Origin of the sequence: Streptomyces sp. NPDC058157 (genome assembly GCF_042884105.1) — a bacterium.
In the GTDB taxonomy this organism is placed as follows: Bacteria; Actinomycetota; Actinomycetes; order Streptomycetales; family Streptomycetaceae; genus Streptomyces.
Window position 1 is genome coordinate 1 of record NZ_JBHVUQ010000005.1, and the last position, 103,162, is coordinate 103,162.

The window sequence follows — 103,162 nt, forward strand, 5'->3', positions numbered from 1 at the left end:
TGCCCGGTGCGACCGTCCCCGCGCCCCCGGCGGACGCGACCGCGCCGCGGCGGCTGCGCCGGGCCGTGCCCGAGGACCTCAGGCCCGGGCCAGGAGCATGCCGCCCATCGTGACCATGGTCGCGGCCACCAGCCCGTCCAGCACCCGCCAGGCACCCGGCTTCGCGAGCAGCCCGCTCAGCAGCCGGGCCCCGTAGCCGAGGGTGGAGAACCAGGTCAGGCTGGCCAGGCCGGCCCCGATGCCGAAGGCCCAGCGCAGGTCCCCCCGGTCGGCGGCGAGCGAGCCGAGCAGCAGGACGGTGTCCAGGTAGACGTGCGGGTTGAGCCAGGTCATCGCCAGGCAGGTCAGCACGGCCGCGCGGGCCGACCCGGAGGCGCCCCCGCCGGCGGTCAGGGCCGCGCCCGGGACCGGGCGCAGCACCCGGCGCGCCGCGAGGACCCCGTAGCAGATCAGGAAGCCGCCACCGGCGATGCCCACGGCCGTCAGGGCGGCCGGCCAGGCCGTGACGAAGGCGCCGACCCCGGCCACGCCGAGGGCGATCAGGACCGCGTCGGACACGGCGCAGATGGCGACCACCCACAGCACGGCGTGCCGGCGCGCGCCCTGCCGGAGCACGAAGGCGTTCTGCGCGCCGATGGCGACGATGAGGGAGAGGCCGGTGCCGAAGCCGGCCAGGAGCGCTGCGGTGATGCCGTTGTTCATGCCTCCGACCGTAGGCAGCGCACCAGCCTCAGTACAGCTAAAGATTTTTACGTACCCTTAGCGTTCGTGATGGATGAGCTTCCCCTGGACCAGGTGCGGACCCTGCTCGCGGTCGTCGACGAGGGCACCTTCGACGCGGCCGCCGCCGCCCTGCACGTGACGCCCTCCGCCGTCAGCCAGCGGGTCAAGGCCCTCGAACAGCGCACCGGCCGGGTCCTGCTGATGCGCACCAAGCCGGTGCGCGCCACCGAGTCCGGCGAGGTGGTGGTCCGCTTCGCCCGCCAGCTCGCCCGGCTGGAGCGCGACGCCCGGGCCGAGCTGGGCATGGGCACGGCCGACGGGCAGGGGCCGGTCCGCCTCCCCATCGCCGTGAACGCGGACTCGCTGGCCACCTGGTTCCTCCCCGTGCTGAGCCGGGTCCCGCAGGAGCCGCCCGTCTGCTTCGAGCTGTACCGCGAGGACGAGTCCCACACCACGGCCCTGCTGCGCGAGGGCCAGGTGATGGCGGCCGTCACCTCCTCGCCGGACCCGGTGGCCGGCTGCACCGCGAGCGCCCTCGGGCTCGCCCGCTACCTGCCGGTGGCCGCCCCCGGCTTCGCGGCCCGCCACCTCACCGGGGACCCGGCGGTGGACCTGCGCACCGCGCCGACCATCGTCTTCGACCGCCGCGACGACCTCCAGGACGCCTTCGTCCGCTCGCTCACCGGCGACGGGACCGGCGCCTCGCCCGTCCGCCACCGGGTGCCGACCTCGGAGGGCTTCCGCGACGCGGTGGCCGCCGGACTCGGCTGGGGCCTGGTGCCCGAGCCGCAGGCCGGGCCGCTGCTGCGCGCCGGGGCGCTCGTCCGGCTGACGCCGGGGCGGACGCTGGACGTCCCGCTGTACTGGCAGCAGTGGAAGCTGGACTCGCCCGCCCTGGCGGCGGTGGCCCTGCTGGTCGCCGAGACCGCCCGCGCGGCCCTCCTGCCCCCGGGCCGGCCGGGCCCGCGGGGGGACGGCGCCGGCGACCGGCCGCGCTGACCGCCCCGGGTCCGGGCGCGCCCGGGATGAGGGCCGGCCGCGGCCGTCGTCTACTGGGAGGGACGGGCGTACGCCGACCGACTGCCGGGGAGCACCGGGATGAGGAAGATCACCGCAGAGCTGTTCGTATCCCTCGACGGCGTGGTGGAGTCGCCGCACGAATGGCACTTCCCCTACTTCAACGACGAGATGGGCGCCGCCGTCGAGGCGGTCGTCGGCACGGCCGACACCCTGCTGCTCGGCCGCCGGACCTACGAGAGCTTCGCCGGGGCCTGGCCGGAGCGCGAGGCCGCGGGCGGCGAGGACGCGGCCTTCGCCAAGCGGCTCGGCGACACGCGCAAGGTCGTGGTCTCGCACGGCACCCCCGACCTCGGCTGGCGCAACGCCGAGCTGCTGCGCGGCGGCCTCGTCGAGGGCGTGCGGGCCCTCAAGGGCGAGCCGGGCGACGGCCGCATCGCGGTCAGCGGCTCGGTCTCCGTGGTCCGCGGACTGCTGGCCGCGGGCGAACTCGACCGGCTGCACCTGCTGGTGCACCCCCTGGTCGTCGGCCGGGGCATGCGGCTGTTCGCCGACGACGGGCCCCCGATCCCGCTGCGGCTGGTCTCCAGCGAGACCTTCGAGACCGGGGTCCTGAACCTCTTCTACGCCCCCGCCACCGGCCCCGGCAGCGCCACGTACGAGGACGCCAAGGCCCATCTGCCGCGCGAGGACGCCGGATGAACCGGCTCCGCCGACCCGGTGAACCCTGACGTGATCATGCCTCTACGCTTGGGCCCGGCAGGCCGTCGACGGACGGCCGGTGAGGGAACGGGGGGCGGGCTGTGCCGGTGCCATCGGAGCAGGCGAACGACGGGGAGCTCGTCGGCAGGGCACTCGGGGGGCGCTACCGGGTGACCTCGGTGGTCGGCCGCGGTGGCATGGGCGTGGTCGCGAAGGCCGTCGACGAGGTCCTCGGCCGGGAGGTCGCCGTCAAGCTGCTGCGGGCCTACACCGACGCCGCCCCCGCCGAACTGGCCGACCTGCGCACCCGGATGCGGCGGGAGGCCCAGGCCGCCGCCCGGATCCGGCACACGGGCGTGGTCACCGTGCACGACGTGACGGAGGACCAGGGGCTCCCGGTCATCGTGATGGAACTCGTCGACGGGCCCTCGCTCGACGCGGTCGTCGCACGGCGCGGTGCGCTGGACCCCTACGAGGCCGCCGCGATCGGCGCGAAGCTGATGGACGCCCTCGACGCCGCCCACCGGGCCGGGGTCCTGCACCGGGACGTCAAGCCGGGCAACGTGCTGCTGGAGCGGGGCGGCCGGGTCGTCCTCACCGACTTCGGCATCGCCAGTATGCAGAACCCGGACGACGAGGAGCTCGCGAAGCTGACCCGCAGCGGCGAGATCGTCGGCTCGCTGGACTACCTCCCGCCGGAGCGCGCCCAGGGCCGGGAGCCCGGCCCCGCCTCGGACATCTGGTCGCTCGGGATGACCCTGTACGCGGCGGTGGAGGGCGTCTCGCCGTTCCGCCGGACCTCGGTGTGGTCGACGCTGTCCGCGATCGTCGCCGAACCCCTGCCCGAGGCCCGGCGGGCGGGCCCGCTGGGGCCGGTGCTTCAGGCGCTGATGGCGAAGGACCCGGAATCCCGCCCGACCGCCGACCAGGCCCGGACCCTCCTGGAAACGGTGGCCGCCGGGGCCGGCACCACGGCCCCCACCACGCACCAGCCCGGCCCCGCCGCACCCGGCACACCCGGTGTGGCCGTTCCGGTCGCAGGCCCTGCGCTGCCCGGCGGGACCGTCGAGCCGGGGGCGTACCCGCTGCAGCCCCCTGCGGCCGTGCCGCCGGGGCGGGACGGTGCGGCCAGCCGGCCCGTCGGGCCGGGGGCGTACCCCGGGCAGCCGGCTGCGGCTACGCCGCCGGGCGGGGATGGTGCGGGTGCCCAGCCCGGCCAGTCGGGCGGGGTCGTGCCGCCGGGCCCGGGGCACGGGGGCGGCGGGGCCCTCCAGCCGGGCGCGCCGGTGGCCGTGTACCCCGGGCAGCCGGCTGCGGCCGTGCCGCCGGGCCGGGATGGTGCGGCTGCCCAGCCCTCCCAGCCGGGTGGGGTCGTGCATCCGGGGGCGTACCCCGGGCAGCCCCCAGTGGCCGTGCCGCCGGCCCCGGGTGGTGTGGGCGGTGGGTCCCTCCAGCCGGGCGCGGCCGGTGTTCCGGGCCCGGGCCCGGGCGGGGTGCAGCCGTCGGCCGGGTTCGGGCCGACGGCCACGGCCCCGATGGCGGTCGCGCCGCCGCCGTTCGGTGCCGGGTCCGCCGGAGGGTCCTTCGCCGGGCCCGGCGGCCCGGCCCTCCCTGCCTCCGGCGCCGGGGCGCCGGCCGGGTTCGGGCCGCCGCACCCGGGTGCTGGTGGATCGTTTCCGCAGCAGCCCCACACCCCGTCCCCCTACGCCCCGTTCCCCGCGCCGGGCGTCCCGCAGGGCGGCCCCGCGGGGTCGCCGCCCGCAGCCGTCGGCGTGCCCGGGGGCCGGGGCCGGGGCCGGGCCCGGGGTCGGATCGTGGTCGCCGCCGCCGTGGCCGCCGTACTCGCCGCCGGAGGCGTCACCTACGCCCTGACCTCCGGAGGAGGAGGCGGCGGCAAGAAGGCCCGTACCAGCGCTGTGCCCCCGGCCTCCGCCCCCGCCTCCACGGCCCCGGGCGACCCGCCCGCCGCCGCGAGCCCCGGCCCGTCCCCCTCTCCGACCCGCACCGGCCCGTCCGCCTCGGCCTCGAAGAAGTCCACCGCCTCGCCCTCCGCGTCGGGGTCCCCGTCCGCCGCCGCCAAACCGGGCCCCACCCCGACGGGCTGCGCCGGCTGGACCCACGAGGACCCCAAGCCCGGCACCTACGGCTACATATCCGGCGACCACCACCTCCTGGCCGCGCCCTACCAGCAGTGCGCCCAGGGCAGCCTGGTCAAGAGCGGGACCAAGCTCTGGTACCACTGCTACGTCGTCAACTCGTACGGCAACCAGTGGACGTTCGTCCGCGTGGACGGCACCAACCAGACCGGCTGGCTCTACAACCGCGACCTCACCGGCCAGAAGGGATCCTCCCCCGCCTGTTAGGACCCCGCCGGGCCCCCGCCTAAGCTGCGCGCATGGAGTCCTACACCATCGGCCAGGCGGCCCGGCTGCTCGGCGTCAGCGTCGACACGGCCCGCCGCTGGGCCGACGCCGAGCGCTTCCCCACCCGCCGCGAGGGCACCCGCCGGATGGTGGACGGCCCGGACCTGGCCGCGTTCTGCGTCGAGGCGGCGCAGGAGGGGGCCGACGGCGAGGAGCCGTACACCTCGGCGCGCAACGCCTTCCCCGGCATCGTCACCGGCGTCAAGCTCGGCACCGTCGACGCCCAGGTCGAGATCCAGGCCGGCCCGCACCGCATCGTCTCCCTGCTCACCCGGGAGGCCGTGGAGGAACTGGGCCTGGAGGTGGGCTCGCGGGCCACGGCGCGGGTGAAGTCGACCAGCGTCTTCGTCGATCGCGCCTGACCTGGCGGCGGGCCCCGCTGCGCCACGGTGGCAGACTGGCCGCTGATCCGCCGAAGGGAAGTACCCCGTTGTCCATGTTCAGCAACCTGCGCCGGGCCGTGCGCCGCGGCTACCGGCGGGCCGTCGACCTCAGCCACCCGGCCCGCTCGCCGCTCGGCAGCGCCGTGGTCAACTGCGTGGTCTACCAGGACGGCATCCGCCAGGAGGGCTGCGGCGAGGTCGAGGAGGCGCTGCGCCGGGTCCGCAAGACGGGCGAGGGCTTCGTCTGGATAGGCCTGCACGAGCCCTCCCAACTGGAGCTCGCCGGACTCGCGGAGCTGCTCGGGCTGCACCCGCTGGCCGTCGAGGACGCCGTCCACGCCCACCAGCGGCCCAAGGTGGAGCGCTACGACGACACCCTCTTCGCGGTGTTCAAGACCGTCCGCTACGTCGAGCACGAGGAGCTGACGGCGACCAGCGAGGTGGTGGAGACCGGCGAGCTGATGGCCTTCGTCGGCGAGGACTTCGTCATCACGATCCGGCACGGCGGCCACGGCACCCTCGGTCCCGTCCGCGAGGCCTTGGAGGCCGAGCCGGAGCAGCTGGCGAAGGGTCCGGCGGCCGTGCTGCACGCCATGGCGGACCATGTCGTCGACGACTACGTCGCCGTCACGGACGCGGTGCAGAGCGACATGGACGCCGTGGAGACGGCCGTCTTCAGCGAGCACGGCGGACGCGGCGACGCGGGCCGGATCTACCAGCTCAAGCGCGAACTCCTCGAACTGCGGCGGGCGGTGGCCCCGCTGGGGCGGCCGCTGGAACAGCTGGCCACGCAGCCGATACCGGTGATCCCGCCGGAGGTCCGGGCGTACTTCCGGGACGTCGCCGACCACCTGACGCGGGCGACCGAGCAGATCGCCGCGTACGACGGGCTCCTCGACTCGATCCTCCAGGCGCACCTGGCGCAGGTGACGGTCGCGCAGAACGAGGACATGCGCAAGATCACGGCATGGGCGGCGATCGTGGCGGTGCCGACGATGGTGTGCGGGGTGTACGGGATGAACTTCGACCACATGCCGGAGCTCCACTGGACGTACGGCTACCCGCTGGTCCTCGCCGTCATGGCGGTGGCCTGCTGGGTCATCCACCGGGGCTTCCGCCGCAACGGCTGGCTCTGAGCCCGCCGGGCCCGTCCGCCCGGCCCGCGAAATCGATGGCGTGAAACAGCCCCGTCCGGATTAGGGTCCGGCTGTCGGAAGACGGATCGGATCGGCGTCGCGAACGGGTGGGTCAGGCATGACGGAACGGGCAGCGGTGGAACGGGCAGTGGCGGAACCGGCGACGGCGGAACGCATACCGGCGGAACGTACGACGGCGGAACGGATACCGGCGGACCGCGCGTCGGCGGACCGCGTGACGGGGGAGCTCACCGGTCGGCGGGTACGGCTGGAGCCGCTGGACCACCGGCACCACGACGGGCTCTGCGAGGCGATCCGGGACGGGAGCCTCTGGGAGCTCGCGGTGACCCTCGTCCCGCACCCCGACGACGTGCGCGGCTTCATCACCGACGCCGTCGCGGGGCGGGCGGCGGGCACGGAGCTCGCGTACGCGACGGTGGACCTGGCCACCGGCCGGATCGCCGGCTCGACCCGGCTGATGAAGATCGACACCGCCCACCGGCGGCTGGAGATCGGCTGGACCTTCCTCGGCCGGAGCTGGCAGCGCACCGGCGTGAACGCCGAGGCCAAGCTCCTGATGCTCACCCACGCGTTCGAGGAGCTCGGGATGAACCGGGTCGAGCTGCTCACCGACGTGCGCAACGCCGCCTCCCGCGCCGCCATCGCCCGCCTCGGCGCGACGCAGGAGGGGATCCTGCGCCGGCACATGGTGATGCGGGACGGTCATGTGCGCGACACGGTGGTCTTCTCGCTGACCCGCCCCGAATGGCCCGCGGCGAAGCAGGCCCTGCGCGAGCGTCCGGCGGTCCGCCGGGAGGGCTGAGCCGGGCCCGGACGGGCTGATTCCGGACAGGTGCGCTCCAGGGGTGTCCTCCGTTTCCCGTATCTGGTAGGAAAGTTTCCTAACGGAACAGGGAAGGCTCAACCCCCCTACGGAGGCCTCGTGTTCGCCCCTCGTCGCACCACCCTGGCCATCGGCGCCGTCCTCGGCGCCACCCTCCTCACGCTCCCGGCGGCCGCTCAGGCGGCGCCCGCCGCCCCCGCCCCGGCCCCGGCGGCCACCCCCGCCCGCGCGGCCGCCGGACTGGACGACCCGGCGAAGAAGGACATCGCCATGCAGATCGTCTCCAGCGCCGAGAACTCCTCCCTCGACTGGAAGGCGCAGTACAAGTACATCGAGGACATAGGCGACGGCCGCGGCTACACCGCCGGCATCATCGGCTTCTGCTCCGGCACCGGGGACATGCTCGACCTCGTCGAGTACTACACCCAGGTCAAGCCCGGGAACGTGCTCGCCAAGTACCTCCCGGCCCTGCGCAAGGTCAACGGCACCGACTCCCACAGCGGCCTGGACCCCAACTTCACCAAGGACTGGGCCAAAGCCGCGCAGGACACCGAGTTCAAGAAGGCCCAGGACCACGAGCGCGACCGCGTCTACTTCGACCCCGCCGTCAAGCAGGGCAAGTCCGACGGCGTGGGCACCCTCGGCCAGTTCGCCTACTACGACGCCATCGTGATGCACGGCGACGGCGGCGACGCGACCAGCTTCCGCAACATCCGCAAGCGCGCCCTGTCCAAGGCCAAGCCCCCGGCCCAGGGCGGCAACGAGACCGCCTGGCTGAACGCCTTCCTCGACGCCCGGGTCTGGGCGATGAAGCAGGAGGAGGCCCACAGCGACACCAGCCGCGTCGACACCGCCCAGCGGGTCTTCCTCAGGAAGGGCAACCTCAACCTGAACACCCCGCTTGACTGGAAGGTGTACGGGGACTCGTACCACATCGGCTGACCCGGGACCGCTGAGCAGCCCAACTCCCTTTGAAACCAGGGATGCTGGCTTTATTCGGTTGGCTCGAAGTGGCTTGAGGGCGGCACCCCGAGGGCATAACCCCGGCCGGCCCCGTTTTTCAGGGGAGGGGCCGCAGGTTCCGTCCCAAGGGGGGACTCGTGAACTACTACCTCGACGTCATCAAGCGGTACGCCGACTTCCAGGGCCGGGCCCGCCGCCAGGAGTACTGGATGTTCCTCCTCTGGAACATCCCGATCGTGATCGTCCTGACGATCCTGGACTACGCGCTCGGCAGCTACCCGGTCATCACGTGGATCTACACCCTCGCCGTGTTCCTCCCGTCCCTGGGGGTCTCGGTCCGCCGGCTGCACGACACCGGGAAGTCCGGATGGTGGTACCTGATCAGCTTCATCCCCTTCATCGGGTTCATCTGGATGATCATCCTGATGGCCACCGAGGGTGACGCCGGACCGAACGCGTACGGCCCCAGCCCCAAGCAGATCGCGGCCTGATCCGCCCCCGGGCGGACCGCACCTCCCAGCGCCGTCACCGGCCGTCGCGGCCGGTGACGGCGCTCGCGCGTGCCCGGAGGTGACACGCGTCTCGCTCGGGTTGCGGCAGGGGGCTGTCCTGACCGGGCCGATCACGAGATATCTTGATGTCGAGCAATGTTGCAGACGAGAGACGCAGACTGTGGAGCGGAGCATCCGGTGACTGACTCGACCATCATCTACACGCACACTGACGAGGCCCCGGCCCTCGCGACGTATTCCTTCCTGCCCGTGGTGCAGGCGTACGCGTCGACGGCCGGTGTGAATGTCGAGACCCGTGACATCTCCCTGGCCGGTCGGATCATCGCCGTGTTCCCCGAGTACCTCGAGGAGGGGCAGCGCATCGCCGACGCCCTCGCCGAGCTCGGCGAGCTGGCGAAGACCCCCGAGGCCAACATCATCAAGCTGCCCAACATCTCGGCCTCGATCCCGCAGCTGAAGGCCGCGATCGCCGAGCTCCAGGGCCAGGGCTACGCCCTTCCGGACTACCCGGACGACCCGAAGTCGGACGAGGAGCGCGAGATCCGCGCCCGCTACGACAAGGTCAAGGGCAGCGCCGTCAACCCGGTCCTGCGCGAGGGCAACTCCGACCGCCGCGCCCCCGCCTCGGTGAAGAACTACGCCAAGGCCCACCCGCACCGCATGGGCGCCTGGACCCCCGAGTCGAAGACGACCGTCGCCACCATGGGCGAGAACGACTTCCGCTCCACCGAGAAGTCCGCCGTCGTCACCGAGGCCGGCACCCTGCGCATCGAGCACGTCGCCGCCGACGGCGCCGTCACCGTCCTGCGCGAGTCCGTTCCGGTCCTCGCCGGTGAGGTCGTGGACGCCTCCGTCATGCACGTCGACGCGCTGCGCACCTTCCTCAACGACCAGATCGAGCGTGCCAAGGCCGAGGGCGTCCTGTTCTCCGTGCACCTCAAGGCCACGATGATGAAGGTCTCCGACCCGATCATCTTCGGCCACGTGGTCCGCGCCTTCCTCCCGAAGACCTTCGCCCGCTACGGCGAGACCCTGGCCGCCGCCGGCCTGTCCCCGAACGACGGCCTCGGCACCATCCTGAACGGCCTGGGCGCCCTCGCCGACGGCGACGCGATCAAGGCCTCGATCGACGCCGAGATCGCCGAGGGCCCGGCCCTCGCCATGGTCGACTCCGACAAGGGCATCACCAACCTGCACGTGCCGTCCGACGTCATCGTCGACGCCTCGATGCCGGCCATGATCCGCACCTCCGGCCACATGTGGGGCCCGGACGGCGCCGAGGCCGACACCCTCGCCGTCCTCCCGGACAGCAGCTACGCCGGCGTCTACCAGGCCGTCGTCGAGGACTGCCGCGCCCACGGCGCGTTCGACCCGTCCACCATGGGCTCGGTGCCGAACGTCGGCCTCATGGCCCAGAAGGCCGAGGAGTACGGCAGCCACGACAAGACCTTCGAGATCGCCGCCGCGGGCACCGTCCGCGTCGTCGACGCCGCGGGCAACGCGGTCATCGAGCAGGAGGTCGCGGCCGGCGACATCTTCCGCGCCTGCCAGACCAAGGACCTGCCCATCCAGGACTGGGTCAAGCTCGCCGTCACCCGCGCCCGCGCCACCGGCGCCCCGGCCGTCTTCTGGCTCGACGAGAACCGCGCCCACGACGCGCAGCTGATCGCCAAGGTCAAGACCTACCTGGCCGAGCACGACACCGACGGTCTCACCATCGAGATCCTCTCCCCGGTCGAGGCCACGAAGTTCTCCCTGGAGCGCATCCGCCGCGGCGAGGACACCATCTCGGTGACCGGCAACGTGCTGCGCGACTACCTGACCGACCTCTTCCCGATCCTGGAGCTGGGCACCAGCGCCAAGATGCTGTCGGTCGTCCCGCTGATGGCGGGCGGCGGCCTCTTCGAGACGGGCGCCGGCGGCTCCGCCCCGAAGCACGTCCAGCAGCTGGTCAAGGAGAACTACCTGCGCTGGGACTCGCTCGGCGAGTTCTTCGCGCTGGCCGCCTCCTTCGAGCACCTCTCCACCACCACGGGCAACGCCCGCGCCCAGGTGCTGGCCGACACCCTCGACCGCGCCACCGGCACCTTCCTCAACGAGGACAAGTCGCCGACCCGTCGCCTCGGCGGCATCGACAACCGCGGCAGCCACTTCTACCTCGCCCTCTACTGGGCGCAGGAGCTGGCGGGCCAGAGCGACGACGCCCAGCTGGCCGCGGCCTTCGAGCCGCTCGCCAAGACGCTGGCCGAGCAGGAGGAGGCCATCGTCTCCGAGCTCGTCGCCGTCCAGGGCTCCCCGGCCGAGATCGGCGGCTACTACCAGCCCGACCCGGCCAAGGCCGAGGCCGTGATGCGTCCCTCCGCGACGCTGAACCAGGCGCTCGCGATCCTGGGCTAGCAGAGGTACGGGTCCGGCTCAGAGTCGGTGGACGCGGCCCTCGCCGACGGCCAGGGGGTGGCGGCCCGCCGCCAGGATCCGCAGTCCGGGCGCCACGGCGAGCAGCCGCCGCAGCCAGGCCAGGGCCTCGGGGGAGAGCCGGTCGCTGTCGTCCAGGACCAGCAGCATGTCCCGTTCGGCCAGCCAGGACGCGGCGTCCGCGGTCCCGCAGGGCAGGAAGGGCATACCCGGCAGGCAGCCCAGCGCGGTCACGAGCTCGCGCACGCCGCCGTCCCCGGACACGGAGACCACCGAGGCGCCGTCGCAGAAGTTGGACGAGATCCGCCGCGCGATGTCCCGGACCAGCAGGCCGCGCGGTTCGCGGAAGCGGCCCGTGACGGTCAGCACCCGGCCCCGGCGCACGGCGGTGAGCAGGACCGACAGCTCGGTCGACGTGGCCGGTAAGGTCCCGGCCGTCCCGTCGGACCGTGCGGGTCTGGAATCCCCCATCATCACGATGCCCCCCATCGCATGCGTGACCGGTGCGGCAGCTGGGATGGTTCGAGCCGCGTGACGACGATTATGCGCCACTTCACGCGGATGACTAGGGGAATGTCGTATTCCGTGACCGTGGGTTCAGGTCCGGGGTTCAGCCGATGCCCTGCCGGTCCGGCCGGAGGGCGAACGCCGCGCGCCGCGGGCTCGCCGCCGTGGTGTGGACGGCCTCTTCCAGCAGGTCCCGGTGGCGCCGCACCGGCTCGCGCCGGTCGGGCGGGGCGAGCCGTTCCAGATCGTCCAGGCAGGCCGCGATGCGCCGGGTGATCTGCGCCGAACCGATCCCGTAGTCCCGTACCTCGGTGAGGGCCAGGTCCAGCAGTTCCGGCCAGCTCGGCAGGGTCTCCACCAGCCGCACCGCGCCGTCCGCGTCCCGGTGGTACGCCCGCCCCAGGGGCTGGCGGGCGAAGGCGGTCAGCAGCACCTGGATCCGGTCCAGGGCCTGTACCGCCGTCGTCGGGTCGTTGACCGCGGGGGACAGGGCGCGGGAGGCGATGTCGGCGAGCTGGCGGATCCCGAAGGCCAGGTCCTGCTCGGTGGTCCGCTCCACACCCAGCTCCAGGGCCGCCTGGAGGTCCGCGTCGGCCGGCGCCGGCCCGCCCGCGACCCGGAACAGGGGGGTGTGCGGCACCAGGTAGTCCCCGATCCGGGGGACGAGGTGCAGCACGAGCCCGTCCCGTCCGGCGAGCGCCACCAGCCGCGGCACGTCCACGGCCTGGAGCACGCCGGGCCGCCAGACGTGCCCGACCGCCGGGCCTCCCGGGTCCGGGACGGCGTCCCCGGCGTCCCCGGTCTCCCCGGCGCCCCCCGCCGCGCCGCGCGCGGGCCCGGCGCTGTCCCGGATCAGCCGCAGGCTCTCCTGACACACCCGGTCCATCACGTAGGTGACCCGCATCAGCCGGATGGTGGAGTGCACGTAGACGACGAACAGGACGAGGCTCAGCAGCAGGAACCCCATGGCGAGCGAGGCGCCCAGGTAGGGCACGACGGAGTCGCCGTCGTCGGCGGAGGAGCCGTACTCCTTCTGCACGCGCAGGGTGTACAGGAACGTGCACAGGAAGGTGCCCAGGGTCAGCTTCGTGACCCGGCTCTCCACGTAGATGCGCAGCACCCGCGGCGAGAACTGGCCCGCCGCCATCTGGAGCGCGACCAGGGTGATCGAGAAGACCACGCCGATGAACGTCAGCATCGCCGAGCTGACCGCCGCCACCGCCGTCTTGGCCGCCGACCCGAAGTCCGCGGCCGTGCGCAGGAACCACAGGCCGGAGAGGTCCACATCGGTCCAGCGGGCGTCCAGGTCATGGATGAACGCGTCCGCCCGGACCACGACCGTGGCCAGCACCCAGCCGATCAGCAGGCCCGCGAACGGCACGAAGAGGAAGGAGTTGCGCATGCGTTTGCGCAGCCTCGGGAGCACCCCACGGCGGCGCCGCACCACGGTCATCGGCATGCACGCCAAATTAGCCCCGGCACAGCGGTCTTCGTAGCTCCTGTGGTCACCGTGACGTACGTGCCGCGCCGCACCCCGTCACCGGGGGAACGGTTGTCCGTACCGCGGACATCGGCTCTACTGCTGTGCAGCCCCCGAGCGGGGCGCGTACCGGGGAGGGGCTCGACGATGACAGCGGACCGGCGGACCAACGGGCGTGCGCGCACGCCCTCTTCGCACCGGCGCCGGCCGCGGCTGCGGGGGAGCAGGGCGTTACCGGCCCTGCTGCTCGCGGTGTTCCTGCTGCTCGGCGTGGGCGCCGCCACCGGCATCGCCGGGGACCCCTTCCCCTCCGGCGCCCCTGCCCCGGGGGCCGCACCCGCGGCCGGGGCGGGCCCGTCCGCCGTCCCCTCCGCCACCCGGCCGGGCGGGGACGAGGGCGCGGCGGCGGGCGGGGCCACGCCCCCCGCCACCCGCGGCCAGGTCGACACCGGAGGCCCGCGCCCCGCCGGCGCCCTCCCCTTCGACCTGCCCGGGCCGGCCACCCTGCGCTCCGGCGGGGCCGGCCGCAAGCTCGTGTTCGCCCACTACTTCACCCCGTACCCGCTCTCCCTGGACAACGCGAGCGCCGACACCGACTACTACACCCGCAACTACCTGGACCCCGGCGGTGAGAACGGCAGGCACCAGCGCTACGGGGGCCTGCTCCGCGACCGCCCCCTGCCCGTCCCGCCGAAGGCCGGGGACTGGGAGGGCGCCAACCTCCGGCAGGAGGTGCGCACCGCCCGGGACGCCGGCATCGACGGCTTCACCCTCGACCTGCTCTCCCTCTCCGGCAAGAACTGGGACCGCGCCCGGCAGCTGATGGAGGCGGCCCACGCGGTGGACCCCGCCTTCACGATCATGCTGATGCCCGACATGACCGCCCTGGACACCGACGACCCCGCGGTGCTCGCCGACGCCGTCGCCACCCTCGCCGCGTCCCCCGCCGCCCACCGGCTCGCCGACGGCCGCCTGGTCCTCTCCCCGTTCAAGGCCGAGCAGAAGGACCCCGCCTGGTGGGGCCGGGTCCTCGACACCCTCCGGACCCGGCACGGGATCCGGACCGCGCTCGTCCCGCTCTTCCTCGACTTCGACGCCCACGCCGCGGCCTTCGCGCCGATCAGCTACGGCTTCTCCGCATGGGGCAGCCGCAGCTACGCCGGCCAGGAGGGCGCCACCGCCGACGTCCGGCGGGCCCACGAGCTGGGCCGGATCTGGATGCAGCCGGTCTCCGTCCAGGACGCCCGCCCCAACCAGGGGATCTACGACGAGGCCGGCAACACCGCCACCCTGCGCTCCACCTGGACCCACGCCATCGAGGACGGCGCCGACTGGGTCCAGCTGACCACCTGGAACGACTACTCCGAGGGCAGCCAGTTCGCGCCCTCCCTGCACAACGGCTACGCCTACCTCGACCTCACCTCGTACTACCTGACCCGCTTCAAGACCGGCGCCTGGCCGCGCATCGTCCGCGACACCCTCTACCTCACCGCCCGCACCCAGTTCGCCGACACCGGCCCGACGGGCGCCCAGTCCCTGCTGATGTCCCTGCGCAAGGGCAGCGCCGCCGCCCGGGACACCGTGGAGGTGCTCAGCCTCCTCACCGGCCCCGGGACCGTCCGCACCACCGTCGGCCGCACCACCCGCGAGCACACGGCCCCGGCCGGACTCCACGCCGAACTGCTCCCGCTCGGCCCCGGCGTCAGCTCCGCCCGGCTGGTGCGCGACGGCCGGGCCGCGACGGAGGTGGAACTGCCCTACCCGGCGGACCGCACGGTGCCGGTGCAGGACCTCCAGTACTACGCGGCGACCAGCGGCCGGACGGGGTAGGAGCAAGAAGGGTGAAAACGGGCTCCGGACGGGGGTCGCCAGGCCAATCCCGCACAAGCGGCCCTTTCGCCGGGCCCCGGCACCGCCGCATGCTGCCGGAGCCGGCCCACGAGGCCGCGCGCGCCCGCCCGTCCCCGACCCGGAGGCATCCGTGACCCATCCGACCGCCCCCTCCGCCTTCCCCGGCGGCCCCGCCCTCTTCCGGCTGGACCCGGCCGTCGCGCACCTCAACCACGGCTCGTACGGGGCGGTCCCGCTGCCCGTCCAGGAGGCCCAGGAAGCCCTGCGCGCCGAGGCCCACGCCGACCCCGACGCCTTCTTCAACGGGGTCTCCGAACGGCTCACCGCCGCCCGGGGCCGGATCGCGGCGCGCCTGGGGGCCGACCCGGACGGCCTCTGCTTCATCTCCAACGCCACCGAGGGCGCCAACCTCGCCCTCGACGCGATCCCCCTCGCCGAAGGCGACGAGATCCTGGTCACCGACCACGGCTACGGCACCGTCGTCGACGCCGCCGCCCGCCGGGCCGAGGTCACCACCGTGGCCCTCGACCCCCGCCTCCCCGACGAGGACGCCGTCCGCGAAGCCGTCCTGGCCGGGGTCACCCCCCGTACCCGGGTGGCCGTGCTCGACCACGTCAGCTCGCCGACCGCCCGCCTCATCGCCGGCCCCCGGCTCCTCGCCGAGCTCGCCGCGCGCGGGATCACCACCGTCGTCGACGGCGCCCACACCCCCGGCATGCTGGCCGAGCCGATCGCCGCCGGCGCCGACTTCTGGTTCGGGAACCTGCACAAATGGGGGTACGCCCCCTCCGGCAGCGCCCTCCTCGCCGTGGCCCCCGCCCACCGCGCCCGCATCCGCTCCCTCAGCCCCTCCTGGGAGGACCACCGGGGCTTCCCGCTCTCCGTCGAGTACCGGGCCACCTTCGACTACACCGGCTGGCTCGCCGCCCCCGAGGGCCTCGACCTCATCGAGCGCCTCGGCGCCGACCGGGTCCGCGCCCACAACGCCGCCCTGGCCGGCTACGGCGCCGCACTGCTCGCCCGGATCCCCGGCCTCACCCCGCTGCCGCACACCCCCGGCCTGGCCCTGCGCTCCCTGCTGCTGCCGCCCGGCGTGGCCGAGACCCGGGAGGCGGCCACGGCACTGCGCGAGGAACTCGCCGCGAAGCTCCGTATCCGCGTCCTGGTCTGGCCCCGGCCGGGCGGCGGTGGGCTGCGGGTCTGCGGGCAGGTCTACAACCGGCCCGAGGAGTACGAACGCCTCGCCGCGGCCCTGCCCGCCTACCTGCGCTGACCGCCGCCGGCGCCGTCAGGCGCGCCGCAGGAGGTACGTGTCCATGATCCAGCCCTTGCGGGCCCGGGCCTCGGTCCGCAGCTCCTCGATGCGGCCGGACACCTCCGACAGCTTCCCCGAGACCAGGATCTCGTCCGGGGTGCCCACGTAGGCGCCCCAGTAGATGAACAGGTCCTGGTCCAGGTGGGCGGTGAAGGCGTGCCGGGCGTCCAGCATCACCACCACGTCGTCCACGTCCTGCGGCCAGCCCTCCGCCAGCCGCCGGCCCGTGGTGATCTGGACCGGGCGCCCGACCCGGTTCAGGTTGGTGCGGTGCCGGGCCAGCAGCGCCGACACGCTGCTGATGCCCGGCACCACCTCGTGCTCGAAGGACACCCGGCCGCGCTCCAGCACCTCGTCGAGGATCGCCAGCGTGGAGTCGTACAGCGAGGGGTCGCCCCACACCAGGAACGCGCCCGTCTCACCGTCCGCCAGGTCCTCGGCGACGAACCGCTCGAAGATCTCCGCCCGGGCGCTGCGCCAGCCGTCCACGGTCGGCGCGTACTCGGCCGGGGCGCGGTCGCGGTCCGGGTCGCGGCCCTCCACCAGACGGTGGCCGGGCCGGGCGTGCGCCTCCAGCATGGTGCGCCGCAGCCCCGTCAGGTCCGCCTTCTCCTCCCCCTTCTCCAGGATGAGGAATGCGTCCGCCGCGCCGATCGCCTTGACCGCCTGGAGGGTCAGGTGGTCCGGGTCGCCCGCGCCTATACCGATCACTGAGAACTTCTTCACCGGGCTATTGTGCCCACCATGCGTGTCGCCCTGTTCGTCACCTGCGTCAACGACGCCCTGTACCCCCGTACGGGCATCGCCGTCGTCCGCCTCCTGGAGCGGCTCGGGGTCGACGTGGACTTCCCGGCGGCCCAGAGCTGCTGCGGCCAGCCCCAGTACAACACCGGCTACCGCCGCGAGGCCGAACCGCTGCTGCGCCGCACCGCCGAGGCCTTCGCCGGCTACGACCACGTGGTCACCCCCTCCGGCTCCTGCGCCGCGATGGTCCGCGCGCACTACCCGCGCATCGCCCGCGAGGCCGGCCGTGAGGGCCGGGGGAGCGGACTGGAGCGGCTCGCGGAGGACCTCGTCCCACGGGTGTACGAGCTCACCGAGTTCCTGGTCGACGTGCTCGGCGTGACCGACGTGGGCGCCTACTTCCCCCACACCGTCACCTACCACCCCTCCTGCCACGGCCTGCGCACCCTCGGGCTGGGGGAGCGCCCCCGGCGGCTGCTGGCCGCCGTCAAGGGCCTGGACCTCGTCGAACTGCCCGGCGCCGAGGAGTGCTGCGGCTTCGGCGGCACCTTCGCCGTCAAGAACCCCGACGTCTCCGCCGCCATGGGCGCCGACAAGACCGCCGCCGCGCTGGCCACGGGCGCCGAGGTGCTGTGCGGGGCCGACAACTCCTGCCTCGCCCACCTCGACGGCACCCTCCGCCACGCCGGGGCCCCGCTGCGCACCCTGCACCTCGCCGAGATCCTGGCGTCGACCGAGGAGGACCCGCTGCCATGACCCGCACGGACCTGGGCATGCCCGCCTTCCCGCCGCCCCCCGCCTTCCCGCCCTTCCCCGAGGCGGCGGGGGAGGCCGTACGGGACGAGGTGCTGCGGGCCAACCTCCGCCGCGCCACCCACACCATCCGCGACAAACGGGCCCGCGCGGTCACCGAACTCGCCGACTGGGACCGGCTGCGCGCGGCCGGCAAGGCGATCAAGGACCACACCCTGCGCCACCTCGACCACTACCTCCTCCAGCTGGAGGCCGCCGTCACCGCGGCCGGCGGCACCGTGCACTGGGCGGCCGACGCCGACGAAGCCAACCGGATCGTCACCACCCTCGTCCAGGCCACCGGCGCGCGCGAGGTGGTCAAGGTCAAGTCGATGGCCACCCAGGAGATCGGCCTCAACGAGGCCCTGGAGGCCGCCGGGATCGCCGCCTACGAGACCGACCTCGCCGAGCTCATCGTCCAGCTCGGCCACGACCGGCCCTCGCACATCCTGGTCCCCGCCATCCATCGCAACCGCGACGAGATCCGCGACATCTTCCTCTCGGAGATGGGAAGGTGGGGCCGCCCGGCCCCCGAAGGCCTCGGCGACGACCCGCGCGAACTGGCCGAAGCCGCCCGCCTCCACCTCCGCGAGAAGTTCCTGCGCGCCGAAGTCGCCGTCTCCGGCGCCAACTTCATGGTCGCCGAGACCGGCACGATGGTCGTCCTCGAATCCGAGGGCAACGGCCGGATGTGCCTGACCCTCCCGGACACGCTCATCTCCGTCGTCGGCATCGAGAAGGTCGTCCCCACCTTCCGCGACCTGGAGGTCTTCCTCCAGACCCTGCCGCGCTCCTCCACGGCCGAGCGGATGAACCCGTACACCACCATGTGGACCGGACTGGGACCGTCGAAGGGGGCCGACGGCGACGGCCCGTCCGCCTTCCACCTCGTCCTCCTCGACAACGGCCGCACCGACACCCTCGCCGACGAGACCGGCCGCCAGGCCCTGCGCTGCATCCGCTGCTCCGCCTGCCTCAACGTCTGCCCCGTCTACGAACGCGCCGGCGGCCACGCCTACGGCTCCGTCTACCCCGGCCCCATCGGGGCCATCCTGAGCCCCCAACTACGCGGCACGGGCAGCGACATCGACGCCACCCTGCCCTACGCCTCCACCCTGTGCGGGGCCTGCTACGAGGTCTGCCCCGTCGCCATCGACATCCCCGAGGTCCTGGTCCACCTGCGCGAACGCGTCGCCCAGGGCGGCCCCGTCACCCGCGCCGGCATCCGCGTACGCCTGCGCCCCGCCGACGGACACACCGCCGAACGGGCCGCCATGCGCGCGGCCCGCCTCCTCCTGGACCACCCCGGCGCCCTGCGCACCACCGAACGCCTCCTGGCCCGCGCCCGCCGCCTGCGCCCCCGCCGCCTCCCCGGCCCGGGCCGCGCCTGGACGGACACCCGCGCCCTTCCCGACATCCCCGCGGAACCCTTCCGCGACTGGTGGCTCCGCGAACGGGGGAACCGGGCATGACCACGAGGGACCGCATCCTCGCCCGCATCCGACGGGCCAACGCCCACGCCCCGGACGCCCCGCCCGTCCCCCGGGACTACCTGCGCACCCACGGCACCCGCACCCCCGCCGAATCGGCCGACCTGCTCGCCGCCCACCTCACGGAGTACCGGGCGAAGGTCCACCGCACCGACGAAGCCGGCCTCCCGGCCCTCCTCTCCCGCCTCCTCTCCGCCTCCCGCACCGTCCTCGTCCCCCCGGCCGTGCCCGCGCACTGGCTCTCCCGGACCTCCGCCACCCCCGTCGCGGACCTGGCTCCCTCCACCCCCCACTCATTGGACGGAGTCTCCAGCGTGGTCACCGGCTGCGCCCTGGCCATCGCCGAGACCGGCACGATCGTCCTCGACGGCGGTCCCGACCAGGGCCGGCGCCGCATCACCCTGATCCCGGACCACCACGTCTGCGTGGTCCGCGTCCCCGCCCAGGTCGTCGACTCCGTCCCGCAGGCCCTCGAACGCCTCGACCCCGCCCGCCCGCTGACCTGGATCTCCGGCCCCTCCGCCACCAGCGACATCGAACTCGACCGGGTCGAGGGCGTACACGGCCCCCGCACCCTGGACGTGGTCCTCCTCGACGCCCCCGCACAATGAGGGCATGTCATCCCACATCGCCCTCACCACCCTCGTGGTCCGCGACTACGACGAGGCCATCGACTTCTACACCCGCGCCCTCGGCTTCGAACTCGCCGAGGACACCCCGCGACCCGACGGGTCCCGCTGGGTCGTCGTCCGCCCGCCCGGCGCCAAGGAGGCCGCCCTCCTCCTCGCCCGCGCCAAGGACGACGCCCAGCGCGCCCGCGTCGGCGACCAGACCGGCGGCCGGGTCGGCTTCTTCCTCCACACCGCCGACTTCGCCGCCGACCACGCCCGCATGACCGCCGAGGGCGTCCGCTTCCTGGAGGAGCCGCGCCACGAGCCGTACGGCTCCGTCGCCGTCTTCGAGGACCTCTACGGAAACCGCTGGGACCTGCTACAGCCCGCCTCCGCGTAGCCGCGGCGCCTCCCGCGCCGCGTCCACCACCGCCCCGGCCTCCACCCGGTGGGCCAGCTCCCCGGCCCACCGGACCAGCCCGGGCAGATCCGTCCCGTACGCCCGCTCCACCCCGCCCAGCGAAGCGGCCCCGCGCCGCAGCAACCGCGCCCCGCCGACGGCGTTCCCCCGCGCGGCGTGCGTCAGCCCCACGGCCAACTGCGCCAGCCCCCGCCACAGCGGGGCGTCCTCCTGCGGCCCGGACTTCCAGGCGTCCTCGAACACCTCGTGCGCGTGGAACGGCATCCCGGCGTCCAGCAACCGCTGCGCCTCCGCGACCGTCTCCCCGGGCGCCCGCACCACCCCCTCGGGCTGCCGCGCCACCCCGGCGGCCCCGTACTCCAGCGGCCGCCCCAGCCCATCCCGCGGCCGCGCACTCCGCGCCCGCCCCACCCCGTCCCGATCCCGCTCCCGACCATCCACCGCCCCATCCTCCCCCGCCCCGCTCACCCGTGCACACGCACCCCTCAACGTGGGGTAATGTTCTGCATGTGCCCGGCGCACGAGGGGGAAACCCCAGGTCGCAGGGGCAACGGGACGTGGCGCAGCTTGGTAGCGCACTTGACTGGGGGTCAAGGGGTCGCAGGTTCAAATCCTGTCGTCCCGACCATGCTTTATGCAGGTCGGAGGCCGTTCTCTCAACCATGAGAGGACGGCCGTTGGTGCGTCCGGGGCCATGGTGGTCGCAGTGTGGTCGCACGTCCAGCCTGGGGCCGGGAAGCTCCGGCGCTGAAGGCCGTCGGCGCGGGGGAGTGGAACCGGCCGAGGGCCACGCGGACATGCTGTAGGTGGTCGCGTGGTGGTCGCAGCCATGCCGGGCGGCGCGTTTCGCGGCCGGTGTTCTGGGCTCCGGTGAGGGTGCGGTCGATGGTGTCGACGGCTTCGCGGGCTGCCTGCCGGGTGAGGTGACTGTAGATGTTCGCGGTGGTCGACAGGGTGGAGTGCCGCAGCGTCTTGGAGACGACGGTGAGCGGCACGCCGGCGGAGATGGTGATCGTGGCCGCCAGGTGACGCAGGTCGTGGACGGTGATCCGCGGGACGCCGGCTTCTTCGGACAGCTGGTGGAGCCGGTCGAGGACCTGGTGCGGTCCGAGCGGTCGGCCGTTGGGTCGGCAGAAGACGAGACCGGCGAACGGGTCGTCAGGAACGCTTCGCGTAGGTCGTGTTGTGCGGGCGTGGTGCCGCAGGGCGGTGGCGACGCGAGGTGAGATGGCGACCCACCCGCGGCTTGACCGGGTCTTGGGCGCCGTGATGACGAGGTGGTTGTTGTCGATGGCGGAGAGCGTGCAGCGCACGTAGAGGACGCCCTCGCCCAGGTGGACGTCGTCCCAGTGGAGCCCGAGGGCTTCGCCCTTGCGCATGCCGGTCCCGATCAGGAACTCGAACAGGTCGGCGATCTCGGGGTCGGCCTGGTGGCAGTAGGTGAGGAAGCGTGCGGCCTCCTCCGCGGTCCAGATGCGTCGTTCCGGTGCCGGCGGGCGGCGTAGGACCGGGGGAGAGGCGGGGTTGTGGGGGAGGCGGTGTTGTCGGACGGCGTCGCCGAGGGCGCTGGAGAGGGTGGCCAGGCAGCGGTAGAGGGTGGTGCGGCCGCGTCCGGCGGCGAGCTGGCAGGTGACGAAGGCGGAGATGTGCCGGTGGGCGAGCTGGTCGAGCTTGAGGGTGCCGAAGGCCGGGACGAGGTCGTTGCGGACGTAGTCGCGGTAGCGGGCCATCGTGGTCGGTTTCAGCACCAGGGCCTTCGCCTGCAGCCAGGCGCCCAGGTAGGCGGCGACGGTCTGGCTGGGGTCGGCGTTGTATCCGCCAGCCTCGCCCTCAAGGAACCGGCCCAGGGCCTGCTCGGCGGCATCCTGGGTGGAGAATCCGCCCCGTCGCACGGTGGTGCGGTGGTAGTCGGGGGTGGGGACGTCGACGGCGAAGTTCCAGGTGCCGTGCTGGCTATCGGTGAGCAGGTGGGGGCAGTGGGTGCCGAGCTGGTGGTGCTGGGGGTCTCTGCAGCCGCAGCGGCGGTAGATCCGGCCGCGGCCGGTGCTGGTACGCATGGGGATCGCCTCCGGGAGGCGAGAGCGGGAGTGGATGCTTCCAGCGTGCGACCACAGGCGACCACCGCGCCTTCCAGAGGGTTCTGGCCAGCACGTTTCCCTTGTTTGGGCGCCAAGGGCGGGCAGCGCCTTGGCCTCCCTTGGTCACGCCTGATCGACGGCCTCGAACCTGGCTGGTCCCGTAGACGCCACGCACTCCATCCTGCCGGTTAGGCCAGTCGGACGACGCGGGCGACTTCGAGGAGACTGCTCAGATGCCGCTACTTGGCCCAGTGGCCAACGGACTGCTCAGTCACACCTTGCCACCGATGGCCGAGCGCGCGCCGTCGAAGCTTGACTGATCAGAAGCCGTAGGTGAGCGCATGAGAGCAGATGCGGAGCGTGCTCCCCTGATGCACTCTAAGAAGGTCAACTGGGTAAGGGCCTGACGGGGCAAGGAGGTCTCCATGTCGTCTCCATGGCCCACCAATGATGAGACGCGTAAGAAGAAGCGGCGCAAATGGCGCCGTCGATGTGTTTGGTGGATCCTGTTTGGCGTTGCAGGGGGCGCGGTTCCTGTCGCCGTGGAAGGCTTCTACAAAGAGGGCGGGTGGAGTGAGGCCATAACCTCCGGTTCGCCATTTTTGATCGCGGCTGTGCTCCTACTCGCAGCATTTGGGGAACTTTGTTACGCAGACCTGGATGATAATTGGAAGACGCGGGTAATGTTCCTTCAATTTGCATCCACGATTTCGTTCGTCACTTGCGTGGCCTTCTATTCGCGAGTTGCAGCGGCTACCGCAGTTCACCCTCCACCGCCCTGGGTGCCGGCGGATGTCAAGGGTACGGTGATATTTTTCGGCGGATTCGCTGCGCTCAGTTGGGTTGCTGTTGCTGTTGCAGCTGTCGAGATCCTTGCCGATCGAGATCAAGCGAGGGCGGGGTAGTGGCCTGGTACCTGTGGGTGGCCGCCGGCCTCCTCTACGCTGTGACGGCCATGGCAGGCGTGTCGGCAGTACGCGCGTTCAGGGCTGAAGAAGTGCGCCTGAGCCAACGGGAGGACACACATCAACTTCTGGTGGCGGGGGTCGAACTGGCGGAAGTTTTTTCGAGCCTACTAACACAGCCCTTTGGTGAAGCGGCTCTGGCGCGCAGTTTGGAGCACAAGACCACACCAGATGATGCGACGATCGAAACTGCCAGAGTTGCGTTTTCGCGGTACAGCCCCGAGTACTCTTCCGTTAAACTTTCCGAAGGGTGGCAGATCGCCGCCAGGAGCCGGCGTGGCGGCCATCTCGCACTCCTTGGCGAGGTTTATGGAACGGCAGCGGAAGCGCGGACTGCGGCACGGCTCATGGAATCGCTATTCACTCGCTCGGATAAATCCATAGGTCCGAGCGCATGACCTCCATTGTCGTGGGGGGTGACTCCGACCCAATCTCGTCCGCCAGCCCAAAGCAACCGACAGGCCGTCAGATTTGTTGGAGGAGCATCGGCCATCACGGAAGCGCGGTCACAGCCGTTTCCAAGAATCCCCATAAGCAGTGTGCGCGAAGCTGATATCGCTGGTGCCCCTGCAGCCACAGCCGCGGTAGATGCGGCCTGTCGGCGCTGGTACGCATGGGGATCGCTTGCGGGAGGCGAGGGAGCGGGTCCCGCCAGCTTGCGGCTACAGGCTCCGTCACGCCTCTCACGAGCCGTGACCAGTTGTTTCCCTTGAATACCGCACGACTCTGACTTCGGAGACCTCTAGCAGATTCTTCGAGTGCTGCTGGTACACGTGCCACGCTGCTCCTGACCAGGCTACGAAGATTTCTGCCTTCGGTGGCGCGGTGCTGGCCCATAACTGCCCGGATCTTACTCTTGGGGGAGTGGCCGCACAGTTGTTCCGTGGCGGTGGCCCGAATGGATGGTCGTATGTGGAGGGCCTCAGAGCTTGGGTTGCGCCGACGGCCCGCTGGCGAGCGGCGGCAGGTCGTTGCCAGTCCAGCGCTGGCGGTTGTGGTGGCGAACGTACCGGAAGTCGATGAAGTACCACCGGTACTCGGCGGTTCACCAAAGCCAACCCGGCTGCTGTGTGCGGCACCACGCTCCAGGGGCCTTGGCCTGGATCGGCTTCGCCGTGATCGGCCTAGGTTGCCTGCCACCGTCGCCATGTCGGACAGTTGTCGCTGAGTGGGGGCACTCGTACGCTTATCTCCTGCCATGAGGCTGGTGAGCACTGGGAGGGGCAATGGGGGACAGGCGTACAGAGGTAGAACTGCGGTTTGACGGTGGGTCTGGCCTCGCCGAATCGGATCAGGCGATGGAGTTCCTGCTGGAGGAGCTGGCTTTGCTGGAGGTCCTGGACGTAGCGCATCGTCCGCTCGGCGCCGCGCCAAGTGGCGCCCGGGCGGGCGATCTTACGGCCTACACATCGCTCATCCTTGGCGTGGCCGGAGCACCTTCGCTGCGGGCGTTGATCGCCCTTGCCCAGGACTGGCTTGCCCGCCGCAACTCCGGGACGATTGAGATCACTGTCGGTGATGACACCCTGCGGATGACCTCGGTCTCCCGTGCGGATCAGCGGCTCGCCGTTGAGGGATTCCTCGCTCAAGCGGTGCGGGCGGGAGAGGGCGAGCCGGCCAGCGATCCTGCGGATGCGTAAGCGCGCGCTGATCATCGTCAACCAGCATTATCAGGACCCGGGGCTGAGTGAACTGCCCGGTGCCGCCGCCGACGCGGAACAGCTCAAAGGAGTCCTTGCCGATCCGGCGATCGGCGGCTTCACCGTGGACGTAGTGGCAGAGGGCACCGCGCATGCCTGCCGTAGAGCCATCCAAGGGTTCTTTGCGGATGCTGAGCAGCAGGACATTCTGCTGCTGCACTTGTCCTGCCATGGCCGCAAAGACTCCCGTAACCGGTTGCATTTCGCTGCCGCAGACACCGAGATCGCCCTTCTGGAGGCGACCTCGGTCAGCGCAGAGTTTCTTGCCGACCAGATGGACCAGAGCCGAAGCTCTCGCACGGTCACGCTGCTGGACTGCTGCTACAGCGGGGCTTTCTCCAAGGGGCTACGCACCCGCGGAGGGGACGACCGCGTGGATGTCGCGGAACCGTTCTCCGGCCGTGCCCAGGTGGTGATCACTTCGTCGACATCCCTGCAGTTCAGCTATGAGAACGAGGCTCGTAGCCGTGAGACAGCGGAGCCATCGGTGTTCACTTCCGCTGTCGTGGAGGGCCTGCGCGACGGCTCTGCCGACCGCGACCAGGACGGTTACGTCAGCTCCGACGACCTGTACGCCTTCGTGTACGACCGGGTGAGTTCGGTACTGCCCCAGCAGACGCCAACCCGCAGCGTTAACGCCGCCGAAGGGAAGCTCTACCTGGCGCGCAATCCGTACGGGCTGGCCGCGGGTACAGCAATGGACGACGAACTGCTCATCGCGGTCCGATCGAGCGAGGCATGGCCTCGGATCGGGGCGCTGCACGAGCTGGAGCGACTCCTCGCCAACCCCCGTGCTGATGTGAGGAGATCGGCCCGGGAGGCTCTACTGCACCTAGTCCATGCCGACCACACGGGCGTAGCCCAGCGAGCGGCCAGACTGTGGCGGTCACGAGGACTTGGTGAGATCCCGAACCGCCGATCGCGCATCGCGCGGACGATTGCGCCGGGCTCCAGGACGGTCGCCATCGACTTTGGCACGACCAACTCGTCGGTGGCGGTGTGCATTGACGGCGAGGTTGAGGTCATCCCCAACCGCTGGGGATTGCCGACCACGCCCAGCCTGGTCGCCGTAGACGCGGACGGGAACCGCTTCTTCGGCGCCAACGCCGCGCGAATGGCGGAGAGTAACCTGGCTACGGTCATCCGCGACGTCAAACTCGCGCTCGGCTCAGACTGGAGTTTTGAGCATCAGGGAACCGTTTACACCGCCGAAGAAGTGGCCTCATGGATCTTGGAGGAGCTCCGGAAGGACGCAGAGGCTGAGTTCGGGCAGCAAGTCACCCAGGCGGTCATGACCGTCCCGGCGACTTTCACCACCCAGCAGCGAGCGGCGCTCGCCGAGGCCGCCCGTCTGGCCGGCATCACTGTCATCAGGGTGATCAACGAACCCACCGCAGCCGCCATGTCCTTCTCGCTGGAGGACGAACGGGAAGAGATGGTCGTGGTGTTCGACCTCGGCGGGGGCACCCTCGACGTAACGCTGGTGGAAATCTCGGACAGCATCTGCGACGTCAAGGCCACGGATGGCGATCGCTCGCTGGGCGGAGCGAACTGGGACCGGCGGATTGCCGAGCACCTCGCGACCGAGTTCACCGCGCTGTACGACGTCGAACTCCATGATCCGGCAATTCACCACCGCTTGCTCGCGGCGGCGGAACGGGCAAAGATCGAACTGTCCCACTCCCTGATGACACGGATCGTCCTCCCCCATCTAGTCACTACGCCGGTCGGGCCGTTGCACCTCGACACGACCCTGACCCGCGCCCGCCTCGACGAGCTAACGGCAGACTTGCTCGGCCGCTGTCGCGCGACATTCGACAACCTGTTTAGGGCGACCGAGCTCTCGGACCATCCTATTCGGGTTCAGGACGTGGACCGAGTGGTTCTGGTAGGTGGTGCCAGCCGCATTCCGGCCGTGGCAGACCTGGTCCGTGACCTCAGCGGAGACCGTGAACCCGACCGAAGCGTCATCATTGAGGGCGTCGTCGTCGGCGCTGCCTTGCAAAGTGGCGTTCTTACGGGCGAGCATCGGACCTCTTTGCTCCTCGATGTGACCTCGCACTCGCTGGGCATACAAACCCGCGACGGGCGGATGGTCCGCGTACTCGACCGGAACACCACGATTCCGGCCAAGCGATCGGAGTTGTTCACCAACGCTGTCGATGGCCAAGAGACCATCGAAGTCACCGTACTGGAGGGCGAGCACGAGCAGGCAGCCCGCAACGTGGTGCTCGGCTCGATCAGGTTGTCGACGTCACATGCCCTTGCAAAAGGGCTCATGCGGATCGAAGTCAGCCTCGACGTCGATGCCAACGGCATAGTGTTGGCCACCGCCGTCGACCTGAGCACGGGCACGAGCGCGCGCATGGTTGTTGACCGCCACGCCACCGATGCTGTGCGTCATCAGCCACCTTGCCCCGAATACCTTCCAACTCTCCCGCCCCTGGAGGTGTTGCCCGGAAGTCTGCCGACCACACAGGCAGAGCCATAGCAAGTAACGACAGTCAAGTATCAGAGTCATGGCGGTGACGGTCCCCCGTCCTGGTTTCTGATCGTTCGTCGGATGATCGTGCGCACGCATCAGCATGTGGCCGGAGCCTGCAATCGTCCGCCACCGGCACCGACCGCTTCATGGGGGGTGAAGTCGGGGAACACCAGGAGGAGAGGCCGAGGCAGGGCCTCGGCTGGCTGGTGGAGGTGGTGCGCGAGGTGAGGGCCTGGGCCGCTTGTGGGGGTTCACCAGCAAGCTTCACCTGAGCCGGACGACCGCTGTCCTTCTTCGCCCAGCCGGGAACTTCGGCGGGCTGCGCCCTCCTCCCCCTCCTGGGCCCGCCACAGTTGTCCGGCCAGGTCGGTCGACGACAGCAGGGTCGGAGTCGAGGGATACCGCGGGGTCGAGACGATCACGGATCAGGGACGGGTCGGCGTGTTCCTCAAGGCGTTCGGGCTCCTCCAGCCCTCCGCTGTCTACGCACAGGCTGCCCGAGACCTGATCACGTCAGCGTTGGCGGTGAGCTGACGACCCGGAAGGCCGCGCCTGCGGCGGTCTACCGCCAGGGTGCATCGGCGCGTTGCGCCTCTCGTTGTGCGGAGATGGCGTCTGCACGTGCCATGGACAGGAGGTGGGGGAGCCGCCCGGCTGCGTTGGTGTTCCACCAGCAGTGGGCCTTGGGCGAGAACGCGGTCTTGGGGACGTTGTTCAGGGCCTCTTGGTAGACGGCCGGCGAGTCACGCCACTCGGTGTCGCCGACCACCCGCAAAGAGCGGCGCGAGAGACCGTCGAGGAGGGTGAAGAGGCGGGGGAGGGCGGTCAGGCGGTGTCGGCTGTGGCCGACTTGGCGGACACCGCCTGGATATTGGGTCCAGAGGAGGTATTGCGCAGGCCAGGGCAGATCGATCGCCTCGCGCCCGTCGTAGACCACGACCACCGGCTCGGCCATGGAAGCAGCGATGCCGGCCACCATTCCTCGACCCGTGTCGTGAAGTTGATCGACCAGCCTGGCCACCCACGGCTCATCCCGTAGATCGCGCTTGATCGCACGCTCCAAGGCGTCGTGGGCGCGCGCCCATCGTGCCGCGACAGGAGAGGAGTGGTTGCGCTGCTTGGCAGGGGCGAGATGCATCAGGGCCTTGAGCCACCTCTCGCACCACCGGTCGAATCCGTACTGGTAGTCATAGCGTGCCGTGCCCGATGAGGCGTCCTTCAGCTCCTGTGCGTCGAGGGCTTCCTCGCAGATCTCTTCCCAGGTTTCCTGCCAGGGCAGCCGGAACTTCCCAGGCCGGCGGCGTCGGAAGTCGGAGTCGAGGAGCGCGGCCGTCCCGATCAGGAGCAGCTCTTCCTCGGCCTTCCCGCCGCGGTACGCGTCGGCATGGCGTTGCGCCAGCCGATCCCGGGCGACGCCGAGTGCCGCGAGCGGCTTGCGCAGCAGACGGTGGGCGTCCTTCGGGTCGCCTGCCCCCGGTCCGTGCCGCCCGAACGCGAGCACGTCGCAGTACGCCTCCAGGTCGTGCCCAGAGTCGAGCCGATCAGCCAGCGTGCCGAGTTCTTCCATGCGGGAGATCAGACGACGGGCCTGCGTGTAGTAGTCGGGAAACGGGTTGGGGCAGCGCCGACAGCCCCCCGGCTCGGGAACGTCGGCCATGCTGCCGCGATCCGGTACGCGAAGGCTGACGTCGGCCCGCTGCGGAGGCACTCGGAAGGCTCCACACTCCGCCGACAGGTGGAGCACCGAGCCGCTCGCTCCCTGCCACAGCGGTACGTCCATGCCCGCCAAAGGGCCGAGGGGCACGTCACGTGCCGTGGGAAGGGGTACCTCGTCATGTGCTGCAACGCTCGCGGACACGCTCGTGACCTCCTGCCTCGGGATGCCGAATGAGTGCCGCACCAGCCTGTCGTACGCCCGAGGGCTACGGCGTGGCTTTCGCCGATCGAGTGACGGAAAGGCTGCACACCGATGACGGGGCCCGGCTCGCGCTGCCTGTCGCATCACGGTTTCAGGTCGCTCGCGGGGATGAGGAGCGTCACAATTGAGGCAAGTGGGAGTCCAGCTCAGCTTGGGGGGGCCGGGCCGGGCCGGGCCGAAAGCCGAGGGCGTGCGGGGCGCACCCAATCCGTCCGAACCTCCCGAGTGGCGCCTCGGGGTGACGACTGGTTGGGGACCAGTTGGGGACCAGCGCCGGTGCCCGCAGGTGCACGGCAGGTGCATCCATGCACGTTCCCCGCCCTCAAATAGCGCCACATGTCCTGATTGCCACCCTGGCGCAGCCATCTGGGGGTCAAGGGGTCGCAGGTTCAAATCCTGTCGTCCCGACCACGCGGAAACGCAGGTCGGAGGCCGTTCTCTCAACTAAGAGAGAGCGGCCTTTGGTGTGTCCGGGGCCGTCGTGGCGGCGGCCCGTCGGATCGGCAGAACACGAGCCCGGCGAACGGTGGGCCGCCCTCGTTCACAGGGCAGGGCCGGACGGCGGAGGGGTGGACGCCGTCCGGCGGATGGCGACGACGGCCGCGTCGTCGTCGAGGTGTGCGTGGGCGTGGGCTACGAGATCGGCCTGGAGGCGGCGCAGAAGTTCTTCGGGTTCGTCCGTGCTCCACTGCGGCGCCCGCTCGGTGAAGGGGTAGAAGACCCCGTCGGCGTCGCGCGCCTCGATCACGCCGTCGGTGTAGAGGAGCAGCAGGTCGCCGGGCTCGAACGGGAAGGTCTGGACGGTGTATTCGGCGATGCCGAAGGTTCCGCCGAGTCCGATCGGCAGGTGGCTGGCCTCGGGGACGAGGGGGACGAGCCGGTTTCCGCGGAGGATGAGGGGCGGTGGGTGGCCGCAGCTGATGAGGTGGACGACCGGTTCGTGGTCGGGGATGTCGAGGAGTACGGCGGTGGCGAAGTCTTCGACGGTGTCCTGCTCCGTCGGTGGCCGCCACTGCCGGGTGTCCCAGCGGAACGCGGCGTCCAGGTGGACGGCGAGGCGGGGGAGGGTGGCTTGCCGGTGGGCCGCTGCGCGGAAGGCGCCGAGGAGCAGGGCGGTGTTGCTGATGGCGCCCAGTCCGCTGCCGCGGACGTCACCGATGAGGAGGCGCGTGCTGTGGTGGGCGGTGCGTGCGGCGGCGTAGAGGTCTCCGCCCAGTTCGGCTTCCTCCTCGGCGGGGAGGTAGAGGCCGGCGATCCGCAGCGGGCCGGAGCGTGCGGGCAGTGGCTGCAGCAGTACTCTCTGGGCGGCTTCGGCGACCGACCGCGCCTGGTGTAGTTGCTGCTCGTGTCGGTCCCGTAGCGCGCTGACGGTGACGCAGACGGCCGAGACGACGACCAGGGCGGCGATCTGGGCCTGGATGTTGGCGGTGCCGAAGACCCCCCTGAGGACGCCGATCAGTACCTGGGCCGTCACCGCGAGGGCTCCCATGGCCGCCGTCGTGCGGGGGCCGGCGAACGCCACCGTGATCGCGGGCGCTGCCACCAGCAGCGGTCCGAGGTGGACGTGCGGCGGAGCCAGTACGTCGACGACGCAGACGGTGACGATCAGCGCGAGCGGGATCACCAGCAGCGCGGGCGCGTGCCCCGGCTGCCAGGAACGCCGGGCGTCCAGCCATGGGCGAAGGGCCATGTCCCCAGCCTTCCATCCGCCTCGCCCAGGTGAGGACGCGGCGCTCCGGGGACCCCGGTCCGTAGACCGTCGGGCTGCCGTCGTGGGCGAGGCCCGGTCGGCTCAAGGGGTGTCGAAGCGGTGGGTCCCCTTGGTGGACCCCCGAGGGGCTGCCCACCGTCGGCGCCTCCCGGCAGGTCGCGATCGCATCGGGTTCGAGGACGGTCTTCATCGCCGGACAGGTCGCGTGGGACGACGGCGGGGCCACGGTCGGCGTCGGTGACCCGGCCGCGGCCGGTGCGACCTTCCGCGACGTGGCGAAACCGACCGTCCACGTCGTCGACCGGACGCCCGACAAGATGCCCCTGCTCATGGACGGAGTCGCCCGGGCTGCCGGAAGGCTTACGCCTCTTCCGGCGGGAGGGCCGGCCGTGCCGTGTACCGGCTGCGCATCGCGTCGCCCGCCGCGGGGCCCGCGGTGAAGACGTAGGCGGTGCTGTCGTCGAGTCGGCGGCCGGTTTTGGCGTCGACGACGACGGGTTCGACTTCCTCGCCGCTGTGCGCGTCGACGAGGATCATGCTGCGCTCGGTGGGCGCGAGGCGGGAGTTGCCCCACGCGGCGAGGGCGACGATCACCGGGCGCAGGGAGCGCCCGAGTTCGGTGAGTACGTACTCGTGCCGGACGGGGCCGGTCTGGTAGGGCCGGCGCTCCAGCAGCCCGTCCGTGATCAGGGTCTTCAGCCGGGTGGTGAGCATGCTGGAGGAGATGCCCAGGTTCTCCTGGAACTGGTCGAAGCGGGTGTAGCCGTCGAAGGCGTCGTGGAGGATCAGCAGGGTCCACCACTCGCCGACGTGTTCCACCGTCGTGGACAGCGGGCACTCCCGGTCCTCCAGCCTGATCCGGCTTGCCACGGCGACCATCCCCTCAGTTACTGCTAAAATCGAAGTTAGTGGCTTCTATTTTAGCAGTCGAGAGGGGGCGGCGCCTCGAACACCCGCGCCGCGCCCGGGGACGGAGCCATCGTGACCACATCCATCGGCGAATCCCTCGAAGGTCGACGCGCTCTGGTCACCGGCGGCACCAAGGGCACCGGAGCCGCGATCGCCCGGCGGCTCGCCGAGGCCGGGGCGACCGTGGTGGTCACCGCCCGCAGCCGGCCCGACGACGTCGAGGAGAAGACGTTCATCACCGCGGACCTGTCCACCGCCGAGGGCGCCGCTCACGTCGCCTCCGAGGTGGACGCCCGCGTGGGAGGTGTCGACATCCTGGTCCACACCCTCGGCGGGTCCGAGGCCCCGGCAGGAGGGTTCGCCGCGCTCGGCGAGGACGACTGGGCGCGGGAGCTGAACACCAACCTGCTGGCCGCCGTCCGCCTGGACCGCGCCCTCCTCCCACGCATGATCGCGACGGGGAAGGGCGCGGTCGTGCACGTCACCTCCATCCAGCGCCGCATGCCGCTGTGGAACGGCACCCTGGCCTACGCCGCCGCCAAGGCAGCCCTGACCACCTACAGCAAGGGCCTGGCCAACGAGGTCGCCCCGCACGGCGTCCGCGTCAACACCGTCTCGCCCGGATTCGTCCAGACCTCGGCCGCCGACCACCTCGTCGCCCGGATCGCCGACGACACCGGCATCAGCCGGGAAGCGGCGCTGGGCCGGCTCATGGACTCCCTGGGAGGCATCCCGCTCGGCCGTCCCAACCGGCCCGAGGAGGTCGCCGAGCTCGTCGCCTTCCTCGTTTCCGACCGCGCCTCGGCCATCGTCGGCGCCGAACACGTCATCGACGGCGGAACCACCCCCACCGTCTGAACCCGCCACCACCCTCAGGAGCGTCATGCACGACAACCAGCCCCGTACCATCGCCCCGGACCACCTGCCCGAGGTGATCACCCGCTACCTCACGGCGCACCGCGCCCACGACACCGCCACCGCAGCCAAGACGTTCACCGACGACGCCACGGTGATCGACGACGGCAACACCTACCAGGGCAGTGCCGCGATCGAGCAGTGGCTGGACCGATCGGCCACCGAATTCACCTACACCATCCACCTGACGAACGCCCAGCGGACCGACGCGGCCCACTACATCGCCACCCACCACCTCGAAGGCAACTTCCCCGGCGGCACCATCGATCTGCGCTACCGGTTCACGCTGCGCGACGACCTCATCGAACGCCTCGTCATCGAACCCTGAGCCCGTTCCCGCGAGTGGGCGGGACCCGGACCCTGATGATCGCCTCGATCCGCGACGGCGCCCGGCTCGACGGCGAGGCCGCCCGCTAGGCCCTGTCGTCAAAGTCCCGCCTGCCCCGCGACGCCTGGCACGCACTCTCGCCGCACCGGGCGCCAGACCAAGTACGTCCAGTACGAGGTCCTGCGCCCGGCGCGCCGAGAGCACGCACCAGACGCCGCGGGGCCGCCCTCCGGGCGACGGCGGGGCTTTGACGACAGGGCCTAGGCAGCCGTGTCCTCCGGGAAGTCCACGGGGTAGGCCTCCGAGAAGTCCGCGGACCGTCCGACGGCGCTCCACCTCTCGTCCTGCGCCAGGAGCCGCCGGTCCTGCGCGATGGAGCCCTCCGATGCCATCACGCCGAGTGCGAGGTTCGTGGGGATGTCGCGGCGCTTCGCCATCCGTACGAGGATCTCCGCGGCGCGCACCGGGTCGCCCGCCGGGCCCTCGGTGTTCTGTCGGATGCGCCGGTTGATGGCGCCGACCGTGGTGTCGTAGCCCTCGGGCACGTCGTGCACGGTCATGGAGGATCCGGCCCAGTCGGTACGGAACCCGCTCGGTTCGACGAGGAGGACTCGTACGCCGAACGGTGCGGTCTCCACGCGCAGCACCCTGCTGAAGCCGTCGATCGCGAACTTCGCCGCCTGGTAGGAGGCGATGCCGGGGGAGCCGCCGACCCGGCCGCCCATGGAGGAGAACTGGATGACCAGCCCGCCGCCCTGCTCGCGCAGCAGGGGGACGGCGGCCTTGGTGACGTTGTAGACGCCCCAGAAGTTGGTCTCGAACTGGGCGCGGAAGTCCTCGTCGTCGGTGGTCTCGATCGGGGAGACGTTGGCGTATCCGGCGTTGTTGACCAGTACGTCGATCCGTCCGAAGCGCTTCCCGGCTTCCTCCAGAGCCGCCCGCGCGGCGGCGGGGTCGGTCACGTCGAGCGCGATCGGGGCGATCCGGTCGCCGAACTCGGCGACCAGGTCGTCGAGCTGTTCCGGCCGGCGAGCGGTGGCCGCCACGGTGTCGCCAGCCTCCAGGGCGGCCCGGACGAGGGCGCGGCCGAAGCCGCGGGAGGAGCCGGTGATGAACCAGGTCTGCTGCGTGTTCTCGGGCGTGTTCTTGGTCATGTGGTTAGTGAAACACCGTTTTGTTAATAGCGCAACGTGGTTGCGTTAAGATGGTGACGTGGACACCAACGACTTCCGGCGCGCCCGGTCCCCGCAGGCCAAGCAGCAACGGGAGGCCGCCATCCTGGACGCCGCACGGGCGCTGGGCGTAGAGCACGGCATACGGCAGATCACCCTCACCGACATCGCCGCGGCCGTGGGCATGCACAAATCCGCGCTGCTGCGCTACTTCGAGACGCGGGAGCAGATCTTCCTGCGCCTGACCGCCGCCGGCTGGCAGGAATGGGCGCCGGTCCTGTGCGCCGAGACCGGCCGGGTCGCCGACGGCGACGCGGCGGGCGTGGCGGCGGCTTTCGCGCGCACCCTCGCGGCCCGCGGAATGTTCTGCGACCTGCTCGCGCAGGCGCCGTTGAACCTCGAACGCAACGTCTCGGTCGAGGCGGTCCGCGAGTTCAAACTGGTGACCCTGGACGCGGTCGCCACCATCGTCGCCGCGGTCCGCGAGCGGTTGCCGGAGCTGACCGAGGCGGACGGCGTGGACCTGATCGCCGCCGCGACGTCGATGGCCGGCACGTTCTGGAACATCGCGACGCCGGGACCCGGAGTCGCGGCCCTCTACCGCAGCGATCCGCGTCTCGCGCACGCGATCGTGGACGTGGAGCCGCGCCTGGCGCGGATCCTGGCCGCGATGCTCGAAGGGATCACCGCGCGGCGCCGACGCTGATCACGACCTCGTCGCAGGCGCGGTCGGGGACGTGCAGGACGGGGGAGTCGGGGATGCCGGGACGGACCTGGTCCCCGACGCATGGCCGCGCGGCGACCTCGGCGTGCATCCGGCCGATCGTTCCCGCGGTGGCCACGACGCGCGCTGCGGCCTTCGTTGCGGGCGGCCTCGCCCGGCGCGTCCCGGTCCGCGCCGGCTCCGGCTTGTCCGAGGGCGTCGGCGGCCTGGGGTGCGGCGCTGTCGCCGGTCGGCAGGCGTGCGGTGGCAAAGGCGTGCGCGGCGGCAAGACGTGCGCCCACGGCGGGGGTCCGGGCCTGGGTGTCGAGCATCGGCTGCACGCGGGCGAGGATCGTGTCCGCGACCGTGATGCTTCATCAGTCCGCCCGCCTCCCAGCACGTCCTCAGGGGCGAGCGCCGTACGACAGCTTCCGGAACCGGCCTCGTGACCTGTCATGGCGCCACCGACCGGACCGTACGGTCCTGCCACTGGGCATACGTGCGGGCGCGATCCGAGGTGCGGCCGTTGGTACATTTGGCCGATCATGACGCAGGTGGGAGTTCTCGGGCCGCTGGATGTCCGGGTCGGCGGGCGGCCGGTGACGGTCGGGCGCCGACATGCGCGGACCGTCCTGGGAATCCTCCTTTCGGCCCGGGGCCGAAGTGTCCCGGTCGACCGGCTCGTCGACGTGCTCTGGACGCAGCGGCCGCCCGCCAAGCCCACCACGTCTCTGCACTCCTACGTCTCCAACCTGCGCGGGATCCTGGAGCCGGACCGGCCTGCCCGAACCCCGTCCCGGATCCTCGTCAGCAGTCCGGAGGGGTACGCGCTCCGGCTTGACGACGACGCCGTGGACGCCTGGCGCTTCGAATCGGCAGTGGCCCGCGCCAGGGCGGTGTCCTGTGCCGAGGCCGGTCCGCTGCTGGACGAGGCGCTCGGTTTGTGGCGGGGAGAGGCCTACGGGGAGTGGGGACCCGGCTCGTGGGCGGGCGTGGAGATCGCGCGGCTCGACGAACTGCTGCTCATGGCACATGAGCTGGCGATGGCGAGCAGCCTCGGGGTGGGGCGGCCGCACGAGGTGGTGCCGGCCGCGGAGGCACACGTGCGCCGTCATCCGCTGCGCGAGGAGGGATGGCGGCTGCTCGCCCTGAGTCTGTGGGCGACCGGACGTCAGGGCGACGCGCTCGCGGCGCTGCGGCGTGCGGCCGCCGTGTGCGCCGAGGAACTCGGGCTGGACCTGGGGGCGCGGCTCGTCGAGCTGGAGAGGGCGATCCTCCGCGGCGACCTGGACGTCCTGTCGGCCGCCGTCCCGGCCCCCGTCACCCCGAGCACGTCCATTGCGCCGGCCGAACCGTCATCCTCGATGACCGTCCCCGTAGCTGTCGGCAGCGGAGCGGCGCCCGCTTTCCCAGCGCCCTTCGTCGGGCGGCGGCGCGAACTGGGAGTGCTGGAACAGGCGGCAGGGGCGGCCCGCGGGGGCGGAGCGGTCGCGCTGGTCGCGGGCGAAGGCGGTGCGGGGAAGACCGCCCTCCTGGCCCGTTTCGCCGATTCACTGCGGGAGCGGGGCTGGACGGTGGTGGCGGGCCGGTGTCCGGACGACGCGGGCGTCCCTGCGGCGTGGGCCTGGACGGAGGCACTGGGTGAACTGGCGCGCCTCCTCCCGCCGGAGCACGTGGGGCCGTTGTCCACGCTGATCGACCCTCTGGGCGCCGCGGTCCCGCCGCACGGCGACGCCACGGCCGGCCGCTTCAGGCTGCACACCGCACTCGCCCGGTGGCTGGCTTCGGCGGCGGCGCGCTGCCCGCTCGCCGTGATCATCGACGATGTCCACGAGGCCGACGAGGAGACGCTGGCCCTGCTGGGCCGGGCCGCCGGCGTCCAGGGCGTCCCGTTGCTGGTCGTCGCCGCCTACCGGCAGGGACATGCCGACAGCCGTCTCGCACCGACGATGGCCGCACTCGCCCGCCGTGATCCCTTCCGCGTCGTACTGACCGGACTCGACGCCACCGAAGTCCGTACGCTCGTGCGCTCGCTCTGCGGCCGGGAAGTGGGCGCCGAGGCGGTGGCCGTCCTGGCGGAACGCACCGGCGGGAACCCCTTCTTCGTCGGTGAGAGCGCCCGGCTGCTGACCGCGGGCGGCGACGACGCGGCACAGGCGGTCGCCCGCGTGCCCGACGGCATCCGCGACGTCGTACGCCAGCGGCTCGCCCGACTGCCCCGGGAAGCCGCCGATGTCGTACGGCTGGCAGCGGTCGCAGGCAGCGAAACCCATGTCGCGGTGCTGCGCGAAGCCTCCGGCCTGTCACCGACCGCGGTCGTCGGCACACTGGAGCTCTGCATCGCGGACGGACTGCTGACCGAACGGGCCCCCGGCCACGTCTCGTTCACACACCCACTGCTGCGCGACACCGTCTACGGCGACCTCACCGGACTGCGCCGCGGCCTGTTGCACGGACGACTGGCCGACACCCTCGCCCGTCTGAGACCGGACGACCTGCCCGCCCTCGCCGTCCACTTCACCCGGGCGGGCGACCCGGCGAAGGCCCGGCAGGCGGTGGCATTCGCGATGCGTGCCGCCGAACTCGCCGAGCACCGCTACGCCCACGACGTGAGCGTCGACCTGCTCCAGCAGGCCCTGGAGGCCGCCGAACTGATACCGGCCGGCGCCGACGAACGAGCCGAGCGCGCGGTCGGCCTGCTCGGCGCCCTGCTGCGTGCCCACGTCCGGGCCGGGTCCGGTGACGCGGCCATCGTCACCCGTCACCGTGCCCTCGAGGTCGCCGAACGGGCCGGTCGTGAGGACCTCGCCGTCGCCGCGTTCACGGCGTGGACCGAACCCACGCCATGGCTGACCCGGAGCCACCAGGGCGTGGACCTGCACGTGGTCGACACTCTGGACCGGCTGACCGTCAGGCCGGGCCTGGAACCCGCGGACCTCGCCCGGCTGCTGCAGGCGCGGGTGGACGAACTGCCCGAGGACACCGACGGAAGGGCCCGGGAAGCGGCCGAGCAGCAGCTCGGTCTCGCCCGCGGCGCAGGGGACCCCAACCTGCTCGCGGCCGCCCTCACCACGATGACGAAGCTGCTGCCGCACGAAACGCAGGCCGCTCGGTGCATCCCCGTCGTCGCCGAGTTGCGGGCACTGACCAAGAGGCACGACCTGCCCGCCCACCGGTGGGTGTGCGAGCAGGTGGACGCGATGATCTCCGCCATCGGCAACGATGCGGAAGCCGTCGAGCGCCACGCCCGCCTGGGCCTGGCCGTCGCACGCCGGTACCGCATGCCGGAGGCCGAGGCGGCCAGCCTCTCCACGCTGGCCATGCTCGCCCACGCCCGGGGCCACTTCGCGCAGGCGGAGGACCTGTACGGGCAGGTCCGGGAACGGCTGATCCGGCACAACGCCCCGCGCGCCGCCGACCTCCATGCCCGGGGCCTGATCACGATCCGGCTGAGCCAGGGCCGGGTCGCGGAGATCGAACCGCTGGCCCGTACGGTGGCCGCCGCCTGGGGTACACGCGGCGGGGAAGCACTCGCGCTGGTCCTCGCTCTCCAGGGCAGGCTGGAGGAGGCACGCGCGATCCGTTTCGATCCGCATCCCGTGGAGGACCACTTCTACGGGGTACGCCTCGGAGCCCGCGCCCGACTGGCTTGTCTCCTCGGCGACACCGAGGCGGCAGCCGCGCTCGTCCCCCTGCTGCAGGCCGTGCGGAACCAGCTCGGTTCGGCCGCCACCACCGCCTTCTGCACCCGCCCCCTGGCCCTCGCGCTGGGCGAGCTGCACGCTCTGCTCGGTGACGTGGCCGCCGCGCGATCGGCCTTCCGGGAAGGCGGCGAAGTGGCCGCGATGTGGGGGTCGGAGTACGGCGAAGCGGCTGCCGCGGAAGGCCTCAGATCGCTGGCGCAGGCTCACGCGGTCTGACCGGACCAGGAGCTGGGCAATCCCCGGGCGGGGCGGCCGGGGCTGATGCCAAGCGGATGCCCAGCCGATGCCAATGCCCGAGTGCCAGCATGGTGATCAACACGGAGTCGGCTCTGCCGGGCACCCCTTGTGGACAGTTCCCGGCGGCATCGCCGGCGGCCGAAGGCCCGGCACGCTCCCGCGCCGCTCCGTATCCCCGTCTCAAGGAGAGTTCCACCATGGCCCTCATCTGCGGTCACGACGCGCCTGCCTACGGCCTGCCCCTGTGCGAGCACATCCGGTCCGCCACCGCGGTCCCGCTCGACTACTACGTCCACTACACCGGTCGGGGCGTGGAGCGGCAGCGCATCTGTGGAATCTGCCGCAACGAGGCCGCCACGGCGGTGGCCGCGGCGGTGTGCGAAGACTGTTTCGACGCGACCGAGGGCTGCCCCACCGGCGTGGTCGGTCTCCCGCAGACCATCGACGCGTCCCGGCCGGTTCCGGGCATGGTGCAGACCACGCAGTTGCCCGCCGAGGCCGGCCCGGTGTCGGACATCGCGCCGACGGAGCACGGTTTCCTGCTCCTGTGCGACGACGGGCGAATCCTGCGCTGGGACACGGACTCCGGCACCTGTACCGAGGCCGCCCGCACCACGGTCACCGTGCCGGCCGACGCCAGGCCCTGGGTCGGGCGTGAACAGGCCCTGCGGCTGCACGCCTCCCGCGACGGTGCCTTCGCCGCCGTCGTCGTCGACCACGGACGCACGGGAGAGGTCGTCGACCTGTCCACCGGAGCCGTCACCCTCTCCCTGGAGAACGACGGGTACTACAGCCACACCGTGCCGTTCTCCCTGGCGTTCACCGAGCACGCCGGACGCACCGTGGTCCTGTACCGGAGGAAGTGGAGGGTCGTCGAGGCCGCGGACGCGGCGACGGGCGCCCAGGTGACCCGGATACCGATGGTGGAACCCCACACGGCCTGGGCGGGCTACTTCCACGGGGCGCTGCACGTCAGCCCCGCGGGCACCAGGATCGCGTCGGACGCCTGGTGGTGGCAGCCCGTCGGCCGGCCCTTCGCCTGGACCCTGGAGCGGTGGCTCACCGACGGCGAAGGCGCCTGGACCGAGGGCACCGACCGGTGGGAGCTGCCGAGGTGCGAAGACCACTGGAACCGTCCGGTCGTCTGGCTCGACGAGGAGCACCTCGTCCTCGGAGGTCTGGGCGACGACGGGCAGGAGATGGTCCCGGGTGCCCGGGTCTTCCTCCTCGGCCGCGAGTCCGGCGAGAGCACCGTCGAGGAAGTCGCGACGTTCGGCGGACCGGACGGCCGCTTCTTCGCCGCGAACGGCCTGCTGTTCTCCTCCTCACAGGCCGGCCTGGAGATCTGGGACCCGGCCGGCGGCTCCCGCCTGGGCACGCTCGCCGGTTTCCGGCCCACCCATCACGACCTGGCCCGCGGCGAACTCGTCGAACTCTCCGCCGTCGGACTGCGGCGCTGGAGCACGGCCCATGCCGCACGCTGACACCCCCGCCCCGGTGCCGCGACGGCCCAGGGCCCGCCGCCGCTGGGGGGCTCCTCGGATCCCGGCACGCAGCATCACCCGCGAGCACATGGACGCCCTCCACGACTTCCTGCTCCGGCGCACCGCCTACCTCCTCGAAGCCCACCCACCCGGCACCGAGGAACACCGGATGGCCGACACCCTGCACCGGGCCGTCGACCAGACCTGGGCGGAGCTGCAGGACTGCTACGACTTCTACCACCGGGGCGACGCCGACATGGAGATCGAACTCGCCGAGACCTGGAACAGCCTGCGCATGTTCGGCATCTCCTGGATGCGGGCCCCGGACTACGACGAGCGCCTCTGGCCCCCGGCCGCATACGAAAACCTCCTCATCACCTCCCTCCCCACCGAACACTGAGATCACCCCCGACCGCCGATCCGTCCATCCCGGAGCATCCATGCAGTCCCGTTCCCTGCCCTCCCACCGCATTCCCGGCGCATGCGCCGCAGCCTTCGCCGCCGTCCTCATCGCGACGGCGCCCGCCCGGGCCAATCCCGTACCGAACCACGACTACGCATTCGACATCCGCCCGCTCCACACCTCCGGCAAGTGCCTGGAGGTCGCGGACGACCGCACCGACAACGGGGCGCCCGTCCGGCTCTGGAGCTGCTCCGGCCGGCCGAACCAGCAATGGAGGATGTCCCTGGACCGCACCTTCCCGGGCCGCTACTTCATCAGCAACGTCCACAGCGGCAAATGCCTGCAGATCGGATTCCTGTCGCGGGTCAACGGATCCAGCGTCAACCAGTGGGACTGCAACGGGAACCCGAACGAACGCTGGAGCCGGACCGACCGGAACCCGGACCCGATCGCGGCGGAACGGCTGAACCAGGGCCCGGCCCTGTGCCTCGACGTCGCCGACCGGCGGACCGATGACGGTGCACCGGTCCAGGTCTGGTCCTGCCACGGCGCCGCGAACCAGCAATGGGTGTGGAACCTCAAGCTGTAGCCGTCCCCACGGATTTTCGCGTACGACGGTTCCAGTGCGCTTCAGCCGGATCCGCCCAGCACGATCTTCCACACCCGGGTCGCCACCTGGAGGTTGAGCCGGTCCTCGACGTTCCCGAGGTCGTTGCCGCTGATGTCACGGATGCGCTTGAGTCGGTAGCGCAGCGTGCTGCGGTGGATCGCGAGGGATTCGGCGGTCTCGTCGTAGTTGCCGCCGCAGTCGAAGTACCGGGACAGGGTCTCCACCATGGCCGCGTGGTGCCGGGAGTCGTAGTCGATGAGCTGCCCGAGCCAGTCGTGGACGAACGTTTCCAGCTCCTCGTAATCGTTGCCGGGTCCCAGGACGCGGTAGAGGCCGAGTTCGTCGAAGAACGTCGTGCCGTAACGCTCTTTGGAGTGGCGGCGCACTTCCAGGGCGCGCCGCGCCTCCTGGTAGCGGTGGGGGATGGCGTCCAGGGATTCGCACGGGGCGCTCACGCCGATCGTCCCGGACCGTGTCCCGGTCTCCCGGGCGAGCGCCTCGTAAAGCGCGCTGGCGTCCGGCCTGTCGTCCGCGACCAGGACCACGTGGTCGGAACGTCGGGTCAGCAGCGAGCGCATGCCCACGGCGGCAGCCGCCCGGCCCACGGTCTGCGCGAAGGAATCGTCCGCGGTCCGGTCCGACCACTGCACCACGGTGACGTAGTTCGTGCGGTGCAGGTCGTGCCCGACCGCCTCGGACCGGGCGTAGGCGCTCGCCTCGTCCGTTCCCGCGAGGAGGTCGTCGACCAGTGCGCCGTGCAGCCTCAGCTCCATTTCGGCCAGGTTGCGCAGGTGCGCGAGTTCCAGGGCGAGCGACGTGGCGGCGTGTTCCAGCGCGAGTACGGTGTGCTCGTCCGCCTCGCCCCGGGCATCGGCCAGGGCGAGAACGCCCAGGATCTCGCCGTGCGGGCGGATCAGGGTGACCAGCCGGTCCTTCATCCGCACCGGCCCGGCTTCCCGGGCGATGGCGTGCAGCATTTCTCCCTGGCGCACGGGGTCCGGTTCCGGATACGGGTCGGGGCGGTCGGGGCCGGTCCAGGACCTCAGCCGACCGAAGCGGTCCTCGACCAGCGCCGGGAGCCCGGTGAGCTCGTGCAGTGCGCGGGTGACGGCTTCCTCGCCGCCGCCCGAGGCGGCGACGTCGGCCATGAGCGCGTGAACGGCCCGCTGGTATCCGAGCTCGGCCGCGACGGAGACCAGCTGCTCCTGGAGGGCTGTCCGCTCCTCCCGCAGCAGCTGCAGCTCCAGCGCGTCCTCGCGCCGGCGGCGGTGTGTGGACGCGACCGACAGAGCCGCAGCGGTCTGCCGGACGAGCGTGGAGAGCAGGGAGCGTTCGGCTTCGCTGGGCCGGGAGCCGGACGTCACCACCAGGTAGCCGTGGAGTCCCTCCTGCGCGCGTAGCCCCAGAGCCCGGCCCCACGGCCGGCCGGGTACCGCGACGGATCCGTCCTGCCCGGTCAGCTCCCGCACCCTCCGGTCCACGGCCGAGGCGTGGACACGCCGCATGCCCCTGGGACAGCGAACCAGGTCGGCGTCCACCCTGAGATATCCGGCCTCGGCGCTGTACGGCCCTGCGGCAGCTACGTGGTCCATGGCCAGGCGCAGGATCTCGCCTTCGTCCCGGGTGTCGAACAGGGCGCTGAACAGCATCATCAGCTCGTGCGGCCGACTGCCGGTCATGGGATCAGTCCGTTCCTCGGCAGTGTCCCCTCTCGGGTGGCTCTCCTGACAAACCTACCCAGAATGGTCGGAGTATTCGTGTCGTGCTCGCAGGGCGACGGGCCCGGTGGTTCTTTGACCTGCCAGGCCCAGGCTTTCGTCCTGCTCGGTGCGCGAGTGTGGGACGTACCCGAACGACCAGATCCGCAGTGCCGGCGCATGCCGTCGCACCGGGAGGAGTGGAGGAGTCCCTCATGGCGAAGGCAGTGGGCATTGACCTGGGCACCACGAACTCGGTGATCGCCGTGTGGGAGGGTGGCGAACCCTCCGTCGTGCCCAACAGCGAGGGCAACCGTACGACACCGTCCGTGGTGGCCTTCACCGATACCGGCGAACGCCTGGTGGGCCAGCTGGCCCGGCGCCAGGCGATCCTCAACCCCAAGGGGACCATCTACTCGGCCAAGCGGTTCGTCGGCCGGCATTTCGACGAGATCTCCGACGAGGCCAGGGCAGTGGCCTACGACGTCGTCGAGGGCGACGGCGGCGCGGCACGCTTCAAGGTGCGCGACAAGCTGTACGCGCCCGAGGAGATCAGCGCCCAGGTGCTGCGCAAACTCGCCGACGACGCCTCCAAGCAGCTGGGGGAGCGGGTCACGGAGGCGGTCATCACGGTGCCCGCCTACTTCAACGACGCCCAGCGCACCGCCACCAAGGACGCCGGTCGGATCGCGGGACTGGAAGTGCTGCGGATCATCAACGAGCCCACCGCGGCGGCCCTCGCGTACGGCATGGACAAGAAGCAGCACGAGACCGTCCTCGTCTTCGACCTGGGCGGCGGCACCTTCGACGTGAGCATCCTCGACGTCGGCGACGGCGTGGTGGAGGTGCGGTCCACAGCGGGTGACAGCCACCTGGGCGGCGACGACTTCGACCGGCGTCTGGTGGACCACCTCGCTGACGACTTCCAGAAGGACAACGGCATCGATCTGCGCAAGGACCCGCAGGCCCTGCAACGCCTCTTCGAAGCGGCGGAGAAGGCCAAGACCGAGCTGAGTTCGGTGACGCAGACGCAGGTCAGCCTGCCGTTCGTCACGGCCGACGCCTCAGGCCCCAAGCACCTCACCGACTCGGTCATGCGGTCCACGTTCGAGCAGATCACCGGCGACCTGGTGGAGCGGTGCCTGGGACCGGTCCGGCAGGCCATGGCCGACGCCAAGGTCGGCGAGAGCGACATCGACGAGGTGATCCTCGTCGGCGGTTCCACCCGCATCCCCGCCGTCCAGGCCCTCGTGCGCCGGCTGACCGGCGGCAAGGAGCCCAACATGAGCGTCAACCCCGACGAGGTCGTGGCCCTGGGGGCCGCGATCCAGGCCGGGGTGCTCAAGGGCGAGGTCAAGGACGTCCTGCTGCTCGATGTGACACCCCTGTCGCTGGGTGTCGAGACGCGTGGCGGGGTGATGACGAAGATCATCGAGCGGAACACCACCATCCCGGTGCGCCGCTCCGAGACCTTCTCCACAGCCGAGGACAACCAGCCGGCGGTCGACGTGGTGGTCCTCCAGGGCGAGCGCGAGCGGGCCGCGGACAACCGGGTGCTCGGCCGGTTCCAGCTCACCGACATCCGGCAGGCGCCGCGGGGCGAACCGCAGATCGAGGTCACCTTCGACGTCGACGCCAACGGCATCCTCGAGGTCAAGGCCCGGGACCGGGACACCGGAAAGGAACAGGGCATCACCATCAGCGAGAGCTCCAACCTGGACCGCAGCGAGGTCGAACGCATGGTCCAGGAGGCCGAGAGCAACCGGGGCCAGGACCAGGCGCTGCGCGAGGCCGTCGACGCCCGCAACGAGCTCGACGCCGTCGCGTACCAGGTGGAGAAGCGCCTCGCCGAGCTGGGCGACGCCGCACCCGCGCACGAGAAGGCACGCGCCGAGATGCTCGTGTCGGATGCCCGGGCGGCGGTCAAGGAGGAGGCGGGCGCGGAGCGGGTGCGGCCCCTGACCTCCGAACTCCAGCAGGTGCTGGCAGGCCTGGTGGCGCATCAGGGCAGTGCCGCCACGGGCGGTCCGGGCCAGGACACCACCGGGGACGGCGCGACCGGCGGTGGCGGTGACGACGACGTCATCGACGCCGAGTTCGACAAGACCTGAGGACCCGCCATGCCGATCCACCCCAGGAAACCCGACCCGGCAGTGCAGGATCAGGCCGACCCGGCCCCGGAGGGCGCCGAACGCCCTCCCCGCCGCGATCTTCCGCCCTCGGACCCGCCGGCAGGGCCGGGGTCCGCCACGGACGGGGAACCCGGCTCCGACGCGACCGGCGGCCCCGCACCGTCCGAGGACGAGCACGCGGCCGCGATCCGGGAGCTGGAGGACCGCTGGCGGCGCGCACTCGCCGACCTCGACAACCTGCGCAAGCGTCATGTCAGGGAGCTGGAGCGGGAGCGGGCGGTCGAGCGTTCCCGGACGGCCGCCGCCTTCCTGCCCGTGCTGGACAACCTCGAACTCGCCCTGACCCATGCCGGAGCGGACTCCGGCCCGATCGTGGAGGGCGTACGGGCCGTACGCGATCAGGCGGTGAACGTCCTCGAACTGCTCGGCTACCCGCGGCACGCGGAGACCGGCGTCGCCTTCGACCCGGCCCGGCACGAGGTGGTCGCCGTCGTCCAGGACCCCGACGCGGAACCGGGCACGGTCGTCGAGGTGCTGCGCCCGGGCTTCGGAGACGGCGAACGGCAGCTCAGGCCCGCCGCCGTGACCGTCGCGAAACGGGAGTGACCGGTCATGGCACGGGACTTCTACGAGGTGCTGGGAGTATCGCGGACCGCGAGCCAGGACGAGATCCAGCAGGCATACCGCACACTCGCCCGCAAGAACCACCCCGACGTCAACAAGGACCCGGGGGCGGAGGAACGCTTCAAGGACCTCAACGAGGCGTACAGCGTCCTGTCGGACCCGAAGACCCGGGCCCGCTACGACCGCTTCGGCGAGGACTTCCGCAAGATCCCCGAGGACTTCGACGAACGGGTGGCGGCCGGAGGAGGCGGCTTCCGCGCGCGGAGGACCGCGGGCGCAGGAGGCCCCCGCGTCCGGTACGCCACCGGCTTCGGCGACGACTTCGCGGCGGACGGTGCCGACATCGAGGACCTGCTCGGCTCGATCTTCGGAGCAGGAGCCGCCCGCGGCGGTGTACCGGGAGCCGACCAGGAGGCCGAGCTGCCGCTCACCGTGGAGGAGGCGTTCAAGGGCGGCCGTCGCGCCGTCACGCTCGCCGGTCCCGCCGGTCAGCCCCGGCGGTACGAGGTCAACGTGCCGCCGGGCGTCACCGACGGGCAGCGCATCCGGCTCGCCGGGGAAGGCGGCCAGGGAAGTGGTGCCGCCCCGGGAGGTGACCTGTACCTGCGGGTGCGTATCCAGCCCCACCCGCAGTTCCGATTGCACGGCCGCGATGTCCACGTCCAGGTACCGGTCACTCCCTGGGAAGCGGCCCTGGGCGCGACCGTGCCGGTGCCCACCCCCGGCGGTGGCACGGCCAAGGTCACGGTGCCGGCGGGCTCGTCCAGCGGCCGGCGACTGCGGCTGCGCGGCGAGGGCATGCCCAACCCGCGAGGCGCGGACGGCGACCTGTACGCCGAACTCCGCGTCATGGTGCCGCCCACCCTGGGCGACCGGGAGCGCGAACTGTTCGAGGAACTCGCCGCCACTTCCTCGTTCGATCCCAGGAGGACGCGATGAACGACCGTCCCGTACGAACGGGCGCCGACATCACCGCCTCGACGGCTGTCCGCTACGCGCTCGTGCCCGTCCACAGACTCTCCCTGGACGCCGTGGCCCGTCTCTCGGGCCTCCACCCCGACCTGATCCGCCGGTTCGTCGCCCTCGGACTGCTCGATGCCGACCGCGACGCGGCGGGGCACCTGGTGTTCGACCCCACGGCCCCGGCGGTGCTCGCCCGCATCCAGCGGCTGCGCTCCGGACTCTGCCTCAACTACGCATCGATCGGCCTGGTGCTCGACCTGCTCGACCGCATCAGCCTGCTCGAAGCCGCCGTGCGCCGCGGCCACGGCACGAGGAGTGAAACACCCCCATGGACATGAACCGTCTTACCCAGAAGTCCCAGGAAGCCCTCCAGGAGGCACAGACCGAGGCCGGCCGCCTGGGCCAGACCGAGGTCGACGGCGAACATCTGCTGCTCGCACTCCTCGATCAGGAGGACGGTCTGATCCCGCGGTTGCTGCAACAGGCCGGCGCCGAGCCGAGCGCACTGCGCGCGGCGGTGCGGGAAGACCTCTCCCGTCGTCCCAAGGTCACCGGCCCCGGCGCCGCACCGGGCCAGGTCTTCGTCACCCAGCGCCTCGCCCGCCTGCTCGACGCCGCCGAACGGGAGGCCAGACGCCTCAAGGACGAGTACGTGTCCGTGGAGCACCTCCTGCTCGCCCTGGCCGAGGAGGGCTCCGCAACCAGGGCCGGGCGTCTGCTCAAAGAGGCCGGCATCACCAGGGACTCGTTCCTGAGCGCGCTCACCCAGGTCCGCGGTAACCAGCGCGTCACCTCCGCCAACCCCGAAGTCGCCTACGAGGCCCTGGAGAAGTACGGCCGCGACCTGGTCGTGGAGGCCAGGGCCGGCCGGCTCGACCCGGTCATCGGCCGGGACGCCGAGATCCGCCGCGTCACCCAGATCCTCAGCCGCAAGTCCAAGAACAACCCGGTCCTCATCGGCGACCCGGGCGTCGGCAAGACCGCCATCGTCGAGGGTCTCGCCCAGCGCATCGTCCGCGGCGACGTGCCCGAGGGACTCCGCGACAAGATCGTGTTCGCTCTTGACATGGGTTCCCTGGTCGCAGGGGCCAAGTACCGCGGTGAGTTTGAGGAACGCCTCAAGGCCGTGCTCGGCGAGGTCACCGCCGCCCAGGGACGCATCCTGCTCTTCGTCGACGAACTGCACACCGTCGTCGGCGCGGGCGCCGCCGAAGGAGCCATGGACGCCGGCAACATGCTCAAGCCGATGCTGGCCCGCGGTGAACTCCACATGATCGGCGCCACCACCCTCGACGAGTACCGCAAGCACATCGAGAAGGACGCCGCCCTCGAACGCCGCTTCCAGCAGGTGGTGGTCGACGAGCCGAGCCTGGAGGACACCATCTCCATCCTGCGCGGACTGCGCGAACGCCTGGAGGTCTTCCACGGCGTCAAGATCCAGGACACCGCGCTGGTCTCCGCGGCCACCCTCAGCCACCGCTACATCACCGACCGGTTCCTGCCCGACAAGGCCATCGACCTCGTCGACGAGGCGTGCGCCCGGCTGCGCACCGAGATCGACTCCATGCCCGCCGAACTCGACGAGATCACCCGCCGCGTCACCCGCCTGGAGATCGAGGACGCCGCCCTCTCCAAGGAGACCGATCCCGCCAGTGAGGCCCGCCTGGGGGAGCTGCGCAGGGAACTGGCGGACCTGCGCGCCGAGGCCGACTCCAAGCACGCACAGTGGGAGGCCGAACGGCAGGCCATCCGCCGCGTGCAGGAACTGCGCCAGGAACTGGAACAGGTCCGCCGCGAAGCCGAGGAGGCCGAACGCTCCTACGACCTCAACCGCGCCGCCGAACTCCGCTACGGCCGCCTCCGGGACCTGGAACGCCGACTCGCCGCGGAGGAGGAGCAACTGGCCGCCAAACAAGGCCGGAACCGGCTGCTGCGCGAGGTCGTCACCGAGGAGGAGATCGCCGAGATCGTCGCCGCCTGGACCGGCATCCCCGTCGCCCGCCTCCAGGAGGGCGAACGCGAGAAACTGCTGCGCCTCGACGAGATCCTGCGCGAGCGCGTCATCGGCCAGGACGAGGCCGTCAAGCTCGTCGCCGACGCCATCATCCGCGCCCGCTCCGGCATCCGCGACCCCCGCCGCCCCATCGGTTCGTTCATCTTCCTCGGCCCCACCGGCGTCGGGAAGACCGAGCTGGCCAAGACCCTCGCCCGGGCCCTGTTCGACTCCGAGGAGAGCATGGTCCGGCTCGACATGAGCGAGTACCAGGAACGGCACACCGTCAGCCGGCTGATGGGCGCACCGCCCGGATACGTCGGCTACGAGGAAGGCGGCCAGCTCACCGAGGCCGTACGCCGCAAGCCGTACTCCGTCGTGCTGTTCGACGAGATCGAGAAGGCGCACACCGATGTCTTCAACACCCTGCTGCAGATCCTCGACGACGGCCGCATCACCGATGCCCAGGGCCGCGCCGTCGACTTCCGCAACACCGTGATCATCATGACGTCCAACATCGGCTCCGAGCACCTCCTCGACGGCGCCACCGCCGAGGGCGAGATCAAGCCCGACGCCCGCGCCCTGGTGATGGGCGAGCTGCGCGGACACTTCCGCCCGGAGTTCCTCAACCGCGTCGACGACATCGTGCTGTTCAAGCCGCTCGGTGAACGGCAGATCGAGCGGATCGTGGAGCTGCAGTTCGACGAACTGCGCCACCGGCTCGCCGAGCGCCGCATCGCCGTCGAACTGACCGATGAGGCGCGTGAGCTGATCGCCCACCAGGGATACGACCCCGTATACGGGGCCCGGCCGCTGCGCCGCTACATCTCCCACGAGGTGGAGACACTGGTGGGGCGCGCCCTGCTGCGCGGCGACGTGCAGGACGGCGCGACGGTCCGTGTCGAGGCCGAGCACGGAGAGCTGGTGGTCACCTACGACCAGCAGGAGGGGGCCCGGGAAGCGAGGGCGGCGTGAACACCACCCGCACGACGACGGTGACCTGCCCGAACTGCGGTCGCGGCAACCGGATCCCCGCAGCCGCCGAGGGCCGCCCCCGATGCGGCCACTGCAAGCAGCCCCTGCCCTGGATCGCCGACGCGGGCGACGACGACTTCGCGGAGGTCGCCGAGAACGCCACCGTGCCCGTCGTGGTCGATCTCTGGGCCACCTGGTGCGGCCCCTGCCGCATGGTCAGCCCCGCCCTCGAACAGGTCGCCCGCGACCTCGCCGGACGGATCAAGCTCGTCAAGGTCGACGTCGACCAGAACCCGCGGCTCAGCCGGCGGTTCGAGGTGCAGGCGGTGCCGACCCTGCTCGTCATGGACCGGGGCGAGACGATCGCCCGGCAAGCCGGCGCGGCACCCGCGCACGTACTGCGCTCGTGGGTCGAGCAGGCGACGGCCGGCCACCACAGCGCCGCAGGAGGGTGAACGCGACGCACCGGATGCAGCCGAGCCGTTCAACCCCACGGAAGGAGAACCACCATGCTTGGTGCGGTCCGCGAGACATCGGACAGGTACGGGGCGTTCCCCCGCCTGACACCGGAGCAGCTCCGCGACCTGGCCGCCCACGGTGAGCGCCGCGGGACCGCCGAGGGGGAGGTGCTGTACCGCGAGGGCGAGCCGTTCCGGGAGTTCCTGGCCGTCCTCAGCGGAACCGTCGAGGTGCTCCACGACCACGGCGGCCCCGACGAGCGCACGGTGGCGGTCCACGGACCCGGCGGGTTCCTGGGCGAACTCGGGCTGCTGGAAGGCCATGCGGCCTTCGAAACCGCCGTGGTGCGCGAGGCCGGCGAGATCCTGGCCGTACCGGTGGAGCGGCAACGCGCCCTGGTCGGCAGCGACCCCGTACTCGGCGACCTGATCCTCCGCGCCTACCTGGGCCGCAGGTACCTGCTCATCGGCCTCGGCGCCGGCTTCCGCATCCTGGGGTCGTGCTACTCGCGGGACACGCTGCGGCTGCGCGAGTTCGCTAACCGCAACCGGCTGCCGCACCGATGGGTGGATCTGGAGAGGGACAAGGAGGCCGAGGCGCTGCTGCGCCGGTTCGCCATCCGCCCCGAGGAGACTCCGGTGGTCCTCTGGCAGGGCGAGCGGCTCCTGCGCAATCCGAGCAACGCCGAACTCGCCCGGCTCATCGGGCTGCCCGCCCCCGCCCCCTCGCCCGAGAGCGCACGGTGCGACGTGCTGGTGGTCGGTGCGGGCCCCGCAGGACTCGCCGCCGCCGTCTACGGTGCCTCCGACGGCCTCACCACGGTCACCGTCGACGCCGTGGCCGCCGGAGGCCAGGCCGCGACCTCGTCCCGCATCGAGAACTACCTCGGCTTCCCGTCGGGCATCTCCGGGGGCGAACTCATCGAACGCGCGGTGCTCCAGGCCCACAAGTTCGGTGCCCGCCTCACGGTGCCGGCGGAGGTCAGCGGGCTCACCCCGCAGGACGACGGGTACGTCGTCACCTTCACGGACGGGTCCCGGGCCCGGGCCGGTGCCGTGGTGCTCGCCGCGGGCGTGCGGTACCGCAGGCTCGAAGTGCCCGGCATCGACCGCCTGGAAGGCATCAGCGTCTACTACGCGGCGACGGTCCACGAGGCCGGCCTCTGCCGGGCGGACCCGGTCGCCGTGGTCGGCGGCGGGAACTCAGCCGGGCAGGCTGCGCTGTTCCTCGCCGCCCACGCGTCCAGGGTCCACCTCCTCGTCCGGGGCGGCGACCTGCACGCGGACATGTCGCGCTACCTGGTGGACCAGGTGCGACAGCACCCCGCGATCGAGGTGTCGCTCCACACCGAAGTCCGGGGCGTCGCCGGGGAGGAGCAACTGGAGTCGCTGACGGTGGAGGACAACGCGAGCAGTGCGCGCCGCGAGCTCCGGGCCGCGGCGCTGTTCGTGTTCATCGGGGCCCGGCCGCGCACGGAATGGCTCAGGGGCGTGCTGGCCCTGGACGAGAAGGGCTTCGTCGTCACCGGCGCCGAGGCCCAGGCGGCGGCCGACCCGAACCGGTGGGCCCCGCTCGGCCGCGGTCCGATGCTGCTGGAGACCACCCTTCCCGGGGTCTTCGCCGCCGGGGACGTCAGGAGCGGCTCGGTGAAACGGGTGGCCTCGGCGACCGGTGAAGGCGCCATGGCCGTTCGCCTCGTGCACGAGCACCGGGAAAGGAGGGGAAGCCCGGTCGCCGCCGGCCCGGGGTACGCCGACCGGTAGGGGGGCCGGTCGAACATCGCCCGCCAGGTGGGGCAGGACACCCGGTGATGGGTCCGGGTAACTCTGCGGGGGTCAGCCGTGCTCCCTTTCGAGGCGATAGCCGAAGCCGCGCAGCGTGGAGATGCTCGGCGGCTCCGCGGCCGGTACGGCCCGTGCCGCGCTCTGGGCGAGGCGGCGGCGGAGAGAGGCCAGGGTGACGTCCAGGGTCTTGGTGGGACCGAACCAGTTCTCGTCCCACACCCGGGCCATGAGGTCTTCGCGTGAGACGGCGGTGCCGGCGTGCTTGGCCAGGACGGCGAGCAGGTCGAATTCCTTCGGGCGCAGGGCCACTTCTTCACCGCCCAGGAGGCATGTGCGGGCGCGCGTGTCCACGATGAGGGGGCCGACGCGGTAGGCCGCCTCCTGATCGTCGTGTCCGGGGGGAACGCGGCGCAGGTGGGCGCGGAGGCGGGCCAGGAGTACGGAGAGGGCGAAGGGTTTGACGAGGTAGTCGTCGGCGCCGGCGTCGAGCCCGGCGATGATGTCGATCTCTTCGCTGCGGGCGGTCAGGACGACGAGCAGGAGCTCGGGATGGCAGCTGCGGAGCTCCCGGGCGAGGTCGATGCCGTCCGCGTCCGGCAGGCCGAGGTCGAGCAGGACGATCTCCGGCGGTGCGGTCCGGGCTGCTTGGAGCCCCCCGTTGCCGGTGCGGCACCAGGTGGTGGCGTACCCGTGCGCCCGGAGTCCGGTGTCGAGGTGACGTCCGATGGTCTCGTCGTCCTCGATGATCAGGAGGGCGGGGGAGCGGTCGCGGTCGTGGGGGGCGGGCATGGTCAGCAGCGTAGGCCCGTGAGTCACAGCTCGCGCAGTTCCTCGACGGGTGGGCGGGCCGAGCGTCGGGCGGCGTTGAGGGCCGCCGCGGTGAGGGCTGCGACGGTCGCCACGGCTGTGGCGGCCAGGTAGCCCCAGGGGACGGCCGCGCCGGTCGGTGGCGGGTCGAAGACGCCGGTCAGCACCGTGATCAGCATGCGGGACAGGGCCCAGCCGACGACGGCGCCGCCCGCGAATCCCGCTGTGGTCAGGGCGGCGGCCTCGGCCAGGACCAGGCCGCGCAGCTGGCGGGGTGTGGCGCCGAGGACGGTGGTGATCGCGAAGGTGCGTCGGCGTTCTGCCAGGCCCAGGGCCAACACGATTCCACCGGATGCGGCGGCCAGGAGCACGGCGAAGCCGAGTTCGATCCGGGAGAGGCCGGCCAGGTCCACGGAGGTGAGGCCGGAGCCGACGGCGGAGCGGGTCTGGGTGATGTCGGTGACCGTGGCGGAGGGCCCCAGCTTGTGGCGCAGGGCGTCGGCGACGCCGTGCTGGTTCGTGCCGCCCGTGTCGACGAGGAACGCGCCGACGGCGTCACTGCCGGTGGCGCGGGCCACGTAGTCGGCGTTCGCGACCAGGAAGCTGTCCTTGGGCGCGGTGGGGAACTCCTTGACGACGCCCGCGTAGTGGAAGGGAACAGTGCGCAGGGACTGGGTGCGGCTGTCGCGAAGGCGCAGGTTGACCGTGTCTCCGGGGGTGAGGCGGAAGTCCTTGACGGTCTCCTCGCTGACGAGCAGGCCGTCGGGGCGGGCCGCGAGCCGGTGCATCAGGGCGCGGGCCGTGCCGCCCGCGAAGTAGGCGTCCTGGAGCGAGGTGGCGCTGGTGATGGTGGCGGGCCGGACGCCGTAGAGGTCCTGGAGGTCCGCCCCGACGTAGGCGAAGCGGTGGACGAGGGGTTCGACGTGCCGGACGCCCGCCACGTGCAGGGCCGAGGCCGCGCCGGGCCCGGCGCTCGTGCCGGGAGGCTGGGTGACGGTGACGTCGGCGCCGTTGGTGAGGCGGGCGTCGACCTCTGCCTGCTGCCGGTAGGTGGCGTTGAAGACGGAGGTGGAGACGGCGAAGGCCAGGGCCAGGCCCAGCAGGACGGCCGCGTGTGCCAGCGGCCGACGCCTGCGCGACATGCCGGCCGCCGTGGTGGCGGCGAGCGTGCCCGTCAGAGGCTTCGCGAGGCGGGAGAGGACCGGTCTGCCGTGGGCGAGGGCGAGGTAGGTCAGGCGCCACAGGAGCAGCGCGCCGCCGAGCCACAGCAGGGCGGGCCCGAGGAAGGCCCAGTAGGACACGGAGATGCTGGGCACGCCTTCGGGGGCGAGTACGAGGGCGTACTGGTTGGCCCCGGCTGCCCTGAAGACCAGCAGGGAGAGGGCGAGGAGGACGAAGTCCAGGCCGTAGCGCATCCAGCGTGGGGAGCGGGCACGCCGGACCTCACGCCGGGCCTGTGCGATCGTGGTGGCCCTCAGGTCCCGGAGGGCGGGCAGCAGGACGGCTGCCTCGGCCACGGCGACGCCCAGCAGGAAGGCGGAGGAGGACCAGGTCAGGGCGGAGGCGGCGCTCACTCCGAAGGAGGCGGTGCCGAAGGCGGCCAGCCCGGCGAGCGCGGCGATCCCGATACCCGGCAGGCCTCCGGTGATGCCGACAACGGCCGCCTCGGATGCGGCCAGGGCGGCCACTCGGCGAGGTGACAGGCCGCGGGTACGCAGAAGGGCCTGTTCCTGGCGTCTGCGATCCGCCCCCGCCCCTGCCACGGCGGCGGTCAACAGCGCCGCGAGCACAGAGCCGGGAACCCCCAGGAACAGGAAGAGGACCTGGGAGTAGAGGGCGTCCTGGCGGGCGGCATCGAGTGTGGCGGCCAGGTTGTCTCCGACGACGACGCCGCCGGAGGTGCGGGCCTCCAGGTTGCGCGCGGCAGCGGTGACGGCGGTGTAGGCGGCTGCCGGGTCCGCCGGCAGAGGTGCGTCGCGGGCGATGTGGATCTGTGTGGTGACGGCGGTCGGGTCCGTGGCGGCCATCGGCTCGGTCAGTCGTGTGAACAGGTCTTGCGGGACGATGACGACGTTGTCGGGCGGGGCGGAGGGCTGGGACCGGGGCGGGGCGCCGACCTTCTGGAAGAGGGAGTCGGCCTGTGGCAGGTCCACGACCCCTGCCACGGGCACAGCGACAGGTGCGGTGCCCGGCAGATGGACGGTGACGGTGTCACCCGGTGCCGCGTGCAGGTTCGCCGCGGTCTGCTGGGCGAGGAGCACTCCGGCGCCGGTCCCGGTGAGCAGACGTACCGCCAGCGGGAAGGTCCGGCGGTAGCCGTCGGGAAGGCCCAGGACGACGCCCGGACCGGTGCTCCGGGTGCTGCCCGCGGTGGTGGTCTGCATCCCGGTGCTGCGGACCATGCCGACCGTCTCACCGGCACGGACGCCCGGGTCGGCCCGGATCGCCGCGACGACGGCGCGCGGGTCGGCGCCGGGCTGGATCTCGGCCTGCCAGTCGACGGCCACCGAGCGCACCGCGCGGTCCGTCATGGTGGACTTCGAGGCGGTCAGGAAGGAACCGAGGGCGGCGACGAGCGCGACCGCGAGGGCGATGCCCGCGGCGGTGGCGGCGAGACGGCCTGTCCGGTGGAGCAGGAGCCCCCGGACCCAGCTGCCGATCACGGCTCGGCGTCCTGCGCAGTGGCCGGTGCGGAGGGTGAGAAGGCCTCGGCGAGGCCGGGCTGGAGGCGTCCGTCGTGCATGGACCACTGCCGGCTCAGGCTCCGGGCGACGCGCGGATCGTGGGTGGTGACGACCAGGCCGGCGCCGAGGGTGTCCGCGGCGGCCAGGAGTACGGCGACGACGCGGCGTCCCGTGGCCCGGTCGAGCTGTCCCGTCGGCTCGTCCGCGAGGATGAGCCGGGGGGCTGCCGCCAGTACCCGGGCGACGGCCACCCGCTGCGCCTGCCCGCCGGAGAGCTCCTCGGGAAGCCTGTCCGCGAGGTGAGCGGCGGCTACGAGGGCCAGACAGTCCAGGGCACGGCGCCGGGCGGATCGTTCCGACTGCCCGCAGAGGACCAGGGGGAGGGCCGTGTTCTCCACGACGTCCAGGGCGGGGATCAGGCTCGGCCCCTGGAAGACGATCCCCACGCTGTCGGGCCTGGGCTTCCCGGCCAGGCCGGGCCATGTGACCTGGCCGGTGGTCGGCGCTTCGAGGCCGGCCAGCAGGTGGAGCAGGGTGGACTTGCCGGATCCGGAGGGACCGGTGATCGCGATGCGGTCCCCCGCGCGGATCTCGCAGGTGACGCCGTGGACCGCGACGACGGCGGCTGTTCCGGTGCCGTAGGTGCGGGCGGCTGCCTCGCACCGGACCAGGACGTCGGTGGTGTTCACCGCCCGATCCTCCCGTCGCGCAAGACGACGACCCGGTCGGCGATCCTGACCGCCCGCCGGCTGTGGGTGACCAGGAGGACCCCGGCTCCGCGGCGGGCCCGGTCCTGCAGCAGGTCGAGGATCCGTTGTTCGGTGGGGCCGTCGAGTTCGCCCGTGGGCTCGTCGGCGAGCAGGACATCGGGATCGTTGGCCAAGGCGACGGCCAGACCCGCGCGGGCCCGCTCTCCTCCGGCCAGCTCGCGGACCAGTGCCCGGCCACGAGCGCCGAGACCCACCTGGTCGAGGAGCTCTCCGGCGTCGGGCCGGTGGGACGAGGGGCGGGGAGCGCGGGCCGCCGAGCGGGCCAGACGGATGTTGCCGGCCAGATCGAGGTGGCGCAGGAGGTTCCCGGACTGGAGCAGCACGCCGATGCGCCGGGCCCGTACCCGGGCCCGCGCCGCTTCCGGGAGGTGGCTGACCCGCTCCCCGCCCACGTACACGTAGCCGCCGTCAGGCTCGTCCAACCCGGCCAGGCAGGCCAGCAGGGTGGACTTCCCCGATCCGGACGGGCCGATGACGGCGAGCGTCTCCCCGCGCCCCAAGCTCAGGCTGACCCCCCGCAGTGCGAGGGTCTCCTCCACGCCCGAACGGTAGAAGCGGTACAGGTCGTGGGCGGTCAGTACCTCGGCCCCGGTGCCGCCGTCCTGGCTCATCACCGCCACCTCAGCGAGTCCGTGACGGTGCGCCAGGGGTCGATGTTGTCGGCTCCGACCGGTCCCGAGAGGGTGAGAACGGTCTCGTGGCCGGCGTGGAAGAACGCGTACCTCTCGAAGGCGTCCCGTACCGCCTTCCCAGTCACCGGGTCCGCAGGGCCGTCGCCCTGGTAGGTGGAGAGGACCGCCGGGCCGGCGGGCCGGGTGATCAGGGTGGTCGTCCCCGCGGTGAAGTGGGAGATCTGCCCGCGCAGTGCCGGTACGACGGACGCGTTGACGCTCTGCGCCGTGGCGGGCGCTGCCGCCGTGCCGGTGTGGACCGCGATCCGGTTCAGCTTGTCGGTGAAGGTGACGTCCCCGTTGGCCGCCTCCGTGCGGGACCACCCCTCGGGCACCTGAAGGGTGAACGAGCCGGGGGCGGAGCGGTAGGTGACGTAGGCCTGGTTGTCGGGGATGTCGCCGGCCGGGTTGGACTCCGCGGGGGCCGGTGCCGTGACGGTGGTGACGGCTCGGGGAGCAGCGGGAGGGTGCGTGGAACCGCAGCCCGCCAAAGCGGACACGGCAACGGTCAGCGCGACCACGGGCACGGGAAGGACGTAGGTGAGTCGCATGGTCCTCGTGCTCCTTCGCAGGAGGCGGACTGCTCTGTCTGCGACGCTAGGCCCACGATGGTGAGCGGCCGCCCCCCGCACGGTGAGAGGACGGCAAAACCGCCGCACCGGAAGCGCCGGCAGCGCGCTCCTCGCCCGCATGATGGGCGCCATGAGAGCACGCGTGGTCCGCGTGGCCCTGGTGGCCGCGACCGTCGCCCTGGTCCTGCTCGCCGTGCCGCTGGCGGTGGCCGTCCGCTACGCGTTCTTCGCCGACGAAGGCGGAGAGCTGGAACGGGACGCCATGGCCGCCGTCGCCCGGGTGGGACCCGAGTTCGCGACGGGGGACCCGGTCGAACTGCACGCGGCGCGCCCCGGCGAGAAACTCGCCCTCTACGACAGGACGGGAACGCTGCGCGCCGGGGCGGGGCCGGCCCACGGCGGGGAAACGGTCGGCCATGCACTGGCCGGGGGAGTGAACCAGAGCCGGTCCGGGGGTGAACTGATCGTCGCGGTGCCGGTCTCCAGCGGTGAGCAGGTCATCGGAGTGATCCGCGCTTCGACGCGCGCACGCACCGTGTGGGCGCGGGTCCTGTGGGGCTGGGCCGCCCTGCTGGGCCTCTGCCTGGTGGCGCTCGGCGCGGCGGTCATCGTCGCCCGCAGACAGGCGTCCGTGCTCGCCGCACCCCTGGAGGCCCTCGCCGGTACCTCGCTCGCCGTCGCCGACGGAGACCTCACCGCGCGAGCGGAGCCGAGCACGATCGCCGAGATCGACGAGGTGGCACGTGCCCACAACACGATGGTCGACCGCCTGGCACAGCTCCTCGAACACGCCCGCAATTTCACGGCCGATGCCTCCCACCAGCTGCGCACCCCGTTGGCCGGGATGCAGCTGGGGCTGGAAGCCGCCTTGGCCGATCCGGACGCGGACCCGCGGGCCGCGCTCGCCGAGGCGGCGGAACGCTCCAGGCATCTGGACCACACCATCGAAGAGGTCCTGAGACTCGCGAGGTCGGGCGCGGGTCCGCTTCCGACGGTTCAGCAGCAGCCGGCCGCGGAGGTCCTGTCGGCCGCTGAACGCCGCTGGCACGGTGCCTTCGCCGAAGACGGCCGCCGCCTGACCACGACCTGGGAACCCCAGGCGGGCGGGCTGGAGGTGCCGGGCCGTACGGTCGAACAGGTCGTCGACATCCTCCTGGACAACGCCCGCCGGCACGGCAGGGGAACCGTCACCCTGACCGTGCGCGATCTGGGGACGGCCCTCGCCCTGGACGTCGCCGACGAAGGAACCGCGGACCTGGACCCCCGGGTGATCTTCGAGCGGGGTGTCGGCGACGGCTCCGGCATCGGCTTGGCTCTGGCACGACGACTCGCCGCCGCGACCGGCGGCCGCCTCTCGCTGGCCTCGACCGCCCCGACCCGCTTCACGCTGCTGCTGCCCGTGCGCGAACAGCCGTGATCCGGTTCGCGGTGAGCTTCTGCGAACGCCGAAGAAGGGCACGGGCAAAAGGGTCTGCGACCGGTCAAGCGGGTGCGGTCAGCGAGCGGCGAGGCGGGTGCGGAAGGTGACGCCGTCCGAGGTGTCCTCGACGGTGATCGTGCCGCCGTGCAGAGCCGCGATGTCCAGGGCGATGGACAGGCCGAGGCCGGTGCCACCGTCGTCGCGGCTCCTCGCGTCGTCGAGGCGCGTGAACCGCTCGAAGATCTTCTCACGGTCGGCGGGGGCGATCGGGAGGCCGTCGTTCGACACGTCCAGGACGGCGTCGCCGGTCACCGGGTCCGCGGCGATCCGTACGGTGACGGAGTTCCGGGCGTGCCGCTGGGCGTTGTCCAGCAGATTGGTCAGGAGGCGGCCGAGCCACAGGGCGTTGCCGGAGACGATGACGTCGCCGGCCGTGTGGAGGGCGGTCTCATGCGGGTCCGTCGGGCGTGCCGCCACGACGGCGGGGACGAGTTCGGTGAGGTCGACCGGTTCGCCGGGCCGGTTGTGGCCGGTGGCGTCGAGGCGGGCGAGCAGCAGCAGGTCGGCGGAGAGCGCCTGGAGGCGTTCGGTGTCCTGGAGGGCGCCTTCCATCAGGGTGTCGCGCACCGTCGGATCGGGATGGCCGTGTGCCACCTCCAGCTGGGTCCGGAGCACGGCGAGCGGGCTGCGGAGCTCATGTGAGGCATCGGCGATGAACCTGCGCTGCCGGCTCCCCGCGGCCTCCAGCCGTTCCAGCATGGCGTTCATGGTCTCGGCCAGGCGCGCGATCTCGTCGTCGCCGCCCGGAGCGGGCACCCGGCGGTCCAGGCCGCGGTCACTGATCGCGGCGACCTCGGCCCGGATGGCTTCGACGGGCCGCAGCGCCCGGCCGGTCGTCCGCCAGGTCAGGACGCCGACGGTGAGGAGCAACAAGAGGCTCAGGGCCGTGAGCGCCGCCGTGGTGATGTCCTCGGCCGTGTCGGCCGTGCGCAGTGAAGCGCCGACGTGGATGGTCACCGGCCCGGTGGGGGTGGCGGTGGTGACGGTCGTGATGCGCTGGTCGTGCTCCTCGCCGAGGGCGTCGAGGTTGTACGTCCTGCGACCCTCGTGGGTGCCGGTAGGGGTGAGCGCGGGGCGACCGTTGAGGTTCTGGCTCTGCGCGACCACCCTTCCGTGGGCGTCGACGACCTGGATGAAGTCGGTTCCGGGACCGAGCGGAAGCTGAGGAGTGAGCTGACCGGTGGCGGCGAGGCGTGAAACGGCCCGGGTCTCCTCGCGTGCCCCGGCTTCGACGGTCCGTTCCAGGTTGACGCGCAACAGCATCTGGACGACGGCGGATGCGGCCAGCATGACGACCGCGACGCTGACACACGCGGCGAGGGTGGTACGGGTACGGACCGAGCGCGGCGCCAGCCGTCGGAGCAGCGCGGCCGTCCCGGGGCGACCGGCCGGGGGACGCAGAAACGCACCGGCCCGGCCGCGTGCGGAGCGGAGGGCACCGCGGCGCCGGGGTTCGGGCGTGACCGTGCGTGCCTCAGCCACCGTCGGCCGCCAGCCGGTATCCGGCGCCTCGGACGGTCTGCACCGCGGCCCGCCCGAACGGGGCGTCGATCTTGCGGCGCAGGGCGCTCACGTGGACTTCCACGGTGTTGGGGTCGCTGTCGGTGTTGCCGTCCCAGACCTCGTCCAGGATGTCGCGCTTGGAGACGGCCTCACCGGCTCGCCGGGCCAGGTGGTCCAGGACGGCGAACTCCCTCGGGGTGAGCGGTATGTGCACGCCACCGCGGCTGCAGGTGCGGGCGGCGGAGTCGACGACCAGGTCGCCCAGGACCGTGCGCTGCGGGGCCCGGCTGCCGATCCGGCGTGCCAGTGCCCGCAGACGGGCGACGAGCACGACGAAGGAGAACGGTTTGGAGAGGTAGTCGTCGGCGCCGGTGTCGAGAGCCTCGGCCTCGTCCCACTCGCCGTCCTTGGCGGTCAGCATGAGGATGCCGACGCTGCTGCCGCAGGCCCGTAGACGCGAGCACACACGGTAGCCGTTGAGGCCGGGCAGCATGATGTCGAGCACCACGACGTCGTAGGTGCGGTCGGTGGCCTTGGCGAACCCGGACAGGCCGTCGTGGGCGACGTCCACGCTGAAACCCTCGGCGGTCAGCCCGTGCTGAAGCGCCAAGGCCATCCGGCGCTCGTCCTCCACCACCAGTACACGCATACCCCAAGAGTGGCACGCCGCGCAGTCGCCGACCTGAAGGGACCTTCAGGTCTTCAGCAACCCTTCAGCGGGCCCCGACGATGCTGTGCCGCGACGTCCGGGCGCAGGGCCCCGGACCGCGCCAAGAGGCAAGGGGTGGTCACAGTGAGTGAATCCGAGGGCCGGTACATGGGTGGCGACGAGCCGCGCGAGGGGGGTTCCGACACCGCGGCGCGGAAGCCCGCCCGCAAGGGCCGGCTCCGCAGCCGCAGAGCGCGATGGGCCGCGGCCGGTGCCGCGGCGGTCGTGGTGCTCGGCGGCGGCGCGGCTGCGGCGGCCATCCACCATCACGAGGAAGAAGGACGCGGCGAGCACAAGGTGGCGGCCGGAGACCACGAGCGGAGCGACGACTCGCGCGAGGACTCCGAGGGCCGTGAGGGCCGTGAGGGCCGTGAGGGCCACGAGGGACGCGACGGCCACGAGGGACGCGACGGCCGACACCGGGACGGTGAGCGCGGCGCGCGTGCCGACGACGATGTGCGCGGCCCCGCGACCAACGGTGCGCCGGCCCCGCTGCCTTCGCTCTCCGCGGCTGACGCCGTGAACAAGGCCGCCACGGCGGTCAACGACGGCAAGGTCGAGTCGCTGGCACCGGTCGCGGAGCAGGGCGGCGGCCGCGCCTGGCGGATCGTCGTCGTCGGACCCGACGGCGTGCGGCACGCGGTGACCGTCGACGGCACCAGCGGCACGCTGACGGGCAACACCGTTCTGGGCGGCTGAACCGGACCGATCGAGCGGCGCGGCCCCGCCGCGCCGCGCAGAAAGGAGTGCCGCCGTCTTGGGCGCCACGACAACCCCCCGGGCGCACCGCCGCGCCCGCACCCAGGCCGCTCGCTCAGCGGTGAGCAAGGTCCCCGAGGTGACCGCCGCGTTCTGGATCGTCAAGATCCTCACCACCGGCATGGGCGAGACCACCTCCGACTACCTCGCACGTACCCTCGGGCCCGTCCCCGCGGTCGCCGGCGCCGGCCTCCTGCTGGCCGCCGCCCTGGTCGCACAGGCCCGCACGCGCCGCTACGTCCCGGCCGTCTACTGGTCCGCCGTGGTCATGGTCAGCGTCTTCGGGACCATGGCCGCCGACGTCGCGCACGTCGCCCTGGGCGTGCCGTACGCGGTGTCCGCGTCGGCGTTCGCCCTGGCCCTGAGCCTGGTCTTCATCGTCTGGCAGCGGACCGAGGGCACCCTCGCAGTCGAGACCGTGGCCGGCGGACGCCGCGAGGCCTTCTACTGGACCGTGGTCATGGCCACCTTCGCCCTCGGCACGGCCGTCGGCGACCTGACCGCGGCGACCCTGGGCTGGGGGTACCTGCCGTCGGGACTGCTTTTCGCCGCCCTGATCGCCCTGCCGGCTCTTGCCCACCGCTTGTTCGCCCTCCCGCCCGTGCTCGGCTTCTGGTGGGCGTACGTGCTCACCCGCCCCCTCGGTGCCTCCTTCGCGGACTGGGCCGGCGTCGGCGCCGAGCGCGGCGGCCTCGGGCTGGGCACCGGGCCGGTCAGCCTGGTCCTCGCCGTGATCATCGTCGCCGTCGTGCTGTGGCTGAGCGCGGCCGACCGTAGCGCGACACGGTCCTCGTCCTGACCCCGGCCCCTGTCCCCGTACCCGGTCGTGTGCAGCACCGAGTCCGGGGACAGGGGCATCGCTCTGTCGTCACGATCCGGCGGCCGGTGGGACAGTCAGGATGCGTTCAGGTTCCCGATGGCACAGTCGGGCCGCATGACCTACGAAACGTCAGGGAGCCCCACGGCTCCAGAGGCAGCCGCCCACCCAGGAGACCAGGTCCGAGCCGCCGAGAGCCCGGGGACGCCTGCCGGGCGGATGCTGAACAAGGTGCCCGAGGTCACGATCTGGTTCTGGGTCATCAAGATCCTGTGCACCACGGTGGGCGAGAGCTTCGCCGACTGGATCAACATGAACCTCGGTGTCGGCCTGTTCAACACCGCACTGATCTTCACCGGCACCCTGGCGGCCGTTTTGGCCTGGCAGTTCAGCACCTCACGCTACGTCCCGTTCGTGTACTGGCTCACCGTCGTGGTGGTCAGTGTGACCGGCACCCTCTACACCGACCTCCTCACCGACAGCCAGGGAGTGCCCCTCGCCCTGAGCAGCGGCGTCTTCGCCGGCGTGCTCGCCCTGGTCTTCGGCGTCTGGTACGTCCGAGAGGGGACCCTGTCGGTCCACGGCATCACCACCCGGCCCCGCGAGCGCTTCTACTGGCTCGCGGTCCTGGTCACCTTCGCGCTCGGCACCGCCACCGGGGACTGGACCCTCGAACTCACCGGTTGGACCGCGGGCGTCTCCGTGCTCCTGCCGCTCGGCCTGATCGCCGCGATCGTCGTCGGCCGGCGCCTCGGCGCCAACGCCGTGCTCTCCTTCTGGCTGGCGTACATCCTCACCCGCCCGCTCGGCGCCAACCTCGGCGACTGGCTCGGATCACCCGGCGGCGACGGCCTGGGCCTGGGCACCGCACTGACCAGCGTGATCTTCCTGGTCGCCATCCTCGCCACGGTCGTGTACCTCACGCTCAGCCGCAGGGACGTCATCGAGGCCCAGGAACCCGCCCGTGCCCCGCGGACACCGAGCCCGGCACGTGAGCGGGCGATGCTGGCCTACTACGCCGTCGTAGCCGTCGCGGCCACCGCACTGCTCACCTGGGCGAACCACCAGCCGCACGCCGCTGCGGGCGAAGAAGCGGACACCCCCGCGGCCGTCGCCGGTCACCTCACCCCGCAGGAGGCGACGGCACCGTTCCCACCGGCCGATATCGCCGAGTTCCGGACCATCACCGCCGACACCCTGGCGAAGGTCGACTCGGGTGACCAGCGCGCCGCGACCAGCCGCGTCACCGACCTGGAGACCGCGTGGGACGACGACCAGTCCACCCTTGAGCCCAAGAGCGCGAAGGCGTGGGACTTCCTCGACGGCCAGATCGACCAGGTCCTGAGAGCCGTGCGCGCCCCGCACCCCGACAAGGCCACCGAGGCCGACGCGCTCAAGACGCTCCTCACCTCCCTCGGCGGAGCGGCCTGAGGGACCGCGGACGCCCCGGCGCATGCCCGTGCGCCGGGGCCGGCAGCCGGTGGGAGGAGCACCTGCCGGGGGCGCGTCAGCTGGGGGTTTACCGTCGTCTCACCGGTAGCGTGCCGGACGCTGACCAGCCACTGCCTAGCGTCGGAGGAGACCTGCCGTCCGCCTCGTCTCCGGAAAGGCGCCATGATCATGCGACGTACCGCCCTTCCTGCCCGCGTGCCCGCCTGGCGGACCGGCCGGCCGGGACGTCGCGGGAGCCTGCCGTGACCACCGGCGGCACCCTGCTCCTGCGCTGCCGGGAAGCGGCCCGCACCCACGGCAGCGAGCCGACCGCGCCGGGCGCCGTGAACAGTGCCACGTGCGAGGTCCACGCCGGCGACCGGATAGCCATCACAGGCCCCTCGGGATCAGGCAAGTCCACCCTGCTCCACCTCATGGCGGACGTCGTCCAGCCCACGGCCGGCGAGATCAGCTGGCCGGGGCTTCCCCGCGTACCGGCCCACGGGAAGGTCGGAGTCGTGCTCGCGGGACCCACCCTCGTGCCGACGCTGAACGTGGCGGAGAACGCCGCGCTGCCCCTGGTCCTGGCCGGTGTTCCCGAGGAATCCGCGCGCCTGAGGGCGCTGCACTGCCTCACGGTCGTGGCAGCTGCCGAACTCGCCCACAAGATGCCCGCCGAACTCTCCGGCGGCCAGGCCAAGCAGGTCGCCATCGCCCGCACCCTGGCCACCGCTCCGCGCCTGATCCTGGCGGACGATCCCACCGGCGACCTCGACCGCGCAGCGGGGCGGCGGGTCATGGACCTACTCTTCGCGGCTGCGGACGAGGCGGGAGCGGCCCTCGTGGTCACCACGCGGGACCCGGAGGTCGCAGGGCGACTCCGCAAGCGGTGGGCGATGCACGAAGGACGTCTTCATCTCTCACCGCGCCCGCCGTCCCCGGGGGGAGGGAACGCGGCCCGGTACGTCGTACGGAAGCTGCCGGAGGTCACTCTCGCCTTCTGGATCATGAAGATCGCCGCCACCACCCTGGGCGAGACCGCCGGAGACCTGTTCGCGCAGACCCTGCGCCTGGGCTACTTCCTCACGACGATCGCCCTGTTCCTCCTGTTCGTGGTGACCCTGCTGGTGCAGCTGCGGGCGAAGCACTACAACCCGTTCTTCTACTGGCCCGTCATCGTCTCCACGAGCATGGTCGGCACCACCGTGTCGGACTTCATGAACCGCGACGCCAGCTCCGAGTACCTCGCGAAGGGCACCACTGCCCTGGGGTGGGGACCACAAGGCCTGGGACTCGGCTATCCCACCGGCGCGGCCATCCTCGTCTCCCTGCTCATCGCCATCTTCGTCGCCTGGAAGTCCACCGGCCAGACCTTCGTCATCCGCGACATCGTGACCTTCCGAGGTGAGGCGCTGTTCTGGTCGGCGATCCTCGTCTCGAACACCCTGGGCACATCGATGGGCGACTTCCTCTCCGACAGCTCCGGACTCGGTTACATGGGCAGCGTCCTGCTGATCACCGGCGTCCTCCTCGTCCTTGTCGCCCTGATCCGTGTGCCGTTCGTTCCCAACGTCGTCCTCTTCTGGATCGCCTTCGTCCTCACCCGCCCCTTCGGCGCCACCGCGGGCGACTACCTCACCAAGCCCACCGCCAAGGGAGGCCTCGACCTGGGCACCGCCGGCTCCTCAGCGGTGCTCTTGGCGGTCCTCTTCACCTTCATGGCCTACGGCCACTTCCGCGCCCGGGCCCGCGGCGGAGGGGCGCACGGCACGACCCCGGAATAGCCGGGAGGTTCGTCGTGCTCCCTCCCTTCGCCTTGGGCAGGGTCTCGGCTGTCCTGACCTTGAAAGGAGGCGCCAGTCCGTGCTCAGTCGGCGGGGTGTTCGCCCTGCGCCACTTCCACCCCGCGGTGCAGCCACACGGCCCCGCCGAGAGAGGACGCACCCGCAGCCGTGCAGAGCAGGGCCATGGCCAGCAGGGCCGGCACGACGCGCCGCACCGGAGCCTGCGCGAGAAGCGCCTTGACCCGTGCGGGCACCGGCCCGGTGGTGCCGCGGGCCGCAGCCGTGGGCGCCTGCAAGCCGCTGCGGAGGGACGCCGCTGCGAGTGCGGCCCGCCCGACGGCGCGGGCGGCCAGTCGCCGGTCCCCGCACGCGCGCGCGGCGGCTTCGTCGGCTGCGCGTTCAGCCGTGTAGGAGACGACCGGAACGACGGCGGCCAGGGCCGGATGGCACCAGCCGGCGAGCTGCGCGACGGACAGGAACAGGTGATGGCGGCCCGACAGGTGGGCACGCTCGTGCCCCAGGAGCGCTTCCCGCTCACCCGGGTCCAGAGCCCGGAGCATGCCGGCGGTGACCACGATCCGATCCGACCGGCGCATCCAGCCCGGCAGCGCGAAAGCGTCCGGACGCTCGTCGTCGACCACACACAGGCCCCCGGCCTCCGGCATCCCCGCGACCAGCTTCCGGACCGCGCGCAGCCGCTTCAGCTCCGCCCTCGCGCCGCGGGCGCCCGCGGTCACGCTCACGGCGATCGCGCCGCCCGCCAGCATCGAGGCGCAGAACACGAGTGCTGCCGGACCCGCCTGGACGGGCCGGAGCAGATGGGCGAAGTCGGCGAGTACCGGAAGGCGCAGGACGAGCGGGAGCAGCAGGGTGCCCAGGCAGGCGGCGACCCCGAGCGCCAGCGCCGCCGTGCTGGTGGCCACCGCCCACAGGGCGATGTCCGGGCGCACCCGCTCGGCCGTGCGCCGTGCGAGGGCCGGCAGGAGCCACGGCAGCACCAGGGGGACCACCAGCAGCGTGATCACGGCCGGTCCTCCTGCAGCAGGCGAAGCAGCTCGGCCTCATCGTCCGGATCGAGGCCCTCGACGAATCGCGCCAGCACCATGCTCCGGTCGCTGCCTCCGTCGAGTTCGCGGTGCATCCGGCGAGCGGCGAGGCCGTGTGTGTCCTGAACGGCGAAATAGACGAAGCCGCGGCCGCCGGGCCGGCGCCCCACCAGTCCCTTGTCGTGCAGCCGCCCCAGGAGCGTCGCGACCGTGGTGCGTGCCAGGTCCTGCGGGAGGGCCGCTCTGACCTGGGCGGCCGACTGCGCCGTCCCGGCCGCCCACAGTGCGGCGAGGACGCTGGACTCGAGCTCCCCCGCGGGCCGGCGCTCGCCTTCGTCGGACATGGGGCCCCCTGGACCGGTGCGATCCCTGCATCGACGCAGGTTGACTACTGTGCTGTAGACAGGGTAATGGCTCTCCGGCCGAAGGCTGAAGAAAGGGTTCGGCGCTGCGCGCGGCCGCTGGGAGTGACGCCACAGGATGACGACGGGCTTCGGGGCCGCCGCCGGTGACGCGGTCGACGGGCCGGCCCGTCAGGCAGTCGGCAGGGTGACCACGAAGCGGGTCCCGTCGCGGTGTGACGCGTCGTGGTGGACGTCGCCATCGGCGGAGCGGGCCAGGCGCCGCGCGAGTGACAGCCCCAGGCCCGCTCCTGAGTGCCCGTCGCCGGCCTCGGCCCTCCGCCCCGGGTGGAAAAGTTCCGGGGCGAACCACGCGGGAACACCCGGGCCGTCGTCCGTCACCTCGATACGGATACCCGCTCCGTCCGGGCAGGCGGCGACGGCGACCTGGGAGCGCGCGTAGCGCAGGGCGTTGTCCACCAGCGGGCTGACCGCTCGTTCCACGACCGCCGCCGGTGCCGCGGCCAGGAGCCGTCCGGTCGGTGGTGCGACCCTGAGGGTGACAGCCGGCGGTGTAGCGCTCGAACCGGCCAGCCGGACCAGGACGGCGTGCACGTCCGCCGGGCCCCGGTGGGTCGAAGCTGCGCCTTGGGCTTCGTCCAGGAGGGTGTCGCAGATCGTTCTCATGGACGACGCCGCATCGTCGACCACCGCGAGTGAGCTCCGGGTTTCTTCCGACGAGCGGGGGCGGATCCGCCACCAGTCGAGCTCGGCCACGATGCGGGCGAGCGGGTTCCGCAGTTCGTGGGAGAGCTCCCGCGTCAGCTGCCGCTCATGGAGGAGTCCGGCCCGGATCCTGTCGAGGAGCGCGTCCAGGGACGTGGCGAGCGCGGCGAGCTCCGCAGGGCGCCCGGCGGTACCGAACCGGTCGCTGCCGGGCTTCGTGCTCCATGCGGCGGCCTGTTCGGTCATGGCCTGCACGGGGCGTAGGGCACGGCGTACCGCGACACGGGTCAGGGCGTAGGTCAGGACGAGCATGACGGCGCCGAGGGCCAGGGTGGCGTGCAGGACGGTGTCCGCCGAGGTCCGGTACGGGACGAGACTGACGGCGGCGACCACCGTGGCGGGCGCGCTCCCCGTGACGGGCGACGCGCACAGCCGTACGGGGGCGTGGCCGGAGACGGTGACGCAGCGCGGATGCCGGCCGGCGGCGAGGGAGTCGGCGACCTGGTTCACGGGCCCGTCGTCGGCTGCGGCGGGAGGGGACTCGAGCCGCTCCGTGCCTGCGTAGATCCACACGTCGGAGTCCAGCGCGTCGTCGTTGGGGACTTCCACGACACGGGCCTTGCGGCCGTCGGTGTCCACCGTCGAGGCGACCGCGGCCGCCCTGGTGCGCAGGTGGTCGTCCGCCCGCTGGTCCAGCTGGTGGCGGACGACGGCGTTGAACGCGACGATGAGGACGGCCATCAGCAGGGCCGCTACGGAAACGGCGATCAGCGAGAGCCGGCTGCGCAGAGTCAGCGGCCGGCGCCCGGCCGAGGAGCGTTCCGTCATGTCAGACGGTGTCCGATCCCTCGGCTGGTCGTGATCGTTCGCTCGCTGCCGGCCGTGCGCAGTTTGCGGCGCAGCCGGCTCAGATACTGGTCGAGGGTGTTCTCACTGACCTGCGCTCCTTCGGGCCAGCCGGCCCTCAGCAGTTCGCGGCGGGAGACGAGGGCGCCGCCCGCGGCGAGGAGCGCGGCCAGCAGCCGGAACTCGGTCGGGGTGAGGTCGACGGGGCCACCGGCGGCGGTACAGGTGAACCGTGCCGGATCCAGGACGACGCCGCCCGCTGCCGCGGCAGCCGGTGGGCCGGCCCTCTTCAGGGCGGCTCGCAGCCGGGCCGCGAGTTCGACGAGATGAAAGGGCTTGGCGAGGTAGTCGTCCCCGCCGGCGGAGAAGCCCGCCAAGCGGTCCGTGAGGTGGTGGTGCGCGGTCAGGAAGATCACCGGCGCGGTGAAGCCCGAGGCCCGCAGGGCCTGGCAGACGTCCCTGCCGTCGGCGTCGGGGAGGCCGACGTCCAGCACGACCGCGTCGAAGCGGTCGCGCGCCAGCCGTAGGGCGGTGGCCCCGTCAGGTGCGGGCACCGGGTCGAAGCCCTCTTCCCGCAAACCCCGCAGGATCACGCTCCGCAAGGGGTGGTCGTCCTCGACCACGAGAATGCGCCTGTCCACGTCACGCCTCCTCGCGGCCCACGGCCGGAGCCCGGCGCAGGTACGCCCAGACGCCGAGACACACCCACCCGACGGCGAGCAGCCAGCCCGCCAGCACGTCCGTGAACCAGTGGACGCCGAGGTACACGCGCGAGACCCCCACCGCCGCCCCCCACAGCCCGATGAGGCAGACGGCGAAGCGCGGAGCCCCCCGGCTGCCGAGCGACAGCGCCGCGATGGCCAGGGCCGCGGTCATCGCGGCCGTGGTGGTGTGGCCCGAGGGGAAGGACCAGCCCGAGGCGTGAGCGGCCCAGTCGCCGACCGGCGGGCGCCGACGCGCGACCACTGACATGGCCGCGTACCGAAGGGCCTGCCCCGCGCCGAGGCACACCATCAGAGCAGCTGCGAGGGCGCACCTCTGGCGAGCGGTACGCCCCGCGTACATGCCGACCAGGAACAGCGCGGCGTAGGGGACGACACCGGTCCCCGTATCGGTGACCGTACGGGCCGCGGCCGCCGCCGGGGCCGGGCGATGCGCCACGGACCAGGAGTGCAGGCTCGCGTCGGCCGGCAGGAGGTGCCCGGAAGCTCGCGTCACCCACAGCGTGAGGGCGGCCAGGAGCACGAAGGCCGACACGGCCACCCAGCCCACCCGGCGGCCGGCGGCCGGGTCGGCGGGTCCAGCCGTGCGGGGACGATTCACGGGGCGGTCAGCAGTGGCCGGAGGCGTCCCTGGCCGAGGCGGTCGGCCAGCGCGCTCTGCCGCCGCTTGACGGCCCGGCCGGCGGCGGCGGCGACGAGGGCCCCGACGGCGAGTCCCGCGAGGACGTCGTGGGGGTAGTGCACCCCGACCCATACCCGTGAGGCGGCCATCAGCACCGCGGCCACCACGGCGACGGCCCCCAGGCGACGGGAGACGAAGAGCAGGGCGACGGCGGCTGCGGAGGCGATGGCGGCGTGGTTGCTGGGGAAGGACCAGTCCCCGGGCGCGGGGCAGGCTTCGAGCACGGCCACATGGATGCTCCGGCAGGGCCGGTCCTCACGGAAGACGAGTTTCAGCAGCAGGTCGGCGCCGAACCCCACGAGTGTGATCAGCGGGACCGCGAGGGCGGTGACGGCCGACGGCGAACCGGTCCGGCGGGCTCCCCACCACGCCGCGAGCATCAGCACGGCGAACAGCGACAGGCCGTAGAGGGACCAGACGGCGATGGCGTCGTTGAGCCAGCCCGGGGTCCGGTGGGCGAGGTCGGTGACGTCGATGTAGGCGTTGCCGTCGACGCCGGAGCCGTTGTGGCCGGAGGTCACTGTGCCGTTCCGTTCTGGTGCTTGCCGCCCCGGCGGGAGCGGAGGAGTTCGATCGCCACGGGCAGCAGCGAGACCGCCACGATCAGGGCGACGATCGGCAGGAGGTACGTGTCGACGTTCGGGATGGACGAACCGAGGGCGTAGCCGCCCAGGACCAGCCCCACCGTCCACAGCAGACCACCCGCGACCTGCCAGAACGTGAACACGCGCCCCGGAATGTTCAGCGCTCCGGCGAGGGGGTTGAGGACGGTGCGGACCACCGGAACGAACCGGGCCAGCACGATGGCCTTGGCGTGGCCGTACTTCTCCAGGAGTTCCTCGGCCCGCGCTGCGCCCTCGTGGAGCTTCTTCGAGCGGCTGCGGGCAAGGAGGGCGGGGCCCGCCCGGCGGCCGATGAGGTATCCGCACTGGGCACCGGCCAGCGCGCCGATCACGGCGGCGGCGAGCACCGCGGGCAGGGACAGCTTCGCGTCTCCGCCGGCCGTTCCCGCGCACAGCAGGCCCGCGGTGAACAGCAGGGAGTCACCGGGCAGGAAGAAGCCGACCAGCAGGCCGGTCTCGGCGAACATCACCACCGCGATGCCGATCACACCGAACGTCGCAAGGAGTGAATGGGCGTCGAGGAGATTCACCGCGAGGGCGGCGGAAGCGGACGTGGCCATGGATCAGGTCGGCCTCTCACTGGTTCGGAAACGGGGGACGTCCCGAAGGGGCCCCGTCGACTACAGCCAAGTAGACGGTCTACTGCACTGTAGACGATCGAACGCGTGGAGACGAGCAGGCCCGGGATGCCATCGGGTACGGCTCCGCGGACGGACCCGTCCTGGCGGCCGGGGTCAACCGGCCTCGCACCCCACCCGCCAGGGCGGGCGATTCCCCCTGACGGGTGCGGTTCGGTGCGGCCCCGCTGTTGACGTACCCGTACCGCGGCTCCTGTCGGCGGCACGGGTCGCGCGCCGCAACCCGGCTTCATCCAGCCCTACCAGCGCGACCCGGGTCGGCGTGCGAGAGTGAGGGGGCTGCCGTCCGGCATGCGCGGTCCGAGGAGGCCGTCGTCCAGGGCTACGGCGATCAGCGGGACGGTGATGGCTGTGGACCTGTCACTCCTCCGTCACCTGGAAGGCCCGTTCGGGGCAGTTCGCCACTGCATGCCACAGGGCGATCCGGTACATCGCGCTCACCGTCCGATCCGGAGGGTGAGCGGGCCCAGGCCGTGCCACGGTTCGGCCGGGTCGGTGGGGGAGAAGTCCGGGACGGCGGCGAGGAACTCCTGTAGGGCGACGACCAGTTCGCGGCGCCCGAGGTTGGAGGCGGCGCACCGGTGGATGCCGACGCCGAAGGCGAGATGTCGGTTGTCCCGGCGGTCCAGGACGATGGCGTCGGGTAGCAGGAGGACAGCAACTCGTCGTGCGTCAGCTTGCGGCCATCGATCTCGGCGGTCAAGAGGTGGTGGATCAGGTCGTCTGCCCCCGGGTCGTCACGTCGGGATCCGAGCAGCGCGTCGAAGTGGTCCATCACTTCGCGGCCTGCGGCACGGGCGCGCTGCGGGTCGGCGGCACGCCGGTAGACGATGTCGTCGATCCATCGGTCGAACAGGGGCCAGTCCCTTTCGGGGAACCCGGCCAGGCGGCTGAAGACGGTCGTCGACATCGGCCTCGCGAACGCGTGCGAGACGTCTGCCACCTCCCGCGCGGCGACCTCCGTCGCGAGGTGCCGCGCTGTGCGGCGTGGTCGGGGGGATCGATGTCGACCGGGATCAGCGGCACGTCGGTTCCGAACGAGGGAAGCAGCATCGAGGGTGCGACGGAGAAGGTCCGCGGGTCGTGCGCGGCCGCGAAGATGTCCTGGGCCCGGGTGAGGAACCAGAACCCCCGTACCGGTCGCTGCGTCCCACGGGGCACCGTTCGCGCAGGTCCCTGTAGGTGTCGAAGACGGTGTCCAGCGCGGGACCGTGGAAGTCGAAGTCCTGCTCGGTCGTGCGGTGTTCTCGCATGGGACGGTCCTTCCGGGTGGTCGGCGGGTGCGGGCGGCGGACGACCGCCGCCCGCACGGGCAGGAGCTGCTACGCCTCTCAGAGGTCCTCGTCGCGGAAGTCGGCGCCGACCTCGACGCCGCGCAGGTCGTCCAGGGTGAGGTGGTGGGCGGGCAGGTCGAAGGGGTGATGGGAGACGGCCTTGCCGTCGGCGATGACCAGCAGTTCCCCGGGGTCGAGCAGCCGCCAGTCCGGGTCGGCGTCCAGCCGCTCGCTCGCGACGACCCAGGCGGGGATCTCCGCGTCCCCGTCGGCGACCCCGCTGTCGTCCGCGCGGTGGTACAGCGGGCGGGCGCCCCGTCGGCGGCTGCCGAACCCCCCGCCGTCGGGGCCCAGCACCCACAGCTCGCAGTTGGCCGGGTAGCGCAGCGCCCACAGGCGGCGCGGCTTGGCGAGCACGAAGTGAGCGAGAAGATCGGGATTTCGGCGGCCATCCGGCGCACCGCCGAGATGATGCCGTCGGTGGTGTCGCCCACCCGCCGGATCTCGGCGGCGATGAACGCGAACGCCGTTTCGGAGTCGGTCGCGCCCTCGACGTGTGCACTGATCAGCTTCAGCCTGCTCCTGGTCCTCGTCCTCGACCGGCCGCTTGCCGGCGATCTCACTGTCAGCCCGCAGCCGTTCAAGGAGTCGTCCCTGTCCCGGTTCTGGCCCCCGGGCGAGGCCGGATTGGCGGCCGGCGAGCCGGCTCCTTGGCGGGTCGGTGTCCTTGTGGTCGATGGAGGTGATCCCGGCGGCGGGCCATGAGTGTTCCTTGGATGGTCGGGCTGTAGGGGTATTGCGATTCGGGCTGTCGCGCGTCCGCATGCGGGAGCAGGCGCACGCGGGACTCCTGCCGGAGTCACCAAGTCGTCCTGGTAGCAGCCGCGGTGCGACTGGGTGGGCCCGCATCGCGAGCGGGGTGCGGGCCCATGTGCGGCCCGTCTCGTATGTGCGTCCGGATGGTGGACGGAAGTCGTCGCTCAGCGGGCGTTCGGCCTAGGCTGGCCGGTGCAGCTGGTTCGCCCCGTCCTCCAGGCGGGAAGCGTCGTAAGAGGGAACCCGGTGGGAATCCGGGACTGCCCCGCAGCGGTGAGCGGGAACGACCGCCGTCATACGCACTGGGACCGGAACCGGTCCTGGGAAGCGACGGCCAGTAGGTGTCCGCCTCTTCGGAGGCCGGCGTGCCCGCGAGTCCGAAGACCTGCCCGTTGCCCGCACACGGACGATTCCGTGCGCGGACATCCCGGTGACCTCGTGGGCGGGTCGGCGTACACAACGAGAACGGCCGGCCCGGCGGGTCGCCGCCGTCCGTTTCCGGTACCCCTTCGCGCCTGCGTTCCGCATCGGGATCTCAGGGATCCATCTCGCGAAGGAGATCTCCGTGACCACCAAGTCCGCAGCCGCGGCAGCAGGTGCCACCGTCCACGGCTACCCCCGCCAGGGCCCGAACCGTGAGCTCAAGAAGGCGATCGAGGGCTACTGGAAGGGCCGCGTCGACGCCGGCGCCCTCCGCGCCACCGCCGCCGGACTGCGCCGCGCCAACTGGCAGCAGCTCACCGCCGCCGGCATCACCGAAGTGCCCACCGGGGACTTCTCGTTCTACGACCACGTGCTGGACACCACCGTCATGGTCGGCGCGGTCCCCGCCCGCCACCGGGCCGCGGTCGCCGCCGACGCCCTCGACGGGTACTTCGCGATGGCCCGCGGGACCCAGGACGTGCCGCCGCTGGAGATGACCAAGTGGTTCGACACCAACTACCACTACCTGGTCCCCGAACTCGGCCCGGACACCGTCTTCACCGCCGACCCCGCCCAGCAGGTCGGCGCGCTGCGCGAGGCGCTCGCCCTCGGCCACACCGCCCGTCCCGTCCTGGTCGGACCGGTCACCTACCTGCTGCTGGCCAAGCCCGCGCCCGGCGTGGCGGCCGACTTCCAGCCGCTGACCCTGCTCGACCGGCTCCTGCCCGTGTACGCGGAGGTCCTGGCGGCCCTGCGCGCCGCAGGGGCGGACTGGGTGCAACTGGACGAGCCCGCCCTGGTCCAGGACCGCACCCCGGCCGAACTGAACGCGGCCGCCCGCGCGTACCGCGAACTCGGCGCCCTCCCGGACCGCCCCAAGCTGCTGATCGCCTCCTACTTCGGGCGACTCGGCGAGGCCCTTCCCGTCCTTGCCAAGGCTCCGGTCGAAGGCCTGGCGCTCGACTTCACCGAAGCCGGCGCCGGCAACCTCGAGGACCTCGCCGCCGTCGGCGGCCTGCCCGGCAAGCGCCTCGTCGCCGGGACCGTCAACGGCCGCAACATCTGGGTCAACGACCTGGAGAAGTCCCTGGCGACCCTGGGCACCCTGCTCGGCCTGGCCGACCGGGTGGACGTCTCCTCCTCCTGCTCCCTGCTGCACGTGCCGCTGGACGCCGCGGCGGAGCGGGACATCGACCCGCAGATCGTGCGCTGGCTGGCCTTCGCCCGGCAGAAGACCGCCGAGATCGCCACCCTGGCGAAGGGGCTGACGGCCGGGACCGCCGCGGTCGCGGGCGAGCTCTCCGCCAACCGCGCCGCCCTCGCCTCCCGGGCCACGTCCCCCATCACCCACGACCCGGCCGTGCGGGCCCGCGCGGCGGCCGTCACCGAAACCGACGGCCGCCGTTCCCAGGCCTACCCCGAACGTGCCGCCGCCCAGCGCGCCCACCTGGGCCTGCCGCTGCTGCCGACCACCACGATCGGCTCCTTCCCGCAGACCGGTGAACTGCGCGTGGCGCGCGCCGACCTGCGGGCCGGACGCATCGACACCGCCGGCTACGAGGCACGCATCGAGGCGGAGATCGAGGAGGTGGTCTCCTTCCAGGAGAAGACCGGCCTGGACGTCCTGGTGCACGGCGAACCCGAACGCAACGACATGGTCCAGTACTTCGCCGAGCAGCTCACCGGCTACCTCGCCACCCAGCACGGCTGGGTCCAGTCCTACGGCACCCGCTACGTCCGCCCGCCGGTCCTGGCCGGCGACATCTCCCGGCCCGAGCCGATGACCGTCCGCTGGACCTCGTACGCCCAGTCCCTGACGGCCAAGCCGGTCAAGGGCATGCTGACCGGCCCCGTCACCATGCTCGCCTGGTCCTTCGTACGCGACGACCAGCCCCTCGGCGACACCGCCCGCCAGGTCGCCCTCGCCCTGCGCGACGAGGTGGACGACCTGGAGGCGGCCGGCACCTCCGTGATCCAGGTCGACGAGCCCGCACTCCGCGAGACCCTCCCGCTGCGGGCCGCCGACCGCGCCGGCTACCTGGCCTGGGCGACCGGGGCGTTCCGCCTCACCACCAGCGGGGTCCGGCCGGACACCCAGATCCACACCCACATGTGCTACGCCGAGTTCGGCGACGTCGTCCAGGCCATCGACGACCTCGACGCCGATGTCATCAGCCTGGAAGCCGCCCGCTCGCACATGCAGGTCGCCCGCGAACTCGCCGCCCACGGCTACCCGCGCGAAGCCGGCCCCGGCGTCTGGGACATCCACTCCCCGCGCGTCCCCGGTGCCGGGGAAGCGGCCGGCCTGCTGCGCACCGGCCTGGAAGCCATCCCGGCCGAGCGGCTGTGGGTCAACCCCGACTGCGGCCTGAAGACCCGTGGTTGGCCCGAGACCCGGGCCTCCCTCGAAAACCTGGTGGCCGCCGCACGAGAGGTCCGCGCGGGCCTCACCGGCGACCACGCCTGACCTGACGGCGGCGGTGGGGGGCCCCCCCGGGGGGCCCGGCCCCCCCCCCCCCCCGGCCCCCCGGGCCGGGTGGGGGGCCCGGGGCGCGGTGGGGGGGTCAGACGTCGGTGAGGCGGAGGCCGGCGTGGGCCTTGTAGCGGCGGTTGGTGGAGATGAGGTTGGCGACCATCGCCTCCACCTGGTGGGCGTTGCGCAGGCGGCCCGCGAAGACGCCGCGCATGCCGGGGATGCGGCCGGCGAGGGCCTGGACCAGGTCGGTGTCGGCGCGGGATTCGCCGAGGACCATGACGTCGGTGTCGATCTCCTCGACCGAGGTGTCCTGGAGGAGGACCGCGGAGAGGTGGTGGAAGGCGGCGGTGACCCGGGAGTCGGGGAGCAGGGCGGCGGCCTGCTGGGCGGCGCTGCCCTCTTCGACCTGGAGGGCGTAGGCGCCCTGCTTGTCGAAGCCCAGCGGGTTGACGCAGTCCACGACGAGCTTGCCGGCGAGGTCCTCGCGCAGGGCCTCCAGGGTCTTGGCGTGGCCCTCCCACGGCACCGCGACGATCACGATGTCGCTGCGGCGGGCGCAGTCGGCGTTGTCGGCGCCCTCGACGCCGAGGCCCAGTTCCCGTGCGGCGGTCTCGGCGCGGTCGGCGGCCCGGGAGCCGATGATCACCTTCTGGCCCGCCCGGGCGAGCCGGTAGGCGAGGCCGCGGCCCTGGTCGCCGGTGCCGCCGAGGACGCCGACGACGAGGCCGGAGACGTCGGGGAGGTCCCAGGGGTCCTTGGCCGGCGGCTTCTGGGTGCTGTCTGAGGAAGTCATGGGGGCGAGCGTACTGCCGGGTACGTGGCGGTCGAAGGGGTGGGAGAGGGGCGAAGTGCCCACCGGGGCCCCGGGGCGTGCGGCAGGATGCGGGCCATGGATGCCGTGAGGGTGGCTCTGTTGCGCGAGGTGCTCGCGGGGACGCCGTGGCCGGGTGAGGCGCGGAGGTTCGCCGGTTCGCTGCGCCGGGCCGTGGTGCCGGCGGGCGGGGGCCTGCTGCTGGTGGGCACGGAGCAGTACGAGCCGTGGCACCTGGCGGCGCACCTGGTGGACGAGGCCGCCTGGTCGGGGCAGCCGGAGCTGGCGCCGACGCTGGTGCGCCACCGGGTGCTGCCGGGCGAGCCGCCGCACCTGTCGGTCGGGCTGGGCCGGCTGGAGGCGGCCCGGCGCGGGCACACCCTGCTGGTGGTGGCTCCGCAGCGGCCGGGCGAGGGGCTGCTGGAACGGGTGCACGACGCCCGGCGCGCGGGGGCGACCGTGCTGTCGCTGGACGGCGGGGACGCCGACCTGGGCGCCCTCGCGCACGACGCGCTGTCGGTGCCGGCGGCGGACGGCGCCCTGGACCTGGACACCGTGCAGCACCTGGTCGGGGCGGCGGCCGGGGAGAACGGCCTGCCGGTGCGGCGGGGCGCGGGCGGGGCCACGGGCGTGCGGCGGCTGCGGGACCGGCTGGCGCGGCTGGCCGATCAGCTGACCGCGCCGCCGCCCAGCCGCTGGTAGCGGGGGCCGGTCAGGGGGCTGCCGGGCCCGTGCCGTCCCCCTCCTCCCCCTCGCGGGTCTTGTCGTTCCACTTGGGGTCGTTCTGCCACTCCAGGTTGCGTTCCTGCGCCGTCTCCATGGCGTGGGCGGCTTCCTCGGGGGTGGTGTACGGGCCGAAGCGGTCCTTGGCGGGGCACTCGGGGCCCTCTTCGACCTTCTTGTGGACCAGGCAGTAGTACCACTCGCCCGGTTTGCCCACCTGGCGCTTCTTGAACAGGGCCATCGTCCGCAGGCTCCTCTCGGTCCCTCTCGGTCCTCTTCTACAGCGCCATGCTGCCCCATGGCCGCTGGATACACTCGCTGCATGTCCGGTCAGTCGCTGCTCGTACCAGGCGAGCTCTCCCCCGCCCGTTCCGTTCCCGGAAACATCCGCCGGCCCGAGTACGTGGGCAAGCCCGGCCCGAAGCCGTACTCGGGGCCCGAGGTGCAGTCCGCCGAGACCGTCGAGGCCATGCGCGTCGCCGGCCGCATCGCCGCGCAGGCGATGGAGGAGGCCGCGAAGCACATCGCACCGGGGGTGACCACGGACGAGCTGGACCGCGTCGCGCACGAGTACATGTGCGACCACGGCGCCTACCCGTCGACGCTGGGCTACCGGGGCTTCCCCAAGTCCCTGTGCTCCTCGCTCAACGAGGTCATCTGCCACGGCATCCCCGACTCGACCGTCCTGCGCGACGGCGACATCGTGAACCTCGACGTGACCGCGTACATCGGCGGGGTGCACGGCGACAACAACGCCACCTACCTGTGCGGCGAGGTGGACGAGGAGTCGCGGCTGCTGGTGGAGCGCACCCGCGAGTCCCTGAACCGCGCGATCAAGGCGGTCAAGCCCGGCCGTCAGATCAACGTCATCGGCCGGGTCATCGAGTCGTACGCGAAGCGGTTCGGCTACGGCGTGGTCCGGGACTTCACCGGCCACGGCATCAACTCGTCCTTCCACTCCGGCCTGATCATCCCGCACTACGACAGCCCGCACGCCACCACCGTCATGGAGCCGGGCATGACGTTCACGATCGAGCCGATGCTGACGCTGGGCACCCACGAGTACGACATGTGGGAGGACGGCTGGACGGTCGTCACGAAGGACCGCAAGCGGACCGCGCAGTTCGAGCACACGCTGGTGGTGACGGAGACGGGGGCGGAGGTCCTCACCCTGCCGTAGCGGTTCCGCTGCGGGGAATCTTTACCGACAGGCTGTCGGGAACACATTGACTTAGGTATGCCTAAGCAGGAGGATCGGGCGTGGCGGCGGTGTCGCCGCGCCCGATTCCTCTCCTCGGGAGGTCCGCCTTGGACGCCTTCTCCACGGTCATCCGCGTCGCCTCGCACGAGCAGCACACCGAAGCCGAGACCTCCGCCTTCATGGGCGACCTGCTCGGCGGACGGCTGGGCGTGGAGGCCTACACCCGCTACACCGAGCAGCTGTGGTTCGTGTACCGGGCGCTGGAGGACGCGGCGGACGCGCTCCGCGGGGACCCGGTGGCGGGGCCGTTCATCCGGCCCGAGCTGATGCGGGTGGCGGAGATCGAGCGCGACCTCGCGCACCTGATCGGGCCGCACTGGCGGGAGTCCGTGACGGCGCTGCCGGCGACGCGGGCGTACGCGGACCGGGTCGCGCGGTGCGCGCGGGAGTGGCCGGGCGGGTACGTCGCCCACCACTACACCCGCTACCTGGGCGACCTCTCCGGCGGCCAGATCATCCGGGACAAGGCCGAGCGGACCTGGGGGTTCGCGCGCAAGGGCGACGGGGTGCGGTTCTACGTCTTCGCGGGGATCCCCAACCCGGCGGCGTTCAAGCGGGTCTACCGGGAGCTGCTGGACGCGATCGCGGCGGACGACCTGGAGAAGCAGCGGATCGTGGACGAGTGCAAGCGCGCCTTCGACCACAACGGGGCCGTGTTCCGGGAGCTGGGCGAGGAGTTCCCGCTCAGCGCCTGACCCAGGGGCGTCCGGCGGACACCCTAGGACGCGAAGCGGACGCGCCCGCCCAGTTCCACCGTGCCGTCGGGGGCCGGGGCCGTGAGGAGCTGGGAGCCGGCGCCCTGGGTGATGTTCAGGGCGCGGTTCAGTTCGGCGGTCAGGAGGATCGCCGCCGAGCCGGTGGCCTCGTCCTCGGCCACGATCCCGTCGGGGCGGCGCGGGAAGCCCCGGGCGCGGATCCGGCCGGCGGGCTCGTCCTCCCAGGCCCACGCGTAGAGCCAGCCCTCGCCGGGCGGCGGGGTGGGCAGCGCCTCGACCTCGGCGGCGCTGGCGTACTGCCGCATGTGCTTGCCCGTGACCCATTCGGGGCGGGCGGTGATCCAGGTGAACTCCCCGTCGTGGCGGGCCCACACGGACCCGGCCGGCGGCTGGAGCTCCTCGATGTCGAGCAGCCAGGCGAGCCCGACCAGCGGGTGCCCGGCGAAGGCCATCCGGGTGCCGGGGGTGCGGATGTCGACGACCCCGCGTTCGGGGTCGTCGACGAACACCGTCTCGCTGTATCCCAGTTCGGCGGCGAGGGCCTGGCGGGCCGCGTCGTCCGGGACGGTGCGGCCGTCGCGGACGACTCCGAGCAGGTTGCCGTGCCGGCCGTCACCCGCGCAGAACACCTTGATCACGTCGAGATCGTTCACACCGGAATTCAAGCACGGGGCGGCCGCGGGCCCGTTCGCCGCGTTGCGGCCCCCGCGCACCGGTGCGCCCCCGGCGCTCCCCCACACGGCCCAGGCCGGGCGAAACCGGACGGTAACCCCGCTCCCGCACGGAATGCGGACGGGGACTTGACCCCCGCTTGACCTTTGCTTGAGCCGGTCATGGAGGGGTCGTGACGGACCGGTGTCCGGGGCCGGAAGGTGAGAGCTGAATCACTGGACGAGTGGGTATCGGTGAGGTAAGCCTCGGTTAAGTTAGGTCCGCCTCACCAGGCTGCCCCACGCCTCCACCCTCGCCAGGAGCCCCCATGCGCCCCGCCCGCTTCACCGTCCTCACCGCGGCCGCAGCCGTCGCCGCGCTCACCGCCGTCACCGGCTGCGCGGAGAAGAGTGACAAGGGCGGCTCGGACGCGATCCACGTGAACGCCACCGACAGCGCGTGCGAGGTCTCCACGACCGAGTTCCCGGCGGGCAAGGTCTCCATCGAGGTCGAGAACAAGGGCTCCAAGGTCACCGAGCTGTACGTGCTCTTCCCGGACGACCGCATCGTCGCCGAGCGCGAGAACATCGGCCCCGGCACCAAGGCCACCATCACCGCCGAGATCAAGGCGGGCGACTACCTCTTCACCTGCAAGCCCGGCATGAAGGGCGACGGCATCCGCACCAAGGTCAAGGCCACCGGCAAGGGCGCCGCCGAGAAGCGCAGCCCCGAGCTGGACGCCGCCGTGGCCTCGTACCGCAAGTACGTCCAGGAGCAGGCCGACGAGACCATGCCCAAGGCGCAGGCCTTCGCCGACGCCGTCAAGGCCGGCGACCTGGAGGCCGCGAAGAAGGCCTACGCCCCCTCCCGCCTGGGCTGGGAGCGCACCGAGCCGGTCGCCGAGTCCTTCGGCGACATCGACCCGAAGGTCGACGTCCGCGAGGACGGCCTGGAGGCCGGCCAGGACCCGGCCAAGGACTGGACCGGCTGGCACCGCCTGGAGAAGTCCCTCTTCCAGGACAACAAGATCGACGACAACGACAAGAAGCTCGCCGACACCCTGATCACCGACCTCACCGCCTGGCAGAAGAAGGTCGGCGAAGCGGAGATCACTCCCACCTCCATGGCCAACGGCGCCAAGGAGCTGCTGGACGAGGTCGCCCGCAACAAGGTCACGGGCGAGGAGGAGCGGTACTCCCACACCGACCTCGTCGACTTCAAGGCCAACGTCGAGGGCGCCGAGAAGGCGTACGAGCTCCTCAAGGCCGTCACCGCGAAGAACGACCCCGAGCTCGCCAAGCAGCTGGACACCCAGTTCGCCGCGCTGAACACCCTCCTGGACAAGTACCGCGCCGACAAGAGCACCTACGAGTTCACCGCGTACGACAAGGTCGTCGAGGCCCAGCGCAAGGAACTCTCCGACGCCGTCAGCGCCCTGGCCGAGCCGCTCTCGAAGCTGGCCGCCGCGGTCGCCAAGTAGTCCACAGCCAGGCAGAGCGGGAGATACCAGCATGACCGACGCCCAGGAGCCGAAGGTGTCCGAGGACGAGACCCAGCAGTCCACCGGGGGCGCCACCGCGCCCTCGCGCCGCGCCGTCCTCGGCTGGGGCGGCGCCGGGCTCGCGCTCGGCGCCGCCGCGGCCGGCGGCGCCGTGGCCGCCTTCGACGGCGGCTCGGACATCGCGCCGGCGGCCTCCGCCGGCGCGGCCGTGCCCTTCCACGGCGAGCACCAGGCGGGCATCGCCAGCGCCGTCCAGGACCGGCTGCACTTCGCCGCGTTCGACGTGAAGACCAAGGACCGCGAGGAGCTCGTCAAGCTCCTCAAGGACTGGACGGCCGCCGCCCGGCTGATGACGGCCGGCCTGCCCGTCGGCGACGTGTTCGAGGGCACGCCCGAGGCCCCGCCGACCGACACCGGCGAGGCCCTGGGCCTCAAGCCCTCCCGCCTGACCCTGACCTTCGGCGTCGGCCCCGGCCTGTTCGCCAAGGACCGCTTCGGCCTGGAAGGCAGGCGCCCCGAGGCCCTGGTGGACCTGGAGGCCTTCCCCCACGACAACCTGGACCAGGCCCGCTCCGGCGGCGACCTGTGCGTCCAGGCCTGCGCCGACGACCCGCAGGTCGCCGTGCACGCCATCCGCCAGCTCGCCCGCATCGGCTTCGGCAAGGTCGCGGTCCGCTGGTCGCAGCTCGGCTTCGGCAAGACCTCCTCGACCACGCCCGAGGAGCAGACCCCGCGCAACATGATGGGCTTCAAGGACGGCACCCGGAACATCTCCGGCACCGACACCGCCGCCCTCGACAAGCACGTGTGGGTCGGCGCGGGCGACGGCAGCGACTGGATGACCGGCGGCTCGTACCTGGTCGCCCGGCGCATCCGGATGCACATCGAGAACTGGGACCGCACCTCCCTGCGCGAGCAGGAGGACATCTTCGGCCGCGACAAGGGCGAGGGCGCCCCGGTCGGCAAGTCCAAGGAGCGCGACGAGCCGTTCCTGAAGGCGATGAAGCCCGAGTCGCACGTGCGCCTCGCGCACCCCGACAGCAACAACGGCGCGACCATCCTGCGCCGCGGCTACTCCTTCACCGACGGCACGGACGGTCTGGGCCGGCTCGACGCGGGCCTGTTCTTCCTCGCCTACCAGCGCGACGTCCGCAAGGGCTTCGTCGCGATCCAGCGCCAGCTGTCGAAGAACGACGCGCTGAACGAGTACATCCAGCACGTGGGCTCGGCCGTCTTCGCCGTCCCGCCGGGCGTCCGCGACAAGGACGACTGGTGGGGCCGGACGCTGTTCGCGTAGTCGCGTAGGACCTTCCGGAGAGGAAACGCCGTGTTCGGCAACTATCTGATCGGCCTGCGCGAGGGCCTCGAAGCGAGCCTGGTCGTCTGCATCCTGGTCGCCTACCTGGTCAAGACCGGGAACCGGGCCGCGCTGCGGCCCGTGTGGCTCGGCATCGGGATCGCCTGCACGATCTCGCTGGCCTTCGGAGCGCTGCTCACCTTCGGCACGCAGGAGCTGACCTTCGAGGCGCAGGAGCTGCTCGGCGGCAGCCTGTCGATCGTCTCGGTCGGCCTGGTGACGTGGATGGTCTTCTGGATGAAGAAGACCGCCCGGCACCTCAAGAGCGAGCTCCAGGGCAAGCTCGACGCGGCGCTCGCGATGGGCACCGGCGCGCTGGTCGCCACCGCGTTCCTGGCGGTGGGCCGCGAGGGCCTGGAGACGGCGCTGTTCGTGTGGGCGTCGGTCCGGGCCAGCGGGGAGGGCTCCTCCGCGCCGCTGATCGGGGTGCTGCTGGGCATCGCGACGGCCATCGTGCTGGGCTGGCTGTTCTACCGCGGCGCGCTGAAGATCAACCTGTCGAAGTTCTTCACGTGGACCGGCGGGATGCTCGTCATCGTCGCCGCGGGCGTCCTCGCGTACGGGGTCCACGACCTCCAGGAGGGCGGGTTCCTCGGCGGCCTGCAGGACAAGGCCTTCGACATCAGCTCGGCGATCCCGCAGGACAGCTGGTACGGGGTCCTGCTGAAGGGCGTCTTCAACTTCCAGCCGGACCCGACGGTGGCGCAGCTGGTGGTGTGGCTGCTGTACCTGGCGGCGGTGCTGACCGCGTTCCTGCTCCCGGCGCGCGTGCGCGGCGCGGCCGAGACCCCGGCCGCGGTGAAGTAACACCCCCTGGGCCCGGCGCCCGGTTCGTTCCCCCCTCCGCGGGGACGAGCCGGGCGCCGTTTTCCGTTCCCCGGCTAGCCGCGGCCGATGTACGGCATGGCCGTGGCCATCACCGTGGCGAACTGGACGTTCGCCTCCAGCGGGAGTTCCGCCATGTGCAGCACCGTCCGGGCGACGTCGGCGGCGTCCATGACCGGCTCGACCGCCAGCTGCCCGTTCGCCTGGAGGATCCCGGTCTGCATGCGCGCGGTCATGTCGGTCGCCGCGTTGCCGATGTCGATCTGCCCGCAGGCGATCCGGTAGGGCCGGCCGTCCAGCGACAGCGACTTGGTCAGACCCGTCATGGCGTGCTTGGTGGCCGTGTAGGCGACCGAGTTCGGGCGCGGGACGTGCGCCGAGATGGAGCCGTTGTTGATGATGCGGCCGCCCTGCGGGTCCTGGGCCTTCATCACCCGGAAGGCCCCCTGTGCGCAGAGGAAGGAGCCCGTGAGGTTGACGTCGACGACCTGGCGCCAGTCCTCGTAGGAGATGTCCTCCAGCGGGACCCCGGCCGGGCCGAAGGTGCCGGCGTTGTTGAAGAGGAGGTCAAGGCGCCCGTAGCGGGTCCGCACGGTCTCGAAGAGGGCGCTCACGTCCTCCGGGTCGCTCACGTCCGCCCGGACGGGCAGCACGTCCGCGTCCGGCCCGGCCGCCGCGGCGGTCTCCTCCAGGGGTGTGGTCCGGCGCCCGGCCAGGGCGACCGACCAGCCGGCCCCGGCCAGGGCGAGGGCCACGGAGCGGCCGATCCCGGAGCCGGCCCCGGTCACTACAGCGATCTTGTTCCCACGTGCGCTCATGGCCCCGCAGGGTACGTCACACCGGACATCCGGCCCGGAACGGTCCGACAGCTGAGAGCATGGGTCGGTCAGGGGTGCATAAAAGCAGATGAAAAGACTGGAGTTCCGTATGTCGGAGAGAGGCCCCTCCGCGGCCCCCTCGCACGAGCCGTCCCCCTCTTCCTCCCCCTCACTCCCGGCCGCCGCCCCCCTGACCGCCGCGCGCCGCACCGGCCTGCTGGTCACCTTCATCCTGGGCGCACTGACCGCCCTGCCGCCCCTGTCCATGGACATGTACCTCCCGGCCCTGCCGGAGGTCACCTCCGCCCTGGGCAGCCCGGCCGCGACCATCCAGCTCACCCTCACGTCCTGCCTCGCCGGCATGGCGCTCGGCCAGCTGGTCATCGGGCCCATGAGCGACAAGTGGGGGCGGCGCCGGCCGCTGCTGGCCGGCATGGTCGTCTACGTCCTCGCCACCGCGACCTGCGCCCTCGCCCCCTCCGCCGAACTGCTGATCGGCTTCCGGCTGCTGCAGGGCCTGGCCGGCGCCGCCGCCATCGTCATCGCCCGGGCCGTCGTCCGCGACCTGTACGAGGGGGTCGAGATGGCCCGCTTCTTCTCCACCCTGATGCTCATATCCGGCACCGCCCCGATCGTCGCCCCGCTGATCGGCGGCCAGGTGCTCCGCCTCGCGGACTGGCGCGGGGTGTTCGTCGTCCTCACCGCCGTCGGCCTCGCGCTGACCGTGGCCGTCTGGCGCGGCCTCGGCGAGACCCTGCCGCCCGAGCGGCGCCAGACCGGCGGCGTGGGCGCCGCCCTGCGGACCATGCGGGGGCTGCTCTCCGACCGGGTCTTCGCCGGGTACACCCTGGCGGGCGGCTTCGCCTTCGCGGTGCTGTTCTCGTACATCTCCGCCTCGCCCTTCGTCGTGCAGGAGATCTACGGCGCCTCCCCGCAGGCCTTCAGCCTGCTGTTCGGCCTCAACTCCGTCGGCCTGATCGTCGTCGGCCAGGTCAACGGCAAGCTGCTCGTCGGCCGGGTCAGCCTGGACAAGGTCCTCGCCGTCGGCATCGCCGTGCTCACCACCGCCTCGGTGGCCCTGCTGCTGATGTCCGCCGGGGTGTTCGGGAAGGCCGGGCTGCTCCCCGTCGCCGCCGCGCTGTTCGTGCTGATGTCGACGATGGGCCTGGTCCTGCCCAACACCAACGCGCAGGCCCTGATGCGCACCCCGCACGCCGCCGGATCGGCGTCCGCGCTGCTGGGCACCTCCTCCTTCCTCGTCGGCGCGGTGGCCTCCCCGCTGGTCGGGATCGCGGGTGAGCGGACGGCCGTGCCGATGGCCCTGGTCCAGCTGAGCTGCTCCCTGCTGGCGGCGGGCTGCTTCCTCGCCCTGTGCCGCCCCTGGCGGGACCGGGAGCCCATGGCCGCACCGGGCGACCCGGCCCACCCCGCCGCGCCGTAAACTTCGCTGGTGAACGCCACCGCCCCCACCACCGCCGAAACCCTCCGCAGCGCGCTGGGCGGGCTGCTCGACGGACTCCCGCCGAAGCAGGCCGCGGCCGCCGTCGAGCGGCTCATCGCCAACTACCGGGGCGCCACCCCGACCGACGCGCCCGTGCTGCGCGACCGCTCCGACGTGGCCGCCTACGCCGCGTACCGGATGCCGGCCACCTTCGAGGCCGTGCGCTCGGCGCTGTACGGGCTGGCGGACGCCGCGCCGCGGTGGGCGCCTGGTTCGCACGTGGACGTGGGCGGCGGCACGGGGGCCGCGACCTGGGCCGTGGACGCCGTCTGGGACGGACCCCGCACGACCACCGTGCTGGACTGGGCCGAACCGGCCCTGGCCCTCGGCAAGGAGCTGGCCGGCCGCTCCGCCTCCGCCGCCCTGCGCTCGGCCGACTGGCGCCGGGCCGTCATCGGCGCCGGGATCGCCCTGCCCGACGCGGACCTGGTCACCGTCTCCTACGTGCTGGGCGAGCTGACGGAGGAGGCCCGCCGGGCGGTCGTCGCGGAGGCGGCGCGCGCCGGGCAGGCCGTCGTGCTGATCGAGCCGGGCACGCCCGAGGGGTACCTGCGCATCCGCGAGGCCCGCGACCAGCTGATCGCCGCGGGGCTGAAGGTGGCCGCGCCCTGCCCGCACGACGGGACCTGCCCGATCGCGGTGGGCCAGGACTGGTGCCACTTCTCGGCCCGGGTCAGCCGCTCCTCCCTGCACCGGAAGGTCAAGGGCGGCTCCCTGCCGTACGAGGACGAGAAGTTCGCCTACGTCGCCGCCACCCGCTTCCCGGCCACCCCGGTCCCCTCCCGGATCACGCGCAAGCCGCAGATCCGCAAGGGGCTCGTCCAGCTGGAGCTGTGCGGCCCCGAGGCGGAGGGGCTGGGCCGGGCCATCGTCACCAAGCGCCACGGCGGCCTCTACAAGGCGGCCCGGGACGTCGAGTGGGGCGAGCAGTGGCCCCCCGCCGACGCCCCGGACTCCGCGGGCTCCGCGGACCTCTAGGGGCGCAGCTCCTGGGTGCAGCACTTCACGCTGCCGCCGCCCTTCAGCAGCTCGCCCAGGTCCATCGGGATCGGCTCGAACCCGCGCTCGCGCAGCGGCGCCAGCAGACCGGTCGCGGCCTGCGGGAGCAGCACGTGCCGGCCGTCGGAGACCGAGTTCAGGCCGAAGGCCGCCGCGTCCGGGGCGTCCACGAGCAGGGCGTCCGGGAACAGCCGGCGCAGCACGGCCTGGCTGCCCGGGGAGAAGGCCTGCGGGTGGTACATGATCTCGTCGCCGTCGAGCACGCACAGCGCCGTGTCCAGGTGGTAGTAGCGCGGGTCCACCAGGTCGAGGCCGATGACGGGGCGCCCGAAGAACTCCTGCGCCTCGTCGTGCGAGAGCGGGCTGGAGCGGAAGCCCCGGCCCGCCAGGATGTAGCCGGCGGTGACGGCGAAGTCCCCCTCGCCCTCGTTGACGTGCGAGGGCTCGTGGATGTCGGTGAAGCCGTTGGCCCGGAACCAGTCGAGGTGGATCTCCGCCTCGGCGGTGCGTTCCGGGTAGGCGAAGCGGGCGCCGAGGACCCGGCCGTCGATGACGAGGGCGCCGTTCGCCGCGAAGACCATGTCGGGCAGGCCCGGGGCCGGCTCCAGGGTCTCGACGGTGTGGCCGAGGGAGAGGTAGCGGTCCCTGAGGTCCTCCCACTGGGCGAGGGCGAGGGGCAGGTCCACCGGTTTCGTGGGGTCCATCCACGGGTTGATGGAGTACGTGACCTTGAAGTGTGCGGGTGCGCACATCAGGTAGCGCCGGGGTGTGGCGTCTCTGCGCAAAGAAGGCTCCTCACGACTGCGGACTCACGGTACGGGTGTGTACGGAGAGAATCGTCTCTCCTCAGGGTGCGGCCGCACAGTGGACTGATCGGGTGGTTTACCACAACGGCCGGAAGACGAGACGTCTCGCCGAGTTGGTACGTTGGGCCGGTGACCAGGCCTCCCGACTCCAGCCGCCGCAGCGAGCACTCCCGGCGCGCCATCCTCGACTCCGCCCTCGCCCTCGTCGGCGAGGTCGGCTACAACAAGCTGACCATCGAGGCCATCGCGGCCCGGGCGGGCGTCGGCAAGCAGACCATCTACCGCTGGTGGCCCTCGAAGGCGGCCGTCCTGCTGGACGCCTCGCTGGCACTGTCCGGGGAGGCCTGGACGGACACGGGCTGGTCCGGATTCCCCGATACGGGTGACCTGGCGGCCGACCTGAAGACCGTCCTGCGGGCCACCGCGGACGAGTTCGCCGAACCCCGTTACGAGGCACCCGCGCGCGCCCTGACGGCGGCCGGGGCGACCGACCCCGAGCTGGCGGCCCGCTTCACGGAGCAGCTGCTGGAGCCCCAGCTCGCCCTCTACGAGGCGCGGTTGCGGTCGGCCCGGGAGGCCGGGCAGCTCGCGGAGGACGTCGACGTCCGGCTGGTGGTGGAGATGCTGGTGGGTCCCTTGACGTACCGGTGGCTGATGCGGCTGGGACCGCTGAGCCATGCCTACACGGACGCGCTGGTCGACTCGGTGCTGGGCGGCGTGGCAAAAGTCACCGTCCGATAGCCGGACGCCCGGCGACCTCGGCAAGGCCGAGAGCATATGGCCGGATTGTGCGGTTTTCGTGGGAAGTAGGCCCGGGGGTCCGGTCGGGGGGTGCGGTCACCGGGCCCACGGGATGGTGGGACCATGGATCGGTCTGCCGGGGCAACGGTGAGGTGAGGGGATCGATGGGGTCTGAGTCCGGCCGCGTCAAACGCGGCGAGCAGAGCAGGATTTCCCAGTGGCTGCGCCGCCGCGCGAAACCCGCTCCCGAGGACCCCGGCAGGGAACGCGAAGCCCTCCTCGCGGCCGTCGCCGCCGCCGGACTCCCGGTCGCCCCCGCCGCCCATCCCGTCGGCTACCGCTGTTCGTGCGACCGCATCGGCTGTCCCACACCGGCCCGCCACCCGGTCTCGTTCGCCTGGCAGACCCAGTCGACCACCGACCGCGCCCAGATCGAACGCTGGGCCCGCAACCAGCCGCAGGCCAACTTCATCACCGCCACCGGCATGGTCCACGACGTCCTGGACGTCCCCCTGGAAGCCGGCCGCAACGCCCTGGAACGCCTGCTCGCCGCCGGCGTCGAGGTGGGCCCGGTCGCCGAGTCGGGCGGTACGGGCGACCAGGCGCGGATGCTCTTCTTCACGGCGACGCGCGGTACGCCCGAGGACGAGGACGAGTGGTGGCCCTGCGAGCTGGACTGCCACCCCGAGACGATGGACGAGCACCCCGGGCTGCGGTGGCACTGCCGGGGCAGCTACGTCCTGCTTCCGCCGGCGGCGCTGCCGGGTGAGTTCGCGGTGACGTGGGTGCGGGACGTGCGGCACGCCCTGCCGGATCCGCTGACGCTGCTGGAAACCCTCACGGACGCCTGCGCCCAGTACGCCGGCGCGGCGGACCAGACCCCGGCGGCGGTCGCCTGGCCCCTGGGCCGCTAGGCCCCGCCGGTCCGCTGCACGAAGCCGTCTCCCCGCCCCGCCCCTTCTCCGTTTCCGCCTCATTCGCCGGCGGGGCTGTATGCAGCCCCGCCGGCGAATGAGGCGACGGGCGCGGCGCGCACGTACGGGCTCCCGGTCAGTGGATCTGGGTGACGACCACGTCCAGGGACCACGCCCTGCCCGGCTTGGCCGGAGCCTCCGCCTCCACCACGTACCCGAGGTCCCGCAGCGCGGCCACCAGCTCCGCCGGCCCCGCCGGCTCGACCCCCGCGACCAGCAGGTCCCGCACCAGCCGCCCCTTCGTCGCCTTGTTGAAGTGGCTCACCACCGACCGCTTCTCCACCCCGTCCACGATCTGCGCGTGCAGCACCCGCACCGTGGCCGTGCGTCCCGCCGTCTCCCCCTTCGGCTTCCACGCCGACGCGTACGCCGACGACCGCAGGTCCAGCACCAGCCCGTCCCCCGCCGCCTCCGGCATGACCTCCGCCATCGGCCCCCGCCAGTACGCGCCCAGCGCACCCAGCCCCGGCAGCTTCACGCCCATCGAGCACCGGTACGACGGGATCCGGTCCGTCACCCGCACCGCGCCCCACAGCCCCGAGAACACCAGCAGCGTCCGCTCGGCCAGGGCCCGCGCGGGCTCCGGCAGCGTCGCCAGGCCGAGGGCGTCGTAGAGGACCCCCGTGTAGACCTCACCCGCCGGCCGGGCCGGCGCCGACCGCAGCCCGGCGTTCTTGGCGACCTCGCCGCGCAGCCCCTCGCTGAGCCCCAGCACCTCGCGCGCCTTGAGCTCGTCGCCCGCGCACAGCTCGACCAGCTCCTCCAGCACGGCCGCCCGCGCCCCGGCCAGCCCGGGCAGCGACAGCGACGCGGGGTCGAGCGGTGCGCCGGAGCCGCCGGCGGCCTTTCCCTCGGAGGGCGGCAGCAGCACGAGCACGGTGGTTCTCCTATCGATGGCACGTCGCGGGGGGTGCGGCCCCCGGGCCAGCGTAGACGGCCCGCCGCGGGCCGGTCACGGGCGAACGGCCACGGCCGTGCCCCGGGCCGCTGGGCCGGGGCGGGCCGTGACCGCCGGTGGGGGGTCCGTGGTGGGCGGTACCTCGCCGCCCGTCGTGCCGTGGTGCCGTGGTGCTGGACCGACTGTCCGCCGTGCCGCCCCGTCCCGTCCAGGTGTTTCGAGCAGGTTCGAAAGACCTGGACGGGCACCTCAGCCGCGCAGTAGGAGGGAGCCCAGCGAGGTCGCCGTGTGCAGGACGGAGTTGCGGTGCCGGGCCGAGCTGATCAGGCCGGCCGCGCGCAGCACCGCGGTGTGGTGGCTGACCGAGGCCTGCGACATCCCGACCAGCCGGGCGAGTTCGGAGGTGCTGCGGGAGCCCTCCGAGGTGTGGTGCAGTATCTCCGACCGGGTGCGCCCCATCAGCGGCACGAGCTTGCGCCCGGCGGACCCGTCCGGGGCGGCGGTGCGCCGGGCCGGGTAGGTGAGGACCGGCGGGAGTTCCGGGTCGAGGAGCGAGACCGGGGTGCGGGCGCGGAACAGGGTGGGGACCAGGAGCAGGCCCCGCCCGCCCAGGTGCAGTTCCTGGTCGACCGGGTACTGGACTTCGAGCACCGGGGGTCTCCAGCGCATGCCGGGCCCCAGGCCCGACAGGACCCCCTCGATCCCGGCTTCGGCGGCCGTCTTCGCCTGCGCCGCGTACTCCGCCCGGACCGTGGTCCGCATCGTCTGTTCCAGGGGTGCCACCGCCGCCGCGTGGTAGCCGCGCAGGGCTCCGGCCAGTCCCCGCAGCGCGTCGGGGCGGCCCGCGGCGAGGTCCTGGGTCCAGGTGGGGAGCGGTCCGCCGGTCCCGAGGACCTCCAGGTCGCCGCGCAGGTGCCGGGCGGGCGTGGCGGTGAGGGCGTCGAGGCCGTGCTCGATGTCGGCGGATCCGTCGGAGGGGGTGAGGAAGTCGGGGAAGTAGCCGAGCGGGCGCACCAGCGGCAGGAGCCTGCGCAGGCCGTCGGGCTGCCGGGCCCGGACCGCGCGGCCCCAGGCCTCGGCCGCCGGGTTGCCGGGGCGGTGCTGGAGCATGCGCAGGCTCAGCACCGTCTCCCACAAGGGGTCCGGCCGGCTGGCCACGCTCGTGCGGGCCAGGTCGGCCCCCGTGAAGTGAATCCTCAACAGCATGTGCCGCCCCGTGATTGAGTTCCGATCGGTTCCGGTGGGTTCGGGCGATCCGCCCCCCACATTGCGCCCCGGCCGGGCCCCGCGTTCCAGGAGGTTTCACGCCGTCGTGCGCGGCCGTTTCCGCGCCGTGTTCCGGTGAGCGGGACACGGCGTGGACTTTCCGGACGCCATCCGCACTCCCGCGGACGGGACGCCCGCGTGCGGCCGGGGCCGAGTCGGGGCCGGGCCGGGGCCGGGCCGGGGCCGGCGGCCGTGCGCGCCGCCGCCGAGAAGATCTCCCGGGCAGGACATACGCTCGGTCCATGCCACGCCGTCACATGCACATGGCCGGTGCGGACGGCGCCTCCCTGGGCGCCGCGCTGCGTGAGCTGCGGACGCGCCTGGGCGTGCCCGACGCCTTCCCGGCCGAGGTGCTCGCCGAGGCAGAACGGGCCGCCGCCGCGCCCCGGCTGCCCGCCGAGGACGCCACCGACGTCCCCCTCTTCACCATCGACCCGCCGTCCTCGGTCGACCTCGACCAGGCCATGCACCTGGCGCGGCGCCCCGGCGGCGGCTACCGCGTGCACTACGCCATCGCCGACGTCGCCGCCTTCGTCACCCCCGGCGGCGCCCTCGACACCGAGGCCCACCGCAGGGTCACCACCCTCTACTTCCCCGACGAACGGGTCCCCCTGCACCCGCAGGTGCTCTCCGAGGGCGCGGCCAGCCTGCTGCCCGGCCAGACCCGCCCGGCCCTGCTGTGGCGGCTCGACCTGGACGCCGACGGGCGGGTGGAGACCACCGACGTCCACCGCGCCCTGGTCCGCAGCCGCGCCAAACTCGACTACGAGGGCGTGCAGAAGGCCGTCGACACCGGGACGGCCGAGCCGGCCCTGGCCCTGCTGAAGGACATCGGGACCCTGCGCGAGGCCCTGGAGACCGAGCGCGGCGGGATCTCCCTGAACGTCCCCGAGCAGGAGGTCGTCCCCGCGCCCGACGGCTCGTACGGCCTGGCCTACCGGGCGCCGCTGCCCGCGGACGGCTGGAACGCCCAGATCTCCCTGATGACGGGCATGGCCGCCGCCGACCTGATGCTGGCCGCCGGGACCGGGATCCTGCGCACCCTGCCGGCCGCCCCCGACGGCGCGGTGGGCCGGCTGCGGCGGGCCGCGCAGGCCCTGCGGATCGACTGGCCGCACCACGTCCCGTACGCCGCGCTGGTGCGCTCCCTCGACCCGCGGATCCCCGCGCACGCCGCGTTCCTCCAGGAGTGCACGGCCCTGCTGCGCGGCGCCGGGTACACGGTGTTCACCGGCGGCGAGCGGCCCGAGCACGCCGTGCACGCGGCGGTGGCGGCGCCGTACACGCACTGCACCGCACCGCTGCGCCGGCTCGTCGACCGCTACGCCGGGGAGCTGTGCGTGGCGGCGGTGGCGGGGACGGCTCCGCCCGCCTGGGCGGTGGAGGCCCTGGCCGGACTCCCGCACGAGATGCAGGAGGGGACGCGGCTGGCCAACTCCGTGGAGCGGGAGTGCGTGGACCTGGTCGAGGCGGCCCTGCTCAAGGACCGCGTCGGGGAGGCCTTCGAGGCGACGGTCATCGACGTCGAGGAGCGGGACCCGCAGGCCGGGACGGTCCACCTGGAGGACCCGGCGGTGGTCGGCCGGGTCCGGTCCGAGACGGCTGCGCTGCCGCTGGGCGAACGCATCCGGGTCCGCCTGACCCAGGCCGACCCGGGCACCGCCAAGATCCTCTTCGCTCCGGTCTAGGCCGTGGGCTGCCGCAGGGCGGTGACCAGGGCGCGGGGGTCGTCGGCGTGGAAGCGCACCGTCCGGGCCCGGGCGCGGGCGCCGAGGGGGCGGCGGAACTCCAGGGGGCGGGTCAGCTCCAGGGTGACCGTCGTCTGGCTGCCCACGATCAGGTCCAGCACCCCGTCCCCGGCCCCGTCCTCGGAGACGGTGACCAGCCGGCCCTCCGGGTAGCGGCGGTCCACCCGGACCGAGGCCACCGCGTCCGGCGGGACGGTGAGGTCGAACAGGGCCCCGTAGCGGATCCGCAGCGTCCCGTCGGGCCGTACGACGTGCGGTCGGGTCACGCAGGCGGCGTGCAGGGCGAGCACCAGCAGCACCCCGTAGACGTCGAGCACGAGCACCACCCGGTGCACGGCCGGCCAGGGGATGAGCAGGGCGAGCCCCACGGTCTCGACCAGCGACACGAACAGCAGCCCGTACATCATCGCCGTCTGCGGCCCCGTGTAGGCGGCGGCGAGGTCCCCCGGCCGCACCCCGTGCGGGCGGCGGGCCACCCACCGGCCGAGGGAGGCGCAGGCCCGCAGCTCGTGCAGCAGCAGCCGGCGCACCCGCTCCGGCACCACGGCCCGCACCGCCTCCCGCCAGGAGCCGGTGCGCCGCCGCAGCGAGCCCAGCACCCAGCCCTCCAGCAGCAGCGCCCCGAGCACCGCCGCCTCGACGCTGGCAATCACCCGGCCGGGCGGCCGCACCCCGGCCGCCAGGCACAGTACGAGGAGCACCTCGCCCGGCACCGCGACGGCTGCCACGACCCGGGCCGCGCGGACGGCCCTCACCCGGTCCCCCTCCCCACGAAAGCCGCCATCACCCGGCGGACGACCTCCGCCTGGGCGGGGGCGTACTCGGCGAGCAGCGCCTCCCCGAAGCCGGGGACGACGGGCCCGTCGGACGGGATCGCGGCGAAGGCGGCGGCCGGCACGGCGGCGACCATGGCCTCCGCGAGCGGGCCGATCCGGGGGTCGTCCGCGGGGGCGTCGGCCAGCTCGTCGAGCCGCTCGTACAGCGCGAGCACCTCCGGGTCGGCGGCGAGCGGCCCCAGGACGGCGTACAGCTCCTCCCCGGCGGCGCCGGTGGCGTCCAGCAGGATCAGGTGCTCGCGGTCCTTCGCGGCGGCCGGGGAGTCCGTGGGCCGCGCCCCGGCCAGCAGCGCGGCGAGCGCGGGCGAGACCGGCTCCCCCTCACCCGGCCCGGCGGCCAGCAGTGCGGCGAGCCGCCTGCGCCGCTCGGCCAGCTCGGCCTCCTGCCGGGCGAGGTCGGCGTCGAGCTCCGCCAGCACCTCGGCGAGCTCGCGCCCGGCGTCGTCCGCGAGGACGTCGCGCACCTCGTCCAGGCCCAGCCCGAGCTCCGTGAGCCGGCGCACCCGCGCCAGGAGCACGGCGTCGCGCACGGTGTAGGCCCGGTAGCCGTTGGGCCGCCGCTCCGGCTCCGGGAGCAGCCCGACATGGTGGTAGTGCCGGACCGCCCGGGTGGTGACCCCGACGAGCGCGGCGATCTCTCCGATCCGCATGCCCCTCAGTAGAAACCCTGCCGCTGCGTCAAGGTCAAGCCGCCGCCGGCAGCCGGTAGCATGGTCGGCACGACAGACGAGTCGGCCGGGCGGCCGCGTCGGGATCCCCGGATCCCGCCGAGGAACGTCCGGGCTCCACAGGGCAGGGTGGTGGGTAACGCCCACCCGGGGTGACCCGCGGGACAGTGCCACAGAAAACAGACCGCCGGGGGCTTCGGCCTCCGGTAAGGGTGAAACGGTGGTGTAAGAGACCACCAGCGCCTGAGGTGACTCAGGCGGCTAGGTAAACCCCACCTGGAGCAAGGTCAAGAGGATCCGTCCCCGGACGGGTCTGCGCGAACGCTTGAGGGCTGCCCGCCCGAGTTCGCGGGTAGACCGCACGAGGCCGGCGGCAACGCCGGTCCTAGATGGATGGCCGTCTCCCCGGCGACCGCGAGGTCTCCGGGCGACAGAACCCGGCGTACAGGCCGGCTCGTCCTGCCGAACGCCCCGGACCGGGGATTCTCCGGTCCGGGGCGTTGTGCGTCCCGGACCACAGGTGGAGGTGGGGGCATGACCGTCGTCCTGAGCGTGCTGCTGGCCCTCGCGGCCGGCGGGGCCGCGTGTGTGGTGTGGGCGGACCGCGGCGGGCCGCCGTGGGTGCGGGGGGCCGCACGGGTCACGCTGGCGCTGGGCTCGGTGGCGCTGGCGGCCGCGCGGAGCCGGCGCCGGGGCCTCGGCGGCGGCCCGAGCCGGAACGGGGACGACGGCGGCGGCGACGACTGACCGCCACCGCCGCACGCCGGCCGCGTCCTACCTCAGGTGCGAGGTGTCGTTGAGGAGGCGGAGCGAGGCGTTGCCGTCGGTGTAGTAGGCCACCGCCGAGAGGGAGGCCGCGGAGAGCTCCATCTTGAACAGGGACTCCGGCGGGGCGCCCAGCGCGAGGCGGACCAGGGTCTTCACCGGGGTCACGTGCGTGACCAGCAGGACCGTGCGGCCCGCGTACGCGGACAGCAGCCGGTCCCGGGTGGCCGAGACCCGGCGGGTGACGGCGGCGAAGCTCTCGCCGCCGCCCGTGGGGGCGGCCTTCGGGGAGTCCAGCCAGGCCTGGAGGTCGTCGGGGAAGCGCTCGCGCACCTCGGCGAACGTCAGGCCCTCCCAGGCGCCGAAGTCCGTTTCGCGCAGGCCCTCCTCGACGGTGACCGGCAGCCCGAGGCGGTCGGCGACGGCCTGGGCGGTCTCGCGGCAGCGGCGCAGGGGCGAGCTGACGACTGCCTGCACGGTGCCCCGCGCGGCCAGCGCCTCGGCCACGGCGGCGGCCTGCCGGCGCCCGGCCGGGGACAGCTCCGGGTCGGTCCCCCCGCTTCCGGAGAACCGCTTCTGCGGGGTGAGGGCGGTCTCCCCGTGGCGCAGCAGCACGAAGGTGGCGGGGGCGCCCATGTCGGGACCGCCCCAGCCGGTGCCTCCGGCGGTGGAACGGGGGCGGTCGGCCGCGGCCGGGGCCGCGGCGCGGGCGTCGGCACCGCCGAACAGCGTCCCCGCCTCCGGTGGAGGCACAGCCGCCCCACGGGCCGCACGCGCGTCGGCGGAGGCCGCACCGGACACGGACTCGGACTCGGACTCGGCGCCGCCGAACAGCGTCCCCGCCTCCGGCGTGGCCGCGCTCCGTGCGGCGCGCAGGTCGGCGGCGGTGCCGTCAGGGGCGGGGGCTTCGACCGCGCGCACCGCGGACGCGGCGGGGGCGGTCGCGGAACCGGCCGCTCCGGCGGACGGCTTCCCGGCGGAGGCGGCGGGCGCGGCGGACCTGGTGGGACCGGCGGAGGCCAGGGCGGCGCGGGCCGCCGCCGCGCCCTTCGCCGCGTCGCCGGGGGGACCGGACGGGGCGAGGGCGGCCGTGGAGGCGGAGGGTTCCCACTGGCGGCCCTGGCGGCCCGCGTCCATCGCCTCGTTGGCCAGCCGGTCCGCGTGCTTGTTGCGCTCGCGCGGGATCCACTCGTACGTGACCTGCCCGCGCGGCAGGACCGTCGCCGCCTCCGCCGCGAGCGGCTTCATGTCGGGGTGCTTGATCTTCCAGCGGCCCGACATCTGCTCCACGACGAGCTTCGAGTCCATCCGGACCCGGACCTCCGCGTCGGGGGCGAGTTCCCGCGCGGCCCGCAGCCCCGCGATCAGGCCCCGGTACTCGGCGACGTTGTTCGTCGCGACGCCGATGAACTCGGCGCGTTCGGCCAGGGTCTCCCCCGTGACCGGGTCCAGGACGACCGCGCCGTAGCCGGCGGGACCCGGGTTGCCCCGGGAGCCGCCGTCGGCCTCCACGACGAAACGCGGCATCAGATGCCCGAGTCCGCCGTACGGACCAGGATCCGGCCGCAGTTCTCGTGGCGTACGACCTGGTCGCGGGCGGCGGCCTTGATCTCGTTGACCTCGGCCATGTCGAGCTCCAGGCGGCAGCCCTCGCAGCGGCGCTGGTACAGGCGGGCCGCGCCCACCCCGCCCTGCTTGGTGCGGATCTTCTCGTACAGGGCCATCAGGTCGGCCGGCATGGAGCCGACGACGACCTCGCGGTCCTTGGTGACCTTCGCGGCCTCGGCGTCCAGCTCACCGGTGGCGGCGTCGCGGCGCGCGGTGGCGTCGGCGAGCTTGGCCTCCAGCGCGGAGACCCGTCCGGTGATCTCGGTGACGCGCTCCTGCGCGCCCTCCAGGCGTTCCATGACCTCCAGGACCACGTCCTCCAGGTCGGCCTGCCGCTTGGCGAGCGAGGCGACCTCGCTCTGCAGGTTCGCCAGGTCCTTGGCCGAGATGCCGGCGCCGGACTCCAGGCGCTGCTGGTCGCGGGCGGCGCGCTGGCGCACCTGGTCGACGTCCTGCTCGGCCTTGGTCTGCTCGCGGGCGGCGTCGCTGGCCTGCGTCTGGGCGGCGACGAGCAGGTCGCGCTGCTGGGCGAGGTCCTTGGTCAGGGAGTCGACCTCGGCGTGCTCGGGCAGCGACTTGCGCTTGTGGGCGAGCTGCGACAGCCGGACGTCCAGGGCCTGGACGTCGAGAAGTCGGATCTGGTCGGCGGGCTCGGCGTTCAGTTGGGGGCTCCAGAGGGACTAGAAGGGGTGGTTTCGGACGGCGCGTGCGCCGTCCACGGGTCGGTGGCCGTGCGCGAGACGTGGGTCCGCAGACCCCAGCCGTGGCGCTCGGAGATCGCGTCGAGCTGGGCCGCGGCCTGCTCGCACCAGGGCCATTCGGTGGCCCAGTGGGCGGCGTCGACGAGGGCGAGCGGGCTCTGCTCGCGGGCCTCGGACACCGGGTGGTGGCGCAGGTCGGCGGTGAGGAACGCGTCCACGCCGGCGGCGCGGACCTGCGCGAAGAGGCTGTCGCCGGAGCCGCCGCTGACGGCGACGGTGCGGATCACGGCGTCGGGGTCGCCGGCGGCGCGGATGCCCTGGGCGGTGCGCGGGAGCCGGGCGGCGGCGCGGGCGGTGAACTCGCGCAGGGTCTCGGGGTGGTCCAGTTCGCAGATCCGGCCGAGGCCGCGGCGGCCCGCGGGGTCGGTCGGGTCGGGCACGAGCGGGCCGGTGACGCGCAGGTCGAGGGCGCCGGCGAGGGCGTCGGAGACCCCGGGGTCGGCGGTGTCGGCGTTGGTGTGGGCGACGTGCAGCGCGATGTCGTTCTTGATCAGCGTGTGCACGACGCGGCCCTTGAAGGTGCCCGCCTCGACGGTGGTGGTGCCGCGCAGGTAGAGGGGGTGGTGGGTGACGACCAGGTCGGCGCCGAGCTTCACGGCCTCGTCGACGATCTCCTGGACGGGGTCCACCGCGAACAGCACCCGGGTGACCTCGGCGTCGGGGTCGCCGCAGACGGTGCCGACGGCGTCCCACTGCTCGGCCCGCGAGGGGGGCCAGAGAGCGTCCAGCGCGGCGATGACTTCAGAGAGAGAGGGCACGGGCCAAGGCTACCGTCCGTGGCGACCGCCCAGCCTGTCACCCGGACGGCACAGCCGGTCCCGTCGTCACCGGAGAACCGCGGCGGTGCCACCCGTACGTGTGAAGCGTGCGCGGTCGTGTTGTCCGGCCGGAAGCGCGAAACCTAGGTTCCTCCCCGGAGGTGACGGCCGGATGACTGTCTGTGCCACCGAGATGACCACGACCGCCCCCCTCACGATCACCACCGACGGGGCGTACGCCGCGCGGCTGGCCGGGGAGGGGGAGGCCCGCTATCCCGAGCGGTGGACGCTGGGCGGGCCGGAGCCGTACGCGGTGCCGCTGCCGCTCGCGCAGCCGGAGGAGGCCGACAGCGAGGTGCTGCCGCTGGCCGACGGGCGGGTGCTGATCCACCGCCGGGTCGCCGACCGGCACGCGTTCGCCCTGCTCTACCCCTCGGGGACGTACACGGGCCCGCGCGCCGCGGGCTCCGGGGCCGGGCCGCGGACCGGGGAGCTCGGGCTCGGCGGGATCGACGCCGAGGAGGGGCTGCGGGTGCGGCTGCTGCCGCCCTGCCCCGACGGGAGCGCGGCCTACGCCCTGGCGGTGGGGGACGAGGAGACCACCGTCTGGCAGGTGGCCGGGCACGCCTCCGACGGGCCGCGGCGGGCCGCCGTGCTGCCGGGCCGCTGCTCCGGCGGGGTCTGGCTGGACCGCGCGGGCCGGCTGCTGTCGCTGGACCGGGAGCAGGACGGGCGGGTCAAGGCGGTGGCCGTGGACCTGACCCGGGGCGGGGTGGTGACCCCGCTGCTGCAGATCGCCGAGGACAGTGACGACCGGCTGCTGATGGCGGCCCCGGACAGCGGGCTGCTGCTGATCCGCTCGGACGCCCCGGGCGAGCCGCGGCTGGGCTGGGGGGTGCTGGGCAGCGCCCGCCCGGTGCGCTTCCCGGAGTGCCTGCGGCTGGAGGACGCCCACCCCTTCGCGGTCCAGCCGGGCCAGGTCCTGATGCCGGAGACCTGCGGGGTGGCCCTGCGCGTCGGCGGGGCGGGCCTCGCCCTGTGGCGTCCGGCGGACCGGTACGTGTTCCGGCTCGGCGCACCGGCGGGCTGGCTCGGCACCGGCCTGTGGACCCCGGAGGGCCGGCTGCGCCTGCCGTACTCCACCCCCGAGGTCCCCTGCGGCACCGTCGGCCTGAGCCAGCCGGCCGCCCCGCCGCCGCCCGTGCACGTGGACCCGCCGCCGAAGCCGGCCGCCCGCCCGGTGCCGCTGCGGGAGGCCCCGCTGGGCTGAGGCCCGTTCGAAGTGGCGTGATAGGGAGGGGACATGACGATAGCCACCCCTGCCCCCGGTACCGCCCGCCCCTTCGACGCGGTCCTGTGCGACGTCGACAACGTGATCCGGTTCTACGACTCCTCCCCGCTGAACGAGCTGGAGCGCGCGGCCGGCCTGCCGGAGGGGACGACGGCCAAGGTCGCTTTCGACCCGGAACAGATCGCTCCGCTGCTCCTCGGGAAGGCGACCAAGGACCAGTGGGCGCAGTCCGTCGCCGAGCGGCTGGGCGACGGGTTCCCGCTGCCCGGGTCGCGGGCGCGGGAGCTGGCCGGAGCGCTGGCCCGTTCCCCGTTCTGGGCGGACGAGGACGTGGTCTCCGCCCTGCGCGGGGCGCGCGCGGCCGGGTTGTCGCTGGTCCTGGTGAGCAACGCCGCGCTGGACCTGGGCGAGGACCTGGCGGCGTTGGGGCTGGAGGACCTCGCGGACCACGTGGTCAACAGCGCCCTGGAGGGGGTGGCCAAGCCCGACCCGGAGATCTACGCGATCGCCGCCGGCCGGGCGGGCGCCGCGCCCGAGCGCTGCCTGTTCGTGGACGACGACCGGCGGAACGTGGAGGCGGCCGTGGCGCTCGGGATGACGGGCGTCCACTTCCGGGGGCCCGAGGACCTGCGCGGGGCGCTCGCCTTCCTGGAGGGGTAGGGGCCGGACAGGGCCTGGGTCAGGCGGGGCGCATGGCGGCCAGGAGCCGGGTGCGCAGCAGGCCGACGGCCGGGGAGTGCCGGCCGGGGCGGGTGACGAGGCCGAGGCGGGCGCGGACGGCGGCGTCGGCGAACGGGACGGCGCGCAGGCCGGGGGCCTGGGCCGAGGAGGCGCTGAGGACGGCGACGCCCGCGCCGCGCTCGGCGAGGCGGAGCAGTGCGGCCGGGGAGCTGGCTTCGAGGTCCACGCGCGGGTCGAGGCCGGCGCGGCGGCAGGAGTCCTCGTAGGCGGCGCGGATGCCCGTGCCCGGCGGGAGGCAGAGGACCTTCTCGCCGCGCAGGGCGCCGAGGGGTGCTTCCGGCCGGTCGAGGCGGTGCCCGGCCGGGACGACGGCGGCGATCGGCTCGTCGACGACGACGTCCGCCTCCAGGCCCGTGGCGGGCTCTCCCGCGTAGCCGATCAGGGCGAGGTCGAGGGTGCCGGAGAGGACCTGGGCCTGGAGGTCGTCGGAGTGCCCTTCGTGCAGGCCGAGTTCGATCCCGGGGTGGCTGCGGCCGAGGTCGGCGAGGGTGTCCAGGAAGGGCGGGATCGAACAGCCCATGACCATGCCGAGCCTGACCCGGCCCCGTACGGCGTCGGCGAACTCGGCCGCGGTGTGCCGGATGGCGTCGAGGGTGGCGAGGGCGCTCTTGGCGAGGGGGAGGACGGCCTCGCCCGCCGGGGTGAGGCGGACCTGGCGGCCGGAGCGCTCGAAGAGGGCGTGGCCCAGCTCGCGCTCCAGTTTGGCCACCTGGATGCTGATGCCGGACTGGCTGACGTGCAGCCGGTGGGCGGCGCCGGTGAAGGTGCCCTCGTCCACGACGGCGGCGAAGTAGCGCAGCTGGTGCATCTCCATATCTGATGATGATAGCTGGCATCCGATCCATCTGTTGGACGGATGGGAAGGGGGGCGCCAGGATGGAGGCATGACGAAGACGCAGAGCGCACGAGAGCTGGCCGAGACCTACTTCACCGCCTGGGAGGCGGGCGACTTCGACACCATGGGCGGGCTGCTGGCCGAGGACGTCGACTTCGTCGGGGCCCTGGGGACGGCGCAGGGCACGCAGGAGGCGCTGGCCGGGCTCAAGGGGCTCGGGCAGGTGCTGGAGCGGATCGACGTGAAGGTGCGGGTGGCCGAGGGCGACGAGGTGATCACCTGGTTCGACCTGTGCACCACCGTCGCGCCGCCCGCCCCGACGGCGAACTGGATGCACGTGGCAGACGGGAAGATCACCCGGATCCGGGTCACCTTCGACCCGCGCGGGCTGCTGGCGGGGTTCGCCGAGCGGCAGGGGTGAGGCC

At 72.7% G+C, this 103,162-nt stretch carries 95 protein-coding genes, 1 tRNA gene, 1 other RNA gene, 1 pseudogene and 1 riboswitch; of the genes and pseudogenes, 58 read left to right on the forward strand and 40 right to left on the reverse strand.

Annotated elements, in window-relative coordinates; translation table 11 throughout:
* Window positions 1-78 precede the first annotated feature (78 nt).
* Window positions 79-702, reverse strand: coding sequence for a LysE/ArgO family amino acid transporter (locus ACFVXK_RS02295; RefSeq protein ID WP_389609559.1), 624 nt, complete (start codon window positions 700-702; stop codon window positions 79-81).
* A 69-nt stretch (window positions 703-771) separates the two neighbouring features.
* On the opposite strand from ACFVXK_RS02295, the gene ACFVXK_RS02300 reads away from it, so the two are divergent.
* The 9 genes from ACFVXK_RS02300 to ACFVXK_RS02340 all read left to right on the forward strand — a co-directional run bounded on the left by ACFVXK_RS02300 (window position 772) and on the right by ACFVXK_RS02340 (window position 11,100).
* Window positions 772-1,722 (forward strand): LysR family transcriptional regulator ArgP, encoded by a 951-nt coding sequence (locus ACFVXK_RS02300; RefSeq protein ID WP_389609561.1) that lies wholly within the window; start codon window positions 772-774, stop codon window positions 1,720-1,722.
* A 99-nt stretch (window positions 1,723-1,821) separates the two neighbouring features.
* On the forward strand, window positions 1,822-2,442 hold the full coding sequence (locus tag ACFVXK_RS02305; RefSeq protein WP_389609563.1) for a dihydrofolate reductase family protein: 621 nt from the start codon (window positions 1,822-1,824) through the stop codon (window positions 2,440-2,442).
* Between the two features lie 107 nt (window positions 2,443-2,549).
* Window positions 2,550-4,805 carry a protein kinase gene (locus ACFVXK_RS02310; RefSeq protein ID WP_389609564.1) on the forward strand — a complete coding sequence of 752 codons (2,256 nt, stop codon included), beginning with the start codon at window positions 2,550-2,552 and terminating at the stop codon, window positions 4,803-4,805.
* Between the two features lie 32 nt (window positions 4,806-4,837).
* Window positions 4,838-5,227: a molybdopterin-binding protein gene (locus ACFVXK_RS02315; RefSeq protein WP_389609565.1), complete on the forward strand. Its 390-nt coding sequence runs from the start codon at window positions 4,838-4,840 to the stop codon at window positions 5,225-5,227.
* Between the two features lie 74 nt (window positions 5,228-5,301).
* Entirely contained in the window at window positions 5,302-6,384 is a 1,083-nt protein-coding gene (gene corA / locus ACFVXK_RS02320) for a magnesium/cobalt transporter CorA (protein WP_389609566.1), read from the forward strand.
* A 118-nt stretch (window positions 6,385-6,502) separates the two neighbouring features.
* Window positions 6,503-7,207 (forward strand): GNAT family N-acetyltransferase, encoded by a 705-nt coding sequence (locus tag ACFVXK_RS02325; RefSeq protein ID WP_389609568.1) that lies wholly within the window; start codon window positions 6,503-6,505, stop codon window positions 7,205-7,207.
* Between the two features lie 120 nt (window positions 7,208-7,327).
* On the forward strand, window positions 7,328-8,170 hold the full coding sequence (locus ACFVXK_RS02330; RefSeq protein WP_389609570.1) for a chitosanase: 843 nt from the start codon (window positions 7,328-7,330) through the stop codon (window positions 8,168-8,170).
* A 158-nt stretch (window positions 8,171-8,328) separates the two neighbouring features.
* Window positions 8,329-8,682: a DUF805 domain-containing protein gene (locus tag ACFVXK_RS02335; RefSeq protein ID WP_389609572.1), complete on the forward strand. Its 354-nt coding sequence runs from the start codon at window positions 8,329-8,331 to the stop codon at window positions 8,680-8,682.
* Window positions 8,683-8,880: 198 nt separating this feature from the next.
* Window positions 8,881-11,100 (forward strand): NADP-dependent isocitrate dehydrogenase, encoded by a 2,220-nt coding sequence (locus ACFVXK_RS02340; RefSeq protein WP_389609574.1) that lies wholly within the window; start codon window positions 8,881-8,883, stop codon window positions 11,098-11,100.
* An 18-nt stretch (window positions 11,101-11,118) separates the two neighbouring features.
* Here the strand turns inward: ACFVXK_RS02340 and ACFVXK_RS02345 are convergent, their stop codons facing one another.
* Entirely contained in the window at window positions 11,119-11,589 is a 471-nt protein-coding gene (locus ACFVXK_RS02345) for a hypothetical protein (protein ID WP_389609575.1), read from the reverse strand.
* 139 nt (window positions 11,590-11,728) lie between these two features.
* Window positions 11,729-13,084: a DUF2254 domain-containing protein gene (locus tag ACFVXK_RS02350; RefSeq protein ID WP_389609577.1), complete on the reverse strand. Its 1,356-nt coding sequence runs from the start codon at window positions 13,082-13,084 to the stop codon at window positions 11,729-11,731.
* A gap of 168 nt (window positions 13,085-13,252) precedes the next feature.
* Between ACFVXK_RS02350 and ACFVXK_RS02355 the strand changes: the two genes are divergently transcribed.
* Both ACFVXK_RS02355 and ACFVXK_RS02360 read left to right on the forward strand, forming a co-directional pair.
* Window positions 13,253-14,935 (forward strand): glycoside hydrolase family 71 protein, encoded by a 1,683-nt coding sequence (locus tag ACFVXK_RS02355; RefSeq protein ID WP_389609578.1) that lies wholly within the window; start codon window positions 13,253-13,255, stop codon window positions 14,933-14,935.
* Between the two features lie 151 nt (window positions 14,936-15,086).
* Complete coding sequence (locus ACFVXK_RS02360) at window positions 15,087-16,229, forward strand: aminotransferase class V-fold PLP-dependent enzyme (protein ID WP_389609580.1); 1,143 nt, start codon at window positions 15,087-15,089, stop codon at window positions 16,227-16,229.
* Window positions 16,230-16,244: 15 nt separating this feature from the next.
* On the opposite strand, the gene cobF is transcribed toward ACFVXK_RS02360, so the two are convergent.
* Window positions 16,245-16,997, reverse strand: coding sequence for a precorrin-6A synthase (deacetylating) (cobF, locus tag ACFVXK_RS02365; protein ID WP_389609582.1), 753 nt, complete (start codon window positions 16,995-16,997; stop codon window positions 16,245-16,247).
* Window positions 16,998-17,015: 18 nt separating this feature from the next.
* On the opposite strand from cobF, the gene ACFVXK_RS02370 reads away from it, so the two are divergent.
* From ACFVXK_RS02370 to ACFVXK_RS02385, 4 genes are read left to right on the forward strand one after another with little or no spacing between them, the layout of a single operon-like run.
* Window positions 17,016-17,771, forward strand: a complete 756-nt coding sequence (locus tag ACFVXK_RS02370; RefSeq protein ID WP_389609584.1) for a (Fe-S)-binding protein — start codon at window positions 17,016-17,018, stop codon at window positions 17,769-17,771.
* A complete protein-coding gene (locus tag ACFVXK_RS02375) occupies window positions 17,768-19,279 on the forward strand; it encodes a lactate utilization protein B (RefSeq protein WP_389609586.1) in 1,512 nt (503 codons plus the stop codon). The genes ACFVXK_RS02370 and ACFVXK_RS02375 overlap by 4 nt, the downstream gene beginning before the upstream one ends.
* Entirely contained in the window at window positions 19,276-19,908 is a 633-nt protein-coding gene (locus ACFVXK_RS02380) for a lactate utilization protein C (RefSeq protein WP_389609588.1), read from the forward strand. The genes ACFVXK_RS02375 and ACFVXK_RS02380 overlap by 4 nt, the downstream gene beginning before the upstream one ends.
* Before the next feature lie 4 nt (window positions 19,909-19,912).
* Window positions 19,913-20,308, forward strand: a complete 396-nt coding sequence (locus ACFVXK_RS02385) for a VOC family protein (protein WP_389609590.1) — start codon at window positions 19,913-19,915, stop codon at window positions 20,306-20,308.
* On the opposite strand, the gene ACFVXK_RS02390 is transcribed toward ACFVXK_RS02385, so the two are convergent.
* Complete coding sequence (locus ACFVXK_RS02390; RefSeq protein WP_389609592.1) at window positions 20,288-20,770, reverse strand: DUF309 domain-containing protein; 483 nt, start codon at window positions 20,768-20,770, stop codon at window positions 20,288-20,290. The genes ACFVXK_RS02385 and ACFVXK_RS02390 overlap by 21 nt on opposite strands.
* A 110-nt stretch (window positions 20,771-20,880) precedes the next feature.
* Here ACFVXK_RS02390 and ACFVXK_RS02395 point away from each other — a divergent pair.
* A tRNA-Pro gene (locus ACFVXK_RS02395) sits at window positions 20,881-20,957 on the forward strand.
* A gap of 28 nt (window positions 20,958-20,985) precedes the next feature.
* Here the strand turns inward: ACFVXK_RS02395 and ACFVXK_RS02400 are convergent.
* Complete coding sequence (locus ACFVXK_RS02400) at window positions 20,986-22,386, reverse strand: tyrosine-type recombinase/integrase (protein WP_389609594.1); 1,401 nt, start codon at window positions 22,384-22,386, stop codon at window positions 20,986-20,988.
* A gap of 925 nt (window positions 22,387-23,311) precedes the next feature.
* On the opposite strand from ACFVXK_RS02400, the gene ACFVXK_RS02405 reads away from it, so the two are divergent.
* From ACFVXK_RS02405 to ACFVXK_RS02415, 3 genes are all read left to right on the forward strand, one after another.
* Window positions 23,312-23,770 carry a hypothetical protein gene (locus ACFVXK_RS02405; RefSeq protein ID WP_389609596.1) on the forward strand — a complete coding sequence of 153 codons (459 nt, stop codon included), beginning with the start codon at window positions 23,312-23,314 and terminating at the stop codon, window positions 23,768-23,770.
* 900 nt (window positions 23,771-24,670) lie between these two features.
* Window positions 24,671-25,012, forward strand: coding sequence for a hypothetical protein (locus ACFVXK_RS02410; protein ID WP_389609598.1), 342 nt, complete (start codon window positions 24,671-24,673; stop codon window positions 25,010-25,012).
* Entirely contained in the window at window positions 25,005-27,563 is a 2,559-nt protein-coding gene (locus ACFVXK_RS02415; RefSeq protein WP_389609599.1) for an Hsp70 family protein, read from the forward strand. Before ACFVXK_RS02410 ends, ACFVXK_RS02415 begins: the two co-directional genes overlap by 8 nt.
* Before the next feature lie 556 nt (window positions 27,564-28,119).
* Here ACFVXK_RS02415 and ACFVXK_RS02420 read toward each other — a convergent pair.
* Window positions 28,120-29,214: a hypothetical protein gene (locus ACFVXK_RS02420; protein WP_389609600.1), complete on the reverse strand. Its 1,095-nt coding sequence runs from the start codon at window positions 29,212-29,214 to the stop codon at window positions 28,120-28,122.
* An 802-nt stretch (window positions 29,215-30,016) separates the two neighbouring features.
* Window positions 30,017-31,165, reverse strand: coding sequence for a PP2C family protein-serine/threonine phosphatase (locus tag ACFVXK_RS02425; RefSeq protein WP_389609602.1), 1,149 nt, complete (start codon window positions 31,163-31,165; stop codon window positions 30,017-30,019).
* Window positions 31,166-31,314: 149 nt separating this feature from the next.
* Between ACFVXK_RS02425 and ACFVXK_RS02430 the strand changes: the two genes are divergently transcribed.
* Complete coding sequence (locus ACFVXK_RS02430) at window positions 31,315-31,626, forward strand: hypothetical protein (RefSeq protein WP_389609728.1); 312 nt, start codon at window positions 31,315-31,317, stop codon at window positions 31,624-31,626.
* Here ACFVXK_RS02430 and ACFVXK_RS02435 read toward each other — a convergent pair.
* Window positions 31,547-32,065 (reverse strand): winged helix-turn-helix transcriptional regulator, encoded by a 519-nt coding sequence (locus tag ACFVXK_RS02435; RefSeq protein ID WP_389609604.1) that lies wholly within the window; start codon window positions 32,063-32,065, stop codon window positions 31,547-31,549. The genes ACFVXK_RS02430 and ACFVXK_RS02435 overlap by 80 nt on opposite strands.
* 102 nt (window positions 32,066-32,167) lie before the next feature.
* On the opposite strand from ACFVXK_RS02435, the gene ACFVXK_RS02440 reads away from it, so the two are divergent.
* Together ACFVXK_RS02440 and ACFVXK_RS02445 are read left to right on the forward strand one after the other, a co-directional pair.
* Complete coding sequence (locus tag ACFVXK_RS02440) at window positions 32,168-32,953, forward strand: SDR family oxidoreductase (RefSeq protein ID WP_389609606.1); 786 nt, start codon at window positions 32,168-32,170, stop codon at window positions 32,951-32,953.
* 25 nt (window positions 32,954-32,978) lie between these two features.
* Window positions 32,979-33,338: a nuclear transport factor 2 family protein gene (locus ACFVXK_RS02445; RefSeq protein WP_389609608.1), complete on the forward strand. Its 360-nt coding sequence runs from the start codon at window positions 32,979-32,981 to the stop codon at window positions 33,336-33,338.
* A 260-nt stretch (window positions 33,339-33,598) separates the two neighbouring features.
* Here the strand turns inward: ACFVXK_RS02445 and ACFVXK_RS02450 are convergent, their stop codons facing one another.
* Window positions 33,599-34,492, reverse strand: coding sequence for an SDR family NAD(P)-dependent oxidoreductase (locus ACFVXK_RS02450; RefSeq protein ID WP_389609610.1), 894 nt, complete (start codon window positions 34,490-34,492; stop codon window positions 33,599-33,601).
* Window positions 34,493-34,550: 58 nt separating this feature from the next.
* Between ACFVXK_RS02450 and ACFVXK_RS02455 the strand changes: the two genes are divergently transcribed.
* A complete protein-coding gene (locus ACFVXK_RS02455; RefSeq protein WP_389609612.1) occupies window positions 34,551-35,216 on the forward strand; it encodes a TetR family transcriptional regulator in 666 nt (221 codons plus the stop codon).
* Here ACFVXK_RS02455 and ACFVXK_RS02460 read toward each other — a convergent pair.
* Entirely contained in the window at window positions 35,194-35,352 is a 159-nt protein-coding gene (locus tag ACFVXK_RS02460) for a hypothetical protein (RefSeq protein ID WP_389609613.1), read from the reverse strand. The two genes, ACFVXK_RS02455 and ACFVXK_RS02460, sit on opposite strands and share 23 nt — an antisense overlap.
* Window positions 35,353-35,902: 550 nt before the next feature.
* On the opposite strand from ACFVXK_RS02460, the gene ACFVXK_RS02465 reads away from it, so the two are divergent.
* The 4 genes from ACFVXK_RS02465 to ACFVXK_RS02480 all read left to right on the forward strand — a co-directional run bounded on the left by ACFVXK_RS02465 (window position 35,903) and on the right by ACFVXK_RS02480 (window position 41,630).
* Entirely contained in the window at window positions 35,903-39,133 is a 3,231-nt protein-coding gene (locus tag ACFVXK_RS02465) for an ATP-binding protein (protein ID WP_389609615.1), read from the forward strand.
* Window positions 39,134-39,351: 218 nt separating this feature from the next.
* Window positions 39,352-40,638 (forward strand): hypothetical protein, encoded by a 1,287-nt coding sequence (locus ACFVXK_RS02470; RefSeq protein ID WP_389609617.1) that lies wholly within the window; start codon window positions 39,352-39,354, stop codon window positions 40,636-40,638.
* Window positions 40,625-41,038 (forward strand): hypothetical protein, encoded by a 414-nt coding sequence (locus ACFVXK_RS02475; protein WP_389609618.1) that lies wholly within the window; start codon window positions 40,625-40,627, stop codon window positions 41,036-41,038. The genes ACFVXK_RS02470 and ACFVXK_RS02475 overlap by 14 nt, the downstream gene beginning before the upstream one ends.
* A 40-nt stretch (window positions 41,039-41,078) precedes the next feature.
* Window positions 41,079-41,630 carry an RICIN domain-containing protein gene (locus ACFVXK_RS02480; RefSeq protein WP_389609620.1) on the forward strand — a complete coding sequence of 184 codons (552 nt, stop codon included), beginning with the start codon at window positions 41,079-41,081 and terminating at the stop codon, window positions 41,628-41,630.
* Window positions 41,631-41,671: 41 nt separating this feature from the next.
* On the opposite strand, the gene ACFVXK_RS02485 is transcribed toward ACFVXK_RS02480, so the two are convergent.
* Complete coding sequence (locus tag ACFVXK_RS02485) at window positions 41,672-43,330, reverse strand: PucR family transcriptional regulator (RefSeq protein WP_389609622.1); 1,659 nt, start codon at window positions 43,328-43,330, stop codon at window positions 41,672-41,674.
* A 233-nt stretch (window positions 43,331-43,563) separates the two neighbouring features.
* Between ACFVXK_RS02485 and dnaK the strand changes: the two genes are divergently transcribed.
* Genes dnaK through ACFVXK_RS02520 form a run of 7 tightly spaced genes read left to right on the forward strand, consistent with a single transcriptional unit; the run spans window position 43,564 to window position 52,257 of the window.
* Window positions 43,564-45,459 (forward strand): molecular chaperone DnaK, encoded by a 1,896-nt coding sequence (gene dnaK, locus ACFVXK_RS02490; protein ID WP_389609624.1) that lies wholly within the window; start codon window positions 43,564-43,566, stop codon window positions 45,457-45,459.
* Window positions 45,460-45,468: 9 nt separating this feature from the next.
* Window positions 45,469-46,086, forward strand: a complete 618-nt coding sequence (locus ACFVXK_RS02495; protein ID WP_389609625.1) for a nucleotide exchange factor GrpE — start codon at window positions 45,469-45,471, stop codon at window positions 46,084-46,086.
* Between the two features lie 6 nt (window positions 46,087-46,092).
* Window positions 46,093-47,043, forward strand: a complete 951-nt coding sequence (locus ACFVXK_RS02500; protein WP_389609626.1) for a DnaJ C-terminal domain-containing protein — start codon at window positions 46,093-46,095, stop codon at window positions 47,041-47,043.
* Window positions 47,040-47,405, forward strand: coding sequence for a chaperone modulator CbpM (locus tag ACFVXK_RS02505; protein ID WP_389609628.1), 366 nt, complete (start codon window positions 47,040-47,042; stop codon window positions 47,403-47,405). Before ACFVXK_RS02500 ends, ACFVXK_RS02505 begins: the two co-directional genes overlap by 4 nt.
* Window positions 47,396-50,035: an ATP-dependent chaperone ClpB gene (gene clpB, locus ACFVXK_RS02510; RefSeq protein WP_389609630.1), complete on the forward strand. Its 2,640-nt coding sequence runs from the start codon at window positions 47,396-47,398 to the stop codon at window positions 50,033-50,035. The genes ACFVXK_RS02505 and clpB overlap by 10 nt, the downstream gene beginning before the upstream one ends.
* Complete coding sequence (gene trxA, locus ACFVXK_RS02515; RefSeq protein WP_389609632.1) at window positions 50,032-50,490, forward strand: thioredoxin; 459 nt, start codon at window positions 50,032-50,034, stop codon at window positions 50,488-50,490. Before clpB ends, trxA begins: the two co-directional genes overlap by 4 nt.
* A gap of 54 nt (window positions 50,491-50,544) precedes the next feature.
* On the forward strand, window positions 50,545-52,257 hold the full coding sequence (locus ACFVXK_RS02520) for an FAD-dependent oxidoreductase (protein WP_389609634.1): 1,713 nt from the start codon (window positions 50,545-50,547) through the stop codon (window positions 52,255-52,257).
* 72 nt (window positions 52,258-52,329) lie between these two features.
* Here the strand turns inward: ACFVXK_RS02520 and ACFVXK_RS02525 are convergent, their stop codons facing one another.
* The 5 genes from ACFVXK_RS02525 to ACFVXK_RS02545 are packed head-to-tail and all read right to left on the reverse strand — an operon-like array spanning window position 52,330 to window position 57,761.
* Complete coding sequence (locus tag ACFVXK_RS02525) at window positions 52,330-53,067, reverse strand: response regulator transcription factor (RefSeq protein WP_389609636.1); 738 nt, start codon at window positions 53,065-53,067, stop codon at window positions 52,330-52,332.
* A gap of 23 nt (window positions 53,068-53,090) precedes the next feature.
* A complete protein-coding gene (locus ACFVXK_RS02530) occupies window positions 53,091-55,748 on the reverse strand; it encodes an ABC transporter permease (protein WP_389609638.1) in 2,658 nt (885 codons plus the stop codon).
* Window positions 55,745-56,458 (reverse strand): ABC transporter ATP-binding protein, encoded by a 714-nt coding sequence (locus tag ACFVXK_RS02535; protein ID WP_389609640.1) that lies wholly within the window; start codon window positions 56,456-56,458, stop codon window positions 55,745-55,747. The genes ACFVXK_RS02530 and ACFVXK_RS02535 overlap by 4 nt, the downstream gene beginning before the upstream one ends.
* Window positions 56,455-57,150 carry an ABC transporter ATP-binding protein gene (locus tag ACFVXK_RS02540; RefSeq protein ID WP_389609642.1) on the reverse strand — a complete coding sequence of 232 codons (696 nt, stop codon included), beginning with the start codon at window positions 57,148-57,150 and terminating at the stop codon, window positions 56,455-56,457. The genes ACFVXK_RS02535 and ACFVXK_RS02540 overlap by 4 nt, the downstream gene beginning before the upstream one ends.
* Window positions 57,150-57,761, reverse strand: a complete 612-nt coding sequence (locus tag ACFVXK_RS02545) for a hypothetical protein (RefSeq protein WP_389609644.1) — start codon at window positions 57,759-57,761, stop codon at window positions 57,150-57,152. The genes ACFVXK_RS02540 and ACFVXK_RS02545 overlap by 1 nt, the downstream gene beginning before the upstream one ends.
* Window positions 57,762-57,912: 151 nt before the next feature.
* Here ACFVXK_RS02545 and ACFVXK_RS02550 point away from each other — a divergent pair, with 151 nt between their 5' ends.
* Window positions 57,913-59,199: a histidine kinase dimerization/phospho-acceptor domain-containing protein gene (locus tag ACFVXK_RS02550; RefSeq protein ID WP_389609646.1), complete on the forward strand. Its 1,287-nt coding sequence runs from the start codon at window positions 57,913-57,915 to the stop codon at window positions 59,197-59,199.
* A 78-nt stretch (window positions 59,200-59,277) separates the two neighbouring features.
* On the opposite strand, the gene ACFVXK_RS02555 is transcribed toward ACFVXK_RS02550, so the two are convergent.
* Window positions 59,278-60,552 (reverse strand): ATP-binding protein, encoded by a 1,275-nt coding sequence (locus ACFVXK_RS02555; protein ID WP_389609648.1) that lies wholly within the window; start codon window positions 60,550-60,552, stop codon window positions 59,278-59,280.
* A gap of 184 nt (window positions 60,553-60,736) precedes the next feature.
* Window positions 60,737-61,414: a response regulator transcription factor gene (locus ACFVXK_RS02560; RefSeq protein ID WP_389609650.1), complete on the reverse strand. Its 678-nt coding sequence runs from the start codon at window positions 61,412-61,414 to the stop codon at window positions 60,737-60,739.
* 144 nt (window positions 61,415-61,558) lie between these two features.
* On the opposite strand from ACFVXK_RS02560, the gene ACFVXK_RS02565 reads away from it, so the two are divergent.
* The 4 genes from ACFVXK_RS02565 to ACFVXK_RS02580 all read left to right on the forward strand — a co-directional run bounded on the left by ACFVXK_RS02565 (window position 61,559) and on the right by ACFVXK_RS02580 (window position 66,265).
* Window positions 61,559-62,173 (forward strand): hypothetical protein, encoded by a 615-nt coding sequence (locus ACFVXK_RS02565; RefSeq protein ID WP_389609652.1) that lies wholly within the window; start codon window positions 61,559-61,561, stop codon window positions 62,171-62,173.
* A gap of 58 nt (window positions 62,174-62,231) precedes the next feature.
* Entirely contained in the window at window positions 62,232-63,032 is an 801-nt protein-coding gene (locus ACFVXK_RS02570; protein WP_389609654.1) for a hypothetical protein, read from the forward strand.
* Window positions 63,033-63,281: 249 nt separating this feature from the next.
* Complete coding sequence (locus ACFVXK_RS02575) at window positions 63,282-64,481, forward strand: hypothetical protein (RefSeq protein ID WP_389609656.1); 1,200 nt, start codon at window positions 63,282-63,284, stop codon at window positions 64,479-64,481.
* 263 nt (window positions 64,482-64,744) lie between these two features.
* Window positions 64,745-66,265 (forward strand): ATP-binding cassette domain-containing protein, encoded by a 1,521-nt coding sequence (locus ACFVXK_RS02580; RefSeq protein WP_389609658.1) that lies wholly within the window; start codon window positions 64,745-64,747, stop codon window positions 66,263-66,265.
* A gap of 83 nt (window positions 66,266-66,348) precedes the next feature.
* Here ACFVXK_RS02580 and ACFVXK_RS02585 read toward each other — a convergent pair whose 3' ends face one another.
* The 8 genes from ACFVXK_RS02585 to ACFVXK_RS02620 all read right to left on the reverse strand — a co-directional run bounded on the left by ACFVXK_RS02585 (window position 66,349) and on the right by ACFVXK_RS02620 (window position 73,580).
* Window positions 66,349-67,290, reverse strand: a complete 942-nt coding sequence (locus ACFVXK_RS02585) for a M48 family metalloprotease (RefSeq protein ID WP_389609659.1) — start codon at window positions 67,288-67,290, stop codon at window positions 66,349-66,351.
* The gene (locus ACFVXK_RS02590) at window positions 67,287-67,655 is read right to left on the reverse strand and encodes a BlaI/MecI/CopY family transcriptional regulator (protein WP_389609661.1); all 369 of its coding nucleotides are present in this window, start codon (window positions 67,653-67,655) and stop codon (window positions 67,287-67,289) included. The genes ACFVXK_RS02585 and ACFVXK_RS02590 overlap by 4 nt, the downstream gene beginning before the upstream one ends.
* Before the next feature lie 189 nt (window positions 67,656-67,844).
* Window positions 67,845-69,206, reverse strand: coding sequence for a sensor histidine kinase (locus ACFVXK_RS02595; RefSeq protein ID WP_389609663.1), 1,362 nt, complete (start codon window positions 69,204-69,206; stop codon window positions 67,845-67,847).
* Window positions 69,203-69,865, reverse strand: coding sequence for a response regulator transcription factor (locus tag ACFVXK_RS02600; RefSeq protein ID WP_389609665.1), 663 nt, complete (start codon window positions 69,863-69,865; stop codon window positions 69,203-69,205). The genes ACFVXK_RS02595 and ACFVXK_RS02600 overlap by 4 nt, the downstream gene beginning before the upstream one ends.
* A 1-nt stretch (window position 69,866) precedes the next feature.
* On the reverse strand, window positions 69,867-70,547 hold the full coding sequence (locus tag ACFVXK_RS02605; RefSeq protein ID WP_389609667.1) for a phosphatase PAP2 family protein: 681 nt from the start codon (window positions 70,545-70,547) through the stop codon (window positions 69,867-69,869).
* Window positions 70,544-71,149, reverse strand: coding sequence for a phosphatase PAP2 family protein (locus tag ACFVXK_RS02610; protein ID WP_389609669.1), 606 nt, complete (start codon window positions 71,147-71,149; stop codon window positions 70,544-70,546). The genes ACFVXK_RS02605 and ACFVXK_RS02610 overlap by 4 nt, the downstream gene beginning before the upstream one ends.
* Entirely contained in the window at window positions 71,146-71,811 is a 666-nt protein-coding gene (locus ACFVXK_RS02615) for a DedA family protein (protein ID WP_389609671.1), read from the reverse strand. Before ACFVXK_RS02615 ends, ACFVXK_RS02610 begins: the two co-directional genes overlap by 4 nt.
* Window positions 71,812-73,220: 1,409 nt before the next feature.
* The gene (locus ACFVXK_RS02620; protein ID WP_389609672.1) at window positions 73,221-73,580 is read right to left on the reverse strand and encodes a hypothetical protein; all 360 of its coding nucleotides are present in this window, start codon (window positions 73,578-73,580) and stop codon (window positions 73,221-73,223) included.
* Window positions 73,581-73,583: 3 nt separating this feature from the next.
* Here ACFVXK_RS02620 and ACFVXK_RS02625 point away from each other — a divergent pair, with 3 nt between their 5' ends.
* From ACFVXK_RS02625 to metE, 3 genes and pseudogenes are all read left to right on the forward strand, one after another.
* Window positions 73,584-73,928: a hypothetical protein gene (locus ACFVXK_RS02625; RefSeq protein ID WP_389609673.1), complete on the forward strand. Its 345-nt coding sequence runs from the start codon at window positions 73,584-73,586 to the stop codon at window positions 73,926-73,928.
* Window positions 73,929-73,932: 4 nt separating this feature from the next.
* A pseudogene (locus ACFVXK_RS02630) lies at window positions 73,933-74,042 on the forward strand (30S ribosomal protein S14); the annotation flags it as partial.
* Between the two features lie 119 nt (window positions 74,043-74,161).
* Window positions 74,162-74,387: riboswitch (cobalamin riboswitch) on the forward strand.
* Window positions 74,388-74,544: 157 nt separating this feature from the next.
* Window positions 74,545-76,869: a 5-methyltetrahydropteroyltriglutamate--homocysteine S-methyltransferase gene (gene metE, locus ACFVXK_RS02635; protein WP_389609675.1), complete on the forward strand. Its 2,325-nt coding sequence runs from the start codon at window positions 74,545-74,547 to the stop codon at window positions 76,867-76,869.
* 97 nt (window positions 76,870-76,966) lie between these two features.
* Here the strand turns inward: metE and npdG are convergent, their stop codons facing one another.
* Window positions 76,967-77,671, reverse strand: coding sequence for an NADPH-dependent F420 reductase (gene npdG / locus ACFVXK_RS02640; protein ID WP_389609676.1), 705 nt, complete (start codon window positions 77,669-77,671; stop codon window positions 76,967-76,969).
* A 96-nt stretch (window positions 77,672-77,767) separates the two neighbouring features.
* On the opposite strand from npdG, the gene ACFVXK_RS02645 reads away from it, so the two are divergent.
* Window positions 77,768-78,391 (forward strand): hypothetical protein, encoded by a 624-nt coding sequence (locus ACFVXK_RS02645; protein ID WP_389609678.1) that lies wholly within the window; start codon window positions 77,768-77,770, stop codon window positions 78,389-78,391.
* Between the two features lie 10 nt (window positions 78,392-78,401).
* Here the strand turns inward: ACFVXK_RS02645 and ACFVXK_RS02650 are convergent, their stop codons facing one another.
* Window positions 78,402-78,653 (reverse strand): hypothetical protein, encoded by a 252-nt coding sequence (locus tag ACFVXK_RS02650; protein WP_389609680.1) that lies wholly within the window; start codon window positions 78,651-78,653, stop codon window positions 78,402-78,404.
* Window positions 78,654-78,734: 81 nt separating this feature from the next.
* On the opposite strand from ACFVXK_RS02650, the gene map reads away from it, so the two are divergent.
* Window positions 78,735-79,592 (forward strand): type I methionyl aminopeptidase, encoded by an 858-nt coding sequence (gene map, locus ACFVXK_RS02655; RefSeq protein ID WP_389609682.1) that lies wholly within the window; start codon window positions 78,735-78,737, stop codon window positions 79,590-79,592.
* Between the two features lie 128 nt (window positions 79,593-79,720).
* Complete coding sequence (locus ACFVXK_RS02660) at window positions 79,721-80,368, forward strand: heme oxygenase (biliverdin-producing) (RefSeq protein WP_389609684.1); 648 nt, start codon at window positions 79,721-79,723, stop codon at window positions 80,366-80,368.
* A gap of 23 nt (window positions 80,369-80,391) precedes the next feature.
* On the opposite strand, the gene ACFVXK_RS02665 is transcribed toward ACFVXK_RS02660, so the two are convergent.
* Window positions 80,392-81,042 carry a PhzF family phenazine biosynthesis protein gene (locus ACFVXK_RS02665; protein ID WP_389609686.1) on the reverse strand — a complete coding sequence of 217 codons (651 nt, stop codon included), beginning with the start codon at window positions 81,040-81,042 and terminating at the stop codon, window positions 80,392-80,394.
* A 326-nt stretch (window positions 81,043-81,368) separates the two neighbouring features.
* Here ACFVXK_RS02665 and efeO point away from each other — a divergent pair, with 326 nt between their 5' ends.
* Genes efeO through efeU form a run of 3 tightly spaced genes read left to right on the forward strand, consistent with a single transcriptional unit; the run spans window position 81,369 to window position 84,705 of the window.
* Window positions 81,369-82,520, forward strand: a complete 1,152-nt coding sequence (gene efeO / locus ACFVXK_RS02670; RefSeq protein ID WP_389609688.1) for an iron uptake system protein EfeO — start codon at window positions 81,369-81,371, stop codon at window positions 82,518-82,520.
* 31 nt (window positions 82,521-82,551) lie between these two features.
* On the forward strand, window positions 82,552-83,838 hold the full coding sequence (gene efeB, locus ACFVXK_RS02675; RefSeq protein WP_389609690.1) for an iron uptake transporter deferrochelatase/peroxidase subunit: 1,287 nt from the start codon (window positions 82,552-82,554) through the stop codon (window positions 83,836-83,838).
* Window positions 83,839-83,868: 30 nt separating this feature from the next.
* Window positions 83,869-84,705, forward strand: a complete 837-nt coding sequence (gene efeU / locus ACFVXK_RS02680; protein ID WP_389609692.1) for an iron uptake transporter permease EfeU — start codon at window positions 83,869-83,871, stop codon at window positions 84,703-84,705.
* Window positions 84,706-84,779: 74 nt separating this feature from the next.
* Here efeU and ACFVXK_RS02685 read toward each other — a convergent pair whose 3' ends face one another.
* Complete coding sequence (locus ACFVXK_RS02685) at window positions 84,780-85,541, reverse strand: SDR family oxidoreductase (protein WP_389609694.1); 762 nt, start codon at window positions 85,539-85,541, stop codon at window positions 84,780-84,782.
* A 109-nt stretch (window positions 85,542-85,650) separates the two neighbouring features.
* On the opposite strand from ACFVXK_RS02685, the gene ACFVXK_RS02690 reads away from it, so the two are divergent.
* The gene (locus ACFVXK_RS02690) at window positions 85,651-86,982 is read left to right on the forward strand and encodes a multidrug effflux MFS transporter (RefSeq protein ID WP_389609696.1); all 1,332 of its coding nucleotides are present in this window, start codon (window positions 85,651-85,653) and stop codon (window positions 86,980-86,982) included.
* A gap of 9 nt (window positions 86,983-86,991) precedes the next feature.
* Complete coding sequence (locus tag ACFVXK_RS02695; RefSeq protein ID WP_389609698.1) at window positions 86,992-88,020, forward strand: small ribosomal subunit Rsm22 family protein; 1,029 nt, start codon at window positions 86,992-86,994, stop codon at window positions 88,018-88,020.
* Here ACFVXK_RS02695 and ddaH read toward each other — a convergent pair.
* Window positions 88,017-88,826: a dimethylargininase gene (gene ddaH / locus ACFVXK_RS02700; protein ID WP_389609700.1), complete on the reverse strand. Its 810-nt coding sequence runs from the start codon at window positions 88,824-88,826 to the stop codon at window positions 88,017-88,019. The genes ACFVXK_RS02695 and ddaH overlap by 4 nt on opposite strands.
* A gap of 150 nt (window positions 88,827-88,976) precedes the next feature.
* Here ddaH and ACFVXK_RS02705 point away from each other — a divergent pair, with 150 nt between their 5' ends.
* On the forward strand, window positions 88,977-89,588 hold the full coding sequence (locus tag ACFVXK_RS02705; RefSeq protein ID WP_389609702.1) for a TetR/AcrR family transcriptional regulator: 612 nt from the start codon (window positions 88,977-88,979) through the stop codon (window positions 89,586-89,588).
* 164 nt (window positions 89,589-89,752) lie between these two features.
* Window positions 89,753-90,502 carry a bifunctional DNA primase/polymerase gene (locus ACFVXK_RS02710; protein WP_389609704.1) on the forward strand — a complete coding sequence of 250 codons (750 nt, stop codon included), beginning with the start codon at window positions 89,753-89,755 and terminating at the stop codon, window positions 90,500-90,502.
* Between the two features lie 136 nt (window positions 90,503-90,638).
* Here the strand turns inward: ACFVXK_RS02710 and yaaA are convergent, their stop codons facing one another.
* Entirely contained in the window at window positions 90,639-91,439 is an 801-nt protein-coding gene (gene yaaA / locus ACFVXK_RS02715; protein ID WP_389609706.1) for a peroxide stress protein YaaA, read from the reverse strand.
* A gap of 270 nt (window positions 91,440-91,709) precedes the next feature.
* Entirely contained in the window at window positions 91,710-92,666 is a 957-nt protein-coding gene (locus tag ACFVXK_RS02720) for an ArsR/SmtB family transcription factor (RefSeq protein ID WP_389609708.1), read from the reverse strand.
* Between the two features lie 302 nt (window positions 92,667-92,968).
* On the opposite strand from ACFVXK_RS02720, the gene ACFVXK_RS02725 reads away from it, so the two are divergent.
* A complete protein-coding gene (locus ACFVXK_RS02725) occupies window positions 92,969-94,414 on the forward strand; it encodes an RNB domain-containing ribonuclease (protein WP_389609710.1) in 1,446 nt (481 codons plus the stop codon).
* Here the strand turns inward: ACFVXK_RS02725 and ACFVXK_RS02730 are convergent.
* Both ACFVXK_RS02730 and ACFVXK_RS02735 read right to left on the reverse strand, forming a co-directional pair.
* Complete coding sequence (locus tag ACFVXK_RS02730) at window positions 94,411-95,229, reverse strand: hypothetical protein (protein WP_389609712.1); 819 nt, start codon at window positions 95,227-95,229, stop codon at window positions 94,411-94,413. The genes ACFVXK_RS02725 and ACFVXK_RS02730 overlap by 4 nt on opposite strands.
* A complete protein-coding gene (locus ACFVXK_RS02735) occupies window positions 95,226-95,960 on the reverse strand; it encodes a MerR family transcriptional regulator (RefSeq protein ID WP_389609714.1) in 735 nt (244 codons plus the stop codon). Before ACFVXK_RS02735 ends, ACFVXK_RS02730 begins: the two co-directional genes overlap by 4 nt.
* Before the next feature lie 77 nt (window positions 95,961-96,037).
* Between ACFVXK_RS02735 and rnpB the strand changes: the two genes are divergently transcribed.
* Window positions 96,038-96,439: RNase P RNA component class A (rnpB, locus tag ACFVXK_RS02740), an RNA gene on the forward strand.
* Between the two features lie 73 nt (window positions 96,440-96,512).
* Window positions 96,513-96,725: a hypothetical protein gene (locus tag ACFVXK_RS02745; RefSeq protein ID WP_389609716.1), complete on the forward strand. Its 213-nt coding sequence runs from the start codon at window positions 96,513-96,515 to the stop codon at window positions 96,723-96,725.
* Window positions 96,726-96,752: 27 nt separating this feature from the next.
* On the opposite strand, the gene ACFVXK_RS02750 is transcribed toward ACFVXK_RS02745, so the two are convergent.
* The 3 genes from ACFVXK_RS02750 to ACFVXK_RS02760 are packed head-to-tail and all read right to left on the reverse strand — an operon-like array spanning window position 96,753 to window position 99,870.
* Window positions 96,753-98,270 (reverse strand): bifunctional RNase H/acid phosphatase, encoded by a 1,518-nt coding sequence (locus tag ACFVXK_RS02750; protein WP_389609718.1) that lies wholly within the window; start codon window positions 98,268-98,270, stop codon window positions 96,753-96,755.
* A complete protein-coding gene (locus tag ACFVXK_RS02755) occupies window positions 98,270-99,013 on the reverse strand; it encodes a zinc ribbon domain-containing protein (RefSeq protein ID WP_389609730.1) in 744 nt (247 codons plus the stop codon). The genes ACFVXK_RS02750 and ACFVXK_RS02755 overlap by 1 nt, the downstream gene beginning before the upstream one ends.
* A complete protein-coding gene (locus ACFVXK_RS02760) occupies window positions 99,010-99,870 on the reverse strand; it encodes a Nif3-like dinuclear metal center hexameric protein (RefSeq protein ID WP_389609720.1) in 861 nt (286 codons plus the stop codon). Before ACFVXK_RS02760 ends, ACFVXK_RS02755 begins: the two co-directional genes overlap by 4 nt.
* Before the next feature lie 172 nt (window positions 99,871-100,042).
* Here ACFVXK_RS02760 and ACFVXK_RS02765 point away from each other — a divergent pair, with 172 nt between their 5' ends.
* A complete protein-coding gene (locus ACFVXK_RS02765) occupies window positions 100,043-101,140 on the forward strand; it encodes a hypothetical protein (RefSeq protein WP_389609722.1) in 1,098 nt (365 codons plus the stop codon).
* 33 nt (window positions 101,141-101,173) lie between these two features.
* Window positions 101,174-101,821 (forward strand): HAD-IA family hydrolase, encoded by a 648-nt coding sequence (locus tag ACFVXK_RS02770; protein ID WP_389609723.1) that lies wholly within the window; start codon window positions 101,174-101,176, stop codon window positions 101,819-101,821.
* 19 nt (window positions 101,822-101,840) lie between these two features.
* Here ACFVXK_RS02770 and ACFVXK_RS02775 read toward each other — a convergent pair whose 3' ends face one another.
* Complete coding sequence (locus tag ACFVXK_RS02775) at window positions 101,841-102,716, reverse strand: LysR family transcriptional regulator (protein ID WP_389609724.1); 876 nt, start codon at window positions 102,714-102,716, stop codon at window positions 101,841-101,843.
* A 70-nt stretch (window positions 102,717-102,786) separates the two neighbouring features.
* On the opposite strand from ACFVXK_RS02775, the gene ACFVXK_RS02780 reads away from it, so the two are divergent.
* Window positions 102,787-103,158: a nuclear transport factor 2 family protein gene (locus ACFVXK_RS02780; RefSeq protein WP_389609726.1), complete on the forward strand. Its 372-nt coding sequence runs from the start codon at window positions 102,787-102,789 to the stop codon at window positions 103,156-103,158.
* Window positions 103,159-103,162: the final 4 nt, after the last annotated feature.

What these genes read in the sequence shown, in the direction of transcription:
- ACFVXK_RS02385 (WP_389609590.1), top strand. Translation starts at nt 19,913, where the DNA reads ATGTCATCCCACATCGCCCTCACCACCCTCGTGGTCCGCGACTACGAC.
- ACFVXK_RS02375 (WP_389609586.1), top strand. Translation starts at nt 17,768, where the DNA reads ATGACCCGCACGGACCTGGGCATGCCCGCCTTCCCGCCGCCCCCCGCC.
- ACFVXK_RS02350 (WP_389609577.1), bottom strand. Translation starts at nt 13,084, where the DNA reads ATGCCGATGACCGTGGTGCGGCGCCGCCGTGGGGTGCTCCCGAGGCTG.
- ACFVXK_RS02505 (WP_389609628.1), top strand. Translation starts at nt 47,040, where the DNA reads ATGAACGACCGTCCCGTACGAACGGGCGCCGACATCACCGCCTCGACG.
- corA (WP_389609566.1), top strand. Translation starts at nt 5,302, where the DNA reads ATGTTCAGCAACCTGCGCCGGGCCGTGCGCCGCGGCTACCGGCGGGCC.
- ACFVXK_RS02370 (WP_389609584.1), top strand. Translation starts at nt 17,016, where the DNA reads ATGCGTGTCGCCCTGTTCGTCACCTGCGTCAACGACGCCCTGTACCCC.
- ACFVXK_RS02560 (WP_389609650.1), bottom strand. Translation starts at nt 61,414, where the DNA reads ATGCGTGTACTGGTGGTGGAGGACGAGCGCCGGATGGCCTTGGCGCTT.
- ACFVXK_RS02400 (WP_389609594.1), bottom strand. Translation starts at nt 22,386, where the DNA reads ATGCGTACCAGCACCGGCCGCGGCCGGATCTACCGCCGCTGCGGCTGC.
- ACFVXK_RS02480 (WP_389609620.1), top strand. Translation starts at nt 41,079, where the DNA reads ATGCAGTCCCGTTCCCTGCCCTCCCACCGCATTCCCGGCGCATGCGCC.
- ACFVXK_RS02650 (WP_389609680.1), bottom strand. Translation starts at nt 78,653, where the DNA reads ATGGCCCTGTTCAAGAAGCGCCAGGTGGGCAAACCGGGCGAGTGGTAC.
- ACFVXK_RS02435 (WP_389609604.1), bottom strand. Translation starts at nt 32,065, where the DNA reads ATGGTCGCCGTGGCAAGCCGGATCAGGCTGGAGGACCGGGAGTGCCCG.
- ACFVXK_RS02425 (WP_389609602.1), bottom strand. Translation starts at nt 31,165, where the DNA reads ATGGCCCTTCGCCCATGGCTGGACGCCCGGCGTTCCTGGCAGCCGGGG.
- ACFVXK_RS02450 (WP_389609610.1), bottom strand. Translation starts at nt 34,492, where the DNA reads ATGACCAAGAACACGCCCGAGAACACGCAGCAGACCTGGTTCATCACC.
- ACFVXK_RS02420 (WP_389609600.1), bottom strand. Translation starts at nt 29,214, where the DNA reads ATGGCCGACGTTCCCGAGCCGGGGGGCTGTCGGCGCTGCCCCAACCCG.
- ACFVXK_RS02520 (WP_389609634.1), top strand. Translation starts at nt 50,545, where the DNA reads ATGCTTGGTGCGGTCCGCGAGACATCGGACAGGTACGGGGCGTTCCCC.
- ACFVXK_RS02745 (WP_389609716.1), top strand. Translation starts at nt 96,513, where the DNA reads ATGACCGTCGTCCTGAGCGTGCTGCTGGCCCTCGCGGCCGGCGGGGCC.
- ACFVXK_RS02645 (WP_389609678.1), top strand. Translation starts at nt 77,768, where the DNA reads ATGGATGCCGTGAGGGTGGCTCTGTTGCGCGAGGTGCTCGCGGGGACG.
- npdG (WP_389609676.1), bottom strand. Translation starts at nt 77,671, where the DNA reads ATGACTTCCTCAGACAGCACCCAGAAGCCGCCGGCCAAGGACCCCTGG.
- ACFVXK_RS02550 (WP_389609646.1), top strand. Translation starts at nt 57,913, where the DNA reads ATGAGAGCACGCGTGGTCCGCGTGGCCCTGGTGGCCGCGACCGTCGCC.
- ACFVXK_RS02525 (WP_389609636.1), bottom strand. Translation starts at nt 53,067, where the DNA reads ATGCCCGCCCCCCACGACCGCGACCGCTCCCCCGCCCTCCTGATCATC.
- ACFVXK_RS02710 (WP_389609704.1), top strand. Translation starts at nt 89,753, where the DNA reads ATGGGGTCTGAGTCCGGCCGCGTCAAACGCGGCGAGCAGAGCAGGATT.
- ACFVXK_RS02470 (WP_389609617.1), top strand. Translation starts at nt 39,352, where the DNA reads ATGGCCCTCATCTGCGGTCACGACGCGCCTGCCTACGGCCTGCCCCTG.
- ACFVXK_RS02500 (WP_389609626.1), top strand. Translation starts at nt 46,093, where the DNA reads ATGGCACGGGACTTCTACGAGGTGCTGGGAGTATCGCGGACCGCGAGC.
- ACFVXK_RS02685 (WP_389609694.1), bottom strand. Translation starts at nt 85,541, where the DNA reads ATGAGCGCACGTGGGAACAAGATCGCTGTAGTGACCGGGGCCGGCTCC.
- ACFVXK_RS02445 (WP_389609608.1), top strand. Translation starts at nt 32,979, where the DNA reads ATGCACGACAACCAGCCCCGTACCATCGCCCCGGACCACCTGCCCGAG.
- ACFVXK_RS02775 (WP_389609724.1), bottom strand. Translation starts at nt 102,716, where the DNA reads ATGGAGATGCACCAGCTGCGCTACTTCGCCGCCGTCGTGGACGAGGGC.
- ACFVXK_RS02555 (WP_389609648.1), bottom strand. Translation starts at nt 60,552, where the DNA reads ATGCTGGCCGCATCCGCCGTCGTCCAGATGCTGTTGCGCGTCAACCTG.
- ACFVXK_RS02725 (WP_389609710.1), top strand. Translation starts at nt 92,969, where the DNA reads ATGCCACGCCGTCACATGCACATGGCCGGTGCGGACGGCGCCTCCCTG.
- ACFVXK_RS02765 (WP_389609722.1), top strand. Translation starts at nt 100,043, where the DNA reads ATGACTGTCTGTGCCACCGAGATGACCACGACCGCCCCCCTCACGATC.
- ACFVXK_RS02355 (WP_389609578.1), top strand. Translation starts at nt 13,253, where the DNA reads ATGACAGCGGACCGGCGGACCAACGGGCGTGCGCGCACGCCCTCTTCG.
- ACFVXK_RS02545 (WP_389609644.1), bottom strand. Translation starts at nt 57,761, where the DNA reads ATGCGACTCACCTACGTCCTTCCCGTGCCCGTGGTCGCGCTGACCGTT.
- ACFVXK_RS02540 (WP_389609642.1), bottom strand. Translation starts at nt 57,150, where the DNA reads ATGAGCCAGGACGGCGGCACCGGGGCCGAGGTACTGACCGCCCACGAC.
- ACFVXK_RS02690 (WP_389609696.1), top strand. Translation starts at nt 85,651, where the DNA reads ATGTCGGAGAGAGGCCCCTCCGCGGCCCCCTCGCACGAGCCGTCCCCC.
- ACFVXK_RS02595 (WP_389609663.1), bottom strand. Translation starts at nt 69,206, where the DNA reads ATGACGGAACGCTCCTCGGCCGGGCGCCGGCCGCTGACTCTGCGCAGC.
- ACFVXK_RS02485 (WP_389609622.1), bottom strand. Translation starts at nt 43,330, where the DNA reads ATGACCGGCAGTCGGCCGCACGAGCTGATGATGCTGTTCAGCGCCCTG.
- clpB (WP_389609630.1), top strand. Translation starts at nt 47,396, where the DNA reads ATGGACATGAACCGTCTTACCCAGAAGTCCCAGGAAGCCCTCCAGGAG.
- ACFVXK_RS02780 (WP_389609726.1), top strand. Translation starts at nt 102,787, where the DNA reads ATGACGAAGACGCAGAGCGCACGAGAGCTGGCCGAGACCTACTTCACC.
- ACFVXK_RS02295 (WP_389609559.1), bottom strand. Translation starts at nt 702, where the DNA reads ATGAACAACGGCATCACCGCAGCGCTCCTGGCCGGCTTCGGCACCGGC.
- ACFVXK_RS02415 (WP_389609599.1), top strand. Translation starts at nt 25,005, where the DNA reads ATGCGTAAGCGCGCGCTGATCATCGTCAACCAGCATTATCAGGACCCG.
- ACFVXK_RS02770 (WP_389609723.1), top strand. Translation starts at nt 101,174, where the DNA reads ATGACGATAGCCACCCCTGCCCCCGGTACCGCCCGCCCCTTCGACGCG.
- ACFVXK_RS02315 (WP_389609565.1), top strand. Translation starts at nt 4,838, where the DNA reads ATGGAGTCCTACACCATCGGCCAGGCGGCCCGGCTGCTCGGCGTCAGC.
- ACFVXK_RS02380 (WP_389609588.1), top strand. Translation starts at nt 19,276, where the DNA reads ATGACCACGAGGGACCGCATCCTCGCCCGCATCCGACGGGCCAACGCC.
- ACFVXK_RS02345 (WP_389609575.1), bottom strand. Translation starts at nt 11,589, where the DNA reads ATGGGGGATTCCAGACCCGCACGGTCCGACGGGACGGCCGGGACCTTA.
- efeB (WP_389609690.1), top strand. Translation starts at nt 82,552, where the DNA reads ATGACCGACGCCCAGGAGCCGAAGGTGTCCGAGGACGAGACCCAGCAG.
- dnaK (WP_389609624.1), top strand. Translation starts at nt 43,564, where the DNA reads ATGGCGAAGGCAGTGGGCATTGACCTGGGCACCACGAACTCGGTGATC.
- ACFVXK_RS02325 (WP_389609568.1), top strand. Translation starts at nt 6,503, where the DNA reads ATGACGGAACGGGCAGCGGTGGAACGGGCAGTGGCGGAACCGGCGACG.
- ACFVXK_RS02735 (WP_389609714.1), bottom strand. Translation starts at nt 95,960, where the DNA reads ATGCGGATCGGAGAGATCGCCGCGCTCGTCGGGGTCACCACCCGGGCG.
- efeO (WP_389609688.1), top strand. Translation starts at nt 81,369, where the DNA reads ATGCGCCCCGCCCGCTTCACCGTCCTCACCGCGGCCGCAGCCGTCGCC.
- ACFVXK_RS02750 (WP_389609718.1), bottom strand. Translation starts at nt 98,270, where the DNA reads ATGCCGCGTTTCGTCGTGGAGGCCGACGGCGGCTCCCGGGGCAACCCG.
- ACFVXK_RS02305 (WP_389609563.1), top strand. Translation starts at nt 1,822, where the DNA reads ATGAGGAAGATCACCGCAGAGCTGTTCGTATCCCTCGACGGCGTGGTG.
- ACFVXK_RS02410 (WP_389609598.1), top strand. Translation starts at nt 24,671, where the DNA reads ATGGAGTTCCTGCTGGAGGAGCTGGCTTTGCTGGAGGTCCTGGACGTA.
- ACFVXK_RS02590 (WP_389609661.1), bottom strand. Translation starts at nt 67,655, where the DNA reads ATGTCCGACGAAGGCGAGCGCCGGCCCGCGGGGGAGCTCGAGTCCAGC.
- ACFVXK_RS02495 (WP_389609625.1), top strand. Translation starts at nt 45,469, where the DNA reads ATGCCGATCCACCCCAGGAAACCCGACCCGGCAGTGCAGGATCAGGCC.
- ACFVXK_RS02475 (WP_389609618.1), top strand. Translation starts at nt 40,625, where the DNA reads ATGCCGCACGCTGACACCCCCGCCCCGGTGCCGCGACGGCCCAGGGCC.
- ACFVXK_RS02720 (WP_389609708.1), bottom strand. Translation starts at nt 92,666, where the DNA reads ATGCTGTTGAGGATTCACTTCACGGGGGCCGACCTGGCCCGCACGAGC.
- map (WP_389609682.1), top strand. Translation starts at nt 78,735, where the DNA reads ATGTCCGGTCAGTCGCTGCTCGTACCAGGCGAGCTCTCCCCCGCCCGT.
- ACFVXK_RS02615 (WP_389609671.1), bottom strand. Translation starts at nt 71,811, where the DNA reads ATGGCCACGTCCGCTTCCGCCGCCCTCGCGGTGAATCTCCTCGACGCC.
- ACFVXK_RS02300 (WP_389609561.1), top strand. Translation starts at nt 772, where the DNA reads ATGGATGAGCTTCCCCTGGACCAGGTGCGGACCCTGCTCGCGGTCGTC.